Origin of the sequence: Advenella kashmirensis W13003 (genome assembly GCF_000506985.1) — a bacterium.
In the GTDB taxonomy this organism is placed as follows: Bacteria; Pseudomonadota; Gammaproteobacteria; order Burkholderiales; family Burkholderiaceae_B; genus Advenella; species Advenella kashmirensis_A.
Map to the genome: position 1 here is coordinate 461,372 of NZ_KI650979.1, position 115,075 is coordinate 576,446.

General features: G+C 53.8%; 112 protein-coding genes and 2 pseudogenes (2 of these 114 cut by a window edge). 48 read left to right on the plus strand and 66 right to left on the minus strand.

What is annotated here, in order from left to right:
* The 4 genes in view from W822_RS26300 to W822_RS45745 are tightly spaced (at most 15 nt apart) and all read left to right on the plus strand, a layout consistent with a single transcriptional unit that may run on beyond the window.
* On the plus strand, positions 1 to 105 hold the 3' portion of the coding sequence (locus W822_RS26300) for a hypothetical protein (protein ID WP_024003500.1). The gene continues 561 nt to the left of window position 1, outside the view; 105 of the gene's 666 nt are visible here — the last part of the coding sequence; its start codon lies off the left edge, out of view; its stop codon occupies positions 103 to 105.
* The gene (locus tag W822_RS26305) at positions 106 to 2,739 is read left to right on the plus strand and encodes a DUF2169 family type VI secretion system accessory protein (protein ID WP_024003501.1); all 2,634 of its coding nucleotides are present in this window, start codon (positions 106 to 108) and stop codon (positions 2,737 to 2,739) included. It abuts the gene before it with no gap.
* Positions 2,732 to 3,787, plus strand: a complete 1,056-nt coding sequence (locus W822_RS26310; protein WP_081724254.1) for a pentapeptide repeat-containing protein — start codon at positions 2,732 to 2,734, stop codon at positions 3,785 to 3,787. Before W822_RS26305 ends, W822_RS26310 begins: the two co-directional genes overlap by 8 nt.
* Before the next feature lie 15 nt (positions 3,788 to 3,802).
* Complete coding sequence (locus W822_RS45745; protein ID WP_024003503.1) at positions 3,803 to 4,198, plus strand: DUF4150 domain-containing protein; 396 nt, start codon at positions 3,803 to 3,805, stop codon at positions 4,196 to 4,198.
* 7 nt (positions 4,199 to 4,205) lie between these two features.
* Here W822_RS45745 and W822_RS26315 read toward each other — a convergent pair whose 3' ends face one another.
* Positions 4,206 to 4,643 (minus strand): hypothetical protein, encoded by a 438-nt coding sequence (locus tag W822_RS26315; RefSeq protein WP_024003504.1) that lies wholly within the window; start codon positions 4,641 to 4,643, stop codon positions 4,206 to 4,208.
* A gap of 260 nt (positions 4,644 to 4,903) precedes the next feature.
* On the opposite strand from W822_RS26315, the gene W822_RS46300 reads away from it, so the two are divergent.
* From W822_RS46300 to W822_RS26325, 3 genes are all read left to right on the plus strand, one after another.
* Positions 4,904 to 5,044 (plus strand): hypothetical protein, encoded by a 141-nt coding sequence (locus W822_RS46300; RefSeq protein ID WP_155848070.1) that lies wholly within the window; start codon positions 4,904 to 4,906, stop codon positions 5,042 to 5,044.
* Positions 5,041 to 5,373, plus strand: a complete 333-nt coding sequence (locus W822_RS26320; RefSeq protein ID WP_024003505.1) for a hypothetical protein — start codon at positions 5,041 to 5,043, stop codon at positions 5,371 to 5,373. Before W822_RS46300 ends, W822_RS26320 begins: the two co-directional genes overlap by 4 nt.
* A gap of 90 nt (positions 5,374 to 5,463) precedes the next feature.
* Positions 5,464 to 6,417, plus strand: coding sequence for a LysR family transcriptional regulator (locus W822_RS26325; RefSeq protein ID WP_024003506.1), 954 nt, complete (start codon positions 5,464 to 5,466; stop codon positions 6,415 to 6,417).
* Positions 6,418 to 6,466: 49 nt separating this feature from the next.
* Here W822_RS26325 and W822_RS0123130 read toward each other — a convergent pair whose 3' ends face one another.
* The 7 genes from W822_RS0123130 to W822_RS26355 all read right to left on the minus strand — a co-directional run bounded on the left by W822_RS0123130 (position 6,467) and on the right by W822_RS26355 (position 14,854).
* Positions 6,467 to 7,453, minus strand: coding sequence for a Bug family tripartite tricarboxylate transporter substrate binding protein (locus tag W822_RS0123130; RefSeq protein ID WP_024003507.1), 987 nt, complete (start codon positions 7,451 to 7,453; stop codon positions 6,467 to 6,469).
* Positions 7,454 to 7,547: 94 nt separating this feature from the next.
* Positions 7,548 to 8,657, minus strand: a complete 1,110-nt coding sequence (locus W822_RS26330) for a CaiB/BaiF CoA transferase family protein (RefSeq protein ID WP_024003508.1) — start codon at positions 8,655 to 8,657, stop codon at positions 7,548 to 7,550.
* A 21-nt stretch (positions 8,658 to 8,678) separates the two neighbouring features.
* On the minus strand, positions 8,679 to 9,821 hold the full coding sequence (locus W822_RS26335; protein ID WP_172642757.1) for an acyl-CoA dehydrogenase family protein: 1,143 nt from the start codon (positions 9,819 to 9,821) through the stop codon (positions 8,679 to 8,681).
* An 81-nt stretch (positions 9,822 to 9,902) separates the two neighbouring features.
* Complete coding sequence (locus tag W822_RS26340; RefSeq protein WP_024003510.1) at positions 9,903 to 10,910, minus strand: acrylyl-CoA reductase family protein; 1,008 nt, start codon at positions 10,908 to 10,910, stop codon at positions 9,903 to 9,905.
* Between the two features lie 19 nt (positions 10,911 to 10,929).
* On the minus strand, positions 10,930 to 12,192 hold the full coding sequence (locus W822_RS26345) for a CaiB/BaiF CoA transferase family protein (protein WP_051401579.1): 1,263 nt from the start codon (positions 12,190 to 12,192) through the stop codon (positions 10,930 to 10,932).
* Positions 12,193 to 12,355: 163 nt separating this feature from the next.
* Complete coding sequence (gene mmsB, locus W822_RS26350; protein ID WP_024003512.1) at positions 12,356 to 13,261, minus strand: 3-hydroxyisobutyrate dehydrogenase; 906 nt, start codon at positions 13,259 to 13,261, stop codon at positions 12,356 to 12,358.
* Between the two features lie 69 nt (positions 13,262 to 13,330).
* Complete coding sequence (locus W822_RS26355) at positions 13,331 to 14,854, minus strand: CoA-acylating methylmalonate-semialdehyde dehydrogenase (protein ID WP_024003513.1); 1,524 nt, start codon at positions 14,852 to 14,854, stop codon at positions 13,331 to 13,333.
* A gap of 126 nt (positions 14,855 to 14,980) precedes the next feature.
* On the opposite strand from W822_RS26355, the gene W822_RS26360 reads away from it, so the two are divergent.
* Both W822_RS26360 and W822_RS26370 read left to right on the plus strand, forming a co-directional pair.
* The gene (locus W822_RS26360; RefSeq protein ID WP_024003514.1) at positions 14,981 to 15,865 is read left to right on the plus strand and encodes a LysR family transcriptional regulator; all 885 of its coding nucleotides are present in this window, start codon (positions 14,981 to 14,983) and stop codon (positions 15,863 to 15,865) included.
* Between the two features lie 451 nt (positions 15,866 to 16,316).
* A complete protein-coding gene (locus W822_RS26370) occupies positions 16,317 to 17,096 on the plus strand; it encodes a MipA/OmpV family protein (RefSeq protein ID WP_024003516.1) in 780 nt (259 codons plus the stop codon).
* Positions 17,097 to 17,109: 13 nt separating this feature from the next.
* Here the strand turns inward: W822_RS26370 and W822_RS26375 are convergent, their stop codons facing one another.
* On the minus strand, positions 17,110 to 17,721 hold the full coding sequence (locus tag W822_RS26375) for a TetR/AcrR family transcriptional regulator (protein ID WP_024003517.1): 612 nt from the start codon (positions 17,719 to 17,721) through the stop codon (positions 17,110 to 17,112).
* Between the two features lie 167 nt (positions 17,722 to 17,888).
* On the minus strand, positions 17,889 to 18,809 hold the full coding sequence (locus W822_RS26380; protein ID WP_024003518.1) for a LysR family transcriptional regulator: 921 nt from the start codon (positions 18,807 to 18,809) through the stop codon (positions 17,889 to 17,891).
* A gap of 136 nt (positions 18,810 to 18,945) precedes the next feature.
* Between W822_RS26380 and W822_RS26385 the strand changes: the two genes are divergently transcribed.
* The 3 genes from W822_RS26385 to acuI all read left to right on the plus strand — a co-directional run bounded on the left by W822_RS26385 (position 18,946) and on the right by acuI (position 22,232).
* Complete coding sequence (locus tag W822_RS26385) at positions 18,946 to 20,154, plus strand: CaiB/BaiF CoA transferase family protein (protein WP_024003519.1); 1,209 nt, start codon at positions 18,946 to 18,948, stop codon at positions 20,152 to 20,154.
* Between the two features lie 46 nt (positions 20,155 to 20,200).
* Positions 20,201 to 21,154, plus strand: coding sequence for a Bug family tripartite tricarboxylate transporter substrate binding protein (locus W822_RS26390; RefSeq protein WP_031242047.1), 954 nt, complete (start codon positions 20,201 to 20,203; stop codon positions 21,152 to 21,154).
* A gap of 91 nt (positions 21,155 to 21,245) precedes the next feature.
* Positions 21,246 to 22,232, plus strand: a complete 987-nt coding sequence (gene acuI, locus W822_RS26395) for an acrylyl-CoA reductase (NADPH) (protein WP_024003521.1) — start codon at positions 21,246 to 21,248, stop codon at positions 22,230 to 22,232.
* An 86-nt stretch (positions 22,233 to 22,318) separates the two neighbouring features.
* Here the strand turns inward: acuI and W822_RS26400 are convergent, their stop codons facing one another.
* Entirely contained in the window at positions 22,319 to 23,149 is an 831-nt protein-coding gene (locus W822_RS26400) for a transporter substrate-binding domain-containing protein (RefSeq protein ID WP_024003522.1), read from the minus strand.
* 307 nt (positions 23,150 to 23,456) lie between these two features.
* Between W822_RS26400 and W822_RS26405 the strand changes: the two genes are divergently transcribed.
* The 10 genes from W822_RS26405 (at position 23,457) to W822_RS26450 (ending at position 32,522) form a co-directional block, all read left to right on the plus strand.
* The gene (locus tag W822_RS26405; protein WP_155848071.1) at positions 23,457 to 24,140 is read left to right on the plus strand and encodes a GntR family transcriptional regulator; all 684 of its coding nucleotides are present in this window, start codon (positions 23,457 to 23,459) and stop codon (positions 24,138 to 24,140) included.
* A gap of 285 nt (positions 24,141 to 24,425) precedes the next feature.
* The gene (locus W822_RS26410; RefSeq protein WP_031242050.1) at positions 24,426 to 25,439 is read left to right on the plus strand and encodes an ABC transporter substrate-binding protein; all 1,014 of its coding nucleotides are present in this window, start codon (positions 24,426 to 24,428) and stop codon (positions 25,437 to 25,439) included.
* Between the two features lie 23 nt (positions 25,440 to 25,462).
* Positions 25,463 to 26,272 carry an ABC transporter permease gene (locus W822_RS26415; protein ID WP_024003525.1) on the plus strand — a complete coding sequence of 270 codons (810 nt, stop codon included), beginning with the start codon at positions 25,463 to 25,465 and terminating at the stop codon, positions 26,270 to 26,272.
* 8 nt (positions 26,273 to 26,280) lie between these two features.
* Positions 26,281 to 27,084: an ABC transporter ATP-binding protein gene (locus W822_RS26420; protein WP_024003526.1), complete on the plus strand. Its 804-nt coding sequence runs from the start codon at positions 26,281 to 26,283 to the stop codon at positions 27,082 to 27,084.
* The gene (gene hydA / locus W822_RS26425; RefSeq protein ID WP_024003527.1) at positions 27,077 to 28,501 is read left to right on the plus strand and encodes a dihydropyrimidinase; all 1,425 of its coding nucleotides are present in this window, start codon (positions 27,077 to 27,079) and stop codon (positions 28,499 to 28,501) included. The genes W822_RS26420 and hydA overlap by 8 nt, the downstream gene beginning before the upstream one ends.
* 9 nt (positions 28,502 to 28,510) lie before the next feature.
* Complete coding sequence (locus W822_RS26430) at positions 28,511 to 29,239, plus strand: maleate cis-trans isomerase family protein (RefSeq protein WP_024003528.1); 729 nt, start codon at positions 28,511 to 28,513, stop codon at positions 29,237 to 29,239.
* Between the two features lies 1 nt (position 29,240).
* Positions 29,241 to 29,984: an aspartate/glutamate racemase family protein gene (locus tag W822_RS26435; protein ID WP_024003529.1), complete on the plus strand. Its 744-nt coding sequence runs from the start codon at positions 29,241 to 29,243 to the stop codon at positions 29,982 to 29,984.
* 33 nt (positions 29,985 to 30,017) lie between these two features.
* A complete protein-coding gene (locus W822_RS26440; protein WP_253272213.1) occupies positions 30,018 to 31,037 on the plus strand; it encodes an NAD-dependent epimerase/dehydratase family protein in 1,020 nt (339 codons plus the stop codon).
* Between the two features lie 19 nt (positions 31,038 to 31,056).
* Entirely contained in the window at positions 31,057 to 31,845 is a 789-nt protein-coding gene (locus W822_RS26445; RefSeq protein ID WP_024003531.1) for an SDR family NAD(P)-dependent oxidoreductase, read from the plus strand.
* An 86-nt stretch (positions 31,846 to 31,931) separates the two neighbouring features.
* Positions 31,932 to 32,522: a DUF4202 domain-containing protein gene (locus W822_RS26450; RefSeq protein ID WP_024003532.1), complete on the plus strand. Its 591-nt coding sequence runs from the start codon at positions 31,932 to 31,934 to the stop codon at positions 32,520 to 32,522.
* On the opposite strand, the gene W822_RS26455 is transcribed toward W822_RS26450, so the two are convergent.
* The 3 genes from W822_RS26455 to purB are packed head-to-tail and all read right to left on the minus strand — an operon-like array spanning position 32,497 to position 36,416.
* A complete protein-coding gene (locus W822_RS26455) occupies positions 32,497 to 34,029 on the minus strand; it encodes a fumarate hydratase (RefSeq protein ID WP_024003533.1) in 1,533 nt (510 codons plus the stop codon). The two genes, W822_RS26450 and W822_RS26455, sit on opposite strands and share 26 nt — an antisense overlap.
* Positions 34,030 to 34,032: 3 nt before the next feature.
* Positions 34,033 to 35,007, minus strand: a complete 975-nt coding sequence (locus tag W822_RS26460; RefSeq protein ID WP_024003534.1) for a Bug family tripartite tricarboxylate transporter substrate binding protein — start codon at positions 35,005 to 35,007, stop codon at positions 34,033 to 34,035.
* A gap of 20 nt (positions 35,008 to 35,027) precedes the next feature.
* Entirely contained in the window at positions 35,028 to 36,416 is a 1,389-nt protein-coding gene (purB, locus tag W822_RS26465; RefSeq protein WP_081724256.1) for an adenylosuccinate lyase, read from the minus strand.
* Between the two features lie 81 nt (positions 36,417 to 36,497).
* Here purB and W822_RS26470 point away from each other — a divergent pair, with 81 nt between their 5' ends.
* Entirely contained in the window at positions 36,498 to 37,238 is a 741-nt protein-coding gene (locus W822_RS26470) for a GntR family transcriptional regulator (RefSeq protein ID WP_031242052.1), read from the plus strand.
* A 16-nt stretch (positions 37,239 to 37,254) separates the two neighbouring features.
* Here W822_RS26470 and W822_RS26475 read toward each other — a convergent pair whose 3' ends face one another.
* Positions 37,255 to 38,598, minus strand: coding sequence for a type II toxin-antitoxin system HipA family toxin (locus W822_RS26475; RefSeq protein ID WP_024003537.1), 1,344 nt, complete (start codon positions 38,596 to 38,598; stop codon positions 37,255 to 37,257).
* 1 nt (position 38,599) lies between these two features.
* Complete coding sequence (locus tag W822_RS46080; RefSeq protein WP_437177135.1) at positions 38,600 to 38,869, minus strand: helix-turn-helix domain-containing protein; 270 nt, start codon at positions 38,867 to 38,869, stop codon at positions 38,600 to 38,602.
* A gap of 186 nt (positions 38,870 to 39,055) precedes the next feature.
* Here W822_RS46080 and W822_RS26480 point away from each other — a divergent pair, with 186 nt between their 5' ends.
* A complete protein-coding gene (locus tag W822_RS26480; RefSeq protein WP_024003538.1) occupies positions 39,056 to 40,270 on the plus strand; it encodes an isochorismate synthase in 1,215 nt (404 codons plus the stop codon).
* 59 nt (positions 40,271 to 40,329) lie between these two features.
* Positions 40,330 to 41,298 (plus strand): Bug family tripartite tricarboxylate transporter substrate binding protein, encoded by a 969-nt coding sequence (locus W822_RS26485; protein ID WP_024003539.1) that lies wholly within the window; start codon positions 40,330 to 40,332, stop codon positions 41,296 to 41,298.
* Positions 41,299 to 41,412: 114 nt separating this feature from the next.
* Here W822_RS26485 and W822_RS26490 read toward each other — a convergent pair whose 3' ends face one another.
* From W822_RS26490 to W822_RS26500, 3 genes are read right to left on the minus strand one after another with little or no spacing between them, the layout of a single operon-like run.
* Positions 41,413 to 41,730 carry an AtuA-related protein gene (locus tag W822_RS26490; RefSeq protein WP_024003540.1) on the minus strand — a complete coding sequence of 106 codons (318 nt, stop codon included), beginning with the start codon at positions 41,728 to 41,730 and terminating at the stop codon, positions 41,413 to 41,415.
* Positions 41,727 to 43,076 (minus strand): acyclic terpene utilization AtuA family protein, encoded by a 1,350-nt coding sequence (locus W822_RS26495; protein WP_024003541.1) that lies wholly within the window; start codon positions 43,074 to 43,076, stop codon positions 41,727 to 41,729. Before W822_RS26495 ends, W822_RS26490 begins: the two co-directional genes overlap by 4 nt.
* A gap of 4 nt (positions 43,077 to 43,080) precedes the next feature.
* Positions 43,081 to 44,043, minus strand: a complete 963-nt coding sequence (locus W822_RS26500; RefSeq protein WP_024003542.1) for a Bug family tripartite tricarboxylate transporter substrate binding protein — start codon at positions 44,041 to 44,043, stop codon at positions 43,081 to 43,083.
* A 160-nt stretch (positions 44,044 to 44,203) separates the two neighbouring features.
* On the opposite strand from W822_RS26500, the gene W822_RS26505 reads away from it, so the two are divergent.
* Positions 44,204 to 45,106 (plus strand): LysR family transcriptional regulator, encoded by a 903-nt coding sequence (locus tag W822_RS26505; RefSeq protein ID WP_024003543.1) that lies wholly within the window; start codon positions 44,204 to 44,206, stop codon positions 45,104 to 45,106.
* 33 nt (positions 45,107 to 45,139) lie between these two features.
* Here W822_RS26505 and W822_RS26510 read toward each other — a convergent pair whose 3' ends face one another.
* Both W822_RS26510 and W822_RS26515 read right to left on the minus strand, forming a co-directional pair.
* Positions 45,140 to 46,327, minus strand: coding sequence for an MFS transporter (locus W822_RS26510; RefSeq protein WP_024003544.1), 1,188 nt, complete (start codon positions 46,325 to 46,327; stop codon positions 45,140 to 45,142).
* A gap of 46 nt (positions 46,328 to 46,373) precedes the next feature.
* A complete protein-coding gene (locus tag W822_RS26515) occupies positions 46,374 to 47,150 on the minus strand; it encodes an SDR family NAD(P)-dependent oxidoreductase (RefSeq protein WP_024003545.1) in 777 nt (258 codons plus the stop codon).
* Between the two features lie 98 nt (positions 47,151 to 47,248).
* Between W822_RS26515 and W822_RS26520 the strand changes: the two genes are divergently transcribed.
* Positions 47,249 to 47,851, plus strand: coding sequence for a TetR/AcrR family transcriptional regulator (locus W822_RS26520; RefSeq protein WP_024003546.1), 603 nt, complete (start codon positions 47,249 to 47,251; stop codon positions 47,849 to 47,851).
* A gap of 57 nt (positions 47,852 to 47,908) precedes the next feature.
* On the opposite strand, the gene W822_RS26525 is transcribed toward W822_RS26520, so the two are convergent.
* The 7 genes from W822_RS26525 to W822_RS26550 form a co-directional block, all read right to left on the minus strand.
* Positions 47,909 to 49,009 (minus strand): mandelate racemase/muconate lactonizing enzyme family protein, encoded by a 1,101-nt coding sequence (locus tag W822_RS26525; protein ID WP_024003547.1) that lies wholly within the window; start codon positions 49,007 to 49,009, stop codon positions 47,909 to 47,911.
* Positions 49,009 to 49,980 (minus strand): tripartite tricarboxylate transporter substrate binding protein, encoded by a 972-nt coding sequence (locus W822_RS26530; protein ID WP_024003548.1) that lies wholly within the window; start codon positions 49,978 to 49,980, stop codon positions 49,009 to 49,011. Before W822_RS26530 ends, W822_RS26525 begins: the two co-directional genes overlap by 1 nt.
* 240 nt (positions 49,981 to 50,220) lie before the next feature.
* Positions 50,221 to 50,718, minus strand: a complete 498-nt coding sequence (locus W822_RS0123135; RefSeq protein WP_024003549.1) for an SEL1-like repeat protein — start codon at positions 50,716 to 50,718, stop codon at positions 50,221 to 50,223.
* A 73-nt stretch (positions 50,719 to 50,791) separates the two neighbouring features.
* Positions 50,792 to 51,733 carry a D-2-hydroxyacid dehydrogenase family protein gene (locus W822_RS26535; protein ID WP_024003550.1) on the minus strand — a complete coding sequence of 314 codons (942 nt, stop codon included), beginning with the start codon at positions 51,731 to 51,733 and terminating at the stop codon, positions 50,792 to 50,794.
* 8 nt (positions 51,734 to 51,741) lie between these two features.
* The gene (locus W822_RS26540; protein WP_034279397.1) at positions 51,742 to 52,746 is read right to left on the minus strand and encodes a Bug family tripartite tricarboxylate transporter substrate binding protein; all 1,005 of its coding nucleotides are present in this window, start codon (positions 52,744 to 52,746) and stop codon (positions 51,742 to 51,744) included.
* A 130-nt stretch (positions 52,747 to 52,876) separates the two neighbouring features.
* On the minus strand, positions 52,877 to 53,728 hold the full coding sequence (locus W822_RS26545; RefSeq protein WP_051401580.1) for an NADPH-dependent oxidoreductase: 852 nt from the start codon (positions 53,726 to 53,728) through the stop codon (positions 52,877 to 52,879).
* A 175-nt stretch (positions 53,729 to 53,903) separates the two neighbouring features.
* Positions 53,904 to 55,499 (minus strand): AMP-binding protein, encoded by a 1,596-nt coding sequence (locus W822_RS26550; RefSeq protein WP_024003553.1) that lies wholly within the window; start codon positions 55,497 to 55,499, stop codon positions 53,904 to 53,906.
* 138 nt (positions 55,500 to 55,637) lie between these two features.
* Here W822_RS26550 and W822_RS26555 point away from each other — a divergent pair, with 138 nt between their 5' ends.
* Positions 55,638 to 56,612 (plus strand): tripartite tricarboxylate transporter substrate binding protein, encoded by a 975-nt coding sequence (locus W822_RS26555; RefSeq protein ID WP_024003554.1) that lies wholly within the window; start codon positions 55,638 to 55,640, stop codon positions 56,610 to 56,612.
* A 205-nt stretch (positions 56,613 to 56,817) separates the two neighbouring features.
* Positions 56,818 to 58,767: a metallophosphoesterase family protein gene (locus tag W822_RS26560; protein WP_216593296.1), complete on the plus strand. Its 1,950-nt coding sequence runs from the start codon at positions 56,818 to 56,820 to the stop codon at positions 58,765 to 58,767.
* Here W822_RS26560 and W822_RS26565 read toward each other — a convergent pair whose 3' ends face one another.
* Both W822_RS26565 and W822_RS26570 read right to left on the minus strand, forming a co-directional pair.
* Positions 58,768 to 59,778 carry a Bug family tripartite tricarboxylate transporter substrate binding protein gene (locus W822_RS26565; protein ID WP_024003556.1) on the minus strand — a complete coding sequence of 337 codons (1,011 nt, stop codon included), beginning with the start codon at positions 59,776 to 59,778 and terminating at the stop codon, positions 58,768 to 58,770. It abuts the gene before it with no gap.
* A gap of 104 nt (positions 59,779 to 59,882) precedes the next feature.
* The gene (locus W822_RS26570; protein WP_024003557.1) at positions 59,883 to 61,295 is read right to left on the minus strand and encodes an FAD-dependent oxidoreductase; all 1,413 of its coding nucleotides are present in this window, start codon (positions 61,293 to 61,295) and stop codon (positions 59,883 to 59,885) included.
* Positions 61,296 to 61,420: 125 nt separating this feature from the next.
* Between W822_RS26570 and W822_RS26575 the strand changes: the two genes are divergently transcribed.
* The 6 genes from W822_RS26575 to W822_RS26600 all read left to right on the plus strand — a co-directional run bounded on the left by W822_RS26575 (position 61,421) and on the right by W822_RS26600 (position 66,761).
* Positions 61,421 to 62,179: an IclR family transcriptional regulator gene (locus W822_RS26575; RefSeq protein WP_024003558.1), complete on the plus strand. Its 759-nt coding sequence runs from the start codon at positions 61,421 to 61,423 to the stop codon at positions 62,177 to 62,179.
* 267 nt (positions 62,180 to 62,446) lie between these two features.
* Positions 62,447 to 64,000 carry a hypothetical protein gene (locus tag W822_RS26580; protein WP_024003559.1) on the plus strand — a complete coding sequence of 518 codons (1,554 nt, stop codon included), beginning with the start codon at positions 62,447 to 62,449 and terminating at the stop codon, positions 63,998 to 64,000.
* Positions 64,001 to 64,003: 3 nt separating this feature from the next.
* Positions 64,004 to 64,432, plus strand: a complete 429-nt coding sequence (locus tag W822_RS26585; RefSeq protein ID WP_024003560.1) for a hypothetical protein — start codon at positions 64,004 to 64,006, stop codon at positions 64,430 to 64,432.
* Positions 64,429 to 65,421 carry a Bug family tripartite tricarboxylate transporter substrate binding protein gene (locus W822_RS26590; RefSeq protein WP_024003561.1) on the plus strand — a complete coding sequence of 331 codons (993 nt, stop codon included), beginning with the start codon at positions 64,429 to 64,431 and terminating at the stop codon, positions 65,419 to 65,421. The genes W822_RS26585 and W822_RS26590 overlap by 4 nt, the downstream gene beginning before the upstream one ends.
* Positions 65,422 to 65,521: 100 nt before the next feature.
* Positions 65,522 to 66,220 (plus strand): GntR family transcriptional regulator, encoded by a 699-nt coding sequence (locus tag W822_RS26595; protein WP_024003562.1) that lies wholly within the window; start codon positions 65,522 to 65,524, stop codon positions 66,218 to 66,220.
* Positions 66,221 to 66,305: 85 nt separating this feature from the next.
* Entirely contained in the window at positions 66,306 to 66,761 is a 456-nt protein-coding gene (locus W822_RS26600) for a hypothetical protein (RefSeq protein ID WP_024003563.1), read from the plus strand.
* 12 nt (positions 66,762 to 66,773) lie between these two features.
* On the opposite strand, the gene W822_RS45750 is transcribed toward W822_RS26600, so the two are convergent.
* From W822_RS45750 to W822_RS26630, 8 genes and pseudogenes are all read right to left on the minus strand, one after another.
* Positions 66,774 to 67,169 (minus strand): DUF4150 domain-containing protein, encoded by a 396-nt coding sequence (locus W822_RS45750; protein ID WP_024003564.1) that lies wholly within the window; start codon positions 67,167 to 67,169, stop codon positions 66,774 to 66,776.
* Between the two features lie 9 nt (positions 67,170 to 67,178).
* Positions 67,179 to 67,961: a pentapeptide repeat-containing protein gene (locus tag W822_RS26605; RefSeq protein ID WP_172642758.1), complete on the minus strand. Its 783-nt coding sequence runs from the start codon at positions 67,959 to 67,961 to the stop codon at positions 67,179 to 67,181.
* A gap of 30 nt (positions 67,962 to 67,991) precedes the next feature.
* A pseudogene (locus tag W822_RS46775) lies at positions 67,992 to 68,264 on the minus strand (pentapeptide repeat-containing protein); the annotation flags it as partial.
* On the minus strand, positions 68,224 to 70,854 hold the full coding sequence (locus tag W822_RS26610) for a DUF2169 family type VI secretion system accessory protein (RefSeq protein ID WP_024003566.1): 2,631 nt from the start codon (positions 70,852 to 70,854) through the stop codon (positions 68,224 to 68,226). The gene W822_RS26610 and the pseudogene W822_RS46775, both read right to left, overlap by 41 nt.
* A 3-nt stretch (positions 70,855 to 70,857) precedes the next feature.
* Positions 70,858 to 71,352 (minus strand): hypothetical protein, encoded by a 495-nt coding sequence (locus W822_RS26615; protein WP_024003567.1) that lies wholly within the window; start codon positions 71,350 to 71,352, stop codon positions 70,858 to 70,860.
* A 6-nt stretch (positions 71,353 to 71,358) separates the two neighbouring features.
* Positions 71,359 to 71,859 carry a hypothetical protein gene (locus tag W822_RS26620; RefSeq protein WP_024003568.1) on the minus strand — a complete coding sequence of 167 codons (501 nt, stop codon included), beginning with the start codon at positions 71,857 to 71,859 and terminating at the stop codon, positions 71,359 to 71,361.
* Between the two features lie 13 nt (positions 71,860 to 71,872).
* Positions 71,873 to 72,382, minus strand: a complete 510-nt coding sequence (locus W822_RS26625) for a hypothetical protein (RefSeq protein WP_024003569.1) — start codon at positions 72,380 to 72,382, stop codon at positions 71,873 to 71,875.
* A gap of 12 nt (positions 72,383 to 72,394) precedes the next feature.
* The gene (locus tag W822_RS26630) at positions 72,395 to 74,401 is read right to left on the minus strand and encodes a type VI secretion system Vgr family protein (protein WP_024003570.1); all 2,007 of its coding nucleotides are present in this window, start codon (positions 74,399 to 74,401) and stop codon (positions 72,395 to 72,397) included.
* A gap of 555 nt (positions 74,402 to 74,956) precedes the next feature.
* On the opposite strand from W822_RS26630, the gene W822_RS26635 reads away from it, so the two are divergent.
* Positions 74,957 to 75,430, plus strand: coding sequence for a (2Fe-2S)-binding protein (locus W822_RS26635; RefSeq protein ID WP_024003571.1), 474 nt, complete (start codon positions 74,957 to 74,959; stop codon positions 75,428 to 75,430).
* A gap of 12 nt (positions 75,431 to 75,442) precedes the next feature.
* Complete coding sequence (locus tag W822_RS26640) at positions 75,443 to 77,680, plus strand: xanthine dehydrogenase family protein molybdopterin-binding subunit (RefSeq protein WP_024003572.1); 2,238 nt, start codon at positions 75,443 to 75,445, stop codon at positions 77,678 to 77,680.
* Positions 77,681 to 77,695: 15 nt separating this feature from the next.
* On the opposite strand, the gene W822_RS26645 is transcribed toward W822_RS26640, so the two are convergent.
* The 6 genes from W822_RS26645 to W822_RS26670 are packed head-to-tail and all read right to left on the minus strand — an operon-like array spanning position 77,696 to position 83,957.
* Positions 77,696 to 78,643 (minus strand): serine hydrolase, encoded by a 948-nt coding sequence (locus W822_RS26645; RefSeq protein ID WP_024003573.1) that lies wholly within the window; start codon positions 78,641 to 78,643, stop codon positions 77,696 to 77,698.
* Between the two features lie 10 nt (positions 78,644 to 78,653).
* A complete protein-coding gene (locus tag W822_RS26650; protein WP_024003574.1) occupies positions 78,654 to 79,652 on the minus strand; it encodes an oligopeptide/dipeptide ABC transporter ATP-binding protein in 999 nt (332 codons plus the stop codon).
* Positions 79,646 to 80,638, minus strand: a complete 993-nt coding sequence (locus W822_RS26655) for an ABC transporter ATP-binding protein (RefSeq protein ID WP_031242061.1) — start codon at positions 80,636 to 80,638, stop codon at positions 79,646 to 79,648. The genes W822_RS26650 and W822_RS26655 overlap by 7 nt, the downstream gene beginning before the upstream one ends.
* Complete coding sequence (locus tag W822_RS26660; RefSeq protein WP_024003576.1) at positions 80,635 to 81,474, minus strand: ABC transporter permease; 840 nt, start codon at positions 81,472 to 81,474, stop codon at positions 80,635 to 80,637. The genes W822_RS26655 and W822_RS26660 overlap by 4 nt, the downstream gene beginning before the upstream one ends.
* Positions 81,471 to 82,409: an ABC transporter permease gene (locus W822_RS26665; RefSeq protein ID WP_024003577.1), complete on the minus strand. Its 939-nt coding sequence runs from the start codon at positions 82,407 to 82,409 to the stop codon at positions 81,471 to 81,473. The genes W822_RS26660 and W822_RS26665 overlap by 4 nt, the downstream gene beginning before the upstream one ends.
* 39 nt (positions 82,410 to 82,448) lie before the next feature.
* Positions 82,449 to 83,957, minus strand: a complete 1,509-nt coding sequence (locus W822_RS26670) for an ABC transporter substrate-binding protein (protein ID WP_024003578.1) — start codon at positions 83,955 to 83,957, stop codon at positions 82,449 to 82,451.
* Positions 83,958 to 84,096: 139 nt separating this feature from the next.
* On the opposite strand from W822_RS26670, the gene W822_RS26675 reads away from it, so the two are divergent.
* From W822_RS26675 to W822_RS26685, 3 genes are all read left to right on the plus strand, one after another.
* Positions 84,097 to 84,984, plus strand: a complete 888-nt coding sequence (locus tag W822_RS26675; RefSeq protein ID WP_024003579.1) for a LysR family transcriptional regulator — start codon at positions 84,097 to 84,099, stop codon at positions 84,982 to 84,984.
* 66 nt (positions 84,985 to 85,050) lie between these two features.
* Entirely contained in the window at positions 85,051 to 85,368 is a 318-nt protein-coding gene (locus tag W822_RS26680; protein WP_024003580.1) for an ArsR/SmtB family transcription factor, read from the plus strand.
* Positions 85,365 to 85,796, plus strand: coding sequence for an SRPBCC family protein (locus W822_RS26685; RefSeq protein ID WP_024003581.1), 432 nt, complete (start codon positions 85,365 to 85,367; stop codon positions 85,794 to 85,796). Before W822_RS26680 ends, W822_RS26685 begins: the two co-directional genes overlap by 4 nt.
* A gap of 14 nt (positions 85,797 to 85,810) precedes the next feature.
* Here W822_RS26685 and W822_RS26690 read toward each other — a convergent pair whose 3' ends face one another.
* Both W822_RS26690 and W822_RS26695 read right to left on the minus strand, forming a co-directional pair.
* On the minus strand, positions 85,811 to 86,782 hold the full coding sequence (locus tag W822_RS26690) for a Bug family tripartite tricarboxylate transporter substrate binding protein (protein WP_024003582.1): 972 nt from the start codon (positions 86,780 to 86,782) through the stop codon (positions 85,811 to 85,813).
* A 52-nt stretch (positions 86,783 to 86,834) separates the two neighbouring features.
* A complete protein-coding gene (locus W822_RS26695; protein ID WP_024003583.1) occupies positions 86,835 to 88,055 on the minus strand; it encodes a CaiB/BaiF CoA transferase family protein in 1,221 nt (406 codons plus the stop codon).
* Positions 88,056 to 88,247: 192 nt separating this feature from the next.
* Between W822_RS26695 and W822_RS26700 the strand changes: the two genes are divergently transcribed.
* Positions 88,248 to 89,501, plus strand: coding sequence for a LysR substrate-binding domain-containing protein (locus W822_RS26700; protein ID WP_024003584.1), 1,254 nt, complete (start codon positions 88,248 to 88,250; stop codon positions 89,499 to 89,501).
* Positions 89,502 to 89,592: 91 nt separating this feature from the next.
* Positions 89,593 to 89,751, plus strand: a complete 159-nt coding sequence (locus W822_RS46085) for a DUF1328 family protein (protein ID WP_024003585.1) — start codon at positions 89,593 to 89,595, stop codon at positions 89,749 to 89,751.
* Positions 89,752 to 89,875: 124 nt separating this feature from the next.
* Here the strand turns inward: W822_RS46085 and W822_RS26710 are convergent, their stop codons facing one another.
* A complete protein-coding gene (locus W822_RS26710) occupies positions 89,876 to 90,244 on the minus strand; it encodes a hypothetical protein (protein WP_155848072.1) in 369 nt (122 codons plus the stop codon).
* 228 nt (positions 90,245 to 90,472) lie between these two features.
* On the opposite strand from W822_RS26710, the gene mnmH reads away from it, so the two are divergent.
* Together mnmH and W822_RS46660 are read left to right on the plus strand one after the other, a co-directional pair.
* Positions 90,473 to 91,579, plus strand: a complete 1,107-nt coding sequence (mnmH, locus tag W822_RS26715; protein WP_024003587.1) for a tRNA 2-selenouridine(34) synthase MnmH — start codon at positions 90,473 to 90,475, stop codon at positions 91,577 to 91,579.
* Positions 91,580 to 91,693 (plus strand): annotated as a pseudogene (locus tag W822_RS46660) (aldolase); the annotation flags it as partial.
* A gap of 23 nt (positions 91,694 to 91,716) precedes the next feature.
* Here the strand turns inward: W822_RS46660 and W822_RS26720 are convergent.
* The 4 genes from W822_RS26720 to W822_RS26735 form a co-directional block, all read right to left on the minus strand.
* The gene (locus tag W822_RS26720; protein ID WP_024003588.1) at positions 91,717 to 92,136 is read right to left on the minus strand and encodes a YchJ family protein; all 420 of its coding nucleotides are present in this window, start codon (positions 92,134 to 92,136) and stop codon (positions 91,717 to 91,719) included.
* 59 nt (positions 92,137 to 92,195) lie between these two features.
* Entirely contained in the window at positions 92,196 to 93,104 is a 909-nt protein-coding gene (locus W822_RS26725; protein ID WP_051401583.1) for a 2-hydroxyacid dehydrogenase, read from the minus strand.
* A gap of 128 nt (positions 93,105 to 93,232) precedes the next feature.
* The gene (locus tag W822_RS26730; RefSeq protein ID WP_051401584.1) at positions 93,233 to 94,186 is read right to left on the minus strand and encodes a tripartite tricarboxylate transporter substrate binding protein; all 954 of its coding nucleotides are present in this window, start codon (positions 94,184 to 94,186) and stop codon (positions 93,233 to 93,235) included.
* Positions 94,187 to 94,229: 43 nt separating this feature from the next.
* Complete coding sequence (locus W822_RS26735) at positions 94,230 to 95,390, minus strand: mandelate racemase/muconate lactonizing enzyme family protein (RefSeq protein ID WP_024003591.1); 1,161 nt, start codon at positions 95,388 to 95,390, stop codon at positions 94,230 to 94,232.
* Positions 95,391 to 95,529: 139 nt separating this feature from the next.
* Between W822_RS26735 and W822_RS26740 the strand changes: the two genes are divergently transcribed.
* A complete protein-coding gene (locus tag W822_RS26740; RefSeq protein WP_024003592.1) occupies positions 95,530 to 96,477 on the plus strand; it encodes a LysR family transcriptional regulator in 948 nt (315 codons plus the stop codon).
* An 84-nt stretch (positions 96,478 to 96,561) separates the two neighbouring features.
* On the opposite strand, the gene W822_RS26745 is transcribed toward W822_RS26740, so the two are convergent.
* From W822_RS26745 to W822_RS26790, 10 genes are all read right to left on the minus strand, one after another.
* Positions 96,562 to 97,536, minus strand: a complete 975-nt coding sequence (locus tag W822_RS26745) for a Bug family tripartite tricarboxylate transporter substrate binding protein (RefSeq protein ID WP_024003593.1) — start codon at positions 97,534 to 97,536, stop codon at positions 96,562 to 96,564.
* A gap of 111 nt (positions 97,537 to 97,647) precedes the next feature.
* Positions 97,648 to 98,370 (minus strand): GntR family transcriptional regulator, encoded by a 723-nt coding sequence (locus W822_RS26750; RefSeq protein WP_024003594.1) that lies wholly within the window; start codon positions 98,368 to 98,370, stop codon positions 97,648 to 97,650.
* 39 nt (positions 98,371 to 98,409) lie between these two features.
* Positions 98,410 to 99,966, minus strand: a complete 1,557-nt coding sequence (locus W822_RS26755) for a sulfatase (protein WP_024003595.1) — start codon at positions 99,964 to 99,966, stop codon at positions 98,410 to 98,412.
* Positions 99,967 to 100,097: 131 nt separating this feature from the next.
* Positions 100,098 to 101,093, minus strand: a complete 996-nt coding sequence (locus tag W822_RS26760; protein ID WP_253272214.1) for an NADPH:quinone reductase — start codon at positions 101,091 to 101,093, stop codon at positions 100,098 to 100,100.
* Positions 101,090 to 101,860 carry a fumarylacetoacetate hydrolase family protein gene (locus tag W822_RS26765; RefSeq protein ID WP_024003597.1) on the minus strand — a complete coding sequence of 257 codons (771 nt, stop codon included), beginning with the start codon at positions 101,858 to 101,860 and terminating at the stop codon, positions 101,090 to 101,092. The genes W822_RS26760 and W822_RS26765 overlap by 4 nt, the downstream gene beginning before the upstream one ends.
* Before the next feature lie 11 nt (positions 101,861 to 101,871).
* Positions 101,872 to 102,291 (minus strand): nuclear transport factor 2 family protein, encoded by a 420-nt coding sequence (locus W822_RS26770; RefSeq protein ID WP_024003598.1) that lies wholly within the window; start codon positions 102,289 to 102,291, stop codon positions 101,872 to 101,874.
* Positions 102,288 to 103,475: an alpha-hydroxy acid oxidase gene (locus W822_RS26775; protein ID WP_253272215.1), complete on the minus strand. Its 1,188-nt coding sequence runs from the start codon at positions 103,473 to 103,475 to the stop codon at positions 102,288 to 102,290. The genes W822_RS26770 and W822_RS26775 overlap by 4 nt, the downstream gene beginning before the upstream one ends.
* Before the next feature lie 10 nt (positions 103,476 to 103,485).
* Complete coding sequence (locus W822_RS26780) at positions 103,486 to 104,463, minus strand: Bug family tripartite tricarboxylate transporter substrate binding protein (protein ID WP_024003600.1); 978 nt, start codon at positions 104,461 to 104,463, stop codon at positions 103,486 to 103,488.
* A gap of 65 nt (positions 104,464 to 104,528) precedes the next feature.
* Positions 104,529 to 105,404, minus strand: coding sequence for a TauD/TfdA dioxygenase family protein (locus W822_RS26785; RefSeq protein ID WP_024003601.1), 876 nt, complete (start codon positions 105,402 to 105,404; stop codon positions 104,529 to 104,531).
* A gap of 18 nt (positions 105,405 to 105,422) precedes the next feature.
* Complete coding sequence (locus W822_RS26790) at positions 105,423 to 106,580, minus strand: iron-containing alcohol dehydrogenase family protein (protein WP_024003602.1); 1,158 nt, start codon at positions 106,578 to 106,580, stop codon at positions 105,423 to 105,425.
* 114 nt (positions 106,581 to 106,694) lie between these two features.
* Between W822_RS26790 and W822_RS26795 the strand changes: the two genes are divergently transcribed.
* Positions 106,695 to 107,618 carry a LysR family transcriptional regulator gene (locus W822_RS26795; protein ID WP_024003603.1) on the plus strand — a complete coding sequence of 308 codons (924 nt, stop codon included), beginning with the start codon at positions 106,695 to 106,697 and terminating at the stop codon, positions 107,616 to 107,618.
* 61 nt (positions 107,619 to 107,679) lie between these two features.
* On the opposite strand, the gene W822_RS26800 is transcribed toward W822_RS26795, so the two are convergent.
* From W822_RS26800 to leuC, 3 genes are read right to left on the minus strand one after another with little or no spacing between them, the layout of a single operon-like run.
* Positions 107,680 to 108,570, minus strand: coding sequence for an alpha/beta fold hydrolase (locus tag W822_RS26800; protein WP_024003604.1), 891 nt, complete (start codon positions 108,568 to 108,570; stop codon positions 107,680 to 107,682).
* Positions 108,571 to 108,596: 26 nt separating this feature from the next.
* Positions 108,597 to 109,259, minus strand: a complete 663-nt coding sequence (gene leuD, locus W822_RS26805) for a 3-isopropylmalate dehydratase small subunit (RefSeq protein ID WP_024003605.1) — start codon at positions 109,257 to 109,259, stop codon at positions 108,597 to 108,599.
* Between the two features lie 11 nt (positions 109,260 to 109,270).
* Entirely contained in the window at positions 109,271 to 110,692 is a 1,422-nt protein-coding gene (leuC, locus tag W822_RS26810) for a 3-isopropylmalate dehydratase large subunit (RefSeq protein WP_024003606.1), read from the minus strand.
* Between the two features lie 101 nt (positions 110,693 to 110,793).
* On the opposite strand from leuC, the gene W822_RS26815 reads away from it, so the two are divergent.
* Both W822_RS26815 and W822_RS26820 read left to right on the plus strand, forming a co-directional pair.
* Positions 110,794 to 111,684, plus strand: a complete 891-nt coding sequence (locus tag W822_RS26815; protein ID WP_024003607.1) for a LysR substrate-binding domain-containing protein — start codon at positions 110,794 to 110,796, stop codon at positions 111,682 to 111,684.
* A gap of 91 nt (positions 111,685 to 111,775) precedes the next feature.
* Positions 111,776 to 112,804 (plus strand): LacI family DNA-binding transcriptional regulator, encoded by a 1,029-nt coding sequence (locus W822_RS26820; RefSeq protein WP_024003608.1) that lies wholly within the window; start codon positions 111,776 to 111,778, stop codon positions 112,802 to 112,804.
* A 17-nt stretch (positions 112,805 to 112,821) separates the two neighbouring features.
* Here W822_RS26820 and W822_RS26825 read toward each other — a convergent pair whose 3' ends face one another.
* Together W822_RS26825 and W822_RS26830 are read right to left on the minus strand one after the other, a co-directional pair.
* The gene (locus tag W822_RS26825; RefSeq protein ID WP_024003609.1) at positions 112,822 to 114,192 is read right to left on the minus strand and encodes an Nramp family divalent metal transporter; all 1,371 of its coding nucleotides are present in this window, start codon (positions 114,190 to 114,192) and stop codon (positions 112,822 to 112,824) included.
* Positions 114,193 to 114,318: 126 nt separating this feature from the next.
* Positions 114,319 to 115,075, minus strand: the 3' portion of a protein-coding gene (locus W822_RS26830; RefSeq protein WP_024003610.1) for a TauD/TfdA dioxygenase family protein. The gene runs 113 nt beyond the window's last position; 757 of the gene's 870 nt are visible here — the last part of the coding sequence; the start codon falls outside the window, past its right edge; it ends in the stop codon at positions 114,319 to 114,321.

The following is a 115,075-nucleotide window of genomic DNA, read 5'->3' on the forward strand; positions in this document are numbered from 1 at the left end:
AGCAATATGAAAATCAATACTAGTAAAAGATATATAAGATCTAAAAAAGCCAAATATTATGGCGGGATATACGTCAAACGAACAACCACTCAACACCTGTCCTAAATGCAGACGATAGAACCATCCAGACTCACCATTCTGACCAGACCTTATCAGTGGCGCGGGGGAATCCGACTTGCTATCGGCATTTACGTTCTCGCGCAACAAACCAGCAAGGGATGGTACTTGCTTGACGATCAGGAACTCTGGTCGAATGTATTGCCGGAGCTCGACAGCAATGGCATGCTGGATCAGGTTATGCCCAAATCAAATCCTGAATACCTGATCAGCGGGTACGCATATACCAGCCATCAGGACACAAAAGATGCATGTATCGTGAAAGCGGAAATAGGCGATCTGCAGAAAAGCCTGCTCGTCACGGGCGACCGGTATTGGATTGGCAATCAACCCACAAAACCGCAGCCTTTCTCCAGTTTACCGATTACGTGGAAAAACGCCTTCGGCGGTGAAGGATATGAGAAAAACCCTGCGGGAAAAGGCATCAGTGAGATTGCTCTTGGTAACGAAAAAGCCCTCCCCCTCCCGAATATAGAAAGCCCTGAACGAAGGATTGCTTCCAAAAAGGACAGGCCCGAGCCCGTCTCCTTTGAACCGATAGGACCCACTCATCCCGATCGACTGAAGATGATGGGAACCTATAGCGAAGAGTGGTTTAAATATGAATTTCCCGGATTCCTGCCCGACATGAATCCCGGGATTTTCAATATGGCGCCGGACGACCAGCAATGGTCTTCAATTTCCGCTCTACCCGACAGCACCTCCTTTAAAATCTGGAATATGCACCCTGGCAAAGCATGCTGGGACGGCACGTTACCCTCACTGACCGCTCGCGCATTTATCGCACAAGAAGGCAAAGAAACGCCTTTTCAGGAAGTTGAAAATATAACGCTTTCAACAGCGTGGTTTCTGCCTGAACGTGAGTCCGTGATCCTTATGTTTCATGGGTCCGTAGAGATAGCAGATGAAGACGCGGATGACGTTGCCGTGGTGATGGGGGCAATAGAATTTGAAAAGAACCATCGTTCTCTGGAACATTACGAAAATGTCTGCGCACTTCGCCTGGATCCCGAGCTTGCACAGGATTACATTTCGGACGACGCGCAGTTAGTATCTGAAGCATTGATTGGCCCGGAAGAAGCGCCTGTTGATTATTCTCCGGACAAAAGCAAATTATCAATCCGTCTCGATACCTTTCTCCAAAAGCAGGATCAGGAAACGGCCAGCACGCTGGCGCAACATGGCATAAAAGAAGAAGATTATTTCGGCGAGTTTGTGGGACCGGAGCTTGATCTCGCTTCAATGAGCGACCAGGAACGGCAAGCCTATTTCCAAAGATCGGACGAGGCTGCAAACGAACAACTCCAGGAAATTATCAGCCAGTTCAAGACAGACAACCCCCGTGGCGCAGCGCTTTTAAGCGATATCGAAAAATCCTTCATTTCAAGCAGTGATCACGAAGCATTGGAAATTCCTGTTTCCGGCCCTCCTGATTTAAGCCATTTCGACGCACCGACAAGCGCCATCATGGGCACCCAGGAAGAGCAGGCTAAATTCGATAAACAAAAACAAAGACTTAAAGGTTACGCACGCAAGTCCTACCTGTACACTGCCCAGTATCAGGTGGCAGCGCCGCAGCCCTCTGCAGAACAAGATCAGTCGTTAAAGGAAGCGCTTTTAACGCGTTACTCGCAAGACAAAGATCTGACAAAAATGGATATGACGGGGGTCAACCTGGACGGTTTGACCTTCGAAAATGCTGATTTCTCGGAATCCTTTTTTGAAACTGCCCGCTTTTCAAACTGCGCGTTCAAAAATTGTGACTTCTCCGAAGCAGTCTTGGCGCGGAGTCACTTTATTCACTGTTTCTTTGAAAATACAGATTTTTCGCGCACCAATCTGGCTAAAGCAAAATTACAGAGATGTAAATTATTACATTGCACATTTATTGAGACTGAAATCGAAAACAGTCAGATTATTGAATCAGCGATGCAAAAATGCAAATTTGAAACGCTGGCTCCAACCGGTTTCGGATGGAATGACTCCCGGTTTACGGGCTGTAAATTTGCAATGTGCATCTTCGAAGAAGGTACGGTGCAAGGTTCTGTCTTTGATACCTGCGATTTTTTTAAGACTATATTTGAGGATAGCACACTTCAAAAAACAGAATTCAGCGCATCGATTTTTAAAGACAGTGCGTTTACCGGTACGACGTGCGAGGACTGCAGCTTTAACCAGAGCACGTTGAACAACGTGATGTTCGAGGAAAATGCACCGGTTTTAAATAGCCGTTTTTTAAAATCCCATCTGCAGGAATGCAACTTCATGGCCACGAACTTGCATGCGATTCAGTTCTACAGATGTAATTTAACAGGTTCGGATTTCACAAAAGCGCAATTGCAGCAGTGTAACTTCGATCATGTCGTCGCGCGCGATGTAATCTTCTATAAATCCGACCTGACCGGAAGCAGCTTTCGCTCGGCGAATCTTATTCAGGCGACGTTTGAAAAAGCCAATTTGGCAGATTGCGATTTTACCGGCGCCACCCTGTTTCGTACAAATGTCTCCAAGGTCAGGTTGACTCCTGAAACGAAATTTGATGGTGCTTTCAGAGAGCAGCTGGAGGTGTATCCTATACATCGTGATAAATTGAACGTCAACGCACTATTTACAAATGAGTAGAGATAAATTATTGGGATATCTGGAGCGATCCGAACCCTGCACGGGAGAATCCTTCACCAATCTGGAATTAAAAGACCTGGATTTTTCCGGAATGGTGTTCGACGAAGTCGCTTTTGACCGTTGTGATTTCACGGCTTCCGATTTGGACCAGTGCGTTTTCAATGGCTGTACGTTTCATGAAGCCATTTTTGACCAGTGCAGTTTAAGTGAAACGCTATTCCGTTCATGTGTGCTGACGCAGGCAAGCTTGGCAGGCGCCAATTTGGACAGTACCTCATTCAGCAGCACTGACCTTTCGTCGTCCATATTTAACGATGCAATAGTCGAAGACGCACTTTTTCAGGACTCTGACCTGTCCGGCGCAAAATTTAACGTAAAGCAGTTTCTCAGGGTCATTTTCCAGGACGTCGTCGCCACAAATATGGAGATTGGTGAAGTCGATATCGAAAAATCAGTATTTTATGAAATGGACATGAGTACTGTACAAATCCAAAGCCATCTGTTCAGCCAGGTCGTTCTTATTGGCTGCGATCTTCATGGGCTCGACTTATCAAACCGACGGTTTGTTTCCTGCCAGTTTACGGATGCGAAGATGGACGAGTGCAATTTACAAGGATCAGATTTGGTGCAATCTGTGTTCTCAAATACATCGCTTTCTCATGCCAACCTTGATATGGCAAAGGGCGCATTGACCTTGTTCGCACAAGCAAAAGCGTCAAACGCGACGTTCAGACACGCCATATTCGATCGCTCAATCTGGACCGAGGCCATGCTTGAAGGAGCCAACTTCAGCAAAACAAGTCTGACATATACATCTTTCACCCGCGCGCAGTGTCAAGGCGCTATTTATGACGACTGCGCACTGAACTTTTCAAATTTTGATTACGCAGATTTAAGAAAAGCCAGTTTTAAAGGGGCTCAGTTTGAACATACCTCTTTGCACGCCACCTTGACATCCGACCCTTTACTTGCCGGAAAGCGTGGCGTTGCAAAAAAGGATGAGCAATTGCTAAGGGCTGAGCTGCACAGTATTTCTACAACCGCTTGAAACAGGAAACGCATTATGTGGAACACAACTCAATTTGGTGGTGGCTATTTGGGATTTCCCGATATATGCAAAACGCCTGCGCTTGCCAATGCTCCCCTTCCTTATCCAAACTTAGGTACGCACGCTCTTGGCGTCAACCCTTGCCCATATGTATTGTTTTGTATTGCCCCGGTTCATAACAAGGGGACGAAAAAGGCAATCTCATTCGGCGATCAACCTGGCGCAACGGGTGGTATTGCTTCTCAGGTATTTATGAACCAGACTTCTCATCTTGCGAATTACTCAAGAAAGTACAAAATATGCAACAAGCCGGCAGTCAGGATGACAGGCATTGAGAAAAGCAATCGCAGAAATGTCGTGGTCATTGATATTATTCCCTGCATACAGCCGGTCACAAGAACCTACGGATAAATGACATTTATAATTTTTCAGACAGAATAATCGCTTCCATCGTATCGGGTAAATATCGAACAGGAAGCGTGGCCAGTTCTTTGATATATAACTGCGAATCTGTAATCTCGTCCTCTATTATCAACTGAGCGCGCGGTTTCTTGAGGGCGAGCGTAAAAACATAATATTCTCCGGACTCCGTCACTCTACCCGTGCTTTCGATTTTAATGACGGACGCCGTAGCGTCCGTCCCGTTCTCATAAATTCTGTTAAATCTATTGACAGAATCCGGCATCTTTATCAGTCGATTTTCCAGACGGCTGACAGCATACAACTCAATAAAAAAAATGGCGATATATAAATAATTTGATTTGAAATACCATAACTCTGCTGTTAACAACAACGCCACGACAATCTGCAACATCAAAAACTTTTTTATTGCTGTCTTTTTAGAGACTTTATCCATCCAGCACTCCATTTCAATTTACCCGCACGCAGATACCTGGTATGGTTTCCCAATCAGAAAAGGCAGCTCGCAAAGTGATCAGCCACTTTGCATATTAGTTTAATTTGCGCTGACAGAAAAGTGCAATAGCCAATAGAACATATGTCAGGGTCCGCAAAGCGCCGCGTTTATGTCGGTCCGTATCCAGCCGGCCACCACGGCATTGACCGCAATCCCGCGTGGTCCCAGCTCCATTTCCAGTGACCGCTGGATTGATAAATATGGATATAAGCGATAGACTGTTGACCACGGGAACATCAATTGATCTCGCGCTGGCCGGTCTGGGAATCGCGCAACGGGACCCGAAAGTGCGCAGCTTCGTGGATCAGTGTGTAAGGTCGTTTACGGGGTATGATCCATGAATTCATCAGATAATAGCTCGCCGCATCCTGACATCGACTTAGCGAAACTGCGCGATATCGGCTGGGGATGCTGGGACCCGATCGGGTTACTGGCACCGGGAAGCGGCAACTCGGGGAAGTGGCATGAAGAAAAAAATCTGCCGTTTGCCGATGAATATGATCATTATTTGGTTGCCGCCGCGCTCGACCTCAAAGCAGGAGCGCCTTGCCAGCAGGTCGTAGACTATCTTGTGCAAATCGAAACACAGTATATGTGTCTGGCGGAACGCGCCGATACTCATGACCGCGCCAAAGCAGTTGTCGCCGCTATACTGGCCGAAGTGGTATAACATTTTGCCACGATAGCGTCCTCATCTAGCAGCGTATAATGGCCACGGAGACTCAACTCAGCCAATTATGATGATAAGGACATTCTGGAGATGCATTTTGACATTGCCGACATGCAGCTTTTTATAAAAGTTGCAGATGCCGGGAGCCTGACTCAGGCAGCAAAAGACCGGGCACGCTCCCCCTCTGCCGCCAGCGCGCGATTAAAAAGCCTGGAAAGCCAGTTGGGTGCTCGCCTGTTCTACCGGGAACCCAATGGCCTGAGCCTGACGGCGGCAGGGATTGATTTTCTTTCCCACGCCAAAAAGATCGTCTCCGAATATGAATTAACCAAGCGGCGCTTTCAGAACCAGCATTATTCGGCTGCAGAACACCTGCGTATTATTGCCAATTCCGCTTCAACATCCGAAATCATTCCCGGCATCCTGTTGGAACTATTGAACCAGGATCCGAATATCACCGTTGACGTGCAACAGAAAAACACCCACCAATCCATTCGAAGCATTCTGGATAATGAGGCCGATATCGCCATGGTGGCCGGATCGGACGATTTCTCAAACGTGAATTCCATCCTGTTTGCAACCGATTACCTGGCCATTGCCACGCCCAATCATCATCCGCTGCTGGACGCCCCGCAAAAGAATCTGAAAGAGATATCCAAGTACCCGATGCTGAGCACGTCAAGCACGACGCTGCTGGATTTTCTGAACGAAAAATTCCAGGCAATAAACTCCAAGGCAAACTATCGCATTTTGCTGGATGGGTTTGAACCAATTATCAGGCTGGTCGAGGCCAATGCGGGCATTGCGATACTGCCCGAATCAGTCACGGTACGATACCGGGAAAAATTCAACTTCAGCTTCGTGCGCATAGAGGAAGAGTGGGCCCTGAGGGAGCGTCGCATCATATTCAGCAATATCGAATTTCTATCGCCATGCGCCAGAAAGCTCATCAACATCATCATAAGAAAATACCTGCAGGCCGAACCCGAAGACCAGACGATTGAACACTATCTGGAACAACGGGCAGTCCACATCGCCGCATGACAACGCTGACAGAGCCATCTTTATAGTCCACCAGACCGGCATTCGACATTCAGTTGAGTTCGGCGCCTGAAATCCTGACGCGCTCCTTCTGCACGACCCGGTCTTTTTTCAGGTAAGCCGTAAAACTGGTGCCGCTGGTGCCATCGACGATGAAGCCGCTGGGGGCAAGCGCAGTCTCGACAAATTGCCGGCTGGCCAAGGCCTTTTCAAATGCATTGATCAGTCGACTCAAGGCCGTCTCATCCATATTCTTGGGACCGTAAGCAGCAATGGTATAGCTTGATCCGATATTGTTCAAACCATTCTCTGCAAACGTTTCTACTTTCGGAATCGCCGCGAGCCGCTCTGGCGAGCCGACCGCAATCCCCTTGACCCCACCGGCGTTGATATGTGTGATGGCGGCGCTGCTGCCCGTGAAGCAGGCATCGATCCGTCCGGACATCAAATCGGGAAACATGGCGGACGACCCTTTGTAAGGCACATGGGTCAGCGCGATGCCCTGTGTGTTCGCCAGCATCGCCATGGGCAGGTGCGTCACCCCGCCAATCCCCGCCGATCCTCCTATCAATCCCTTTGACTTGGCATAGGCAATAAACGATTTCAGCGAATCCGCAGGAAAGTCCGGACGCGCGACCAGAACCAGTGGCACGCGCACAAGCAGGCAAATGGGCGTCAGATCCTCGGGCACATAATTGATTTTGTCATAAAGAAACTGACTCTGCGTAATCGGCGCTTCCGTGGAAATCAGAATGTGATAGCCAGCAGGCTCGGCCCGGGATACAGTTTGTGTGGCCAGCATTTCATTGGCTCCGGGTTTGTTCTCGACAACCACCGTTTGCCCCAGCGCTTTGCTCACTTCATTGCCCAGGGCGCGGGCGAAATTATCGACGTTTCCACCCGCGCTGTAGCCAATAATGAAACTGATGGGCTTTTTGGGGTAAGCCTGCGCCGGGGAAGACAGCAGGCTTGCCGCCGGCGTGGAAAAACCAGCGAGCGGGAGGGATAAGCCCGCCGTTAAAATAGCACGTCTTTTCATGACCGTTGTCTCCTATCGTTATTTGAATGTACTAACTCCTATCTACCGACTCCTCTCTACTGGCGCCTGTCTGCCGACGCATCAGGCAAAACTTCTACGACCACCCGGCGTCTACCTCCGCATAATCCGTGAATAACGACTGTTTGGACACGGCAAATCTGTTTTCACCAAAGATAGGCGCCGGACCGGGTATCAATTCATCACCATCACGCAAGACCGTCCCCCTGTCATGCAAATGAGGATGCAATGGCGCTTCGGACAGACTGAGCACGGGGCTGACGCAGGCGTCGATACCCTCGAAGAACTCCATCCATTCGTCACGTGTTTTCGTCATAAAGGCGTCGGTGAACATTTGACGGATGGTCGGCCAGTTTGCCTTATTATTGCGGTCAGGAGCAGATTGCTTCAGGCCCAGTCGAATAATGAGATTGTCATAAAATTTGGGCTCAAGCGCTCCCACGGCAATTCGTTTCTGATCACGGGTGTGGTAGGTGTCGTACCACGGAACCCCGCCATCCAGCGGGTTGCTCTCCCGTTCGTCCACCCACTGCCCCATGCTGTAGCGGCTGTAGATCAATGACATCAGCACCGACGCACCATCGACCATGGCGCAATCTATAACAATGTCCTGTCGCTGATCCTTTGGCCGTACCAGCGAAGACAGTATTCCTGTCAGAAGAAAGCACCCGCCACCTGCGAAATCGCCAATGATATTTAGCGGAATGGCTGGTTTATCCCTGGGCCCGATCGAATCCAGGATCCCCGATACCGCGATGTAATTGATATCGTGGCCGGCCTGAGTCGAGAGCGGTCCCTGTTGCCCCCAGCCTGTCATTCTGCCGAAAATAATATGCCGGTTTTTATCGAATACCTGCCGCGGCCCCATATTGAGCCGCTCCATGGCGCCGGGACGCATTCCTTCCACAAGCACATCGGCCTTTTCGACCAGTGAAAGTAGCTGCTGGCGACCCGTATCGGTTTTCAGATCAAGTTCCAGGCGCTTTCTTCCACGCAGGACACTGCCATACGTGTCTTTCGCGGTGCTGGCGCCGGGTCGTTCAATGCGAACGATATCGGCGCCAAGATCTGCGAGCACCATGCACGCCCACGGCACCGGACCCAATGCTTCGATTTCGACGATCCGGATTCCGGCCAGCGGTTTGCTGCCTGCAGAAGATGCCTCTGCGCCCGTTTTATTTTCCATGACTCGGCCCAAAAAGATCTGCTATTGCCTGAAGGCATCAAAGCCGGTCAGCTCCCTGCCCTGAATCAGGGCGAGAATGCCCGGCGTGCCGTCCGGTATGGTCAAGGTTCGCACGTCACGCGCCATTTGCTCCAGCCCCAGTTCCCGGCTTAACCCCATCGCACCGTGCACCCGCATGGCAAGTGCAATCGCTTTGTCGCAGGCATCAACAGCATAGCGCTTGGCCATTGCCGACAAACCATTTGCGCGTTCGCCACGATCAATAGCCGACAAGGCGTTGTAACAAAGCAGCCGGGACGCCATGACCAGTGTTTCCATATCGGCAAGGTCTACCTGAATGGATTGGAAAGCGCCAAGATTTTTGCCAAATTGCTTTCGTACCCCCACGTAGTCCCTGCTCATCTCCAGTGCCCGGTTCGCCAGGTGCACCGCCATCAGGCCGACCGTTGGCCGGTTCGCCAGCCAGGTGATGGTCAGCAGCTTTGCGGTATTGGCATCATCGGGACAGATATTGGCCGTGGGCACGACACAATCATTGAAGAGCACTTCACCTAGCGGTGCCTGGCACAGGCCGTGCATGCCCACTTCTTCAGATTCAAAGTCCGACTCCGGACGCTCGACCAGAACCCGTCCCATCCGATAGCCACCATCGCCAGTCGGAATCCGGCAGGTGATATGAATAACGTCGCATACCGTGGCATTGGAAATCCACTGCTTCCGGCCATTTACAACCACGTTGTCACCTGCAAATTCGCCGGTGGTCTTGATACCCCTGGGGTCTGAGCCGCACCCTGGCTCGCTGCTGCCCGTTGCACCGATCATCTCACCGGCCATCAATTTGGCAACATACTTCTCCTTTTGCTCCTCAGATCCACCAAAATAAATGCGCGTGGTGGTGGCCTCATGCGGCTGGACAATCAATCCAACCGTCGGCGGCATTTGCTCCATGATCAGACCGTAGTCCAGCATCTTCAGGCCCATGCCGCCGCCTTCCTCCGGCACTCGGGCCGAGGTCAGTCCCACATCTGCCGCCTTCGACAAAATATCAAGAACGTCATTTTTCTCAAGCGCCCTGTCCTTGTCTCTGGCGTCAAGCAAAGGCTGTATATGCTTGCGGCTGACGTTACTGGCCGCATCAATCAACATGCGTTGATCTTCCGTCAATGAAAATTCCATCTCCACATCCCTGATCGTTATCTTTTATGCTGCTTCCAGTCCCCGATTTCCGGTCTTCTTAACCGGCAATCACGCTGCTTTTTTCTCGGTCACTTCCACGACGATCCTGCCCACAGTCGACACGTCAAAGAAGCCGTCCATTTTGCTATCCAATTGCTCAAACGGTATCGTGCTTGCAATAAGATCAGATTTGGTGGGCTTCAGATCGGCTCCCATGCGGTCCCACAGCCGTTTTCGCTCCGGCATGGCCAGCTGTCGGGACACATTAATACCCAGGATATCCACCGAGCGCAATACGAATGGCAGGACCGTCATTTTGGTGTCCACGAACACCATGCCGGCAATCGCGACTTTGCCATGCGGTTTCACGTTCGCACACAGGCGATCGAGAAACTGCCCGCCCACGTTATCCATGGCGCCCGCCATATAAGCGCCGCTCACCATGGGCGCAGGGTCCTTCATAAAGTCTTCGCGCAGAATAATTTTAGAAGCGCCGATTTCCCGTAGATACCCCTCTTGCTCGCGTTTGCCCGAAATGGCAATCACCTCGTATCCAAGATTGGACAGCATATTGATCGCCAAGCTTCCGACGCCGCCCGTCGCGCCCGATATCCCGATCGGCCCGTCACCCGGTTTCAGCCCCGCTTTCTCGAACCGGTCTACCGCCAGGGCAGCAGTCAGGCCTGATGTACCCAACACCATGGCGTCCCATAAAGACAAACTGTCCGGCAAGGGCACTACCCATTCTGCCGGAACCCGTGCGTAGTCGGCGTATGCACCGTCATGCATGGTACCTAACTGATAGTTCGTGACAGCCACACGATCTCCTGGCGTGAACCTCGGATCCTTCGAGTGCAGAACGGTGCCCGACAGGTCCACCCCTGTCACGCAGGGCCGATCCGGGCGCACATTCTTGCCGACACCGCGGGCAGCCATCGCATCTTTGTAGGTGATCGCCGAATAGGCCACCTTGATTACGACCGCACCGTCATCAATGTCGTCCATAGACAATTGCTCGAACTTGCATACCGGTTTACCGTCAATCGTATGCACTCTGAAAGCCTTGAATTTTTCCATTTTGTTTCCGTTCCCTATTTCACACTTTGACCGATTGTTCGTAATTTTCCTGGCCGGTATACACGACACCATCGTCTTCCAGTGCCGCTATCTCAACCTCACTTAAACCCAGGTATTTGCTCAGAATATGTTCTGTGTCCTGACCGACTTTCTTTCCCGCCCATTTGATTGTCCCCGGCGTCGTGCTCAATTTGGGCACCACGCCCGCCAGCGTCACATGCCCCACGTCATCGTCCGGAACATTGATCAGCATTTTTCTCTGTTCAAAATGCGGGTCAGAGAAGATATCTTTCATGTTGAAGATTTTGGTCGCGGGCACCTCTGCCTGATCCAGGAGCGCCTGAATACTTGCCGAGTCTTTGCCCAACGCCCAGTCCTGTACGATCCGTTCAATTTCAGCCTCATTGGCATTACGCGCACTCTGGGTCCTGAACCTGGGGTCATCCGCCAATTGCGGTTGCGCCATGGCTTGCGTCAGCCTGCGAAAAACCGAATCGGCCAGTGCCGCAATATGAACGTACTGGCCATCGCCGCATTTGAAGATGGTGTTCGGCGCACTATTGGGAAGCCGGGAGCCAGCGCGTGTTTCTATCACTTTTTTCTGCGCATACGCAGGTACCTGGGATTCCACAAAACTGAAGGCCGATTCGATCAGGCTGACATCCACAATCTGGCCTGTCCCTGTCAAATCCCGGACTCTGAGCGCCATCAGGGTACCGATCATGGAATAGAGTCCGGTAATGTAATCGGTCAGCGGCATGGCCACGCGTGATGGCGGCCTGTCGGGTTCGCCGATCAGATCGCGCAGCCCGCTCATGGCCTCGCCGATCACGCCATATCCTGGCTTGCCGCTATATGGCCCTGTCTGCCCATAGCCGCTGATTCGGGTGAGAATAATGTCGGGTTTGATTTTCGACAATTCGTCGTATCCCAGTCCCCACTTTTCAAGTGTGCCGGGCCTGAAGTTCTCGATGACGATATCAAACTCAGGCAACAGCTTTTTAATCAGCGTCTGTCCTTCCGATGACCTGAGGTTGATTGAAATATTGTCCTTATTACGCAGAATGCTGGCGGCGTAAAGCGACTTGCCCTGATATTCATGGCCCAGGCCCCGGATCGGATCCCCGCCAGGAGCCTCGACTTTGACAACTTCTGCACCGAAATCGGCGAAGATCCTGCCACAAAACGGACCGGATACTGTGGATCCCAGTTCCAGCACTCTCACACCATAAAGCGCACCATTTTCCTTGAGCTGATCAAGAATGAAATTGGAATTATTCATGTACTCCTCCTTTCTGAAGTTCATTAAACTACGATTGCTCGTGAGTTCAAACCTCAATAATCAGAAAGGGGGTTCCTGTTTTTCCGAATCAGAATGGGGCAGTGAGTGAGTGGTTCAATAGTGCGGACCGTCGTCCTGGAAACGGTCCGTTTTCGCGGCGGTCTTAAGCAGGATTGCCGGTCTGCCGTTCACTATAAAGTTTAACCACTGCCGAGAAATCTTCGCCGCCATGGCCTTGCAGACTGAGAGTCTGATAGAGCTGTTGCGCCACTGCACCAAGAATCACCGGTCGTTTGACAGAACGGGCTGCCTCAATTGCCAGACCCATGTCTTTGAGCATCAGATCGCACCCAAATCCACCGGTGTAACCGCGTGCGGCGGGTGCCGTCTCCAGCGCGCCTGGATAAGGGTTGCATACTTCCGTACTCCAGCATCGGCCCGTCGACGTGTTGATGATATCAGCCAGAATTTTGGCGTCCATCCCCAGCGACACGCCCAGCGTCATCGCCTCGGCAGCGCCAGCCATGGAGATACCCAGCAACATATTGTTGGCCACTTTCGCAACTTGCCCATTGCCACTGGGCCCGCAATGGACGATTTTCCTGCCCATCGCTTCCAGAACCGGTTTTGCTGCCGAAAAACCGGCGTCGGTCCCGCCAACCATGAACGTCAAGGTGCCGGCCGCAGCGCCACCCGTGCCACCCGAGACAGGTGCATCGATCATCGGATTGCCTTGTTTGGACGCAATATCAGCAATCTCCCGTGCAGTATGCGGGTCAATAGTAGAGCAATCAGCGAGCATCACGCCCTTGCGTACAGCGGCAAGCAGCCCGCTTTCTCCAAGATACACAGACTTGACATGCGCTGCCGCAGGCAGCATGGTAATGATCATGTCTACGTCATGCCCGGCCACTGCAGCCGGACTCTCCGCGGCGGCGGCTCCCGCGTCAGTCAAAGATGAGACCGCTGTCAGGTTGATATCAAACACAACCAGCGCGTGACCCGCTTTAAGCAAATTGTGCGCCATCGGCGCGCCCATATTTCCCAAACCCAAAAAACCAATTTTCATCGTTATCCTCCAATAGTCGATATCTGTTATCGACACGAACCACAAAAAGCTCGCATCGATTCTGCTTCTTTATTTCAAACTGATGGTTGTGTTGACTTCCTGCGCCACCGTGCTGTCATCGAACCAGCGCTCGGTGATTGTCTTGGTTTGCGTGTAGAACATGACGACCTGTTTGCCATAAGGGCCCAGATCACCCAGCTTGGACGCCCTTGACCCGGTGAACGAAAAAACAGGCACCGGCACCGGAATCGGAACGTTAATGCCAACCTGACCCACATCGATATCTTCCTGGAACTTGCGGGCAGCAGCACCCGACTGCGTAAAAATCGCCGTGCCGTTGCCATTGGGATTGCGATTGATGAATTCAATGGCTTCGTCAATCGTGTCCACACCAACCAGGGACAACACAGGACCAAAAATTTCCTGCTCGTAAATATCCATACCCGGTTTCACGCCAGAAAAAATAGTCGGCCCGACAAAGTTGCCCGTTTCGTAGCCCGGCACCTGAGGAAGTCGGCCATCGAGTTCCAGCCTGGCACCCTGCGCGATACCCTGCTCGATGAGCGAAGACACCCGATCAAGTGCCGCGCGCGACACCAACGGTCCTACATCAACCCCTTGTTCCGTGCCGCTTCCGACCTTCAGTGCCCTGGCTTTTTCTACAATCTCGGGAACCCATGTTTGCGCCTCTCCCACCAGGACCACAACCGGCAACGCCATGCATCGCTGGCCCGCTGCGCCGAAGGCTGCACCTGCAATTGCATTGAGCGACTGCTCCTTGTTCGCATCGGCAAGTACAATGGCGTGGTTCTTTGCCCCCATCATGCACTGCGCCCGCTTGCCTGCCAGTGTTGCGCGGTTATACACATGCGTGCCGACTTTTGTCGACCCGACAAATGAAATAGCCTTGATGTCGGCATGATCGCACAAGGCATTGACCGCGCGCTCTCCGCCATGCACCACGTTCAGGACTCCGGCAGGAACACCGGCTTCCATCGCCAGTTCACACAGACGCATGGTAACCATCGGGTCCTGCTCTGAGGGCTTAAGTACAAATGTGTTACCGCAGGCAATGGCCATTGGAAACATCCAGAGTGGAATCATGGCCGGAAAATTGAACGGTGTTATGCCTGCGCACACCCCCAGTGGCTGCATCAAGGTGTAGGTATCCACTCCGGTGGCTACGTTATTGGCCAATTCCCCTAACTGCAAATTTCCAATGGATGCCGCATGCTCCACGACTTCAAGCCCGCGAAAAACATCCCCCTCGGCATCAGGCAAGGTTTTTCCTTGCTCTGCAGTCAGAATCGCTGCCAGCTCTTGCATGTTTTCACAGATCAGTTGCTGGTATTTCAGAAAAATGCGGGCGCGCGTTCCGATAGACGTCTTGCGCCATGTCTTGAAGGCCTCTTTTGCACTTTGAACGGCGAGTGCAATTTCGTCGTCGGTGGCAAATGGCACTTGCGCCAGCACTTCCTGGGTTGCCGGGTTGATCACGTCGCGCCACTCGGTGGTCGCGGACTCAACGAACCGGCCGCCGATCAGCAGCTTCACAGACGGGGTTGACGGAATGAGTGCGGGATTGATTGACATGCTGTCTCCTTGAATGATGACAATACGAAATTGCAAATGTGATGTGGCTTCAAGCTTAGGCCTGTAAAATTCACTGCACAATAGACAAAAACGCATTTGGCGTTGCGTAAATGCAAGGAGCGATTCATGGACTGGGATAATTTGCGGTTTTTCCTGGAAATAGCCCGAACGGGGCGGCTGGCCAGCGCGGCGCATCGCCTGGGGGTTGATCAGGCCACGGTTTCCCGGCGCATGACGGCGCTGGAGACGCAGTTGGGCCGTCGTTTGTTCGTGCGCTCGACCACCGGCATGTCGCTTACCGACGCGGGCCGCCAGCTTACGGTACAGGCAGAGGCAATGGAGGCCGCCGCAGCGGCAGTCGACGCACCGGGCGAAGACGCCGGCGATGTGATGTCCGGGGTCGTACGGGTCGGCGTGACCGAGGGGTTCGGAACGGCTGTGCTTGCGGAAAAACTGGCGAAACTGACAATCCTGCATCCCCTGCTCACCGTTGAACTGGTTGCTGTTCCCGCCATTGTGAATATTTCCCGGCGCGAAGCCGATATTGTGATTGCGCTGGATCGCCCGCAGCGCGGCCCCTATGTCGTGACCAAATTGAGCGATTACGTGCTGGGGTTCTATGCAAGCGAGGCGTACCTGTCACGAAGTGCTCCGCTGAATGTGCCAGAGGATCTTCGCCATCACCGCTTGATCAGCTATGTCGATGATCTGCTCTACACCAAGGCTTTACGTTTTCTGAATCACATGCGCGCGCCGAACTTTGCTTTGCGTAGCACCAGCGTAACCGCACAATTGCATGCCACCGCGGCCGGCGCGGGCGTGGCCGTTCTGCCTGCTTTTATCGCGAATGATTGCCCTGGGGTGCGCCCCGTGTTGCCGGATATTCGATTTACACGTACTTTCTGGATGTCCATGCCAGAAGAAATGCGTCATCAGAGTCGCATGAAGAAAACGTGGGATTTTTTAAGGCAGGTCGCCGAGGAGCACCGGGCAGGTTTGCTGCCGGAATAAACCAGACCAGAATTTTGTCGAATACATTCAAGACTGGTGTATCAGGATAGACGTATGAATCCGGGCTACTGCTATATTTTGCCATTCCTGATTCGGTCAAAAACGTTCTGCTTCGCCTCTTCGACCGTCAATTTGCCTTGCATAACAAGTTCCAGATCGGCTAATGCTTCGGCGTCAGGAGCCAAACCTTCAAGAGCCAAAGATCCAATTTCGGACCTCATTTCTTGACGGAACTCCTCTGATTGCACGTCCATACTGAGCCCATATAAAAAAACCAAGTTCTATTATAAAAAAACGTTATTTATCAGACACTAAAATCGATCTCCGCGCGTAATATGAACGAACACGGACATATCACTTTTACCATCAAATAAGATACATTAACGTACTTTGACAAGTCGCTGCGCTTCACCTTAAGATTCTTTCACGAACCTTAAACCCTGGAGTTAGCATGAAGCGTTTTCCCTCTGCCGCTGGTTATTTTCACCCTGTTCTGCCTGCAACAATCCTTATCGCAACTGTCGCTCTGCCCGCACAGGCCGTCCTTGCGGCCGAAGGCGATCATCTGACTTTCGGGCTGGGCGCGGGTATTGTTCCGCGTTATGAAGGTTCTGATGAACACCGGGTAACAGCGGTACCGCTCATTGATGCCCAATATGGGCTTTTTTTTGCGCGTTCGGGTGACGGTCTCGGCCTCAAACTCCTGCAGACGCCCCAGTTCACGGCCGGCGTGGGCCTGAACTGGATGCAGGGATACGACAGAGATGATGTGCCGGACGGCATCGGCAAACTGTCTGACGCGCTCGGCGCACGCATCTTTGTATCAACCCATTTTTCCGGGGCCGTTGCCACCTTGTCGGCAACTCAGGCGGTCACCAAAAGCGAGCGCGGACTGATCGCGAACGCCCGTCTGTCCTATCCCTATGACGTGACGGATCGCTTCAAAGTCGTTCCCAGCGTGGCCGTCAATTGGGCCAACGCCAAATATATGAACAGCTACTTTGGGATTGATTCAGAACAGGCTGCGCGCTCCGGCCTGTCAAAATATCATCCATCAGCCGGATTCAAGGATGCCTCATTGCGTGTCGGGTTTAATTACGAATTGAGCAAAAACTGGAACATCACAGGCGCTGTTGGGGTGAGCCGCCTGCTTGGCAATGCGGCTGACAGCCCTTTGGTCAAACGCAAGACGCAAGTCGTTGGCGCCATTGGCGTGACCTACGATTTTTAATCGTATATGTAATCTAGGCTCGGGTGGGTTGTCCGGCTGGCCGAACCAATGGCAAAAAAACGGTATCCACCCAGGCAATGCGCAATGACTCTGGAGGCGCGCAGCGATGCATCATGACATGATGACGCAATAGATCGCGCAACAGGGTTTGAATGGCAGGATTGATTTTATTGGGGTCAATCTCTCCACGTATGGCTGCCCGCTCGTATATGAGATCAAGATTGTCGGGTTGCCCCGCCCTTAAAGCCATCCGCAACTCCGCGGGCGAAGCGAATTTCTTTCGAAATGCTTCGTTTTCGAGCAGCGCGTTTACAGTCGAAAAAATGGGAGCAAACACGCTCAGCCGATTCAAGTATTCCAGTAATTCGCTTCGTACATCTCCCATATCAGGCACATGCCGAGGATGCTTCGCCAGTTGGTGCTGTAACGCAGCCAGGACAAGCATCGGCTTGCTTTCCCAGCGTCGGGCAAGGACTGAACGACTCGTATTGGCCGCCGTCGCAATCATTTCCATTGTCAGATTCGTGTATCCGTGTTCGTGCAGCTTTTTCCAGGCCACATTAATAATGGCATGCTCTAGTGTTGCGCCACGCCGACGCGTTTTTACCGGTTTTGCCAAGGCCATATAGCGGGAACTCTGCCAAGTGTCGAGAAATGTGGTTTTGAATAAAATATTTTAAGATATTATCACGTATCTTATTTTTGGCTTTGGACGGGTGCATCAAACGCCCAACAGTGACCGATAGCCCGGCGTACTCGAGCTTACCCGTCACCAGACGTGGACGTTTACTCTCATTGCGTGGAGGTATATAAAATTTCTTTGATGAACTTCTCCACTGCGCGAGACGCCCCCGTAAGCGGATGTTGTGTGGAGGTAGCGATCCAAGTGGTCTGCTTGATGGTTGGATTACAAAGATAACGGGCTGTCAGCTGATTGCTATTTATTGCTTTGGCGTAAGTACCGGCCGGAGATAAAGTGACAAAACCGGAGGCCTGCATGGCTTCCTGGATTAATGAAGAAGTACCCGCTTCCAGAGCGATATTGAGCAAGATCCCGTGATTAGCAGCGGCTGTCAAGACGTGATCTGTGAGGCTGTTGGGTCGGGCCGGCATGGCGATGGGTACCCCGTGCAAAACATCAAAAGAAATTTCCTTCTGCCGGAATAAGAGATGATCCGGCGAGCCAATGACGGAAACTTGGCCTCGCATAAGCTGATCAGCATGAATCGGCCGGACATCGCCATATCGGTTAAACACTCCAATATCTACCCGTCCGGAACTAAGCCATTCTTCTACTTGGCCACTGTAGGCCTCCAACATACGCAACCGTATACCCGGGTGAATGGATTGAAGCCGGCGTACCAAACTGGAGGCCAGATGTCGCGATACTAAAGGGATGACACCGACTGCAACGTCTCCGATTAATTGGGTTCGCGTGTTGGAGACCACTGCGTCGAAAGCTTCCAGTTCGGCTATCAGAGATTGAACACGCGGCATAATGCGTTGCCCAAAATCCGTTAAGACAACGCCACGACCGTGGCGATGAAACAGTTTCTGGCCCAATCGTACCTCCAGTCCCGCCACCTGGCGGCTTAATTGAGACTGCGAAATGCCCATGGAAACAGCCGCACGCAGAAAACTGCCGTGAGTAGCGACCCCAATGGCCGCTTTCAGACCGGGAATGGCAACAGATGGAGCAGCAGAAACGGCCATATTAACCTCTCTTTCTGTTAGGAGTAGAAACCTAGAATTGTATTTAACACATATCTGATAACTAATAATTGCGTATTCATCATATACAAAAGTCACTAGAATCGTCCCCAGACAACAAATCTGAAGGAAAGAAACTTTGACTTCCACAAACTCACATGGTCCCTTGCACGGGCTGCGTATTCTCGACCTGTCTACCGTTATCGCGGGACCCTATGCATCGACCCTGCTGGCGGACTTGGGTGCAGATGTTCTGAAGGTAGAGCTGCCCGGCAAGGGTGATGGTCTGCGAGCCCTGGCTCCGCATAAGAACGGCGTCCCCCTTTGGTGGAAGGTCACTAATCGCAATAAGCGCGGCATCACGCTCGATCTGCATAAACCGGAAGCACGGATAGTGCTGGAACGACTGCTACCCGAATGTGATGTGATTGTCGAAAATTTTCGGCCCGGCACCCTTGATCGCTGGGGGATCACTAAAGAATGGATGCAGAAAATAAATCCGCAACTGATCATTCTGCGTATGACCGGTTTCGGGCAGACCGGGCCCTATCGGAACCGTCCTGGCTTTGCTCGCGTTTTCGAATCAATGAGCGGATTTACCCGAATGTGTGGTGAAGAAGGCGGTCGGCCATTGCATTTGGGCTATCCGATTTCCGACGCAGTAGGAGGACTGTTCGGCGCGATTGGCATTCTGGCCGAAATGAGTCGATTGCGCACACAGCCTGACAGCAACGGTCAGGAGATTGATGTGTCAGTGACAGAGGCCATGCTGCGAACGCTGGATTTTCTCGCCATTGAGTACGATCAGTTGGGAGCGACCAGGGTCGGTTCAGGCAATCTGAGCCAATACGCTGCTCCCGGAAACATTTACAGGACGAAAGACGGGAAATGGGCGTCCATTGCCGCATCGACGCAGAGTATCTTCGAGCGACTATGCCTCGCCCTGGAGCTGCAGGATCTAATGCACGATCCCCGTTTTCTGGACAACCCCACCCGCGTCGCGCATCGAGAGGTGCTTGATGAGATATTGTCCGAGCGTATCGCCAGCCTGCCCCTCAAAGAGCTGCAGCATAGACTGGAGCAGCAGCAAGTCGGATTTTCCCCCATATACGACGCGTCCGATGTCATGAAAGACAAGCATTTTCAAGCTCGTCAAGCGATCGTCACCGTAGAGGATGATGAATTGGGACCGGTGCGCATGCAGTGCGTTGTTCCCCGCTTTTCCGACACACCGGGGAGAATACGCTGCGCGGGTCCACGCATCGGACAGGATAACGACAAGGTGTATGGTTCGCTCGGCTTCAGCGACCAGGATATCGAAGAAATGCGGCGTCAAGGCACCATATAAGCACACTACTAAATAGTGCATTTACGATAACCGGAGGAGACAAATAATGAAACAGCTGATTTTTTTTCTATTGATGACGATTACCGCTACACTCGCCCATGCACAAAGCGACAAGGTGAACAAGATTATTGTTGGTTTTCCTCCCGGGCAGGCGACCGACCAGGTTGCTCGTCTTCTCGCGCAAGAGTTGTCGCAAGAATTGAAAGAAAATTTCATCGTGGAAAACAGACCAGGCCAAGGTGGCAGCGTAGCGCTGGCAACGCTGGCTCGCAGCGAACCAGATGGCAACACCATGGTGTTAGCGGCGCTCGCGTCGCTCGTGGTCAATCCTCATCTCTATAAAAATGTAGGCTATGCGACACTGAGCGATTTTGAGCCCGTTGCCTTGGTGGCAGATCTTCCCATGCTCCTGGTGGTCAATCCCAAACTTCCGGTCCAATCCTATAAGGAGCTGGTCACGTACGCCAAAGAGCACCCGGGACAGTTGAACTATGCGTCTTCGGGCAACGGAACGCTATCACACCTCGGAATGGAAGAACTCAAACGAAATACCGGCATGCAGATTGCACATATTCCGTATTCGGGAAGCGCCCGTTCGGTTGCCGATGTCGTTGGCGGCGGTGTTCAGATGGTCATCGATACTGTGGCTGTCACGCAGACACAAATACGGGCCGGAAAATTACGCCTCCTGGCAACGACTTATTCTGAAAGACTACCGGCCTTCCCCGATACCCCGACCATCGCCGAACAGGGAGTGAAAGACTTCAGGCTCAGCGCATGGCTCGGCCTGATGATGCCTCAAGGAACCCCACCCGACCGCGTGGCCAGAATAAACAAAGCGGCAATGAAGGCAATTCAATCGGAATCGGTACGGAACAAGTATGCGGCTCTAGGCGCCGTGCCCAGGACAATGCCTACACAAGCATTCCGCCAATTTATTGCAGCTGAGTATGAACGTTGGGGCAATGGCGTGCGCCAAGCCGCTTTAACGGTTGACTAGCGCCTCAAAAGCGACGCCCCTAAATGGCTAATTCAAGCAAATGCCAATCGAATAGTATTCAGAGTCATACCAGAGAATCACAGGAGAAATAATGTTCAATGCATTGAAGATAGACAACGACGAAACGGGCTACCGCACTGTTCACACTCGAATTGACACTACAGAACTACCTGAGGGAGACGTTTTAATTGACGTTAAATATTCGACCCTCAATTACAAGGATGCGCTGGCGATCACCGGGAAAGGGCCGGTCGTACGCCAATTCCCAATGGTGCCCGGTATTGATCTGGCCGGAACAATACGGGAAAGTAGTCATCCCAATTTCCAGCCAGGGGAAGACGTTATTTTGAATGGCTGGGGCGTGGGCGAGACACATTGGGGCGGGCTCGCACAGCAAGCGCAAGTACGGGGCGATTGGCTCATCCGGCAACCCAAAGGCGTGACAGCAGAACAGGCCATGGCAATTGGCACGGCGGGCTACACTGCAATGCTTTGCGTCATGGCGCTACAAAAACATGGGCTTGAACCCAGTGATGCAGGTATCCTGGTTACGGGCGCCGCTGGCGGCGTTGGCAGTGTAGCGGTGGCCATACTAAGCACACTCGGCTACCATGTTTTGGCATCGACCGGCCGGCCCGAAGAAGCGGACTATCTCACACGGCTGGGCGCAGCGCAGATTATTGATCGCAATACGTTAAGCGCACCCGGCAAGCCACTGGCAAAGGAACGCTGGGCAGGTGCTGTTGATTGCGTCGGCAGCCATACATTAGTGAATGTATGCGCAGGAACCCGTTATGGCGGCATCGTCGCTGCATGCGGGTTGGCACAAGGAATGGATTTTCCAGGCACGGTCGCGCCGTTCATCTTGCGTGGAGTTACATTAGCCGGTATAGATAGTGTGCATTGCCCCTCTGATCGCCGCCAACAGGCATGGGACTTGATTGCACGCCATCTGGACCCAGGCAAGCTCGCAATAATAGGCCAGCAGACCGTCTCGCTGGACGAAGCACTTCCTTTGGCAAGCGACTTATTGGCAGGAAAAGTGCGTGGCCGGGTGGTAGTGGATGTGAATCGTTAATCCTGTAACGCTCCAGGATTACCCAAGTGGGCCGCGATGACGCAGCGGCACCAGCCATCGGCTCATTTTCGGTTAACGAGCTCATCTCACTTCCCGATTTTAGAGCTGGCGCCACGCAATCCTGCACGCTTGATAATGCCCGCTATACGACCATCCCCTTCGGCCGCAATGATGAATTTCTTCAGCGCTGGCAACCCGGCATCTCGCCCCTTCGGAATACCGGCAGCGAAATACTCCATATCCCAGTGTCCAGGCAGCACTTTGGATCCCGGGATAGCGTCTGACATCTGAAAAAGAATCGCATCATTCGTGGCGAAAGCCGCTATTTCTTCACGTTTTAGCATGTCGATCGCATGGGCGAGCGTGTCAATTTCGCGGATCTGCAGCTTTGGAAAAAGCTCCGTTAATGCTTTTGCCGTGCTGCTTCCTTTGCTCACCCCCACTAATGCATTGGAAGCGGCAAGATTATCAATAGCGGTATATTTTGAATCAGGTGGCACAAGAAAACTTTTCTCTACCTCCATAAAGCTCGGAGAAAAATCCATGTTTTTCTTGCGAGCCGGCGTCGCGTTGGTCACGCTAAAATCAACCTCTCCTGTCTTAATGGCAGCCAGCAGAGCAGCGTTATTCGGAAAAATGACAGCCCTGGATGGGACACCGAGCTGACCCGCCAGCGCTTTGCCCAAATCATATCCCACCCCTTTGTTTTCTTGTGGCGTTGAGCCTTCGATAATAGAGGTCGGACTCCCTTTGTATACGCCAACCAGCAGCGTTCCTGACGGAGCCAGAACGGTTTTTGCCGCCGCATCACTCTCGTCTGCATAAACAGCCGCTGAGTTTAATAACAAATGAATACTGAACAGGCAGATTAGGGCGCTCTTTGCCGCCTTAACCATACCCGAATGCTGAATAGTCATGTCATGTCTCCCGATTTTTTCTGTTGAACCACAGAATCATTATTAACGAGTAGCAAAATGTATTTGCTCACGTCCATTCTCGGGCAAGCCGCTTATACGGTCTAATACTATTTAACACTCCAACTTATATGATTTTCGAATACCAGTAGATTGCCGAATTTACCGATTTCGCAACCACCGAGCGCAAGCGCTTGGGCGAAGTTGTAAAAGTGGGGAAGATGCGGGCAAATTAAGTTAGTTTTGCGTTATACGATTTAATCCGGTCGTTATAATCGAAGGCGTTCATGCCGTGCTATAGTTTCTCCCCATGACGCCTCCCTCTTTAAGCCCCAATCCATTGCTGGGCACGATCAAGATCGCTTCAAAGGGTGATATTTACGCCTGGATCTACGAAGCCATTATTGAGCATCGATTGATGCCGGGGACCAAGCTGTCCGAAGAAAAAGTGGCTGAACTGTTTTCCGTCAGCCGCACCCAGGTACGAGGCGTCCTGCAACAGCTTGCCGTGGAGCAACTGGTCACACTCGTTCCCCATCGCGGCGCGTTCGTCACTACGCCCACGGCAGAAGAAGCTCGCGATGTGCTTGAAGCGCGACGCACGCTTGAACCGGCCATCGTGCGCAGACTGGTACAACGCATTTCTGCGGGTCAGGCACCGGAGGCAGTAAAAATGCTGCGTGCCACGCTCAAACGGGAGCAAAAGGCCCATCGCACGGGCGACCGGCGTATGGCGGTGCGTCTATCCGGGGAGTTCCACGTGCAACTGGCTCAACTTTCGGGTAGCGCGATTATGGCGCGTATGATCCGCGAACTGACCCCGCTGACCTGTCTGGCTATTCTGGCTTTCGACGTGTCCACTCAGGTGGCCTGTCCCAACGACGAACATGAGCGCCTCGTGGATGCGATCGAAGCGGGTCTTGCTGACGAATGTGCTCAACTTATGCTGCATCACCTGGCTCACATAGAAAAGTCGCTCAATCTGGATGCGTAGATACGCACGCTTCGATAGCCTCTTTGGCTAATATTCCCTGCCTCATCAGGGTGCACTTTAAAAAAAATGCACCGATAGATCAATCTTTAAGCTTTTAACGAAATTGTATACAGTTTTTATTTTTTTATACGTCAACAACAAATAATAATTATTTGTTTAATTTCAATAGCTTAAATATAATAAAAAACACAATAGATATCCTATTAAATTGGATACAAAAATTGGCATGATGTTTGCTTTGAAAGATGAGCGAAGCTTCCCCACTCATCTTTCAGGGATATTTTTATGTTCAAAACCATCACGAAATTTATCGTTGTCGCCTCGGCCGTGCTCATCGCCGTCGCGCCCATTGCCCAGTCTCATGCCGCGAATCCCATTAAACTGGGCTACGCCAAATGCGCACACTGTACGCCGCTGTCGCTGGTGCCTGAAAACGCTGAAGGCGGCGCCAAAATCGAAGCTATTTCTTTTAACACAGGCAACGACGTACTCACCGCACTCATGGCCAAGAGCATCGACGTTGCCCAGCTTACCTATCTGCATTACGCCATCGCGCTGGATCGCGGTTTTGATGTGGTAGCCATTTCAGGGCAGATCAATGGCGGCTCACAAATTCTGGTAGGTAACGACCTGCCTGTAGAACCGGGAAATTGGGCTGGCCTGAAGGCGCTCATTGCCCAGTACAAGTCTGATAAAAAGCCATTTCGAGTTGCGGCATCGCGGGGCAATGCGCAAGACATACATATGCGTGGTGCCTTTGCCAAGCATGGTATTGATATCAACAAGGACGTTCAGTTCGTCAACATCCCCAACCCTTCTGACCACGTACAAGCACTGCGTCGGGGTGAAGTCGAACTGATCACCTCGGTTGATCCGTTTGCCTCGCAAATCCGCAGTCTCAAGGCTGCCAAGTTTTTCGACTATCCATACGATCAGGCGGCAGGCAAGCTGACCAATCTCATCCTGACTCGTTCCGATGTGATCGCAAGCAACCCCGACGGCGTGGCAGCAATTGTGAAAGCCATCGTCAAAGTCAACGGCATGATGATGCAGGACAAGGCACTGTTCGCCCAAACAATTCACAAGGTGACCGGTCTGGATTTGACCATCGCTGCCGATGCGGTCGGTAACCTGTATCCCGATTATGCCATCCACCGCAAGGAAGCCCTGGCCGTCGCCACCATGATGCGTGACCTGAAGTATATCGGTTCCGACGTGTCCGCAAAGGTGGAGCAACACCTTGACTATCGTTTCCTTGAGCAGGCGACAGGCAAAAGCAAAAATGAGTTGGGCTATTGAACCCTTAGCAGGAAACGCAAGCCATGAATTTGTTCTCTTTGATCTATAAGCGTATTGAGCGCGGCATCGTCCCTGTCCTGTTGTTAATCGGCTGGGAAATCTTCTCGCGATCCGGTGTATTGCCAGCGGCGTTGTTACCAGCGCCGTCTCAGGTACTGGTCGCCTGGGCGGATTGGATTTTCGGGACGGACGGCAATACCCAGACCTATTCGGGTCGCTGGTTCTTCGATGTGCTGCACAGCTTTTGGCGGGTTCTGGCCGGATTTACACTGGCCGGCCTGCTTGGCGTTGCGCTAGGTATGGGTATAGGCTGGTCTCGCACCATAGAGAAGTTGATCGAGCCCATACTGCAGATGTTGCGCCCGATTCCACCCGTCTCCTGGATTCCGCTGGCGATTATCTGGTTTGGCATCGCAGACCGACCCGCCATATTTCTGGTATTTCTGGGCGCGTTCTTTCCGGTGCTGCTCAGCACAATCCATGGCGTGCGTAATTGCGACCGAAATCTGCTGCGTGCGGGCGCGATGACCGGAGGCAAACCGCGTATGCTGCTTCGCCATATCGTGTTTCCCGCGGCGCTCCCCAGCATTTTCTCAGGCTTGCGCATTGCGGTAGGCTCGGCCTGGATGCTTACCGTGACGGCTGAAATGGTGGCCGTAAAAAGCGGTGTGGGCTATGTACTGTGGGACTCGTACTACTTCCTGCGCTACGACATAGTCATTTCAGCCATGGCCAGCATCGGGTTACTGGGATTTCTAAGCGATCTGGCTATCAAACGTTTCGCCGGACACGTACTGCGCTGGCAACGTGGTTCCGTACTCAACGCTAATTAGGAAGAAATATGACACTCATTACAGTAGACAAGGTGTCCCGAATCTACGACGACCGCCAGCGCAAGACACAGGTCACCGCCCTTGACAACGTCAGCCTGACAGTGGGACGCAACGAATTTCTGTGTCTGCTTGGCCCCAGCGGATGCGGCAAGTCCACATTACTCAATATGATTGCCGGTTTCGATATGCCCACTCAGGGCACCGTCAATGTTGGAGGTCAGGTTGTACAGGGACCCGGTGCGGACCGGGGTGTGGTCTTTCAGCAGCCAAATCTGATGCCCTGGCTGCCCGTCTGGGAAAATGTCGCATTTCATTTGAAAATGCAGAACATGGGCAAAGCATTGCGCCGGGAGCGCGTGCAGCGCTTCATCGAAATGGTTGGACTCAAAGGGTTCGAGAACCATTTCCCCAGCGAGTTATCCGGCGGGATGAACCAGCGCGTGGGCATTGCGCGCGCACTGCTCATGAACCCGGAAGTTATCCTGATGGACGAGCCGTTCGGCGCGCTGGACGAACAAACCAAGATGGATATGCACGCTGAACTGGTTCGCATCTGGCGCGAGAGTAAAAGCACCATCGTCTTTGTCACGCACGGCATCGACGAATCTCTCGCACTCGGCACACACGTGGCAGTGATGTCGGCTCGACCGGGAAGAATTCGTGAATTGATCCCGATCGAACTGGATCGTCCGCGCGACCCCACCAGCGCCGTTTTCAACGACTACAAACGGCACATCCTTTCCTTGCTGCGGCCCGAAGCGCCGCGGCCTGAAGCTATCAATTTATCTCATAATGAATCGCACCATGTCTGACTTTGATCTCGTGATCCGCAATGCCCGCGCTGTAACTGCCAGTGATATTTTCCTGTGTGATATTGGTGTACGCGATGGCCTCATCGTGCAAGTTGGTCAGAGCCTTGGAACCGGAAAATGCGAAATTGATGCCGCCGGACGCTATGTCACCCCCGGTGGAGTAGATGGGCATTGCCATCTGGACCAGCCTCATGCAGAACCCATCCGGATGGCCGACGACTTTGATACAGGCACGCTTTCAGCCGCTTGCGGGGGTACCACAACTGTCATCCCGTTCGCGGCGCAGGCCAAAGGTCAATCCCTGCGCGCTGCCGTGGACGATTATCACAAGCGTGCAGGCGGCAAAGCGCGGATCGACTATGCATTTCACATGATCGTCAGCGACCCCACACCCACCGTTTTGCACGAGGAACTTCCGGCGCTAATTCAGGAGGGCTATACCTCGTTCAAAATATACATGACCTATGACGACCTGAAACTTGACGACGGACAGATCCTGGACGTCCTTTCGGTCGCCAGAGAATACGGCGCGATGTGCATGGTGCATGCCGAGAATGCGGACTGTATCGAGTGGCTCACTCGCAAACTCGAAGCGGCCGGGCGCGTCGCGCCGCGTTTCCACTCCCACGCCCGACCCATGCTTGTCGAGCGCGAAGCGACACATCGCGCCATCGCCTTGTCCGAACTGGTCGATGTGCCGATTCTGGTCGTACACGTTTCCGGTCGCGAAGCCGTGGAGCAGATTCGCTGGGCGCGGGGGCAGGGTCTGAATATTTATGCTGAGACTTGTCCGCAATACCTGTTTCTTACAGCGGAGGACCTGGGTATCGATGATCAATACGAAGGCGCCAAATGTGTCTGCAGTCCACCGCCGCGCGACAAGTCCAACCAGCAGGTAATCTGGAACGGCCTGGCCGACGGCCTGTTCACCGTATTCTCATCCGACCATGCCCCCTACAAGTACGATGACGCTGCCGGCAAAAAACCCGGTGGCAAGGAAGTAGCGTTTCGTCATATTCCAAATGGCATACCGGGACTGGAGACCCGCATGCCCCTTTTATGGTCCGAAGGCGTCATGGCCGGTCGCATCACGCCACAGCGTTTCGTTGAGTTGACTTCGACCAATGCCGCCAAAGCCTATGGTTTGTACCCACGCAAGGGAACATTATCCATCGGCGCCGATGCGGATATGGTCATCTGGGATGAACGCGATCTTGAAATCCGCAATAGCATGCTGCATCACGCAGTGGACTACACGCCGTACGAATCCATGCACCTGTCAGCCTGGCCGGGTGTGACGCTGTCGCGAGGCGAAGTCATCTGGGATGGCAGCCAGGCTTCGTGTCCGCCGGGCCGGGGCAAATTCCTGACGTGTGATACGCCGTCGCTCGCGCCACGCAAGCTTATGGAAATCTGAGACCAGACTATGACAAAAAAAATTCGACTCGGCATGCTGACGCCGTCATCAAATACCGCGCTGGAACCTATTACGTGCGCGATGGTCAGCAGTTTGCCCAATGTCACTATACATTTTTCGCGATTCAGGGTCACAGAAATATCATTGCGCGGCCCGGCGTTAAATCAGTTCGATCTTGACAATATCCTTTCTGCCGCCCGACTTCTGGCCGATGCCCGGGTCGATGTCATTTCGTGGAACGGTACATCGTCCGGCTGGCTTGGTTTTCATCAAGACAAGATGCTTTGCCACAAGATTACAGAGGCGACCGGTATTCCTGCCACAACGTCGGTACTGGCCCTGAACGAAATACTGAAGAAAAAAGGGATAACGCGCTTTGGTCTGGCGACCCCCTATTTGAGCGACGTACAAAGTCGCATCATTACCAACTATCGGACTAGTGGCCTGGATTGCAACGCCGAGCGTCATTTGGACCTTCATATCAATTATGACTTCGCACAAGTGAAAGAGGAAACCATACGTCAACTGGTACGAGAGCTGGCCAAAGAAGACGTCCAGGCGATCAGTACGTTTTGCACCAACCTGCACGCCGCGCACCTGGCCGAAGAACTCGAAGCGGAAACCGGCATTCCCCTGTATGACACGATTGCAACGGTCATGTGGAAATCTCTGAGACTGGCCGGCGTGGATACGCGTGCCCTGAAGGACTGGGGAAGCCTGTTTCGGGAGGTTGATTGAAATGAAACTGCTCGTCGTCAACCCTAATATCAGCGAAACAGTGACCGCTTTGATCCATGCAGAAGCACGACGATCGGCATCGACTGATACCCTCATTACCATGGCCACTGCCCGGTTCGGCATGGCCTATATCGAAACACGCTTTGAAGCGTTGGTCGCAGGTTACGCGACAGCTTGCGTGACAGCAGAACATGCGGGCAATTTTGACGGCCTGGTGGTCGCTGCGTTTGGAGATCCTGGCCTGGCGGGTTTGAAGGAACTGTTTGACGTACCTGTGGTTGGCATGACCGAGGCTGCGCTAGCCAGTGCCTGTCTGCTCGGCCAGCGTTTCTCCATCATCGCCATCTCCCATCGAATTGAAGCCTGGTACAGGGAATGCGTGGCTAGCAATGGCTTGAGTTCCAGATTGGCCAGCATTCGTTCTTTGGACTCCAGATTGCAACACATTGACACGATACAGCAGGATCACGCCGCCCGCCTGGAAATGCTTTGTCTGCAGGCTGTCCATGAAGATGGCGCCGACGTGATCATCGTCGCGGGCGCACCCCTGGCCGGCCTGGCGCGCACGCTCAGGGAAAAAATACCGGTGCCGGTGGTAGATGGCGTCAGCAGTGCCGTGCGACATTGCGAATCACTCGTTTCGCTTCAAATTTGCACCGCTCGCGAAGGCAGCTTCGCTGCGCCACCCAAAAAACTGAATACCGGACTGCCTCCTGCATTGGTTCGGGTCTTCAACAGAGAGTGACCAAAACCGGCAAGCCGCAGAGGCGCATCGTGATTGCATTTTATTAAGGTTGTTATGACAACACTCATTACAGGAAGTTCTGGATTTGTCGGTCTGGCGCTGACAGAAGAATTATTGCGGATGGGCAATCACGTCGTCGGGTTCGATACGATTTCACCGTCTAGCCAGGCATTGGACGTTTTTGCTGCATTGCCTGGAAAATTCTCGTACTGCGTCGGCGACGTACGTGATCCATCGACCATAGAAGCTGCACTCTCTTCCCACCAGTGCGAAAACCTGGTGACCCTGGCCGCAGTCACTGCCGATGAATCGCGAGAACGTCGACAGCCCGGTTTGATTTACGATGTGAACGTCGCCGGCGCACTGAACGCTATTGAGATCGCGACACGATATGGTGTCTCTCGATTCGTCCATTTAAGCTCGGGCTCTGTATATGGCGAAAGTGGTTACGCAGGCGCGATACTGCATGAAACTAATACGCCTCTGCATCCAGAGGGTTTATACGGTCACTCAAAGCAGGCAGCCGAGATCGCTGTATTGCGATTGAAATCGCTTCATGCAATTGATCTGGTAATAGGCCGCCTGGGAACGTGCTTTGGCCCATGGGAACATGACACCGGATTCCGGGACACCTTAAGTGCGCCATTACAGATACTAAAACTTGCCTTCAGCGGACGCACCGCTATTCTGCCCCGCGACAGTGTCCGCGATTGGCTCTATGTCAGAGATGCGGCTGCAGGCATTTTCTCTCTCATAAACACACGCCAATTGCCACACAGTATTTATAACATCGCAACGGTTCTTGAATTTCCACTCTCGTCCTGGTGCCGAAAACTGCAAGCCCACCTGCCCGGGTTTCAATGGCAGATAGCTAAAACAGGGAAGCCATGCAATGTGCATCTATATGGTGGCCGGGATCGCGCGAGCATGGATATAGGCAGACTGTTGGCCGATACGCGGTTCAAACCGTTATATGACCTGGATAGCGCGTTCGACGATTTCATTTCCTGGAAAGAGACGGTCGAAAACAAGAGAATGCCAAACGAGCTATAGAAACAAGGAATTGAAGATCATGAAGATACAGGACAATTTTAATCTCTCCGGAAAAGTATGTATTGTCACTGGCGCTGCCTCCGGTATTGGCCGCGCGATCGCGATACGCCTTGCCCAATCGGGTGCGTCCGTGACCGTGGCCGATGTAACAACCGACGTCATTGAAGGAGGAGAGCCTACCGCTAGCATGCTGGAGAAAGCCGGATTTGACGTTCAGTTCAGACATACCGACGTGGGATCCACTGCAGACGTCGAGACGCTCATCAGCGACGTAGTAGACCGCTCAGGCAGGCTTGACATCCTTGTTAATAATGCTTGTGTTCGCCATGCGCGTCCGCTGCTTGAAATGGATGAAGCACAGTGGCACCATATCCTCAATATCAATTTATCTGGTGCATTCCGGTGTTGCAAAGCATCCGTCCGACAAATGATCAGGCAAAGCGCGATCGATGACGTACGTGGCCGAATCATCAACCTTTCATCCCAGCATGGCATCATTTCGGCTCCGGGCGACATTGCATACGGAACCAGTAAGGCTGCAGTGGCCTACCTGACTCGCCAAATCGCATCAGACTACGCCGCGCAGGGCATTGTTTGCAATGCCATAGCGCCGGGAAAAATTCAAACCGGCGCTGGCGGTCGGGCGGCAGACCCGGCCGTGCTCGATCGGGCAATCAGCAGAACACCGTGGCCAAGACTGGGACGGCCGATGGATGTAGCCAACGCGGTCCTCTTCATGTGTAGTTCTTCCTCAACGTTCATCACCGGTGCCGAGCTCATGGTCGATGGTGGATGGATGGCTGCATAAACCAGAGCGGAAAAAAAAGTTAGCGTTATCATCATCATTGTGGTCAAATCCATACTTATCGACCAGTACGCCTTAAAGACAAACTAATGACCCCCGTCTCCACCCTGGCCCAGGCATACGCCGCCTTTGACGCCGTCAACAGAACCGACCCCAACACCTTTGCCTGGCAGGGCGAGGACTGGCCGCGCGAGCTTTTCCTGGCGGAAAAACTGACTGAATGGGTTCTCCTGCTTGAACCCGATGCTTCCGAACCCTTGCAACTGGCGGCCCGCTGCCAGCATATCGGTCGCTGGCAAATCCCCCGGCACGACTACCCCGAAGGGCGTATCGGCTACCTTACGTGGCGCAAGGCGCTGGCGCACCATCATGCAGACATGGCATCCGGCATACTTCGCGAACTGCATTACGACGACAATACAATTGGGCAGGTGCAGGCGATTCTGTTGAAACGCGGCATCAAGCAGCATGCCGATGTCCAGGTCATGGAAAATGCCCTGTGTCTGGTGTTCCTGCAATATCAGTTTGAATCATTCCGGCTGGAAAATGAAGAGAAAATCGTGGGCATTATTCAGAAGTCGCTGCTAAAGATGGACGACGTGGGACGCCAGCACGCGCTGCGGCTTGAATATAGTCCCGACGGGATTGCGATTATTAATCACGCCCTGGCGAGGCTGTAGGCCAAACCCTATACATCGGCACAATCCCCTTGTGCACATACCCTCCAGCACTATCGATCGCGACGACAACCGGAAAATCACGAACCTCAAATTCATAGATTGCTTCCATACCAAGATCCTCGAAAGCAACTACGCGAGATGCCGTAATCGTTTTGGCAATCAAATACGCCGCCCCACCGACTGCGCTCAAGTAGGCCGTCCTCGTTTTTCGAATCACATCAATGGCTTGTCTGCTGCGCTCTGCCTTGCCAATCGATACCATCAGCCCTGCCTTTTCAATGAAATCCTCGAGATACGCATCCATCCGATTGGATGTTGTCGGTCCGGCAGGTCCCACCACTTCATCGCCGACAGCGTCGACTGGCCCGACGTAATAGACAGCACGCCCGGTAAAGTCGACAGGCAAAGACTGATCCTCATGGAGCATATTCACGATACGTTTATGGGCAGCATCGCGCGCCGTGAGCATTTTCCCTGACAAAAGCAGCATATCGCCTGCCTTCCAAAGTCGAACCTCTTCTATCGTCAAGGTGTCCAAGTTCACAGCGATAGCTTCGCCAGCATTGACGACTTCCGGGATATCTGCCCAGAGCGTTTCATCATGGACGGGCATGCACGCCGCTGCACTTCCGTCCAATTCAAATGTCATATAGCGGGTGGCGGCGCAATTAGGCACAATTGCAATAGGAAGCATAGCGGCATGACAGGGAGCGTGCCGGAGTTTGATATCCAGGACAGTCGATTTGCCTCCCAGCCCCTGCGCGCCGATATTCAGTTCGTTATTGATGCGATCGTACAACGACAGTCGCAAACGTTCGTAGTCATCAAGGTCAGCTTTGTTCCTGAGCTGCTGGATATCGATAGGCTGGTGCAGCGCTTCCTTTGCCATTCGCATGGCTTGTTCCGGGCTGCCCCCCAGCCCAATGCCGAGTACACCCGGCGGACACCAACCCGCACCAAGCTTTGGCATTTGCTCCAGAACCCATTCTTCGACTGATTCATTCGGATTCAACATGGCAAACCGGGCCTTGACATCGCCCCCACCGCCCTTGGCGCTGACGGTCACCCGCAATGTGTCGCCCTGGCACATGGAGATATGCAGCACGGCTGGCGCGTTATTGCCTGTATTCTTGCGCGTACCGAGTGGTTCTCTGACCACAGTGGCACGCAGCGGATTGGCGGCATCGGTATAGGCTGCAACCACCGCGTTGTCCGCCACGTCCTGCAAAGAGGGCATGGGCGTTATGTCAGATGAAAACCGGACATCCATGCCGATTTCCATGAAGACATGTGCAATGCCTGTGTCCTGGCAGATCGGGCGCCTGGCCGCTGCACTCAGTTTGCTGTTGATCAGAATTTGCAGAATGGCGTTCTTTGCATAGCGGTTTTCTTCTGCGATGTATGCCTCCTTCAGCGCACGGATATAATCCGGCGGATGATGATGACTGACATATTGCAGCGCATCTGCAATGCTTTTTTCCAGATCTTCCAGACGGATTGTTTTCATGTCTTATTGTGGCTCGATGCCGGCTGCTTTGATGACCTCAGCCCATTTGCCGTTTTCCGACTGGGTAAATTTCTGGAAAGCGTCGGGCCCATAATCTTCTTCTGACAGCAGCAAAATACCCTGCTGTTCCATTTTCTCCGTAAAAGCCTTGTTTTGCATGACTTTTTGATACGCGTGATAAGTTGCATCGATCATTTCCCTGGGCGTACCTTTTGGCGCATAAACGCCATACCAGGTTGAGGCTTCGAGACCCGGCATCGAACTTGAAATAGTCGGGACGTTAGGAAATTGCGGCATCGGCTTGGAGGAAGTCAATGCCAGGGCGCGGATTTTGTCGCCTTTGGTCTGGGGCAATGCAGTATTGGTTTGATCAAACATGGCGTCAACCTGTCCGCCCATCACGTCGTTCAGCGCCGGGCCTGCCCCTTTATATGAAATCTGCATGATTTTAATTTTCGCTTTGGCGGCAAATAGTTCGGCTACCAGATGCGAACTGGACCCGACGCCGGCATTGCCAAAATTAATCTTGCCCGGGTTGGCTTTGGCAAAGTCGATCATCTCATCAACAGTTTTGTATTTGGACCCCGCTCCGACCAGCAAGACCAATGGCGTGTCGGGAAAGCGGAATACGGCATCGAAATCCTTGATGGGGTCGAACTTCATCTTCTTATACAGGGAAGGCGCCGCTGCCATATAGCCAAAATGACCGACCAGGAAGGTGTAACCGTCAGGCTTGGCGTGGGACGCTTTCGCTGCGCCAATTTGACCGCCTGCGCCACCAACATTTTCAATGACAATAGGTTGCTTCAATTCCTTTGATACTTCCGCTGCGACCATGCGCGCCATGCCATCGGTGGGACCACCGGCAGCAAAGGGAACAATCCACGTTATGGGCCGTTCCGGATAGGATTGGGCAAAGGATGGCCCGGCAATAAGCAATGCGGCCAGGCCGGGGAGTAGTACATTTGTGATTTTCATATAGATTTCCTTGTTGGCGTTCAGATTTGCGCTGACGCATTCAGGGCGTTGGCGACCATGTTTGGCGCCTGACCCAGGTAATTGGCAGGATTGGTTAACGTCTGAATTTGCTCGTCAGACAGATGTTCGGTGACTTCCCGTGTTTCCATAAGCACCTCGGCAAGTGTCTGGTCGCCGCTATTGACCTTGCGACACGCGTCATACACCACTTCATGCGCCTGATGTTTCCCCAGGTGCGGAGCCAGAGCCATCATGACCGACTCGGCCACGATCAGGCCTTTTGAAATACCCAGGTTTTTCTGCATTTGCTCAGCATCCACTTCCAGCCCGCCCAAAGCGAAACGAGCCTGGTGAAGCGCGCTGGCGGTCAGCATAAAACTTTCAGGAATGGCGATCCATTCTGCATGCCAGGGGCCAGTTGCCCGTTCGAAATCCTGAATCATTGCATCCAGCATCAGGCCCGCATGCTGGCGAACACCCTTGGCGCAAGCCAGCATGATTTCACTTGAAATCGGGTTTCTTTTTTGCGGCATGGTGCTGCTCGCGCCCCGGCCTTTGACAAAGGGCTCGTAGACTTCCGCATATTCGGTGGAGGCCATCAGCATGATATCCAGCGCGATTTTGCCAAGTGATCCGGTCACCAATGCCAGGAAATTGAGGGTCTCTGCGAAATGATCCCGTGCGACATGCCAAGTTGTGACGGGAACGCCCAGGCCAAGCTCGCGCATCATTTCGGCCTGCACCTCCAAACCCCTGTCGCCCAGGGAGGCCAGCGTACCGGCAGCTCCGGCCAGTTCTCCTACCTCCACGCGCGGTCGCAACTCTCTCAGACGCTGCTCGTGCCGATCGAACATGGCTAGCCAGATAGCGCACTTATAGCCGAACGTGATGGGAAGCGCCTGCTGCAAATGTGTGCGGCCTGCCATCGGCGTGTGTTTATGAGCAGACGCCAGATCCTGCAGCGTTTTCCTGAGCGCGCGGATATCCGCTTCCACCAGGGCCAGCGCTTCCTTTATCTGCAATGCATTGGCGGTATCCATGATGTCCTGGGTCGTCGCGCCCCAATGAATGTACTTGCCGGCTTCTCCGCACTGCTCTACAAGCTGCGTGACAAGCGGCAGGATGGGATAGCCCACATTCTCAGTCTCATGCTTGAGCCGTTCAAAATCCAGTTGCTCGAACTTGATCCGGCTTTCAATTTCAGCTGCCGACGTTGCTGGAATCACACCCAGGCGCGATTGCGCCTTTGCCAAAGCGATTTCAATTGCAATGTATTTGCCAATTAAACTGGCGTCCGAGAATATCTCCCGCATGGCAGGCGTACCAAACGTATCGCGAAATAGCAGGGAGTCAAAGACCGTAGAAGCGCCGGTGGGAATCATGTGATTATTTCCAATATGTACGAACATATTATTATCGTATATTATGTACGTACATATTATGAATCAGTAATAACCCTTGTTCTGCGAATTACCCGTATAATTTCGAGCATGAAAAAGCTGACCAAATACAACGAAATTGCACTGAGCCTGAAGGACGACATCGTGTCCGGGAAATATCAGATGGGTGGTCTGTTACCGACGGAATTCGAGTTGTCGGCGATATATGGCGCAAGTCGACAGACAGTTCGCTCCGCTATCGCCGAACTGGCGCGCCAGGGATTCGTCAGCCGTACTAAAAAACTGGGCACCCGCGTCGAGTCTACTGTGCCGCAAAACATGTATTTGCATCGCCTCAACTCCATCAACGATCTGGTGCAGTTCAGCAATCTGAATAAAAAAGTAGTGCAGGCGGTCGAGCAGATCGTGCTCGATAAACAACTGGCCGCAGAACTCGGTCTGGAACCAGGCCTGCATGCGTTGAAAGTATCGACAATGCGATACGGCAAGGCGGGGGATAAATTGCCAATCGGATGGACCGATATTTATATCGTGCTCACGGGGATGGATTTAGCCTTGCTGGCTGACCGGATCAAGGCCAAGCCCGATGTGTTGATCAGTTCAATTCTGGAAGACGAGTTCAACGTCACGCTCAAAGCCGTCAGCCAGGAAATTGATTCGATCCTTGTCCCAACGAATTTGGAGGCCGTGCTGCAGACGCCCTCGCCTGCTTCCGCCCTGAAAGTGATCAGACGGTATATCGACATTCACGACGAGGTGGTTGAAATCAGCGTCACCCTGCACCCGAGCGGTCGGTTCTCGCTGCTGCTGGATGCAAAGCGGGAAATTTAGCGACTTGCTTCAGCCACTACGAAGACGCCATATCACCCAAAGCCGCTGCGGCTTGCTGCAATCCCGTCAGAATGGAATCGGCCACTTGCTGCGAGAAATCTTGTGGCAGATCGGCCTGGACTTCATTAATCACAGCCGGCGTACGGGCCAGAATCTCGTTGATAATCGGCTCAGCAGTCAGGGCAAAACCCACCTTATGTGCCGTACTGTTGAAGTGCCTTCGCTGGATTTCATGCATCTTGTAATGTCGGTTCTTGCCCAACACAGCCATGGACAGCTTGATTTCATGAGGCGACCATTTGCCCGGGCCTTCGCCTATCACAGGATAGGCTGAAATAACGTCATACAGTGGCGTTAACCTGAAGCGACCGCGGGGTAAAAGCTGGATGCTGAAATTTTTGGCATGACCATCGGGGGCTCGCAGCAGCCAGAACAGAATCTGTGCAGACATCAAGACCTTCATGTCCGCTGCGGCGTTCTCCGACTGCCGCAATGTCGAAAACAGGGCGCTGAGCCCAGGACCGCCCTCATTCTCGTATTTGCGCAATGGCGAACACCCAGCAACCTGGCAAAAATCTTCCTGCGGCAGACGCATTAGCCAATGCCCATCGGGGGCAATACGCCGATCAAAGCGTTCCACTACCAATACACGGTGTCCGCCAAAAGCGGCAATATAAGCGTCAGCTACCGGCACGCCATATGCTTTCAACAATCGCAGACAGAGCCACTCATTGTCTACCGACGTGCTGAAGTCCGCCCGTCTGCCCCCCACCATGCCTAGCGGAAGCTTGAAGATATGACTGGTGGGCGTGCTGCCGCGTGGCGCAAGCCATTGTCCGTCCCACCGCAGAAACGCGGTTTTCTCTTGCGCCCCCGCCAGAGATATACGAAAGTCCGCGTCAGCATGGTACCGTGATGCAAAAGGTTTGGGCGAGACTGTTTCAATCAGATGTCGTTCTATTCCCTCCTCTGACAGAGGCACACCTTCAATCCGGTTAAAGCCTTCCGGGATTTCATCTTCGCCCAGGATCTGCACAGCGCCCACGCAATCGCGCCCGACCACAGTCAGCAAATCAAATGGATTGATTGATCCCGTCCCGAATCGTTCCGCCATACGACGACGAATGGCATCACTATCAGGAAGAAGATTGTCAAAATAATTAGCGACTTTCTCGCCTGCAATCGGCTGGCCCTGCTGGCCGAAGGGTAACGACAGCGAAAGAGGCCGGCCCACGTCCGCGTCGATCCAGTCCGCGTCGTAGCAAAACTGCATTTCACCCCGAGCGGGAATCGTCCAGCACCCAACACGAACGCCATTGCTCCAGATAGACAAACTACGATTATGCGATGGGCGTCCCATATCACCAGTCCGTATGTATTCTGGAAGAAGTATGGTCGCCACTCCGGGCACCAATGGTCAATTCTAAATTCAGCACCGCACTCCAGGCCAATAGTTGCTCCACACTCAGTTCGTGTGCGTGTAACTCCAGATAAGAAACACGTGATTGGCTAAGGCCAAGGCGGCTGGCTAGTGCTGATTGGGTCATACCCAGCGTCTTGCGCGTAGCTTGCAATATTGCACCTAATTGCATCGGAGTGAGTAGCGGGTCTGGTGTCGAGCGCATTGCCATCCATAAATAGTTGATATACAGTTAAATGAAAAATAACTGATATACATATAAATGTCAAATAGTCGATATACAACTAAATTTCAAATAACTGGAATACAACTAATACGGCCACCTCACGACACACGCATAATCAAATCTTTTGTGCTAATGTACTGTGGTTTTTAATTAATTATTACAGGTATCAACATGTCCAGCGAGACACCTATCCCAGGCAAGCCAAGCGATAACAACATCAATGCAGCAAATCGGGAGGCGGACCAATGGCTGATTGATGACTTCCGTGTAGGTGACTTTTTCTTTGCCTCGCCCGATCGGCAATTCAGGGGAAGCCGCAAGGACGTCGCCGTGGTCTCATACCAGCCGGCATCAGCAGAAACGATACACGCTCTATTTGATCAGGCTCGGCAGCGCGGCGTAGCCGAGCCCGTCATGTTCGGATTGGTGCCATTTGACGTGAGCCGCCGCGCCAGTCTGGCGATTCCGTCGCATGTAGACAATGCCCCCGTTCCCAATGAACGTGTCCGGCAATCAGATCAAAGCGGACGGCCGCAAGTCGCCAATCAAAAACCGGTCCCCGAGCCGGAACAATACGGTGAGATGGTGCGCAAGGCGCTCGGCCTGATGTCGGAAGAAGGACTGCGCAAGATTGTACTGTCGCGCACAATGGAGGTCACGCTGGATCGTCCGCTGGAGTATGCCCGTCTGTTGCCCGACCTGCTGTCACGCAACGCGCACGGCTACACGTTCGCGATTCCTGTGTGGGACGCTGATGGCCAGACCCAGCCTGTCGGCATGATGGTCGGCGCCAGTCCTGAACTGCTGGTCCGTCGGGTAGGCGACACAATCCACGTCAATCCGCTGGCCGGTTCCATTGGCCGCAACCCGGACCCGTCCAGGGATCAGCAATTGAAGGACGGCCTGGCCGTCTCCGAAAAAGACTTGCGCGAACACTCCTATGTAGTCAATGATATTGCGCGTATTCTGCGGGAGCATTGCGTAGACCTGGATATACCCGAGCGCCCTTCGGTCATCGGCACCGACACACTCTGGCATTTATCCACCTATATTACCGGTCGCCTGCGCAATCCAGAAATGACAGCGCTGGAACTGGCGTGTGAACTGCACCCGACACCCGCCATTTGTGGCTACCCGACCGCTACCGCGTTCTCGCACCTGCCGGACCTGGAACCATTTGACCGCGGTTATTTTGCCGGGCTGGTGGGATGGCAGCAGGCCAATGGAGATGGCGAATGGGCGCTGTCCTTGCGTTGCGCCCAGCAGACGGGTGAAGACACATTGCGACTCTTTGCGGGCGCAGGTATCGTGACAGGATCCAACCCCGATCACGAAATTCTGGAAACGGCCACCAAAATGGAAACCTTCATGCGGGCCATTCGCTGAATCCCCTCATCTATTCATTATTTAACACATTTGTATTCAAGAACAAAAGGAGAAGCAGCATGCGCAAATGGATTCGGGCGGGCGCGACCGCCCTCGCACTTGGTATTTCAACCGTGTCTGCGGCCGCAGGGTGGCCTGATCGACCGCTGACGCTTGTTGTGCCTTTCGGCCCGGGCTCCAGTCCCGATCAAATGGCGCGCGTGATTACCGAGAAAGCCAGCTCGATACTGGGGCAACCCATCGTAGTACAGAATCGTCCTGGCGCAAGTGGCAATCTGGGAACCAATGTCATCGCCAAGTCCAAACCCGATGGCTACACGTTTGGCGTTTCCATCACCGGACCAATGGTAAACAACACGCTTATTTACAAGGACTTGCCATACGATCCAAAAAAGGATCTGGTGCCGCTGACCCTGGCCGTGCATCAGCCCAATATCCTGGTGGTCCCGGCCAATTCCCCCATCAAAACATTGCCGGAACTCCTTGACGCAATGCGTGATCCCAAGACGCAATTTAATTTTCCGTCTACCGGGACCGGCACCGTCGCCCATTTGGCGGTCGAACTGCTTTTGCAGCGCGTAGGTGGAAAAGCAGTACATGTACCGTATGCGTCCTCGCCTGCGGCGCTGTCTGCTCTGCTGTCGGGTGACGCACAATTTGCAGCCCTGCCCCCCGTCGCCGTGATGCCCATGGTGAACGACGGTCGCTTGCGGGCATTGGCTGTCGTGTTCAATGAGTCAACGGATATGTTCCCGAATATTCCAACGCTTGCCGAGCAGGGCGTCAAAGACATCGAAGGCTCTGGCTGGATCGGATTCGTCGCGCCGGCAGGCATTCCGGACGATATCCGGAAAACATTGACCGATGCATTGATCAAGGCTATCCACGATCCCGAAGTAGAGAAGCGCCTGAAGTCGCAGTACATGCTGCCCGTGGGTAATCAGCCCGAGGAATTCGCCCGCTATATGGACGACGAACTCAAGCGCTGGGGACCGATCATCAAGCGATTGAATTTGAGTGTCAATTAAAGTAAAGATTGGGCGATGTGCTCAAAGCCCACAAAGTCTGACTTGCCAAATTGACAAAATAATATAATCACCGCATGATTCGCGGTGATTATATTTGGCAATCTCCGCAATAGCTCAAGGGGCATGATGCGGTAGATCGATATCCTGCATGATATACGACAGCGTCTTGCCATGTGCATCCATGGCAAGCGAGATCGTCACGCCACCACCCAGCGCGTTCTCAATCACAAAATTCAATGCTCGCAGCTTGGGCAGTTCGTAGCGCGTCACCGGTCCTCGGGCCACGTGCTGATAGGCCTGCGTGACGCGATCCACCGTCAGCTCGCGGCGCAGCGTCTCCCAGCCGGCCTCGTCATACGCAATCACCGACACATTCGAGGTATTGCCCTTGTCACCGGCGCGAGAATGTCCCAATTCATAGACTTTGGTCATGCTGCTCCTCCATTCATAACGATTTCCGGGTGAACGTGTTCGCGCGGCAGCAGCAACGATTTCACGCCGATCACCTGGCGCACAGAATTGGTACCGCCGCCCCCGCCCGCCGGCCCGTTTACGTTCAGGGTCCGCACTTCAAAACCCACCGCTTCGGCTTTCTTGCGGTCTTCGCTGCGTGCAGCCACGCGCAAGCGCACTTCGTACGGTTCGGGCCGACCCGGAAGGTCGCCATGCAGACTGGAAACACCGATGTAATCAACCCGGATTTCGGGATAGCTGAACCCGCGCAAGGCAAGGCGTTCACGAACGATTTGTTCCGACATGCGGGCGCGCCCCAGCGCGTTAGGTCCCGCGTAGCCGACTTCCCCTTCGCCGATCCAGCCATCGTGATAACCTACTACCACTTTATAGCTGGACGTGCGCGCGCGTCCCTGGGCGCCGCTCATTGCTACGCGGTTTTCCGCGACCTGCTGAAATTCGGCCTGGGTGATGTCAAGCACGCAGTCCGGCGTTATATAGCGAGCAGGGTCGTGCATCTCATAAAGCGCCTGCTCGGTGCAGGTGGCCACATCCAGACGCCCCCCGGAGCCCTGCACTTTACCGAACTGGATATCGCCGTCCACCCCGATATCGGCAAACGGAAAGCCGATGCGAGCCATATCCGGGACCGGCTTGCGGGGCAGATCTGCAAAGCATCCGCCGGTCAACTGGGCGGCGCACTCCATCAGGTGACCCGCAAAGGTGCCCGCAGCCAGCCGGGTGTAATCGTCATAATCCCATCCCAGCCCGTGCAGCATGCACCCCAGGAAAAGCGAAGGATCGGCGACCCGGCCAGTCACGACAATCTGGGCATCCCGCCGCAGCGCCTCGCCGATAATATCGGCCCCCAGATAGGCGTTGGCCGCTGCCAGGCGCGGCAATAGCGCCTCCACGGGTTCACCGCTCTCCAGCAACGGCAATTGCGGATTGGCGCGAATGACCTCCGTCACATCATCGCCTGTGACAGAGGCGACACACGGTGCGGCCAAACCCAGGGCCTGCGCCTCCTCGCGCACGACGCGGGCCGCTTGCAACGGGTTGGCGGCGCCCATATTGGTCACGATCCTGATACCGCGTCGCATGCACTCCGGCAAAACAAGACGCATGCGATCCGCGAGATAAGGCGTATACCCAGCCTGCGGATTTTTTAGGCGTGTCAGGGTTTCGCGCGCAATCGTGCGTTCCGCCAGACATTCGAACACCAAATAGTCGATATCGCCATGTTCCGCAAGTTCCAGGGCGGGTTCCATGCGGTCATCGGAAAAACCCGATCCGGCACCAACACGAATGCGTTTTTTTGTCATACAGTTACTCCGGTTTAATGCCTGCGGCCTTAATCACTTTGGCCCATTTTTCAGTTTCGTCCGCCTGGAATTGCTTTAGCGTTTCACCGTCGCCGAACGCCACTTCGGTCCCGGTTTTTTCCGTCAATTGCTTCAGTTCTGTCGAGCCCATTGCCTTCTTGAGCAATTTGCCCAAGTGAGTGGTCACTTCAGGCGGCGCATTACGCGGCAGGTAAACCGCCGTCCAATACGACATTTCGTATCCTTTCACACCGGCCTCTTCCATCGTGGGTACGGATGGCAGAATGTCGAGCCGCCGCTTGCTACTGACCGCCAGGCCGCGCAACTTGCCGTTCTTGACCAGGCTGACCGCCGACGAAGTATCGACAAACATTACCTGAATCAGGCCGCCCATCAAGTCATTGAGCGCGTTCGGATTGCTCTTGTATGGAACATGGACAAGATCGACATCGGCGAGCTGCTTGTACAGTTCGGCAGATACCCGCGACGACGAACTGCCGCTGCCGAAATTGAGCTTGCCGGGTTCTTTTTTTGCCTGGGCGGTAAATTCCGCGACCGTAGTGGCGGGAAAATCGGGCTTGGTAACCATCACCAGGTATCCCTTGCGCAGCAAGGCCACCGGCGTGAAATCCTTGACCGGATCATACGGCACGTTCTTGTACAGGTGCTCGGCCGCGGCATGGGTGCTGTTCGTGGTCAGCAGGATGGTGTACCCGTCCGGTTTCGCGTTCGCAACATCCTGTGCCGCGATAAAACCGTTACCACCGGGTCGGTTCTCAACCACCACCGTTACTTTGTCCGCCTGCCCCATGGTTTGCGCCAGTGCACGCGCCACCTGGTCCGTACCGCTGCCGGCCCCGAAAGGCACGACCATCCGGATGGGTTTCGAAGGGTAAGCCTGCTGCGCGAAGGCAGGTTGCGCCATTGTCACGGACAGCGCTGCGCACAAGTAGGTAAGCAATTTCATATGGTCTCCTGGGTTGTTAGCAGAAGGTGGCCCGTGTGGCTGAGCCTGCTTCCGCTTTTCTTTACTTGTGCAGATAGTGTAGATAGGGCACACTGATAGCGGAAGTGAATTTATCTTATCAATTTGATGCTTTTAAATTATCAATGAACGGGGGCCCTGGGTGAGTTCTACCTTAACTGTCCATGAACTGGAAGCATTCCTGCTGATCGCACAGACCTGCAACTTTCGCCGGGCCGCCGAACGTTTTCACATATCACAACCGGCATTCAGCCGCATCATTCAGTCAGCAGAGGACAAGCTGGGGGCCCGCCTGCTTGACCGTAATACGCGCCGTGTGGAATTGACGCGCGCTGGCGAAGAGTTGTTGCCGATCGCCCGCCGCATTGTTGCTGAATTTCATGACTCCCTGAGCGATCTGTCTGAATTCGTGGCGGGACGAAAAGGCCTGATTACGATTGCATGCCTGCCATCCGCTGCCGCCTTGCTGCCGGAAATCATGTTCCGGTTCGAGCAGTCGCACCCCCGCGTGACCATTTCGCTGGTACCGCTGTCTAATGAATTCGTCCTGGAAATGGTATCCGATGGGCGAGCGGATTTCGGGATTTCGGTAGCGCCCGCTTCCTCCAGTCACGTATCATTCGAGCCCTTTACACGCGATGACTTTGTGTTGATTTGCAGTCGCAAGGCTCCTCTGGCCCAGTGTCGGGAGGTTGACTGGCGTGTACTGGCGACGCAGCCGGTTGTGGCTAGCGGACCGGCCAGCAGTATTCGTCCAATCGTTGATAGAGTGCTTGGCAATCTAGGCCTGTCGATCGCGCCCAAGTATGAGGCCACCAATATATCGGTGGTCGGCGCAATGGTATCGGCCGGGCTGGGCGTAGCGCCCATTCCCCGCCTGGCGTTGCGACTGATGGATGTGACAGGGCTGGCAGTGCTCAAGCTGAGCCAGCCTGTCGTTCAGCGGGAAATCGGCATTCTGACGCGTACGGGCCGATCGCTTTCTGCGGCTGCAAGTAATTTTCTGGATACCATGCGCAGCGACGTAACCGATCCCGAAATGTAAAGCCACTTAGGCAGGCAGGGTTGCTCACTCGCCCTACACGTTTTCCGACTGCAGCGCTCCAGTCACTTTAACCCGGCTGGCATCGGCACTGCTCCGCAACATGACAGGCACGACACTGGCCACACCGACCACAGCCAGCCCAGCACCCACCCACAACGGCGCGCGCATGCCAAGATCCAGACTCATTCCCAGTCCGCCCAGTGCGGATCCCGCAAACAGGCCGATATTAATCACCGATGCATGCACCGTATTTACGAGCGGCCGCGCATTGGCCGAGCGAATGACGCGTGTTACCATGGCCGGGTTCAGTGAGACACCGGTCAGTCCGATCAAAATCAGCGCCCCCAATGCGACAACGTGCATCTGCCCAAAGACCGCAAACGCGACCAGGGCGCCAGTCAATATCACCTGGCCCCAAAACAGCACCCGCATGGTATGCCGATCCGCCAGCCGCCCCACAATGAAATTGCCGACCACGGTTGATGCGCCATACAGCATCAGCAACAGTGGAACGGTTGAAGCGTGATAGCCGCTGATGTTCATCAGGATCGGCGCAAAATAGCTGAATGCCGCAAACGTCGCGCCAATGATCAACGCGCTCGTTGCATAGGCGGCCCACAAGCTTGCATTGCGCAACGAAGCCAGCTCAGCAGACACACTGGTGCGCGCTTCCACTTGCGAATTGGGTAGCGACAATGCCAGCACGACACCCGATGCCGCAGTCAACGCAGCAACCAGCCAGAACACAAAGCGCCAGCCGAACAGCTGCTCCAATGCCGTTGCCGCCGGTACGCCCAGGACAGTGGCAAACATCAGTCCGCTGATGACAATAGCTGCTGATCTTGCAATCTTGTTCGCAGGCACCATCTGGGCACAAAGCGCCAGGGCCAGACCGAAACAGCCGGACGCAGCCACACCGGAAAGAATGCGGCCGATCACCATAATTTCATATGCCATCGCTGCGGCAGCAATGGACTGCCCTAGCGTGTACACCGCAAGCAGCGCCAGCAATGCACGCTTGCGAGGCACGTTCAGCAAACATAGCATCAGCACTGGTCCGCCTACTACCATACCGGCGGCGTAAAACGAAATCAGGTAGCCGACAGAAGCGATCGGTACATCCAGTGCATGTGCGAGCGAGGGCATCATGCCCGCAATCATGAATTCGGAAGTGGTCAGTGCAAAAACGCTCAGGGCCAGCAAATAAACATTGACGGGCATGATCGGTAATTCCTTTATTGATAAATCTTGAATGTGTTAGAAAGGTTCAAATATTGGCGCCGCCATCGATCAGCAGGCTCGCCCCCGTGATGGTGCGTGCCGCATCGCTGGCCAGATACACTGCCATGGCGGCAATTTCTTCGGGATGGTTGTAATGGGAAATGGCGCGCAGCGTGCGCTGCTCATCGGCATGAGGACCGTTGGCAGGATTCATATCAGTGTCGGTCGAACCCGGCTGTATGATATTGACCGTAATACCTCGCGGCCCCAGGTCGCGTGCAGCGCCCTTGGTCAGGCCCCATACTGCCGCTTTACTCATGGCATACAGCGACATGCCCGGACTGGGAACCCGCTCGGCCAGATTGCTGCCAATATTGATGATGCGCCCGCCATTGGGCAGCACCTGCGCGGCGCGCTGGATCGCGGCAAACACCGCACGCGCATTAACGCCCATTTGCTGCTCGTAATCGTCCAGTGTGAACTCTCCAGTCGGCTTCAGTTCAAAAATACCCGCGTTGTTCACCAGAATATCCAGTTGTCCGAACTGCTCTACGGTCGTTGAAACCGCGGTTTGTACTGCGACCGGGTCCAGGCTGTCGACTTGCAGCGCCAGCGCCGCAAGGCCTGGATTCTTTCCGTTCCCGGATGCCGCGGCGCGATGCAATTCTTCGATTTCCGAAACAAGCGCTTGCGCCGACTCAGCTGATTTTGAATAGGTGAAGGCGACACGTGCACCTTCTTGCGCCAGTTGGCGAACAATAGCCGCACCAATTCCCCGCGACCCGCCGGTGACCAGCGCTGTTTTTCCGATAAGTTGTGACATGATGAATTCCTTTTTTGAGTGATCGTTATATAATGCTAAACTAGCGTTTCAGAGATCGTCAAATACATTTTTGTATCAATCGTTATAAATTGGAGTTTATGGTGTCCAGAGGTCGTCCCCGCTCCTTTGACCGAGACGCGGTTTTGCGCGCCGCCATGGGTTTGTTCCAGGTACATGGCTATGAAGGCACATCCATGGCGGACCTGACTGCGGCCATGGGAATTCCCGCGCCAAGTCTTTACAACGCGTTTGGAAGCAAGGAGGGATTATTCAAGGAAGCCGTGGAATATTACGTCGCTCATGATGGCGACGCGACCACCCGCGCGCTGCGCGAACAGCCCACGGCACGCAGCGCGATTGAAACCATGCTGCGCAGTGCACTGGGCACAACGCCTGCTGGGTCGGAGAATCCGGGGTGTCTGGTGGTGCTGGGTGCCACCAATTGTGCCGAGGAGAATCGCAATGTGAGCGATTTCCTGAAGAGTCGCCGCCTGGGGAATTATGAAGCGATTCACCAGCGTATTTTGAAGGGGCAGGCAGAAAAAGAAATATCAAAAAAAACAGACACTGCTGCACTTGCCAGCTTTTATACCACAGTCATGAACGGTCTGGCAATACAAATACGCGATGGCGTGCCTCACGCTGCGCTTGAAAAAGTCGTGGAAACGGCCATGGCGGCATGGCCTGGCAAGTCGACCTGAAATCGTAATTCAGAGATTGCCACAGCGACCTGATGCAAACAGGCGTGTTCGCTCAAACTATTGCTTAATGCCCGGCTCGAACGCCAGCCCGTCCAGATTCAAGTCGTCCTCGTCCAGCGCCCGCTCCGGCAGACGGATGGCTCCGTTTACCAGAGCCAGCGGCAGCCTCAATGGGCTGCCTCGCAGACCAAGATAAAAGGTTTGTTCTGCGGGAAAAGCATTGAGTCCGTCAGAACAGCTTGCGGCCCATTGCAGATTGATCAGTGTGCCAAGTGCGCTTTCGGCATAAATGCCAACTGTAATCTTCGCGCCAAATTGAGCCGCGCGCTCGCGGATGCGTTGCGCTTCACCCATACCGATACGCCCGGGCTTGGTACTGAGTGCCCTGGCGCCGGCTTGCAGAAATTGTTCGGCATCATATTGCGTCGTGCAGGCGCGGTCAATCAGAATCGGCAATGGCGACTGTCGTTGCAAGGATTCAAACAACGATATGGATTCCAGCGGACACGGGTCTTCCGCGTATTCAACATTGCAATTGGCCAGCAGTTCCAGATAGGCCGGCGCCTCGTTCGATGAGTAATGGCTATTGGCGTCAACCACGTAACGGCAATGAGCAGGCAACGCATCGCGTAGCGCACGAAGCACCACGCGATCTGTATCAAAACCCTGCCCGCCCTTGACCTTGAAATTACAAATGCCATAGCGTGAATGTTGCGCCTGGGCATCTTGCACCATGCGCGCCGGAGACTGCCGCGTCAGGGTCCATGCAACCGCGATGTCGGCACGACCGTTTTCAAAGCGCCATAAGGGTTTCTGGTGTGCTGCTGCACGCAACAGCCAGGCGGCGCTTTCGATCATTCCCTTGCCCAGGCGGTTCTCAGGGATGGGTGCCAGCGCCTGGTGCACCGCTTCGGCGTCCATCAGATCAATACCGTCCAATTGCGGCATTAGTACATCACGAAAGGCCGCCTGCAGCATGGCAGGCGACACCCCCGACCAGGTGGCCTTGAGTGTCCCTTCTGCGTAGCCACATTGACCCTGCTCATTGCATAACGTCAGCAGCGCATAAACGCCTTCGTCCTCGACTGCGTTGGCCCAATGGATCGTATTGAAATACGGAATCCGATAGAAACGCAGCGACCATTGCGCAAGTTTCATCAGTTGGCCTGAATGTGGGCGGCCTTGACGAGTTTGCCCCAAGTTTGCATTTCCCGCTCAACATGGGTTTTGAACTCATCCCCTGTTGTGCCCAGCATTTCTACGCCGTCAGAGGTAAACGTCTCGCTGAACGACTTGTCGCGAATAATTTTGTTGATTGCGGCGTTGAGTTTCTGGACAATCGGCTTTGGCGTGCCTGCCGGTGCCACATAACCCCACCAACCCTGCGCGTCATAACCGGGTACCGTCTCCTGAATGGTAGGCACATCGGGCAGTGAGGACATGCGTTTCCTGCCTGTCGTAGCAAGTGCCTTGACGCGCCCCGGTTTCAAATATGCCAAGGTGCCCGGATACGTACCGAACGTCACATTCACCTGCCCACTGGCCACATCGTTCAAACCCTGGGCCAGTCCTTTGTACGGAATATGCATGACATTGATACCGGCCAGATCTTTCAGCATTTCGCCCATCAAGTGCGCCGAACTGCCATTACCAGTAGACGCGAACGAATAGTGGCCCGGTTCTTTTTTTGCAAGTGCAATGAATTCTGCCACGTTATTGGCCGGCAATTTTGAATTGGCGATCATGACGTACGACGAGGTAGCGGCCAGCGTAATGAACTCGAAGCTCTTGATTGGATCAAACGGCAATTTGCTGACCAGTGACGGCAGAATCGAATGCGCCGCAGCAGCCTGCAGCAAGGTGTAGCCATCAGGGGCCGCTCTGGCGACATACTCTGTCCCGATCGCTGTGCCTGCGCCGGGCTTGTTTTCCACGATGACCGTCTGCTTGAGCTCCTCGCCAAGATGTTGCGCCATGCGTCGGGCCAGAATGTCATTAATCGCGCCGGGTGTGTACGGCACAATGATGCGAATGGGGCGATTTGGATAAGTGTCGGCTGTTTGGGCATGGGCGGAAAAAACCGCAGCAATGGCCAGGACGATCACCGCGGGCAGGCGGATCCCTTTCATATTTTGTCTCCTCATCAGAGGTTTTTGCCTTCATAAAAGTCGGCTTATTTGGTTGAAAAAAGCAACTACACTATTCTCAATAGACAAAATATATAGTTGCTAATTTCAACTATAATTCAGATGGTTGAAATTTTCAACTAATTTTTTAACATGCCTGATCACACCATAAGATCATGTCCGAAAAAGCTTTTAAACAGGAATTTCACCGCCCATCTGGCCGATTCGCGCAAACGGATCGCTTTAATCGCCCGACACCAGGTTGCTGCACGGCGCTGCGCCTTCCGGCAGTTGTCGTACACGCCCCAGAAACGACCATTGGTGACGCGCTACCTCGCTACCCTGCGCGAGTGCTCGACCGATCCACTGCCCGGCTTCGCATCGGTCTGCCGGGATGGCATCGCCATAGAGCGTCGGCCCCACCAGAAGCGCCATACCGAGCATTTCCTGTGCTCCCAGGTGACCCGCCTCACCGGCTGAACGCAAAAGCGTGAGCATCTGGTCATAATCGCCTGTCGTCTGAGCCTCAAGGGCCAGTTGAAATGTCTGACCTGCCGAAATCTTTCCATCGGCAAGCGCAGGTGTCGACAAGCCATATCCTGCCAGCATCACCAGTGTAAAAGTCAAATATTTATACGGTGCAGAAAGAAAATTGCCGCACTTGCCTGTTGAAGATGTGAACGCCATGATGGCCTCCCGTTCGTGTGTACGCAAGTCATTCTGGCGCACGAACGCATCCATGAAAAGATGGATTATCCGTAACAGGGTTCAGGCAAAACCTAAGACTGGAATGACAGAGCCCACCAATTCTCCCTCACACCAGATTCGTCGGCTCACCCGCAAAAAAGTGATTGATATTGTCGAAGGCGGTGCCAAAGTAGTTCTCATAATTATCACGTTCCACATAACCAAGATGCGGCGTACATAATACATTTGGCATATCACGCAAGGGAGACGCCGTGGCGGGTTCCTCTTCATACACGTCGACGGCTGCAAAGCCGGGTGCCCCACTGGTCAACGCCTCCTGCAAAGCGCCCCCTTCAATCAATTCAGCCCGGCTTGTATTGACGATCAGTGCACGGGGTCCCATCCTGGCCAGATCACTACGTTTGACAATGCCTTGAGTCTCGTCATTCAGACGAATATGCAAAGACACGATATCGCTTTCTGCAAAAAAAGCTTCGCGCGACGGGGCCACTTCGAATCCGTCTGATCGCGCTCTTTCAGTCGACTCCGCCCTGCCCAACACCCACACCTGCATGCCGAATGCGCGGCCATAGCGAGCAACCTGCTCACCGATGCGGCCATAGCTCCATACGCCGAGTCGATGGCCCTGCAGTTTTTGGCCAAGGCTGCCTTGCCACATACCCTGTTTCAGGCGATTGGCCTCTTGCACAATATGGCGGCGACTGGCCAGAATCAGCCCCCATGTCAGCTCCGCCGTGGCAGTGCCCGATCCCGACCCCTGGGCAACGGCGATACCCTGGCGACGGCAGGCATCCAGATCAATGTGCCCCGCCACCTTGCCGATTTGGCTGATAAGCTTCAAGCGGGGCAATTGCCTGAGCATATCAGCAGTCAGTCTGGTTCTTTCCCTGGTCAGAACGACAGCATCGGCCTCCTGGAAGCGTTTGACCAGCGCATCCGGATCGTTGCAGCTATCGTTATAGATGGTCACTTCATGCGATTGAAGTTTTTCAAAACAGTCCAGATCACGAACGCAATTCTGGTAATCCTCGGGAATGACAATATGCATAATGGGCTCTATTGAATTTTCAGATCAAGTTTCTTGGCAATATTATCCCAGGTTTTCAGATCTTCGCTGATAAGCTGGTTGAATGCCTCCGGGCTGTTTCCACCCGGCTCAATGCCCAATGAACTAAACGTTTCTGCCACTTGTGGATCCGCCAGCGCTTTTTTTACGTGTTCGTTCAGTTTCTGGATGATGGCGGGATCCGTACCGGCGCGGGCCAGCAAGCCATACCAGGGGTGAATTGCAAATCCGGGAAAACCTTGTTCTGCGATGGTCGGCACCTCTGGCAGCAGCTTGGAGCGCTCGGCCGTCGGAACCGCCAGCACTTTGATTTTTTTATCTTTTACCAAAGGCAACGCAACCGTTGTATCCAGGAAAACAGCATGAATCCGTCCTGACAGCAGGTCCTGAATGGCCGGTGCGGCGCCCTTATAGGGGGTATGCTCCAGCGTGATCCCTGCACGGTCTTTGAACATCTCCATCGCCAGGTGTCCGGAAGATCCGTTGCCCGATGATCCGTAGAAATACTTGGACGGGTTCGCTTTGACCAGTTCGATGAACTCGGTCAGATTGTTTGCCGGCAATTTTTCATTGACCACCAACAGATGGGAAATATATCCAACGACGGAGACGCCGGTAAAGTCTTTTGTCATGTCAAAAGGGAAATCCGAACGCAGCGCGGGCGTGGTCACGGCCTGAATGGACGGAAACGCCAGGGTATAACCGTCCGCGGGCGCATTATGCACTTCGCTCAACGCAATCACCCCGGTACCACCCGGTTTGTTGATCACAACGACCGTCTGCCCAAGACTCTCGCTCATTGGCCGGGAAATCGCCCGGGCCATCAGGTCTGTCGGGCCACCTGGAGCGAAGGGGACGACAATTTTGATCGGTTTCTTGGGATAACCGGCAGCGTCTGGGGTTGCTGCGAATACGCCTGATGTGAATGGCAGCGCGGCCATTGCAGTCACCCCATACGCCAGGATTGCTCTTCTTCTCTTGTTAACGTGCGTCATAATGGTCTCTCCTTGTTGTTGTCATCTTGTCATTGCAAGAGAATTCTACTCGCCAACTATTGAGCAATCACGACCGCAATTCCACTGGATGGAATGAGAGCAAACGAATAACACGTACGCTAAGCTACCTCTACTTCAACTCAAACCCCAAATTATTCAGCGCTTCAACCAGCCTGTCACGGCCCGCCAGTGATTCCGGCCCGCGTAACCGGTTCAACGAATGCAGATCCCAGGGCCCACTGTTTTTCATTGCCTGCATTGTATAGAAGTCGCTCATTGTTGCGTTATAGTTCTGCGCGGCGGCCTCAAGTGCAGACGCGTCATACACTTCCCTGTGCAAAACGGCCGACTGCGACAAACGAGGCTTGACCACAGCCGGTTTCAGCGGATCCGGATAGCCGACACACATTCCAAAAGTGGCAAAGGCATATTCCGGCAGTCCCAGTTCTTTGGCGACTTGCTCCGGTTGGTTACGCATGCCTCCAATATAAACAACACCCAGTCCCATCGATTCGGCAGCCACCGCTGCATTCTGTGCCGCAAGTGCCGAGTCGATGGTCGCGACCAAAAAGGCCTCCAGATAGGTCAGGCCTGCATGCGCCACACCATGTTTGACACCCAGGGTCTTCAGTCGTGACAGATCCGCTACCCATACCAGAAACAGTGGGCAGCGCCGGATATGCTCCTGGTTACCCGCCATTTGCGATAAACGCTCCTTGCGAGCCGGATCCTGAACAGCTACCACGCTCCAGGTCTGGAGATTGGATGACGTCGACGCAGACTGCGCTGCGGCAACCAGCAATTCAAGCGTATCGGGCTTGAGCGCTTCATCAGAATAGGCCCGTACCGACCGATGATTGAGCATGGTCTCAATGGTCGCATTTAACTCTTCCGGGACGATCGGCGCGTGCTGATAACGTGCCTGCAACAAATCTTGCGGTGCGTTGGAACGCGGGGCTTGGGTCAACGGCTCTGTATTCATTGGTTATTCAACTCCGGATCGGGCAAAAAAAGCGTCATGGCCAGGAAGTCTTCCTTTGACATTTGACAAGACACGTCATTCTAAATGATATCGCTCACGCATTCGCTGTCTTGATCACAATCGTAATCACTACAGCGGCACGGCGTATTCCGCGATCTATCGGATAGCAAAAATTTCAGCGTTGCAAATCAACCGCCTGTGACCGCAGCTGCGCATCATTGCGCAAGACCGCTTTGGCAATTTTATGCGTGGGCGTCAGAGGCAATGATTCAAGCAAGACAATATACCGCGGCAATTTGGCAGCAGCCAACCGCTCTGTGCACCAGGCAGCCACGTCTGATTCAGTCAGCTCTGACGCGGGCCTGGCAACGACCGCCACAAATATGTCGTCCTCTCCCAGCTCCGAAGGCACCGCCAGGGCGGCAACCTGAAAAACGTTGGGATGTTCGGCAATCACCATTTCTATTTCTGCTGCAGCAATGTTTTCGCCACGCCGCCGAATAATGTCTTTTTTGCGTGATATATGGAAATAAAACCCGTCAGCATCGCGACGCACCAGGTCCCCGGTCTTGAACCAGCCCGCTTCAAATGCCTGTTCCGTCTGCTCCGGGTCCCGAAAATATCCCTGCATCACAATGGGCGACTTGATCCAAAGCTCGCCTGTCTGGCCGGCTTCAACATCGTTGCCGTCATCGTCGACGATCCTGCACTGTGCCCATGGCCGGCCCGGATCGGGATGAATACCGATGATTCCCATACTGCCTGCCTTATCGGGCCCGTCGTAGGGATTGCACGTGACACCTGGTACCTCGGTCATGCCAAATCCTGAAAACAGCCGTGATATGCCAAATTCATTCCTGAATATCGTGGCCGCCTTCTTGCGTACGCCATACGCGATGCGAAGACAGTGATCGGCACGATATTCGGTACGATCCCGCACGCACAGGATAGATCCGATCGCTTCGATGATGTTGACAATAGTGGCCCGCCTGGTCGCCGCAACGTCCCAGAAACGCGAGGCTGAGAAACGCGGTTCGATAATCATGCTCGCCCCGGCAGCCAGCACGCCGCCCAGGGAATAGAATAAGGCGTTGATGTGAAAGAACGGCAGGATAATCATCACCCGGTCTTCGGCTTGCATGTGCAAGCGCGCGACGTTGGCCTCCCCGGCAAGCAACAGGTTCTCCTGACTGTGCATGACGCCCTTTGGAAATCCTGTCGTTCCCGAGGTGTAGATAATCACGCCTGTATCGCTGGCGCTCACTGTATCCGTGATGATAGCGGCTGGCACGTCCTCGATGGCTTGCATGACCGAATCCTGGGAAAAAGCATCGGACTGCCCCCAGCACAATGTCCATGGCCTGCGAGTGAAATCCTGTGTTGCCTCTTCAACGAGACTCAGCAAGTCGATATGCGCGATGACGCCTTTCACGTCCGCGTGGCCCAAAGCGTAATTCAGTTCACGAACACGATGCTCAGGGTTCACTGGCACCATGATTGCCCCCAATCGTGCCAAAGCGAACAGGGCGAGTAAATGAACGAGATCATTTGGTCCCATAACGGCGACCCTGTCCCCGTGACCAATGCCACGCGCCGACAAAGCATTTGCAAACCGCTCATACCGCGCGCCAAATTCCCGCCAGGTCAGTGATTCCTGGGCGAGGACGAGAAAAACATCATCTTGCCTGACCTCGCAGCGGCTCTGAAACGCATCATGCAGTGTTCCATTATGAGGGCGATATTGGCGCAACACATCAATCGGACTTTTCATTGACGCGAACCTTGTAATAGGTGATGATGCTGAGTTTACTTTAAATACACATTAGTGCACAATAGTATACACATGGATTCGGAAAGTATGGGCACATAACAACTAACAGCAGCATCTACCATCCAATGGAGAGAGACAATGAAAAACCTGATTCGAGCTGTCGTTTTCGGGACAGCCTTGGCCGCCACTTCCGCCTTCGCGGCGCCTGCTGACTCCTATCCCAATAAACCCATTCGAATTATCGTTCCGTTTGCCGCGGGCGGCGGAGGCGATTTTATCGTCCGGGCCTGGTCCGATAAGTTCGCAGCCGAGGTCGGACAACCCGTCATTGTGGATAATCGCGGCGGGGGCAACACGGTCATCGGAACAGAAGCCGTTTCCACCGCAGCGCCAGACGGCTACACCCTGCTCATTGTCAGTCCGAGTTTTGCTACCAATCCGACACTTTTGCCAAAGCTGCCGTATAAAACGCCCGACGACTTCACACCAGTAGGGCTGGTTATTACATATGCGATGGGACTGGCCGCACGCTCGTCACTCGATGCCAATAACATACAAGAACTGTTATCTTTAGCCAAAAAGACCCCAACCCGGTTCACCATTGCGACCTCTGGAAAGGGCTCGGCCAGTCATTTGGCAGCAGAGCTGTTGCGGGATGCAACCGGTTTGAACCTGCTGAATGTGCCCTATCGCGGAGCGGGTCCGGCTCTTCTGGATGTCGCCAGCGGACATGTCGATATGTCGTTCACGGGCCTGTCACAAATCAAGGCACAACTCGATACCAAACGCGTCAAACTGCTCGGTACTTCAGGCAAGCAGAGGCTGAAGTCGGCACCCGACACACCGACTATTGCCGAACAGGGAATAAAAAACTTCGAGGCGCTGGTCTGGTGGGGAATACTGGCGCCGGCGGGCACGCCACCCGACATCGTGCAAAAAATCAATCATGCGTTAAAAGAAAGCCTGGCGGATCCCGAAGTCACACAGCGCCTTGCCGTCATTGATGGCGAAGTACAGGTGTCGACACCGGAAGCATTCGGCGAACTGATTAAAAGCGAGATTGTTCGCTGGAGAGGCCTGCTTGCTGACGACGCAACAACGACCAGCCAGTAAAACATCACGTCTTTGCTTTTGCCGCGCAAGCGGCAATATGTTTCATTCGAATACGATAGACGCATTGCGGCACCGGGACACACCAACAGGCGCAAAGCATACCGGAGTGGCCTGTTATACTGGATCGGTTTATTTCATATCAGATCCTTAATAGATCGCTCCACTTCGATTGATTCCAAATACCACCGCTCATTCCCTGCCGCCTGTGCTGGCCGGTCCTATCCTGCGCCGTCTGGAGCCGACCCGTCTGGTTCTATGGCTGGTCGGCAGCGCCCCACTGGATCTGACGCTCCTGCTCGCGCCCGCCGGCGAAGCATCGCGAAGAATGCCGCTTGATGCGACACGTTGTCGCCGTGTTCCTGTCGGTCGCCATGCCTGTTTGCATATGATCGATATAACGCTGACCGAGCCGCTTCCACAAGACACGGTGATTGGTTATGACCTGATCGCCACACTTGATGATGGTACCGAATCGAATATTGCACAGTGGGCACCTCACCTATTGCATGCAGGAACAGACCGACCCAGCATGGTATTGCGAAGTCGCGCCGATAATATTTTGTTCGGCTCGTGCCGCAAGCCGCATCACCCTTCGCTTGATGGATTGGCGCGGGCTGACGCCCTCCTGGCAGATCACATAGCAGATGCCGACATGCGGCCCGCCATGCTGATGCTGTGCGGCGATCAAGTCTACGCAGACGATGTGGCCGGCCCCATGCTGGCCGCAATCCATGCCCTGATTGAACGCCTCGGCCTTTACGGCGAACATCTGGAAGGCGCTGTGGTTGCAGACAGTCAGGCGCTGTACGCCCATTCTGCAAGCTATTATCACCGTGAAGAATTGCTGCCGGCATTCAAATCCAACGAAGCACTGCGCGAGCGTTTCTTTGGCGGCGTGGAAAAACCGATATTCACAACATCCAGTGCGCATAATCATCTGGTGACGCTGGCCGAAGTGATGGCAATGTATCTGCTGGTCTGGTCGCCGGTCCCCTGGCAGCTCATTTCCGAGCCCTTCATGCCGGCACTCGATGCCGATCACGTCCGTCAATGGAATCGCGAAAAGGAAAGCCTGGATGGGTTTTGTCGTGATTTACCCCAGGCAGCACGGCAGCTCGCGCATGTGCAAACGCTCATGATTTTTGATGATCACGATATTACCGACGACTGGAATTTGTCCGCCAAATGGGCGAGTACCGCGTATGAGCATCCGTTTTCCAGACGCATCGTAGGCAACGCATTGATCGCTTACATGCTTTGCCAGGGATGGGGAAACCGGCCCGATGTTTTCAGCGCAGTGCTCGAGGACGTGACTACACTGACAGCGACAACCGACGACGCAGACCGGCTCCAGGCGCAAGCACAGGATACGCTGATCAGCAAGCTGCTGTCTTTCAGTCAATGGGATTACGTGTTGCGAACGCAGCCGACTGTGATTGTTCTGGACACTCGTACACGTCGCTGGCGCAACCGACGCTTGCCCAATCGACCCTCAGGGCTGATGGATTGGGAATCGCTGACCGACTTGCAGCATGAATTGCTTGATGAAACGGCTGCCGTGATTGTCTCACCAACTCCCATGTTTGGCGTCAAATTGATTGAGGTGGTACAACGGATATGCACCTACACCGGTCATGCCCTGACGGTGGACGCAGAAAACTGGATGGCGCACCGCGGGGCGGCCAGCGTCATGCTCAATATTTTTCTACATTCCCGCACGCCCGGCAACTATGTTGTGCTGTCGGGCGACGTACATTATTCATTCGCTTACGATGTGCAAGTGCGCGACCAGGATCGCACGCCACATATCTGGCAAATCACCAGCAGCGGTATCAAAAATGAATTCCCGCCACGGCTGCTCGATTGGCTGGACCGCCTGAACCGCTGGCTTTACGCCCCGCGCTCTCCGTTGAACTGGTTCACACAGCGTCGGCACTTGCAAATCCACCCGCGATTGCCCGAACACCGCCGCAGCGGCGAACGCTTATGGAACAGTGCCGGCATCGGTCAGGTATGGCTCGACGCACAAGGCCGCCCGGCCCGCGTCGTGCAACACAATGCAGATGGTCGACCGTCTACCCGGTTTCTTGCGCCCGATCATGGCGCATCCGACGCGGTAGCCGAACAAACAAAGGCCGGCGACCAGGGACGGTAGTCAATCGAGCTGTAAATTCAGGCCTTTGAGCACTTTGCCCCACTTTTCAGACTCCTCTTCTACAAAGGATGCCAATTGCTCAGGCGTACTGACCGCGGGCTCGGCTCCCATTGCCATCAGGCGGGCGCGAATGTCTTCTTGCTTCAGAATATCCGAGATTTTTTCGTTCAATAATTGAACAATGCCCGTTGGGGTGCCGGCCGGTGCAAAGAAGCCGTACCATGCACTGGCTGCGTATCCCGGCACACCTGACTCTGCGATCGTGGGCACATCAGGCAGCGCCTGGGAACGTTTGGGATTGGCCACCGCAATCGCCCGAAGCTTTCCTTCTTTCACATACGGCAGCGCCGTCGCCATATCAAACGTCAACCCGATGCGTCCGGCCAGCAAGTCCGGGATTGCAGGCGCCAGCCCCTTATATGGCACATGTTGTATATCAATGCCGGCCATGGATTTGAGCAGCTCGCCTGCCAGATGCTGGGAAGCGCCCATACCCCCGGAACCGTAACTCAGTTGCCCCGGATGCTGTTTGGCGTATTCAATAAGCTCCCCGGTCGAATGGATCGGCAGCGATGGATTCATGACAAGCAGCAATGTCCCCGTGGCCGCAAGGGTAATGGGTGCAAAATCCTTTTTGGGATCGTACGGCATATGCTTGTAGATAAACGGGTTGCTGGCGTTGGTACCGATAGAGCCCATCAGCAAGGTGTATCCGTCAGGCTTACTGCGCGCCACTTCGGTGGCACCAATGTTGCCGCCGGCACCGGTCTTATTTTCAACAATCACTTTCCAGCCAGCGTCTTTTGACAGGCGCTCCGCGACCAGCCGCGCCACGATATCGGTCAAGCCTCCGGCACCAAATGGCACGACGATCTTTATCGGACGTGTCGGATAGTCCGCTGCGAACGACGACTGGGCTCCGGCAATGACACCTGAAATACCAATGAGCAAAAATGCAACGAACCGGAATATCCGCTGCAATGCAGTTATTTTGAACTGTGATTCCTTCATGATCTGACTCCGTCTTTAATTGTTATGAGATCTGCAAATTTAAATCTGTGTTTAACCCGGAAGAAGCTCACACAGGCAAAGCTATCGTCTTTTGTCAGGACGCGTTAGTGTGTACCGTCAAGAATCGCGCCATCGCCTGCCAGCGCCTGGCGCAACTGCTCTATATCCACGGACCGAAAATCCGGCTTTGCCGCCTGCCCTTTATCCGCCAGTACAAGTGAGGCGGCGGTGGCTACGGCCTGGCCCATTGCCATACAAGGTCCCATAACGCGCACCGAACCATGCGCAGGACGATCCGCAGACAGGCAGCGACCTGCAACAGCCAGGTTTTCCAGTCCTTTGGGCAACAGACAGCCTATCGGGATGTCGTAAGAACCGCCTCCTTCAACCGGAATACGCAATTGACCAATGCCGTCCTGATGAATGTCCACATGATGGCTGCCCTTTCCGATTCCATCTTTTCTTTTTCGGGCCGATAGCACATCTTCCTGAGTGAGCATCTCATCGCAGGCAATGCGCCGCGTCTCTCTTATGCCAATACGCTGGGCCAAACCCGACAAAACCGCGTGCTCGAAACCAGGTACCCGACTGCGCATGAAATTCGTGCAAGTTTCGATTTGCTTGCTTAATGGTTCCAGCACGGCGCTCAACTCGCCCGTACGAGTAGCGTCAACATTGGCCACCCGTGTCGTGTTCAGGCATACCTCGCGTTTTTGCGTTGAGGTCGGCTGGATCATGATGAGCGCAGTTGGGTACATTTCTCCTGCTTCTATTGCATTTGCCATAAGCGGGCCGTCTCCTTTCAGAAAAACAGTAGGATGCCCCTGTTTGCAAACTTCCTTAACAATTTCCTGATCGGTTCGTCCTCCCCGGATCGCATCGCTTTCCCCCAGTGCAAAGTGCTCCGGCTCATGCGACAGAAAATCGAGCAGGCGATCGGTGTCTACATTTGCAAGACGAAACATCAGGGATAAGGGTTGATACTGGCCCTGATCACCACTGAGATATGAAGCGCCGGCCATGGCTGCAATATCACCATCTCCCGAAGCATCGATAAACAGAGATGCAATCACTCGCGTACGCCCCTGTTTGTTCAGAATATGCACGGACTGCACATGGCCGTCGGCATGCTCAACATCGTAGGCAAACGTATGAAGCAATAATCGCACACCATGGCGCCCAAGGAGATTTGCGACAGCCAGCTTCATGATTTCCGGATCATAGCAAACGTAATGGATCAGACGCCAATCGTTCAGCGGACCAATATAGCCTTCCAGTCGCTGACACTCCTGCAGCAGTTCTGTAATAAAGCCACCCACAACCCATTCGCCCAGGCCATTGAGTGCGCCGTCGATCGCCATACCGGTCAGCAACTCGCCCCCTGGCATGGCGCCGGATTCAACCAAAGTCACATTCAATCCTTTACGGGCGGCAGTCACTGCCGCGGCCACTCCTGCAGCGCCCGCGCCAACCACAAGCACATCTGTTTCCAGCGTTTGTATTTCATCGGTTCTCATCACATGTCCCGTTGTTCATATAGTGAAAATTTATTTATACATATTTATTTTGATGAGATTGATTATGTATTCATACGCGTCAAATAAGAATACTATTCCAATTACAATGTCCATATAATGAACAAATGAATGAAGGCACCCAGGTAATACAGCGTGTATTCGCTCTGATCAGGGCCATTTCGACTCGCCCCCATTCGGGCTGGCGCCTGTCGGAACTGGCCTCTTATTGCGAGCTGAACCATTCCACCGCCCATCGGTTATTGAACGGGCTCATACGTGAAGGAATGGTGATGCAGGACGCCAGCACACGCCGCTATCGACTGGGACGAATGGTATTTGAATTGGGGCTGGCGGTGCGAGAAGAATTTGATTGGGAAGCGCTGTGCACCCCCATTCTTCAACGCGTGGCAGAAGTAACCGGAGACACCGCCTTTTTCAATTTGCGCAGCGGACACGAGTCTATTTGTATCGCCCGATGCGAAGGTGGTTATCCGCTCAAGGCCCTTACCGTTGAAGTCGGTGGAAGGCGCCCCTTATGTGTTTCGGCAGGAGGCGCAGCCATGCTGGCTCATATGCCGCAGTCGGAAGTCGACAAAGTCATGCATGCCAGTGCACCGTATCTGAAACGATTCGATGCAGACCGACTGCAGGCCATCGAGCGCCTTTTGGCAGAGTCTCGCAAACTCGGCTATGGCTATAACAGCGAATTGATTATTCCTTCTGTCTGCGCCATCGGTGTCGCGATATGCAATCAGGCCGGTGAACCCATAGCGGCGATCAGCGTCGCCACCATAAAAAGCCGACTGTCGGGATCGCGAAAGCAGGAAGTACTGGACACGCTCAGACGGGAAACCCGACTGGGCGACAGTATTGAAGTTCGATGATGATCGATATCCGATAGCAGGCCATCACCGCTCACATTGACCGACGCATAACTTCCCGGGCACCGTTAGCCCGAAATGCCATGGCACGCCCCGCCTTCGGCCTCATAAACAGCTTCCTATGCCTGCCGCCAGCACCCCATTACCACTTTTGTCCGAAATTCACTATATCTTGCACAATAGACAAAATGCATGCAGATTATATATTTAATATTTAATCTACTATAAACTGCATGCAAATAAATTGCGAAACGATATCAAGGAGACAAAATGGACACCCCATCCAAAAAACTTCAGGGCTTGCCACATTACGACAGCCCTCCATTGAGAGGCAAGCGTCCGCCCCGCTGCCCGCCTTTTGTTGAGATCAATCACGAGGACCAGTTACTGCCCTATCTGGAGCATGTCGCCCAGCGCCCCTACAACCATGGACTCAATGCCTGTTGGGATCTGAAGGAAGGAGAGCGCGTTCTGCTCAGGGTTGACAACTGGCATAGCGAGCTGACGATCAAGGCCTGCGAAAAGATCCTGCAAAAATACAAGGTCAAATACGACATCAAATACATCGACCGCGGCCCTGTCCGGCAGTGGGTCGGCGCGGACGAGGTCGAATATTATCTGTTCCGCACCAAAGAGTTGGCCGAATGGATGGACATGTGGGAAGAGGAAGAAAAACGCCAGATGTACGACAAAATTCTGATGGGTTATGGCGGACCCGTACTGGCCGAACGCCTGGTAAAAATCCAGCGCATGCCTTTTATCACGCCTGAAATTCTCGCCTCCCCCGCACACGCCATGCCGATCGAGGTCATTAACGCCATAGATAAATGGACGTGGGACCGGATACGCAGCGCGAAACGGGTCAGAATTACCGACCCTGAAGGAACTGATATTTCGTACACCAATCACGACGAATACTGGGATGATAAGCGTGAGTTTTATGCCCCCGACCTGGTTGCCAAAACATGGCAGGGCAATGAACAGTTCGGAAAGACTTATTTGCCAGGCCATATCACGGGGCGGCCATGGCTGTTTCACCCCACAAAAGAAGATGCCTGCGGGGTGATTGCCGGCACGACCAACCATATCGCGCCCTGCGACTGGACGCAGTTGATCGTGGAAAATTCCAAAATTGTCCAAATCAATGAAGGCGGTGAGTTCGGCAGACAACTGCGCGACGTCATGGAAAAAACCAAAGACATCCAGTACCCCGGCTTCCCGGACAAAGGAATTATGCATTGGTGGGAAGCCTCTATCGGCACCAACCCCCATATCCACCGGCCACGCAAAGATTTTCCATCCGGATTCGTGAACTGTCTGTATGAACGCGTGCGGTCGGGCGTGATTCACATGGGATTCGGTACCATCATTTCGTCCATGACCGAACGCGAAGCGGCCCGGGCCGGGCATCTGGTCGGCCACTGGCATCTACACCTGTACTTCCCGACCTATCATACCGAGCGCTCCGGCGACAACGAGAATCTGATTGAAAACGGTCGCCTGCTGGCACTGGATGATCCTGCAATACGCAAGCTGTGCTCAAAATACGGCGACCCCGATCTGTGGCTGGACGAAAGCTGGAACCCGGCGGTGCCGGGGATCAATATGCAGGGAGACTATTGGGACCACTATGCCCGCGATCCTCTGCACTGGGTCAAAACCGAGCTGGAAGTGTGCCGAAACTACCATCCGATGTTTATGAAGATGGTAGAAGCAGACGGCAAGTACTGTTCCGGCGAAGGCGCAAACTGGTGGAAAGGCGGCTGTTGTAATCACAGTGGCGTATCCAGCAGCCCGCTTAAAGGCAATTGCTGCGGTAGCTGAGCCATGAGCCTGCTCAGCACCGGGTTGTGGATGGCTGCCTGCTGGCTGGCAGCAGGACTGGATGCGCGACATATCGAAGCCATTCTTTGGCTGACGCAATGCGCGCAGGCAGACCCGGCCGGCAAATTTCTATCCATTTACTCCGTGTCGCACGGCATGGCTTTCCCTTATTCCCTTGCGCTGATGATCCTGATGTCTGTCTGGCATATTGGCAGGCAAGCAATGCACAACGTGGAGCCCGGTGTTTTTTTCGGAACGGCTGCGATGTGGTTAAGCATGTATCCCGTGTGTCTGTTCAGCGAACAAATCGCCGGCAGGATAAGCGGTCCGGTTAGTGTGCAGCTCTATGCGTTTTTGATGTTGGCGGTAGGAAGTGCGGTCATGCTGTTTTTTAACGATAAGAATTCATTCCCCAAGCGAGGAACCAGATGAGACAATTCAAGAGAACAATGACGCTGGCTGTGGCTATCACAGCGATAGCAGTCGGATCGGCAGCCTCTGCAGCTGAAGCGGGCACAAACTGGCCCGATCATCCTATCACCCTTATTGTGCCTTTTGCCGCAGGCGGTGGTGGGGATACATTGGCCAGGCTCGCAGCAGAGCCGCTAGCCAAAACGATCGGGCAAAGTATCGTGGTAGAAAACCATCCCGGTGCGGGCGGCAACATCGGCAGCGCTGCGGCAGCGCGTGCCAAGGCGGATGGATACACTTTCCTCTATGGCACCAATGGCACCCAGGCCATCAACCATAGTCTTTACAAATCGGTTGGATACAAGCCGGAACAGTTGAAGGCGGTAGGACGCTTTTCCACGATAGAACTCACTATGGTGGTCGCACAAGATAACGCAAAAGGCATTCACTCGGTGGCCGACATGCTGGCGTATCGCGCGCCAGACGACAAACCCCTGACCTGTGGTTCTGCCGGAAACGGAACCTCTTCACATCTTGCCTGCGAAATGTTCAAAAAACAGACCGGCCTGGCTATCACCCACGTACCGTACAAGGGCAATGCCGCCGCAGTCACTGATATTATCGGGGGACGCATCGATTTCATTATTGATGTCACGCCTAACGTGATGCCTCAAATCAAGTCTGGCAGACTCAAAGCGCTTGCCGTGACCAGCAAGACGCCCAGCGCGTCTTTGCCAAACATCCCGACATTGGACGCCTCTGGAGTAAAAGGCTTTGAGTTCTACGCATGGGACGGCTTATATGCGCCAGCTGGTACCCCCCCGCAGATCATCGAAAAAATGAATGCAGCCATTGGCGAAGCGCTCAAGCAGAAGCAGACTGATGAACGGCTTCGCGCCCGGGGCGCTGTTCCCTCTCCCATGGCGCCTGCCCAATTCCAGTCTTTCACCGACCAGGAAAAACAACGGTTGGGCGCCGTTGTCCGGGAGATCGGTGCGAAAGTGGACTGATCACAAAGCGTACCAAAACAAAGCCCGGAACGTTTGCGGCTATAATCTGGGCTTGCACTGCCCGATTTCGCAGGGCTGGCGCCAGACTTATTTCATTTGCATGTCGACACTTATAAAAACAGTTACAGACGAATTGCGCAGGCGCATCCTGAAAGGATCGTTGCCTGCCGGCTCACGCATCAAGGAAATTGAGTTTTCCGCAGAGCTGAATGTCTCGCGCACGCCCTTGCGCCTTGCGCTTGGCGAATTGGAGCGCCTGGGTTATGTGGAAAAATCCGGCCGCCAGGGATTCCGTGTCCGCGAAATCAATATGGCTGAAGTGGCTGAGGCCCTTGAATTACGCGGTGTTCTGGAAGGCTATGCCGCGCGCCGCATTGCGGAAATGGGACTCTCAGACAAAGATCACAACTGGCTGGGCATGCTGGTGGAAAACGGTCGCCACCTGATTTCGTCGTGGACCCGTGACATGCGACAGCCGTTTGTTGAATCCTGGGCGGAAAACAACAAGCAATTTCACGATGCGCTCATCAATATGGCGCGAAATTCCCACCTGGCCCAATCGATGCAGATCGTATCGAGAACCGTCTTCGCACGCGCGGGCAATCTGGGCTCGATCGGCGACTATCCCGAGATCGAACTGGAATTTTTCACCCGCGCCCAGGAAGACCACGAGGCCATCTTTGATGCGATCACGCAGCGCGAAGGGGCCCGTGCAGAAGCGCTGTGTCGTGAACATGCCAGGCGCAGTATTGCCAACAAGCAGAAACTGAGCAGGCTTTCCGAGCGCGTGCCGACCTGAACAATTGTTCACTAGCCAGAAGCACGAAAAGCGACTATATTGCTTTTAAGTCAGCCACTTCATTCACGCTCACAATATCACGCTAATGGCAGCCTACGACGCCCATTTTCCTGCAATGCGTATCGCACTCTATCTGGCGGTTTCTGCCCAGATCGTCACACTGGCGCTCGCCATATACATCTACGCAGCCGCATTGCCCGATCATTATTTTTATTATCTTCTCGTTGTGCAATTATTGGTTATTCCGTATTGCATTATTAATATAAAAACCGTGCGGGAATGGGAACAGCAGAAAAACACCATTATTCAGGACGGCGTAAACGGCACAGCACAGCTGATATCCGTCGAAAAAATGGGCTCAGCTGACGAAGTGACGCAGTATTATATTTTTACCCTGCAACCCGACACCAGTAACGCCACCGTGCAGGTGACCGACGCCATTTATGACGAAACCTACGAGAAGATATCCGGTCGACAAACCGTTCCGATCAGGTATATCCCGGGCACGGATCAAGTCATGATCCGCTTCGATGATTTATAGAAATAACAGCCATCATCCGGCCAAACATTGATTTTTGAACTGAAAACTGGGAATAATATCAAAGACAATGACATTTCGCCGATTGCTTTTTTCAATACCAGACAGTCGTACCGACGGCTTGTTGTTCAGTTTGTAGGTACTGGAATAATTGGCCAGATGCCCCGTCTTGCTCATAAACACCTGGGATGCGATACCGCCAGCCACGCCCGGCTGATCTCCGAAAGAGATCGCTTTCAGGGTCCCTTTGTTATGGACTGGGGCACAGCAAAACAGAATCCGGAAGCAAGGGTTAGGCGCCAGCAAATGGGTGCCGAAGTTTGGATAGGGTATGGGCAGCATGGCGGGCGGCGTCTTGCAGAAATCAGGAAAGCCGAGAAAGCCGCCACCCAGCGAGGTTATGTTGTACATGAAATATCCTTAAAAAAATGGGTTTTTATGTCGTACACTGTGCAGCTCAGCTCTTCTAAGGGCGGCGTCGTCGGTATTTGCCGGAAACCCCATGGCGCGCCCCGTCGCCCCATGCGCGCGAATGTGTGTTCGCGTTGCATCCTGGAAGTTGGCGTTTTCCAGTAAAGCATAATCGAAATTCGAATAGGCGAGGTTACATTTTGTGAACATCGTACCCTCACAACGGGATCGCTCAAAAACCGCATACTCCAGGTTCGATCGGCTGAAGTTCGTTCCATTCAGAATCGCCTCAGTCCAAATCGTTTTATTCAATTGCGCGCCCTGAACAGCGGCGCCGGTCAAATCTGCCCTGGCAAAAACCGTCTCCTCTCCAAATAAGCCGTTCATTTTTGCTTCGGAGAGATCACATTGGGCAAACATTGATCCTTTGACATACGCACCGGTGAAATCTGCCCGCTGCAATTTGGCTTCCGAAAACTGGCAGGCAACGAAACGTTTCTGTGAAAAATCCATCCCCCGCATATCGCAGCCGATCAGCATGACCTGATTGAACAGCTCGCTTTCCAAATTCGTCTTTCTCAGGTCGGTTTGGTAAAAAATGATTTTGTCCAGGTCTGCACCCGTAAACGTAAAATCACCGAGATCGGACTCATGGAAAACGCAACGAACCACGTCGCTCTTTTTTATGCACCCGCCCGCAAGGCGAACGTGCTGAAAAACCGTATCTTCGATGGTACAGCCTACAAACTCGGCTTGCCGCAGATCCACTTCCGTGAACGCCCCTTCCAGCAACCTGCATTCGAAGACAGTGGTGCCCGATAGCGTAGAGGTCAGAAAAGCGCTTTCACTCAGATCACTCGTCGTAAAGACGACATCGGTCAGATTACAATCCGAAAATACCGTTTCCGCGAGATCGCAATCGGTAAACCGGCTGCCTGTAAAATCGACATGATCGAACGTCATGCCGGACAAGTCCGCTCCCGTGACATCAAGGCCGATGAGCACCTCATCAGAACAGGGGGAACTGTCCTTCAGATATCTTTGCAAAATCTCTTCATTCATTAGCAAACAGCCTGAAGATGCGTTGTTCGTCATCCCGATAAAGTGGATACATCTCCAACTCTTCCATGAAGGCCCCACTCAGCCTTGTGTTTCCATCAACATGAACCTTCGAGACATTCGTACGAAACAACGTCGCACCCTCGAAATTGACCGCAGACAAATTCGCCTTCTCCAGCGTTGCCTGGATCAAATTTGCGTTTCTGAATGAACTGCCGGTCAGGTCTGTCTTGTGGAAAATGGCGTCCCTGGCGATCACGTGATCAAAATCACAATGGGTCAAGCGCGACTTTGAAAAATCCGTTCCTGAAACGTCGCTGTATAAAAAGCTGCTACCCTTGACCGTTATGTTCATGAAATTGCATTCCTTCAACCGACTGCCGACAAATTTACACTTGATCAAATCAACATCGTCTTCAATCAAAAGATTATCCAGGTGGCTTTTCAGAAATTCGCAATTATCCAGTTTGCACGTAGTGACTGATGCGTCTTTCAGGTTTGACGCATCAAACACAACTTCCACCAGCTGACTGTCCATGAAGGCCCATTTTTCAATCTTGCAATCCCGAAACGTCACTCCCTTCAAATTAAAATCTGACGACAGACACGTTTGAATGTCGCACCCCAGTAACGTTGAATCTGCCATCTGGACATAATCGCTCATAATATTGATAAATTTTGAGCGCACGATTTCAGATGACGAAATCGATATTCTGACCAATTCAGATTCTTCGAAATTGCATTCCTGCAGCGTCGTGTGACTCAGCACCGCTTCACCCAGATTGGCTCGCCTGAAATTAGCCGACTTCACAATTGCGTGAGCGAAGCGGGCCCGGGTGAGCACGGCCTCACTGAAATCGGCGCCCGTCAGTGTTGCGCCTTCAAAGCTGGCACTCTCAAGAAAGGAGCCCGAAAAATCTGCGCTTCGCAAATCCAGCGCACTCAGATCGGCACCGGTAAAATCCTGGCCACAGAGCGGTTCCTTCTGTTGATAACGCCGTATCACCTCCGCGCGCAGGGCCTGACTTTTTTGCCGTTCCAGCGGGAAAATCGCTTTCTGAAGGTGCGCTGTATATAAGTATGATTTTCTCAACGCGTCTTTTATATCTTCAGAATCCCTGTCCTCCTTTTGGGTCGAGTGGGCGTCCGACAAAAACGTCCTGGCGGATCGATTCATATCATCCACGAAGTCCAGATCCGGTGGACCGGAACGATCCAGTTTCCACGATTTCAAATCAATGCCTTCGGGGTTTTGCAGCTCCTGTATATAGCGCTCGATCTCGGGGTCGTCAACATCCTGCATCAGCTCGATGACCTGCAACCTTGCGTCGCTCACTATTTTCTCGGCTCGCTCCGGGTTGTCGGCAAGGTCCACCGGTCTTTCCGGCGGACCGATAAACTCAGGGACAAGCGCCTGATAATCCAGACCGTTCTGATCGAACCACGCCTTCGTTTGCTCGTGCTGCTGCTTTAGATACATATCAAGCCGCTGCCCAAGGCGGTTCTTATCGACCAGATGGTCCGTCACCTCCAGTGAACGCATCAGGACCGGCGCAATGAGTTCTTCGTCTTTATCCAGGTGATACATGACCTGCTTCGGGTCTCGTCGCCATGCAAGCACTTGTTCATAATACGCTGACGGTTTTGGCGCATCTGCCATTTCGATCGCCGCCATCGCGATCTCTATGTCGTCCGCTTCCGCATCCTGAATGTCGATTGAACCATGGAACATCATGATATAGGACTGCGATTCAGGCAACAGCCAGAGCGTTGACGCCTGCATGTCGGGCACTTCTTTTATGCACTGGCGACTTTCGGTATCGCGAGCAACCACCAACACCCTGGCCTGCAGTGGCGCAATAGTATCTTCCCAGCACGGCAGCGCAGGATGCATGTTCCACACCCGAAATGAAGCGCCTAGCGGTAACTGCTCAAGACCCGGCCATTGCTGCTCTTGGGCAGCCATGTTGAAAATAGACGGATCCATATCCGGCAGAAAGCCCGGAAACTCATATCTGTACCATTCTTCACTATACGTGCCCTGCTTGCTCAGGCGCTGCGGATGTGTCATTCCCAGGGGACTGAACGAAGCCGGGGCGGGACGGTCTCCTTTGCTTTTCACGCCGTGCAAAGGGTCCTCTATGTTGGGAAGCGGCACCGCTTTTGTACCATTTATAGTATGCTCGTCCAGTCCCAGCCCTTCGGGATTGTCGACAAAATGCTGTCCCCCGAAAGCGTGCGACCAGTCTACCGGCATACTCTCAAATTCCTGGGCTGGTGTGATCGTGTTGTCAATCCAGAATCGCTGTCCCGTTACTCTGAGCGCCTTTTTCAGGTCGCCGACTTCTGCTTTCACCATGCACTGTGTTTTGTCGTCCTGATGGGCGGTATAGGCCGATCCGCTGATCAGATATTCAGGACGCGCTTTTGGCATAATCTGGTCCAACACGCCACCACTGTCGAGCATGGGCAGGATATCGGACCAGATTTTCTGCTCCGCCCCCAGAAAATGACCTTGCTTATCGCGTGAAACAAGAACGTAAACGCCAACGGCAAGTTTTGTACGGCCACGCCACTGAAACGGACGCGTCAACAGACCGGCCCGAAATGGTTTAATTATTTTCATGATTCAGGTTTGTGTTCTCTGACCTTTGACTTTCGTCACATATAACGCTTGTATTTTTTTGGACACTGCACCTTTTGTCATACCGACTGATCGCTTGTCGCTCTTCATTTTCACGATCTGTACTTGCGCAAGACCGAAATGCACACGGGTGTTGGAAGGAAGCAGAAAGTGGCGCCCCCTGTTGAAAGTGGAGCTCGAAAAATTCAGATAGGCCGCAGACACATTCATACTATAGCCATACAAGGCCAGATTGAGAGGCGATCTGGACGACTTGCTGCCATAAAGATAGAAATCCAGGCCATCGATCTTCACCACATTGGTGTACTTTTCAAGGATCTCGGGCGCCTTGCAGGTAATCTGACTATCGGTCGTCCAGCTCAAATCGCCCTGATGGGTATGGGTAGACGGCAATTTTACAGTCTTGTCCAGGGTACTTTCATAAGTGAACGTTGCATCTTGAAGATACTTGTCCGTCGCGTTCTGTTTAAAAATGGCCATGTTTAATCACCATACAACAGTCAGACCGGAATAGCTGTAATCTTTGCTGTTTTCCGTCTTTTCAATTCGCTCGCACTTTTCCTTGTTCAGAATGGCTGCCTCGACAATCGCCAGGAAATTCGGAAAGGCTGCTTTCGAATTCACGGCTTTAAGCGGTGACGGGTTAAAGAACAGTCCGTATGTCAGAACATACAGCGCAGACACTTCCGTTTTCCGCGTCCGAGCATGCGTTGCCGTCACCGTGGAATGTGCGATGTTTGAGCCGGCAGCGCCGACGTTCGCAACGCCGATCGAAAATGAATTGTCGTAGATGCGTTTGACAGTGTCGCCCTTGCGCGTGAACGTATTGTCGTTTATCGTAAAGGTCTGTCCGCTCGCATCGATCAGCAAGCCGTTTTTATAAGTGACGGTCGATACTCCTGTGACCGTGACATTTTCTTTTTGTTCAAAATTGCTCGTCAGGTTGACTTCATATTTGTTTTCAAACGGCTTGGTATATATTGCCATGACTTTTCCTGTGTCAACTTGTTTTTGAGGTCTTGGCGTTGACGTGTTCCGACGTCACAGTCACCAGGCGTATCCCGCTCAGGCTGAATTTTTTGCCGGTGTTCGCTTTTTTGGCGTTGCTAAATGCCGTTAGCTTTCCACGCGTCATCAACACCTGAATGGGATTCGCGTTGACCCACAGCACCACACCATTACTGGTAACGATCTGGCCCGAGGCCCAGGCCAGCGCTTTGGACTGCACCATGAAAAAACCGAAGGCATTCACATTTGCCCCGAACACCGAAACGCTCAACGACCCGGCCTTGCTGTCATGCGTGTCGTCAATATCCCAATTCAGTATCTTGGCAGTGTCAAGCAGTGTCTGGGCTCGTATTTCCAGTTTTCCAGACTCGATCGTTAAATTCAATCCAGCCTTGTAATCCTGTGCCGACTCTCCCTTGACCGTTTTGGTTTCCTTCCCTTGTACGTCATAGGTGGCTTTATCTTTGTAGATGTCGTTATAAATGCCTTTATATATTGCCATGACTGCGCAGTCCTATTTTGGATGGCAACGCGTTGGCATGACCGGATCCGTAGGTGCGTCAGGCGTCGCCGGTGCGCCAGAATCATCGGGCGCAGGCGCGGCGTCGGCTGTCCACTCTCCGTCCACGACCAGATTCATATTCCCTTGCACGTGCATGTTGGCATTGCCCTTAATATAAATAGTGGCATCGTCGAGCATGGATATCGTCACCGCACCGTTTGTCTTGGAGTTATAGGTTGACTGACGCAGCTCTTTGAAGGCGCCCTTTGTGGTCACATCCCGTGTATTCTCATACCGCTCAACGGTGGCAGCCTTTACGTTCTGATGCAGGCCACCCTCATAACTTGCCTTGGTCTGTCCCACGACATGGTCGTGACGCTCGACGCCTGTTTTCTTGTACTCGCTTTGCCCAATCGTCGTATGAGAATTTCCGCCAACATAGGTTTTCATATCACATCCGATCCACAGATCGGCACATGCCAGGCTCTTGATGACCATGTCCATTTGCGACTTGAGCGTCACCAGCTCGGCGCCTAATGTGTCATCAAAAAGCATCATGTTGGTGGTGCCCATATCGCCGAACACCGACTGACTCCTGAACCCGCTGATCGTGGCACTGCCCGGCAATTCTACGGGCGGCATATTGTTCGCGTTGTAGACGCGTCCGAGCACAATCGGTCGGTCTGGGCATCCGCCGATAAAATCGACCACAACCTCGTCCTTGATCCGTGGCAGCTGCAAGCCGCCAAAGCCGCCACCCGCCCACGGGCTGGACACGCGCACCCAGCAGGAGCTGTTTTCATTTTTCTTGCCGTAACGGTCCCAATGAAACTGAACCTTGATGCGACCATATTTATCCGTCCAGATTTCTTCGCCTGCTGGCCCTACAACGCGCGCAGTCTGCGGACCATGGGTGCGCGGAATCGGGGTGGTGCGTGGCGCACGATACTGGACCGACGCTGGCAGCGCAATAAAAGATTCCTCGTAAAAATCCTCAGAACCCGTGCCCGTGCTATAGCCCGATACGCTCATCCGGTAATTGACGGAAACGACCAGATACTCTTTGTTTTCGGACTCTCTGGGATGGTTTTTCAGATTGAAGGTATAACCAGGCGCAACGCCCCGGGCGTTGGCAATGCCTCGCACCTGTTCCTGCACACTTTGCAGTTCCTGCAATCTGACACGTGAATACTGCTCGCCATGGTCTGGTTCCTGGAATCCGCCCTGCCACTCGTAGATTTCCAGATTACCGTTTTCCGACCCGCCGGAACGTTTGGAAACCGCATCCAGACTGGCCCCCGGTTTGGTGAAGTCGTAATCGGTTGTAGCATAACCATCGGACGTGATTTGAGCGACGACTTCCCACATGGAAATATACTCGTCCTGGGGACGGGCTAAGCGATCAGGGCCATAGTAGGGAATGGAATCATATCCCGGCGTAGCCTTGTGCGATGAAATGTCATCTGTCATAACAAGCGTGTGCTGGCCGTCTTCATGCCTGAAGTAATAATAAATTCCCTCATGTTCCATGAGGCGGCTGACAAACGCAAAATCGGTCTCCTGATACTGGACGCAATATTCCCAGTTACGGTATGAACCGTTGAGCTTCATCTCAAACGGATACCCGTATTCTCCCAACACTTCCTTGATGACATCCGGCACACTTTTCTGCTGGAAAATTTTATTATCCGAAGTCTGGGTCAGGTACCACAGCCAGGGGCGTACGGTCGCTTTGTATATATAGTAGCGCGAACTGGCATTCTCGCGGCCGATCAATTCAAAACGGGTGACCTGCCCATTCAGAAAGCGGGAGCCGGACAGCGTTTCCATTTCAATTGTCAACGGCTTGCCCAGCAGGCTCTTGAGGTCGACGTTGTAATTGTCCGCGATCAATTCGACATCAAAATCGAACAACTGGGACAGCCCTTCGGAGCCATCCATCCGGCGAAAGCCCAGGCTTGCGCCCAAAGGAGTACGAACAACAATTGAACGAAACTGAATCGAATTTGGGATATCCACAGATATTTCCTTGTGTCTGACTGGGCGCGCAGCGGCGGTTGTCTCAAAGCAATACTTTGTAACTTACTAATTTAGTTATATTTTTTTATATTTCAATGAAATGACTTGTTATATTGGAATGTACGAAACAACGTTCTTAAATACAATTGCTGTATCTACCGATTAAGTAACAACCTGTTTCTTCCGGCTTGAATTGGGGTAATTTGTTTCAATTGCTAATTATTAAACTTGTGGTAGATGCCAGCCAGGCGTCCGCTTGCATCACAGGGCATCCAGGCGAAGGCGTCGTGGCAGCAGATCAGCCCAAAATGAAAACACCGGTCCGCCCGGTTTCCTGACCAGCAGATTAGGCAAATTTTACAGAAGATCGTGCAATCGATTCGATGCATCCCAATCTATAATGGGCGGGCGATATTTTTGAGCGCGACAAAGAGCCTCAGCGCTGTGTCCGCGTCGCGCCAGTAAATCCCGTCTTTTTCCGATTTCCCCTCCCCCTCTCGATGCAAGTCGTTGCAGATACACAAATGCAACTATTTTATGGAGCGTTATTCCACCATGAGCACCCTCAATATCAATGGAAGTGATCACACGATTGATGTGGACCCCAGTACCCCCGTTCTTTGGGCATTGCGCGATTCACTGGAGATGACGGGAACCAAATTCGGCTGTGGCGCAGCACTGTGCGGCGCCTGTACCGTACACCTGGATGGCCAGGCCATTCGCTCCTGTGTCACGCCGGTCACGGCAGCCGAAGGCAAAAAAATCACAACGATCGAAGAAGTGACCGGTGGCAACGATCCCGTCGGTACAGCGGTCTACGAGGCCTGGGTCAAGCATGACGTGGCGCAATGCGGCTACTGCCAGAGCGGCCAAATCATGAGCGCGACGGCTTTTCTGAAAAGCCAGCCCAAGGGCAAACAACCCACTGCAGATGAAATTGACTCGGCGATGGCCGGCAACATCTGTCGCTGTGGCACCTACACCCGTATCCGCGCGGCCATTGCCGATGCTGCTCAATCTCTTGCCTGACCGGAGCCTTCCATGCTGAACAACAACCTGATCGATCTCCCGCGCGCATTACAGAACATGCTTGAACGCGGCCCCATTGATATGCCTGCTGCGCTTCCTCGCCGCAGCTTTCTCAAAATGATCGGCATCGGCGGCCTGGCGCTGGGCGCCTTTCCCCAGACGCTACTGGCAAAAGACGCCGAGACCACGGCAAAACAGGCGCTCAAGCCGAATCAGCAACCTTCTGCCTTCGTACATATTTCTCCTGAGGGTGAAGTCACCGTCACAATCAACCGTCTGGAATTTGGCCAGGGCGTACAAACGGGTTTGCCCATGATTCTGGCCGAAGAGCTTGATGCTGACTGGGACCTGGTACGCAGCCGCAACGGCAACGCCGACATCGCATACCAGGATCCTGTTATGGGCGTACACCTTACCGGCGGCTCTACGTCTATTAAAAACAGCTACATGCAATACCGCGAGCTGGGTGCGCGTGCCCGTTCGATGCTCCTGGCCGCGGCTGCCGAACGCTGGAATGTGGACTCAGCAAGCCTGCGCACCGAGGCCGGAACGGTCATCGGCCCCGACGGCCGCAAGGCCGGATATGGAGAATTGGCCGAAGCCGCCATGGCGCTTCCCGTGCCCGATAAAGTCACGCTCAAAGATCCCAAAGATTTCCGCATCATCGGCCGGGCAACCAATCGTATTGACGCCAAAGCCAAGAGCAGTGGCAAGCAGGATTTTGGTATCGACATGCATCTGCCCGGCCAGCTGACTGCAGTGATCGCGCGTCCCCCCGTATTTGGAGCCAAACCCGCCAGTCTGGATGACACTGCGGCAAAGGCCGTCAAAGGCGTCAAAGCCGTACTGCGCGTACCGCTGGACCGCGGCGGCGAAGGCGTCGCCGTCATTGCCGAAGGCTACTGGCCGGCCAAGCAAGGGCGCGACGCGCTCAAACTGCAATGGGATACCGCCGGTGTTGAAAAAGTCGACAGTGAGAAGCAGCTAAGCCAATACCGCGAGCTGGCAAACCGTCCGGGCGCCATGCAGTTCGAGGCGGATATGGCGCCACTGGCGCAAGCACCGCATCAGCTGGAAGCCGAATTCGTCTTCCCATACCTCGCCCATGCCCCCATGGAACCGCTGAACTGCACGGTTCAATTATCCGAGGGTCGGGCGCAACTCTGGGTCGGTACCCAGATGCCGGGCATTGATGGCGCGGCAGCCGCGCGCGTTCTGGGCATCAAGCCCGAGCAGGTTCAGGTGAACGTACAGACGGCCGGCGGCGGATTTGGCCGGCGCGGTGTAGGTACAAGCGATTTTGTGGTATCAGCATGCGAAGTCGCCAAAGCCGCCCGCACTGCCGGACTGACCGTGCCGATCCGTACGCTTTGGAGTCGGGAAGATGACATAAAAGGGGGTTACTACCGCCCCATGCATTTTCACCGTGCAAAAATCGGATTCGATGAAAAAGGCAAGGTGCTAGCCTGGGACCATGTCCTGATCGGACAATCCATCGTCGCAGGCACTCTGCTTGAAGGCATGATCAAAAATGGTATCGACCCCACAGCGACTGAAGGCATGCGTAACCCTTACCCGATACCCATGAAGCTCACCGTCCATCATCCAAAACTGAATGTACCGGTATTGTGGTGGCGCAGCGTCGGCTCGACCCACACCGCATTCGTGATGGAAACGCTGATCGATGACATTGCGCGCGCAACCAAACAGGATCCTGTGGCGTACCGACTGGCCCTGTTCGGAGACAAAAGCCCGCGTCACAAGGCGGCATTGCAGCTGGCTGTCGAACGCAGCGGCTACGGCAAAACTGCCTTGACTGAGGGGCGCGCCTGGGGCGTTGCAGTACATGAATCCTTTGACTCCGTCGTTGCCTATGTCGTGGAAGCCTCTGTCGCCGATGGCAAACCCGTGCTGCATCGCGCAACGGCCGCTGTTCACTGCAATCTTGCGGTGAATCCGCGCAGCGTGGAAGCGCAGGTACAGGGCGCAGCCGTCATGGGAGTGTCTATGTGCCTGCCCGGCGCCGCCATTACACTTAAAGATGGCGAAGTGCAACAGAGCAATTTCGGTGATTTCAGCGTACCGCGCATCACCGACATTCCCGAAATCGCCATCCATATAGTGCCAAGCGCCGAACCGCCCACCGGCATGGGCGAGCCCGGCCTGCCTCCGCTGGCCCCTGCTTTCGCGAACGCGATCGCCAGCCTGACAGGAAAACCGGTGCGCAATCTGCCGTTCAAACTGGCTTGACGACCCTGCCCCAAATCAGTATTGCGCCAATAGTTCGAATAGCGCTTCACCGATCCGGGGCAGAAAGGTCGTGTCTTCGGACACGGCCTTTCCATGGGAGAACACTACAACTGTGATAGCACGGTAAGCGCGGCAATGGTTTTCCGGTATCAGAAAATGCGCGCTGTCATGCCGGTTATAACTGGCGAGCTTATCACCGGTCCAGCCATTCCATCCCGCCTTGGAGTAGTATTGCAGGTCTTGCGGCAAGCGCTCGCCCAGAAAACCATCAACCTGGTAATGCGGCATGCTCCTCAATTGCGGATCAAGTGGTCTTTTCAGCAACGTTGCGGCACTCGCACTGATCGACGGATCAAGAAACGCGCCGGTACAGATCTCGCTTAAAAGGCGGGCGACAAAATCAGTGTTAAGCTGATTGTGATTGTTCTTTCCGTCCAAGGTGACAAATATTTTCTCCCTGCCATAACGGTCGTCATCCATCAGCTTCTGACAAATATTGATATTGCCGGCTTGCGGCCAGCCCAAATCCCGGAAAAAAAGGTTTACGCCCTGGCGCCGCTCAAGCCATTGTTTCATCTCATTCGCGGGCAGCAGCGTATCGCCCGTGGTACCCGATAGCATGTCAATAACGTAATTGGTCGCGTTGTTGCTCGACCAAAGTATCATATCTGTCATAGCGCGCGTCAATTCAGCATGAGCGGCCATCCTGCCTTCACGGAGTGCGGCCTGTGCCGCCGCCAGATAAGCCACCTTGACGACACTGGCGGGATAAAACGCCCGCTCGCCCTGCCATGAGTACCCTTCAAGCTGCGGCGCATTCCCGTCCAGGGCCGATCTTGGAAAGAGATGCAGCGTGATGGCCGAATCCGCCACATCGTGCGCCAGCGGCGCAAACGCTTGCCTGGCAAACGTCAGCAATTGCTGCCCGATTTGCATTGACTGTTCTGTCTGTTGATAATACATGGACGATCCTCTAGATTTCGGCGAGCCGGATGCAGCGGGCACGGTGTGTGTCCGATACGCCGGTCAGACCGGGATGGCTTTGCCGGCATGGCTCTTTTACATAGGGGCAGCGACTGGAGAAGGCACATCCGGCCATGGTGTCATGAGGATCAGGCAATTCGCCCTCCAGAATCGTTGATGGCAATCTGACCGAGGGATCGGCAATAGGAATCGCTGAAAGCAGTGCCCTTGTATAGGGGTGACGTGGCGTCGAAAAAATATCCTCCTTGGTGCCTTCCTCTACAATTTCCCCAAGATACATGACCAGAACGCGATCGCTCACGCGTTTGACCACATTCAGATCGTGGGCGACAAACACAAACGCAACTTGCAATTGCCGCCGTATCTCTTCGAACAGATTGATAATCTGCGCCTGGACAGAGGCATCCAGTGCGGACACGGGTTCGTCGGCAATAATCAGTTCCGGTTTGACCGCCAGCGCCCGGGCGATTGAGACGCGCTGGCGCTGGCCACCGCTCAGGGCATAAGGATATTTTTGCTTTAATGACAACGGCAACCCGACGATCCCAAGCAGCCGGTCAACCTCGGCATTCAAATCGATCCTGGCCGCCGTCGTCCGGTGCGTGGCCAGCGCTTCTTTCAGCATTCCCCCAATGGGGAAGCGCGGATTCAACGACGAGTACGGGTCCTGGAAAACCATCTGCATTCGCGTGCTGCGTTCAAATCGCGACAGTTGCTCTACCGGCCTGCCGCCTGACCATGTAACGGTTCCTCCTGACGGACGTTGCAGGCCGATAATGCACTTTCCCAGCGTGCTTTTGCCACAGCCCGACTCGCCTACGACGCCGACGATTTCGCCTTTTTTTACATGAAGCGACACGCCCTTAAGAGCATGCAGGACACTGGCCGATTTTCCGCCCAGGATGTCGCCAAGCCTGCGCCGGCCACCAAAGCGCTTCTCAAGTTTATCGACGGTCAGCAGAACAGGAGAGTCGGAAACCTTTACCACAACGCATCCTCCTTGCGGTGACAAGCACACGCGTGATTCTGGGTGAGGGTTTCATTTTCCGGAATCTCTCGCAGGCATCGTTCAACTGCAAACGGGCAGCGGGGATGAAAGCGGCAACCATCAGGAAAATGCCCGGCCGCCGGCGGCTCGCCAGGAATCGGCTGCAATTTATGCTGCGGATCGACATGCGCCGGTAAGGCGTTGAGCAGCGCGCGCGTGTATGGATGCCTGGGCTTGGCAAATACCTCGGCGACACTGCCGCTTTCCACGATCTTGCCGGCATACATGACTGCCATGTCATCACAATGCTGCGCAACGACGCCAAGATCGTGTGTCACCAGCAACACAGACATATTCACCCGCGCACGCAGTTCATGCAGCAATCGCAAGACCTGCGCCTGTATCGTGACATCCAGGGCGGTCGTCGGTTCATCGGCAATCAGCAACTCTGGCGCACAGGACAATGCCATGGCGATCAGGACCCGCTGACGCAAACCGCCGCTCAACTCATGCGGCCACGCACTGTAGCGACGCTCCGGCGAAGTGATGCCGACTTCACGCAGCAGCACCACCACCTTTTCCCGAACCTGGCCGGACGACAGCGCTGGCTGATTGCGCCGAACTATTTCGCCCACTTGATCGCCCACCCGCATGGTCGGGTTCAGCGCAGTCATCGGGTCCTGGAAAATCATGGAGATTTTGCGTCCCCGGATATCGGTCAGTTGCTGCTCATTCATCGCCGCCAGGTCCTTTCCGTCAAACAGAATTTGTCCCTGTTCAATGACAAAGGGTGCCCCGCCGAAGAGCCGGATAATAGAACGACAAGTCGTGCTTTTACCGCAGCCGGACTCACCAACCAGGCCAAATACCCTGCCCTTTTTCACCTGGAAAGAGACCCCCTCGATGGCCATTTGAGCATGCCCCCGCTTGCCAAAGCCCGCATGCAGATCCTCGACCTTCAGCACGTGATCCATCATCGTACTCATGATTTCACCCTCAACTGGTTGTCGATGCCATCGCCCAGCAGCGAAAACGTCACGCCGATATAAATAATCATAACGCCCGGAAAAACCGACATCCACCACGCATCGAATATGTAATTGCGTCCTTCGGAGATCATGACGCCCAGCTCAGGCGTCGGCGGCTGAATCCCCAGCCCAAGAAACCCCAGGGAGGTGACAGCCAGGATGGTCAATACAACATCGGCCATCATGAACACAATGGCCGGAGTAATCACATTAGGCAGAATGTGCAGAAACAGAATCCGCAAGTGGCTGTAGCCCATCACTCTTGCTGACTGGACATATTCCGTGGTTTTGACCAGCAGGACTTCGCCGCGTACAATCCTTGCAAATGAAACCCACACCACCAGTGTGAATGCCAGGTACATATTCTGCGTGCTGGGTCCCAGTGAACCGACAATGGCGATCACCAGCACATAAAACGGAAACGCCCAGACAATATCGACAATGCGCATCACCAGCGTATCGAACCACCCGCCCAAATACCCGGACAACAACCCGATCAGCGACCCGGTCACAAATGGAATCAACACGCACACGGCCACAATTTCCAGATCGGTCTTGAGCGCTTCAATCGCCCGCCATAATACCTGCCGACCCAGATCGTCTGTCCCGAACAGATACTGCAGATTCGGACCCTGCAGGGCGCTATCAAAATTGATTTCAGATGTATCAATCCGGAAAATCGCAGGTACGACATAAGCCACCAGGATCAGGGCAAGCAACAGCACCAAACCGATCCATAATGAATAGTTCTGCGCGAGCCGACTGCTGCGCCACGTAGTCGATATCGTGCTCATGATATCTCCACCCTGGGGTCGGCAATCACATAGGCAAGATCGGCTGCCAGGTTGATCAGCACGACCAGAACCGCGAAAGTCACTGTGAGTCCCTGGACCATGGGATAATCACGCGCAGCAATGGACGAAACCATCAGCCCGCCCAGGCCCGGCAGAGCAAAGACCGCTTCAATCACAACCGTACCGCCGATAACCCAACTGGTATGAACCCCCAGCACCGATATCGTCGAGAGCAGCGAATTTCGGAACACATGCCGCCGGAGAATCTGCATCCGCGTCATCCCTTTTGCATAGGCTGTATCAATGTAGTCGGCGTTCAACACGGCGATAATCGAGCTTCTCAGGGAGCGAACAGTCAGGGCCGCCGTGCTTAATGCGATCACCAGCGCGGGAAGGAACAAAGAATGCAAAACCCCCAGTACGCCGCTACCGAGCCCGGATACCGGAAACAAGGGAACATAGACCGACAGCACAAGCACCAGCAGGATTCCCAGCCAGAAAGCCGGCATCGACATAAAACAGATAAACAGAAATTTGATCAGATTGTCGGTCGCCGAATTTTTGCGCAAGGCCGCCAGAAAAGCCAGGGGAATCGTCAGTACAATCGCGATGACCGTACTATATGCCACGAGCAGGAGCGTCACCCAAAGCCGTTCAAAAATCAGCGGCCCCACAGAGGTTTTGAATGCAATGGAGGTGCCAAAATCGCCTCTCAGGCAATCCAGGAGAAACTGGAAATATTGGACAATCAGTGGTTTATCCAAGCCCAGCTGGCGCTGAAGCTGGGCGATATCTTCGGCGGTACCGCGACTGCCCAGTAGCAACGTTGCCGGATCGCCGGGCATCACCCGCAAAAGCAGAAACGCCAGAATCGTGATGCCCAGGAGGACCGGAATCAGTTGTACCAGCCGCAAGACAATAAAACGCAAAATCATGAACCGCCCCTGTAGTTCCCTGGCTCCCCGTTTCTTCGATTACTTTACACGGACTTCTTCAAGTCTGTAATTGGAAGTGGGCAGCACGCGAAACCCCTCGACATTGGAACGATAGGCGTACGGCACCCCCTGGTGGTACAGGAAAATAAACGGCGCTTCCTTGTTCACAATCGCTTCAACTTCCTGGAACAAGCGCCCACGCGCCTCGCCTTCAGGCGTTTTGCGTTCCTCCGCGTACAGGGCATTGACACGATCGCTTTTCCAGTTGGTATGCAAGGCATTGGCCCGCTCAGGATTGACCGCAGTAAATCCGATCAACTGGTCAGGGTCAATTGTGTCGCTGGTGGTGTAGGTCAGCGACATTTCATAATTGCCCGCTTTGGTCGTCGTAAATTGGGAACCGCTTTCAATCGTCTGAAGCTGGATCTTTACGCCGATCTTGCCAAGCGCATTCTGTATGACAAGCCCGACTTGCCTTGCGGTCACGTCACCTGCGGGAATCAGCAAGGTTGCGCTGAAGCCGTCGGCAAGCCCTGCTTCGCTCAGCAATTGCCTGGCCTTTGCCAAATCAAAGGGATACGGTTTGATATCGGTATTGTGATGCGCCATGATAGGCAAAGAAGACGCCGCGGGCTCACCATTGCCTTTCAACACTCCCTGGATCAGCGTTTGTTTGTTAACGGCATAGTTCAGCGCCTGGCGAACACGAATGTCATCAAACGGCTTTTTGGTGGTGTTGAGCTGCACCAGATCAGTGCGAAACACTTTGGCGACGGCCGTTTTGATATTCGGATCCTTTTCCAGCATGGCAACCTGGTTAAACGGGATATCCATCGCTGCGTCCAGCTCCTTCGCTTTCAGCTTAAGGATACGGGCGTTGTCATCGCCGATGATTTCCAGACTGGCCTGCTGCACCGCAGGTTTTCCTTGCTGCCAATAGTTGGGATTTTTATCTAGTGATACGCGCTGGCCTTTCTCCCAAGCCTTCAGCGAAAAAGGTCCGCTACCCACCGGCGCATCGAAAAAGCCATCGCCCTTTTCCTGCAGCTGCGCGGCCGGCAGGATAGAGGCAGAAAACAGGGCAAGATTATTGAGCATCGGTGTAAACGGCGCATCCAGACTGAGCTTGACCGTTCGGTCGTCAACTTGATCGAACCCTGTGATCGGCTTGAAAAACCTTGCCCAACCGGATTTCTCTCCCGCCGCCCGTTTCAGGGAAAAAATAACATCGTCCGCAGTGACCGGCTTGCCATCGCTGAACTTTGCGTTTTCCCGGAGATGAAAGGTATAGGTCTTGCCGTCAGGACTGATTTCCCACTTGTCGGCCAGCCCCGCTTCGATTTTGGTTCCGTCCGCCGACGGCCTGACCAATTGGTCATAGATCAGCAGTTGGGTCCAGATAGAGGGGTTATCGCTGGATGCGATCGGATCCAGTGTCAGCAAATCCTTTGCAATTCCCAGGCGAAATTGATCGGCGCTGGCCTGAGCCATATTTAGTGCACAGGCAACGGCAATACCAACTTTCAACAACGAATGCAATTTGATCATAACGGTCTCCGGGTAATGCCCTGCGGTAATGACAAAATGAAAAATCTGCGGTTCAAAGCTATTTTGAAGCCATTCTCTGCCATGCGCAAAGGAAAAAAGTTATATCATCCATGAATAAAACTCATACCTTGGAGTGCAGGTGAAGCTCAGACATATTGAAATTTTCCATGCGATTCGAACCACCGGATCGGTCAGCCGCGCTGCCCGCCTGTTGAATATCTCGCAATCAGCAGTCAGCAAGACACTCGGTCATGCCGAGCTGCAACTTGGCTTCAAATTGTTCGAACGCGTCAAAGGCAGACTCAAGCTGACGCCTGAAGCCCAATCGCTGGCGCCGGAAATAGAAAAAATGGTGCACCAGCTCGACCACATCCGTTCGCTGGCAGCCAATATTCATCAACATCCGGCAGGCTCGCTCAAACTCGGTTGCCTGCCCAGTCTTGGGCTGCACCTGATTCCGCAGGCCGTCTCGCTCATTCGCCAGCGCTATCCGGATATCAATATTGAAATCACGACCGGCCATGAAACGGAATTGGTCAGAAAGCTGCGGTCGCGCGAAATCAATATCGCCTTTACGTTCAAGCCGGACGACTACCCGGATTGTTCAAACGTTTCGATCGCCAAAGTGAACATGGTGCTGGCCGGGCCGCAAAGAGAACGGGCGACAGATACGCACGAGATCGATTTCAGAAAGCTGATTACCTATTCCGCAGGAGACCCGGTCACCCGGATCATCGAATCCATGGCCGTCCCCCACCAGTTCACCAATCAGGTAAAGGTCGAGACTTATTACGTCGCCGCCGCGCTTGCCGAATACGAAGATCGGCTGGCCATTGTCGATGAATTCACCGCACGCTTCGTTCTCCAGGACAAAACCCGGTACGTTTATTTTGATCCCCCTATCACCCTTGATTTGGTAGCGATCTACCGGGAGCAGGGGCCAGCCAGCACACTGGAAAGGCAATTTATCGGCGGCGTGCGGCGCCTGGTCCGCCAGGGGCACACAAACGGTACCGTTCCGCTCTGAGTATTGACAAAAACATAACCATTCAGTTATGATTTTAATTCATAACCAATGGGCTATGTATCACTCATGTCATACGATTTGCTTTTTCGAACGCTTGCTGACCCGACCCGACGCGCCCTCTTCGAGCGCCTTTGCCGCGACGGAGAACAGACAGTTGCGGCGCTTACGGCGCAAGCCGGTGTCTCGCAACCCGCTGTGTCCAAGCACTTGGGGGTCCTGAAACAAGCGGGACTTGTCCTGGATCGCCATGAAGGGCGCCAGACTCATTACAGCGCACAACGCAGTGCCCTGGTGCCGCTGGTGGACTGGACAAGCAAAATGGCCGGTTTCTGGGAAAGCCGGTTTGACGATCTTGAATCCCTTCTCCAAAGGATAGACCAATGAACGACAATACATCTGAAATGCGCTCTGTCATCATCGAGCGCGAGATTTCCCACCCTCCCGAAAAAGTCTGGCGTGCGCTCACCGTTCCCCACCTGATCGCGGAATGGCTTATGAAAAACGACTTTCACCTCGCCGTCGGCCATCGCTTCAAACTTCAGGGAGACTGGGGCGGCACGCTGGACTGCGAGGTCCTGACCATAGAGGAAAATCGGGTCCTGTCCTACACCTGGGATTTCGTCAATGACAATCCCGATTACGATCTGCGAAGCATCGTCACCTTTACTCTTACGCCAACCGGCAAAGGTACGCTGCTGCGAATGGAACAGGCGGGCTTTCGACCGGAGCAGAAGCAGGCGCTGGGCGGTGCAAAAGCCGGATGGGAACAATTTCTCGGGAAACTGGAAGAGGTGGCCGGCAGAACCGATTGACAGGATTTGCCAAATCAGTTGACGCTGACCTTGGTTTTCTCGATATAGTTTTCCCAGCGAGACGCTTCCGCATGATAAAACGCGGCAGACTCGTCCACGCTTGTCTCTTGAAAAGACGCGCCGGTTTTTTCAAACAGGCTGGCGGCGGATGGAGAGCGAAGCCATGTATTGATCGCTGCATTGACTTTATGCACGATTTCCGGCGGTGTACCGGCGGGGGCAAAAACACCGGTCCAGCTTGAAAAAAGCATATCGGGTACCCCCTGTTCCGCCAGCGTAGGCACCTCCGGCAGCGTTTCGTAACGTGTATCGGCACTGACGGCCTGCAAACGCACAAGTTTGCCGTTCATATATGGCAGCGCTGCCGTCCTGTCCGAAAATGCATAACTCACGCGCCCGCCTGCGACGTCGTTAAGCGACTGCCCGTTCGACTTATAAGGAACGGTGACCGCGTCCACGCCCGCAGTGACCTTGAACATTTCACACGCAACCTGCGTCACGGAGTTGCCACTGCCGCAAGTCAGGCTGGGCGCCGTTCCGTTCCTGGCAGCAGCCAGAAACTCGTCCACCGATTTCCAGCCGAAACTGGAAGGAACAAACATACCGATAATGCCACGGCTCAATACGCCGACCATGACGAAAGATGATTCGTCGAACCCGGTTCTCTTACTCGGATAAAGCGATAGGTTGGCTGCATTGGTGGTCGCGCTACCCAGCAAAAATGTGTATCCATCGGGTTTCGCTCTGGCGACAAAACTTGCGCCGATTGTTCCGTTTGCACCCGGTTTGTTCTCGACAACAATCGGCACACCTAATTGTCCGGTCAGACTTTCCGACAGGATACGCGCCTGAGTATCGCTTCCGCTTCCTGCAGAGAACGGTACAATCAATGTCACCGGGCGCTCCGGGTAATGACTGGCAGCATGGGCGTTCAATCCGATGAACATCAGTCCTATCCCCACAATGCGTGTTAATACATATCTCATTAAACAAGTCTCCACAAAAAATAATTAATTATTCATCCTGTTTCGGATACCTCTAAAAGAACACGGTTCCTTCTTTTCTGAGGGCCTCAAGCTCTTCTGATCCGAAGCCCAGTTGCGACAGAATCTGTTCAGTATGTTCACCCAAAGCTGGCGCATATAACGGTGGGGTTTCGTCGTCCAGATTGCTGATATACCCGTTCCGGAAGTTCGCGGCCATTCCGTTCTGGTATTGGACTTGTTGATATGACAACGAAAGTAAATCCCCTTGCAAGGCCTCATCCATAAAGTCAAAGACGGTGCGTACGCGAGCCGCGGGCACACCTTCCCGGTTCAAATCTGATTCCAATTTCCGGTTCTCGGCTTTCAAACAGGCTTCAGACAGTATTTTCTGCACTTTCTGACCGTCTACCGCTTTTACAAAACCATGTTCGCCTGTCATTGTCTTTTGATCGATCAGTTGCGGATCACTGGCCAGCTGCGAAATATTCAGAACACGGCATAACGCGTGAAATTGCTTTGAAGTATTGGCCGCAATCGATATCCAGCCGTCTGAACACTGGAACGTCGAAGCGCCCGGACTTTCTGAAAAGCCGCGATTTCCAACACGAGGCATATCTTCGGCCTGCGCAAGTACCCGACAAACCTGAGGCAGCATCAGTTGTACTGCAGCCTGAGCCATGGAGATATCCAGGTAGATTGCGCCGCGGCTACGCTCGCGCTGGAACAATGCGGCAAGAACACCTTGTGCCGCCACCATGCCGGTCGCCGAATCAATAACAGGAAACCCCACTTTCAATGGCTGGTTGCCTTCGCCCCCCAACATCATCATGCCCGTCAGCGCCTGAACGACATGATCATAGGCCCCGTATTGGGAAAGATCCCCTTTTTGACCATACCCTGAAATAGATACATAGATCAGATCAGGATTAATCGCGGTCAATTTATCAAAATCCAGGCCCAATTTTCTGACAACGCCCGGCTTGAAATTCTCGATGAATACGTCGGCCGTCTCTACAAGACGATAAACGCTATCGAGCATAGCGGCATTTTTCAGATCAATCGCCAGAGATTTTTTGCCACCATTGATGGCGGCAAATGACGGTGAGATTCCTGCGTCCAGCTTGATCTTCCCGCTGTAACGCAGAGAGTCTCCTGCCTTCGGATGCTCTATCTTGATCACTTCGGCTCCCTGCGAGGCAAGGTAATGCGATGCTGTGGGGCCTGCGATGACATGCGACAGGTCGATGACACGCACATTCTTTAAAGGCTGCACTTTTTACTCCTGAAAACGGGCAAGTACGGGCTATCTACTTTGATGAATGCGCTCAAGTCTAATGAAAATATTGATAAATGAATAATGGATTTAATGTATATTGTGATAAAAATACTTGATCATAAGTTGCAATTTGAATTGCAACGAAAAGCGTGCATCCCTGTTACGGCGCTACCAATATAGTGATTCGGAATGAACAGCAAATTACTTCAGTTGCGTATTAAACACCTGGCCCTGCTCGATGCCATAGCGACATCCGGCTCTTTGCATGGCGCCGCCAAAGTGATGCATTTGACCCAGCCGGCCTTGACAAGCATGCTGCATGAGATCGAATCAATTTTTGGCACGCCGCTTTTTGTGCGGACAAAAAAAGGCCTCGCCGCCAATACTGTCGGCACCACCCTCATCGGTCGCGCCAGGCTGATACTTAACGAATTGACACGCGCAGACAATGAAGTAGTACAAATTCTGAACGGGAAAATTGAATTCACCATGGGTGTCACACCCATGATGATGCTGGAAATCGTGCCCAGGGCACTCCATTCCATCAACTTGATCATGCCTAATCTGAAGCTGGTATTTGTGGAGCGAAATGTACCCATACTTCTGGAGGAACTGGCTCAGGGGAAAATTGACATGGTGCTGGCCAGCTTCCCATTTGATTCTTCTTATGGGCATGAGACAGACGCTTTTGAATATATTCGCCTATTCGAGGAGAAGCTTTGTGTCCTGGTTAGACACGGACATCCATTGCTCGCAAAAAAACGGGTAAGCTGGTCAGATATTGCCAAGGCACAATGGGTTTTGCCTGTCCAAAGCACACTGACCTGGCGTAATTTTTCCAGAGCCTTCATCCAACGCAGCATGACGCCGCCGGAAGCTAAATATGTCTCCTCCTCGTTTCACTCGAATATTCGCCTGATTGCTCATACTGACTGCTTGATGGTGGCGCCTTTATCTGTCGGGAAGCACTATTCCGGCATCGGCCTGGTCGAAGTGCTGGACCTCCCTTTCCCCAAAGCACCGAATCCTGTATCTATCATTTTGAAAAAAAACCGGGTGCAAAATGAGCCGGAAAAGAAAATCATTTCAATTTTCCTGAAGCAACTCGGCGTTAACGATCGGATGGAGACCACTGGACACGCGTCACAAAATTGCAACTCGACGGTTACAAACCAGGGTATTGACAGGTTTGCTATAGTGACAGAGAGGTATTTGCCTCAAACACTTTCAAGGAGTACCACTATGAATAAAGATATTGCAGCCGGAAAATGGGAACAGGTAAAAGGCTCTCTCAAGCAGACCTGGGGAGAATTGACCGATGACGATATCGCTCAAGTCAACGGGAGCGCTCAGAAAATGGCCGGCATTCTGCAAGAAAAATATGGAAAAACCAAAGAAGAAGCAGAAAAACAAGTGAATGATTTCTGGAATAAAAACCAGTAAACCTATACGAGAAAGCGGCTTCGGCCGCTTTTTTCGTGGCCTTGATCATAAAATCACCGACCTTTTTTAGGTCATTCAATGAAGGAATACTATGCTCCATTACGCTATTGTCTTTTTTATCATTGCTATCATAGCCGCCGTTCTGGGGTTTGGTGGTATCGCAGCAGGCGCCGCTTCTATCGCCAAGATCCTGTTTGTCGTTTTCCTGATATTGGCGATCGCGTCTTTCTTCTTTGGTCGAGGAAGATAAACGTTTGGTCAAACGCGACTATTGGGAAATGAGATATTAAGCTGGATTCCCTTTTGATCGGTGAAGAGCTCCCCTCTTCACCTGCCACCGCATCCGATATACTACCTGACGACACGGCGGGCAATTAATCCTCTTCCGAAAGCTGATTGGTTGACTCGCGCAAGGCTCGCTTTCTTGCTCTGGTATCCCAAACCAGCACGCCCAAAACGGCGTTACAAATCAGCCAGATCATTACGATCATTGACACACCAATGCCAGCTGATTGCTCGGTGCCATGGGGCAATGCCTCTTTCTGAGTGTCCGGATCAACAGATTCAAATACGCCCATGGCCACAAGAACCCAAACGACCATTGCGATATTGAACAGAACGAACATCCATTTGAGTATTTTTCCTAATGCGCTACGCTCTGGACGATCCAGGTGAAAGCCGCATGCGACACAACTCGTTACCGCTGGTTCCAGCTCAGTGGAGCATTTCGGGCAGATTTGCATGACAGTCCTAAGATTGCGGTATATCTGTTTAATATACAGCAGTCGTCAAGCACTCATAGAATATAATAAAGATGCACAATGCATTCGTACCATTCTTCCCAAAGGCGTACTGTCTTGCGCTGGACATCAACAGTGCCCGACAAATTTCTTGGAAAGAGAAATAGAATGCATTCGAAAGCCCCTTTTTTTGCGCTATGCTTCTGAACAGACACCTTTCCAGAAAGTAAGATGCAACCGCAACAAAATGAATACCAACGCCTCTTCCTGAACGATTTGCCGCTCATGGATGTGCGCGCGCCCGTCGAATTCGGCAAGGGCGCTTTTCCTCATGCACAAAACCTTCCATTGCTCAACGACAATGAAAGACAGAAAGTCGGCACCTGCTACAAGACAAATGGCCAGGACGCGGCGATTGAATTGGGGCACAAGCTGGTCTCGGGCAAGATCAAGTCCGAACGCATCGCGGCCTGGACCGCCTTCGCGCAGGCGCATCCCGAAGGCTATCTGTACTGTTTTCGCGGCGGGTTACGGTCAAAGATCACGCAGGAATGGCTCAGAACAGAAGCCGGCATCGACTATCCGCGCGTGCCGGGCGGCTACAAGGCCATGCGCAACTTCCTCATTGAGACAATCGACTCGGCAGCAGCCGAATGCGATTTTATTGCCATTGGCGGACTCACCGGCTGCGGCAAAACTGAGTTGCTTGCCGAATTGGACAATGCCATTGATCTGGAAGCCCACGCTCATCATCGTGGATCCAGCTTCGGCAAACATGCAACGCCACAGCCTGCGCAGATTGACTTTGAAAACACATTGGCCATCGATCTGCTGAAAAAACGTACAAGAGGCCATCACCTTTTCGTCGTCGAGGACGAGGGCCGCATGGTTGGACAATGCTCACTGCCGCTGGCACTGCGCCAGACGATCCTGCAGCACCCTCTGGTGTGCCTGGAAGACAGTTTCGAAAACAGGGCCGCACGTATCCTGAAGGATTACGTGGTCGACCTGTGTGCCGAGTTCATCGCCCTGCAGGGTGCTGACTCCGGGTTTGCGGCATTTGCCGACCATTTGCGCCTGAGCCTGCGCAATATCGTGAAACGCCTGGGAGCGGAACGCTACCAGCGCCTGGCGGCCATGATGGACGAGGCACTGGCAGAACAACAAAAAAACGGATCAGTAGACAGGCATCGTGCCTGGATCGAAGGACTGCTGCGCGAATATTACGACCCCATGTACTTGCACCAGCTTGCCAGCCATGGTGAGCGCATTGTATTCAGGGGTGATCGGGTGGCGGTGATGGAATATCTGCGGCATTTCGCGGCAAAAAACGTTTGAAAAATTATTTCCGCTGCGCTGGGCGACAAAAAAACAATTTTGCTGTCGCACCACGGCTTGCTGGTAACAGGCAAAGATGCGTGTGGACCGGACGTCAGGTTTGAAAGAGCAGCCGTCTGGCTCCGAAGGGACCCGTCTTATTTTTCTTTCTTTATGAAATCCCCGTCCACATAAAACCAGCACCCCTCTTCCCGCAAGAACCGGCTGATTTCATGCAACCGGTCCGCCCGGCCACTATGGCGGGACCGCGCGACGAATTCCACCGTCGCATGATCACCGTCATCCTGGTTATGGCTACGCACCTCCAGGCCCAGCCATTTCATGCCAGCGGGGTTAGGTTCCAGGGTGACCGGACGGGTACTGTGGTGCCAAGTATCCAGTAGATAGTCCAGTTCATCCAGTACAAAAGCCGTATAGCGCGAACGCATGAGCGTTGCTGCATCGGGCGCCATGAGACGAAGCGGGCCGCGATGCCAGCGCCCACAGCAGTCGGCATAGCTCGCGGCGCTTCCGCAAGGGCAGCCGCTTTGTATCAAAGAAGAGTTTGCTTTCGCCATTAGTCATGAAAAAATATTGATAGCGAAGTATATACAATATGAAGCAATCTTTCTTCCAGTCACGGATGACGGGTCTTATTAAGAGCATCTTCCCATTCTACGATCACATCGCTGGCAGATAACGGCTCACCCCGTACGAAGCGTGTCATGTTGTCAAAACAGTGAACAGCCATATTCCCTACATTATCCAGCACCGCGCCTCCGATATGCGGCGTCAGCACGACATTATCAAGTTCCAGCAAGGCATCGTTCACGCCTATTGGCTCCGTCCCGAACACGTCCAGGCCAGCGCCCATAATTCGACCGCTGCGCAACGCCTCGACCAGATCGTCTTCTACAATAAGCTCGCCCCGGGCGGTGTTGATGATAATCGCATCTGATTTCATCCTTGCTATTTTCTCTGCGCAGATCAGGCCGCGCGTCCGGGGCGTCAGAGGTAAATGCAAGGAGAGGATATCTGCCTTTTCGATCAGCTCATCCAGCGTGCAGTAGATGACGTTCAATCTCGTTTCTTCCTGTTCGCCAAGGCGAACGCGATTATGATAGATGACCTTCGCATCGAAAGCCTGTACCCGCCCGGATACTGCGCGGCCGATCGCACCCAGCCCGACAATACCCACGGTCTTGCCACTCAGCGAGCGCGCTTTGGCGCGCATTTCCGACTTGACCCACTGCCCGGCGCGAATCGTTTCGTCCAGATACCGGAATCGGCGATAGACAGCCAGAATCAGAAATACAACCAGCTCGGCCACCGGGTCGGCATTCATACCGCTGGCGATTGCGACCCCCACGCCGTTGTCGCGAGCTGCCTGAAGATCGATTTTGTCATAGCCCGCGCCGAATTTTTGTACAAAACGCAAGTATCGACCCTTGAACATCCAGGCCGGAACCGGCGCCCAGCCGGCCAGGATCATGTCGGCCTCCGCAATCAGCGTTCTCTGATGGGTTTCCTCGTATGACGAAGCCATGTTAATCGTCCAGTGCTGCGGCGCGTAGCGCAAGATTATTTCCCGGACGGTCTCCTCATAGATATCAAGACAGGCTACCGTACATGCTGGCGTATGTTCTTTCAAACCTCGTGTCCCTTTAGTCACGGCTATTTCGCACCAATGTCCTGAAGGAATTTGCGCCGCGAGGTGACTTCATCCTCGACATGCTTTTGCATTTGTGCAACGCTCATATCCAAGGAAGATTGCACGTTTTCGGTCATGAATTTCTTCCACTCAGGATCGGCTTCAACTTTGTCCATGCCATCGGTGAGCACTTTGATGACCGCAGCCGGTGTGCCCTTTTTGACCATAACACCACGCCATAAGGTCTCAACAACGTCGTAGCCCTGCTCTTTGAAGGTTGGTACATCGGGGAAAAATGCGTCTCGCTTTGCCGTACTGATGGCAAGCAAACGGATTTCTCCGCTACGCAGTTGTGGCAGCGCTGAGCTGGGCGTGATGGCCGCCGCCTGGATGTGATTGCCCATCAAAGCCAGCACTGCCTGGTTGCCGCCCTGAAAGGGAACCCATACGCCTTTGAAGCCGGCAGCCTGTTGCAAACGATAATATGAGTATTGGTGAAAACCGGCGGTGGCATAACCCCCGACGCTGATCTGGTCAGGATTCTTTTTCAATGCGGCGACAAGCTGGGACAATGACTGAAACTGGCTGTCCTTTCGGACCGCCATCGCCGATGGTTCAGTCTGCAGACCACGAATGAAAATGAAGTCATCCGCCGTGTAGGCAGACTTCCCATCAGCCATCAGAAATGACGTCGAGCCGGTTGCCGAGATCACAGTATAGCCATCTGCAGGCGAATTCATGGCATTGGCCATGCCAACGGCGCCGGTGCCGCCCGGCCGGTTCTCAACCACAATAGTTTGCTTGAGCTCCTTGCCCAGGAACTGGGCAAGCGTTCGCATCATCAAATCCAGCGGCGAGCCCGCCGCCGAAGTACAAATGAACCGTATCGGCTTGTCGGGATAATTGGCCATGCTTGGCGCGTTCAATACAAATATGCCGACAAAGATAAATAATAGTCGAACAATCATCGTTTTCATTTTCGTCTCCTCCGTGGTTGCGCGCGTGTTTTACTGCGCAGATTCAGGATTTTATGGGTTGGTCATCTTCGCTCATGCGGAACGTGCGGGCAGGATAGCGCTGTGATGGCCGTGAGCGAACCGCCTCCTCGATCACATCCAGACCCAGGCCGGGGTCAGTAGGCAACTGAATATAGCCATTTACTGGCTGAAGCGAGTTGCGCGTCACGACACGGCCGAATTCTTCATATGGCAGGAAGTACTCCGTAATTGTGAAATTGGGCATACAAGCGGCCGCGTGCACGGTGGCAGACAACGACAAGGTTGTCGAGTTGTAGTTATGCGGGGATACCGCGACCATTTCCGACTCGGCCGAAGCCGCGATAAACAGCAACTCCAGAATGCCGCCACAATTGGACACATCGGGATTAATGATATCGACAGCCCGTTCACGAAATAAGCGCCTGAAATCAGCTCTCCCGTACATCGCTTCGCCACTGACCACAGGTATCGGGCTGCGTAACCGTACCTCGGCCAGCGCATCCAGGTTTTCGACCTGGCACGGCTCTTCGAACCAGTAAGGTTCGAATTCTGCCAGGGCGTTAGCCAGCGTAATAGCCGGAGCTGGCGCCAATCGTCGATGAATATCCAGCAATAGATCGACATCGGGGCCGACGGCGTCGCGAACCGCGCGCACAACTTCGACGGAATGGCGAATATGCTCTTTCGGTATGTGAGTACGCCATGGTCTTGGAAGCGGGTCAAATTTCATTGCTGTAAATCCCTGACGCACGACATCTTCCGCTGCACGGGCGAAATCGGCCGGGTTCTGCATTTTATAGCTCCAGCCATTTGCGTATACGCGGATTTTTTCCCGACACGGTCCGCCCAGCAAATTGTAGACAGGCTGTCCTACCGCCTTACCGGCAATATCCCACAGCGCCTGTTCAATCCCCGATACCGCGCACCAATACTCAAGAGAAGACCGGCGTTGCGCGTAGTCGTCGAAAGCAATCTGTATAAAGTGCCTAATATGTCGCGCCTGGCGACCGACCAAATACTGGCCCAATGCTTCTACTTGCTCGGCGATGGCCCGATCACGATCATATTGACTGTACGCTTCCCCCCAACCGACGATACCATCATCCGTTTCGATGCGAACAAAAATCAGATTCTTTCTCCAGCCAGGATGAACAGAAAGGCATTCGACCTTTTTTATTTTCATGAACGAGACTCCCGATAAATTGATGTTTGTGCAGACCCGCTGCGACTGCAGTCAATTTATCGGAAATGAAATATGATGTAAATGATATATATTTACTATCTAGTAATACCAAATATCACATTACTAAAGCGGACTCCAAATGTCATCCACCAGACAAAAGCAGGTACAACGGCGGCATATCGAAGCCATTGCATCCATTGCCGAACACGGCTCTGTGCATCGCGCAGCTACCCGCCTCGGTACTTCCCAGCCTGCACTATCCCGGTTGCTGGCCGAGGCCGAGTCCATGCTGGGCACACGCATCTTTGAGCGGTCGGCAAGAGGAAGCGTGCCGACCGCCCGCGGCAGGGTCATTGTCAACCAGACCCGCTTTTTACTGGGCAGTATCAGGCGGCTGGACGATGTCATGAATACCCTGGGATCAACCATCAGATTAGGTTGTATTCCTCGCGCCATGCATTCGATCATGCCCCACTTGCTTAACAGGGTACATGCAGATAATCATCCGAAAGGGCATTTGCCTGCCTGGAAGCTGACAGTCGTTGAAGACAGTTCCACCCAGCTGTTGACAGACCTGGAGAGCGAGAAACTGGACTTTGCCATCATGCGGCATGTTGCTGGCGCAGCAGGTATAGGAGCAAGCTACGCGACAGAGCACCTTTACAAGGAACAGCCTTTTATCATTTGCGGCGCCACTAATACAGAATTTCCAAACGATACCTATACATTGGAGGAATTAGCCGCCAAAGATTGGGTACTGCCTTCCCCGGGTAGCACCTCGCGAGCCATTCTTGATCGTTTCTGGCAGGAACAAGACCTTCCCACGCTCAGGTCCGTTATAGAAACGCGCACCTTTGAGTCCAATCTTGCCCTGGTTGTCAAAACGGCATTTATCTCTATTGTTCCGGAGTCAATTGCGCGGCACTACGCGCAACTGGGAATGGTAAAAATTATTGATACCGAAACGGCATTGCCTTCCAGCAGCGTCATGCTTGTGTACAACCAGACTATCAAAGAGGACGCGTTGTGCCAGCCGTTTCGCGCGCTTGTGCAGGCAGCTGCGCAAGATACGCGTGCTGATCTTTAGGCACGTCATACCCTTGCGGACTTAGACAGATTCGACACACCCAAAAAACACATAGGCATCGCCCTGGCCAGATCTATCAGCGCTTTATTGAATTTTAATGTCGGCCGAACGAATGACTTTTTCCCAGCGCGTACGTTCTGCGGAAATATATTTTTCAAATTCTGCCGGGGGCTGGTAGGCCGGGTCGGTTCCCTGTTTTTTCAAGCGATTGGCCAGTTCCGGATTGGCCAGCGCCTTTTCTACTTCACGGGTCAGCTTTTCAAGAACAGCTGGTGGTGTACCTGCAGGTGCAAATATACCCTGCCAGCCGTAAATGGTCATGTCGGGATACCCTGCTTCCGCCATGGTCGGAACATCGGGAAGGTCGGGCGCACGCTTCTCACCCGTGATCGCAATGGCCCGTGCCCGCCCGCCTGAAACCTGTGGCTGTACAACATTCAGACCGTCGATAACAAGCTGCACTTCATTTGCGGCCAGTGCCGTCAGCGACGGTGCACTCCCTTTATAAGGAACATGAGTCAGCTTCAGGCCCGTTTGGATATTGAGCAGTTCCACTGCCAGATGATTAATATTACCGCTGCCTCCGGAACCGAAGAACATTTTGCCAGGTTTGCTTTTGGCCAACGCTATAAACGCTTTCATATCTTTTGCGGGCAGTGTCGATGGCACGGCGGCAAGCAGTGGCGTCACCACAAGGCGCGCGATGGGCGCCAGTTTCTTCACCGACTCCGAGGCCTGTTTTGGATAAAGCGCAGGATTCGCAGTCAGCATGCCCAGGTTCCCCATTAACAAAACATACCCGTCAGGACGGGCCCGCGAGACGTAGTCCATCGCAATATTTCCGGCAGCGCCGGCCCGGTTTTCAACAATCACTTGCTGCCCCAGCTGCTTGGCGAGTGCATCCGCCAATTGACGGGCAACCATGTCTACGCCACCGCCCGGTGGAAAACCCACGATCAGCGAGATCGGTTGATTGGGATAAGTCTGGCCGAAAACGGGTGTTGTCATCACGGATAGTGAACAAACAATACCTGCAGCAAGCGATGTCAATGTCTTCATCTCGAATATCTCCATGAGAACCCGGTGTGTGCTGCCTGTAGCCGGAAGTTTTGCGGATATGACCCGTTGATATGATTGCTTTTTGACAGGGACGGGTGCTTGCCCTGGTATTCATTTCTGATTGCCGTACACCACCTTCTTTATCAAGCCGGAAATATGCGCCTGTTGTGCATCTCGATCAAGGCTATCGATAATATGATCACGCATTGCATCGGCCGCTGACCGGCGGTCTCCCTCGCGCAGGCAAGCCAGCACGCGCTCATGCTCAGCCACGATCTGAGCCTGATTCACCACACCGCGCCCCAGGAAAATACGGGAGAACTGCGGTGAGGCATAAAGGCGGGAATGCGCATCTTCAAGCATGGTATTGTGTGCGAGGCCAATGAGGGTCGCATGGAATCGCCAGTTAAGTTCGCTGTATTTTCTGATGCCGCTTGCGGTCGTACCGAAATCGGCCTGGCGCATTTGCTCATTGATCTCTTCCGCCCGGTCGATCAGACTGCCGTCTATCGGTCCCAGAATATAAAGCAATGCATTGGACTCGACCACGATGCGCACCACTGCCCAGTCGGTATATTGTTCAAGGGTCGGCGCTTCCGGAACCCGATAGCCGATATTTCGCGTGAAAACCAATTGCCCTTCCGCCGCCAGGCGGGCCAGCGCTTCCCGTATCGGCGTGTGACTCACGCCACATTGGCGGGACAACTGAGCAATGCTGATGGCCGTACCCGGCTGCACAAGCCCGGTTGTGATCATTTTCTGGACTTCAATATAAACCTGGTCCGCCAGGCTTCTGGGCTGGATCGTGGCAACACCGGATCGTGACGCGTTCATAGGCATTCGTACAAAATATGGGTTGGGAAAAATAAGGAATCAATCAACTTCAAGACGCTCGGCCACATCAGACAAGCCGTAACGCGTAAACATTTCATCGGGCGCATCATTGGCCCGCAACAGGGTCGCAATTGCCATCCGCATGCGCTGCTCGATGTCGGGATCATTGATCGGATGACGCTGAACCGGATCGCTTTCCAGGTCATAAAGCGCCGTGTTGGCTTCCAGTAAGGGATAACGGCGCGTCATATTTCCCCTGGAACTGGCCAGTATCGGTAGTTTAAGCACCGGAAATCCCTGAGTGAAAGCCAGCGGTTCGATCAATTGCGCATCCCGAAACTCTTCGGCCTCAAAGAACGTGCGCATATGCGCAGGCATCAGGGTGTACTGGTATAAATCCGCCTCGAACGGAACCTGCGGGTAAAGAAAGTAAGTGTAGCGGCCATCGGTGTAATTGATCGCGGCGCCAAATTGACCATAAATCGCGCCGGGCGTCTCTGAATCGGCTCCCCGCAATGGATTGCCATCGCGCATCAGCGGCAGCAGGCTGTAGCCGGTCACCTCAGAAGGAATGGGCTGGTCGAAAATGTCCAGGAAAGTAGGCATCAAATCGATGGTCTGCGTCACTGCAGCTTCCCGGCGGGGGGTAATTCCGGCGCTTTCCGGCGCGGCAATCATCAAAGGGATATGCGCCACTTCATTGAAAAACGGCGGACGGTTTTTGCCCAGATACTCCTTTTCGCCCAGCAGCAGGCCATGATCGGTCGACATGATCAACCAGGTGTCTTTCCAAAGATCCAGCCGATCGAACTGATCAAGCAGCCGGCCAAGATAGTGATCGCATGCCAGCACCAGTGCATGATAATTGGCTCGCAGCGTTTTCAGCAGTTCGGCATCGATATCGACTCGCCCATAACTGGGCCAGTCGAATATTTTTCCGCCGAGGGCGTCGGGAAACGCTTGCAGGAAGCGCTCCGGCGCGAAAAAGGGTTCATGCGGGTCGAAGCATTCCAGATGCAGAAGCCACTGGTCGTCAGCGTGGTGGGATTCCAGGAAGGCCTGCGCCGAGTCAAAGCACTGGGCAAGGGGAAAGTCGCCGCGCTGCTCCAGATACTCGCGATTGACAAAATAAGGCAGCTTGGCGTTGATGTCGGACGAAAAATCGTGCATCTGCTCGTGATATCGCTGGGCGTAACGCTCGGCGGGAGGGGAAATGGCCGGACGCCATTTGTCTTTTTCCTGACCACGAATGAATTCCCAGGATGAATATCGGCCATGAAACCCCGCGCCACCGTCCTCGAAATAATGATAATGATCGGTAATCAAATGCGTATAGATGCCGCTATCACGCAGCATGCCTGCCAGGGAATGGTCAAATGGCTCCAGCGGCCCCCAGCCGCGATGCAGGAAATTCAATCTGCCCGTCTGAATATCTCGTCGTGCGGGAAGACAGGGTAAGCTGCCTACGAAATGCGAGTCAAACGTCACGCCCCTTTTGGCCAGCCGGTCAAAATTGGGGGTTTGTATTTCGCTCATGCCGTAACTGGATAGCGCATGACGATTCAGGGAATCAAATAACACAAATACGGCTTTCATGGGCGCATCAAATTCCTATATGAAATATGATATACGATCCATTATATAGGAATTTATGACGAGTGCAATACCTGGAAAATATTTCGTTTCGATCTTCCCCGCCTACCGGCAATCACGAATATTAAGGCTTTTCAGCACTTTACGATCACATTCCCCTGCGAACCACCCTCCTCCACAACCTGATGAGCCAGCGCAATGTCAGCCAGCTCAAACGACTGGCCGATATGATGCTGCAGCAATTCCCGTTGCAACAAGGCCTGTACCCCGTTCACCGCACGTTCCCGCTGGATGCCCGTCAGTTCATAAACCAGAAAAAAGTGCAATGACAAAGAGCGCGGCAACCAGGCGCCATAGTTCAACGGCACGACGCCGCGCTCGTTGGAGCCGTAGCAGACATAACGGCCATGATGCGCCAGTACGCTCTGATCCACCAGCGTGATCGTCGTGGATAGATCCATGTCGATAATCGCATGGACGCCGGCACCGTTTGTCAGCGCCATGACCCTCTCGGCAACCGGTTCCTGTTTATAGAGAATGGTTTCCTCAAAGCCGGCCCCACGCAGAAAGGCAGCTTTATCCGCAGATCCCACTGTCGTCAGGACCCTGGCGCCCGATGCCCGAGCCATTTGCGCCGCATAGTACCCGACACCCGATGCGCCGCCGATGATCAGGACCGTGGCATCCGGACCGAGATCGGCTAGCTCCACTGCACGAAAGGCGGTCAGCGCCGGAATCCCCAGGCATGCTCCGGCCTCGAAAGCGACGCTGTCAGGCAAATACACAACTTGTTCTGCCGGCAGAACCACATACTCTGCCGCCGTTCCATACGGCCGGCCATATTGTGCGTTCCATACCCATACGCGCTGGCCGACGCGATTGTGATCCGCGCCCTCACCGACTTTGTCCACAATGCCCGCACCGTCACTATGGGGAATGATGCGATCCCAACGCACCGGCCTGCCACCTGCCCGCGATTTGACATCGGACGGGTTGACGCCCGAGCACATTATGCGCACCCGCAATTGCCCTTCGCCAGGTTCCGGAACAGGCTGCTTCCCCACGCGCAGCACCTCCGCTGCAGCCCCATTGTGCTCGTACCAGGCAGCGCGCATCATGTCGGCGGTCATGTCAGTGTCTCCGTCATAAAGCGATTGCTCAGTGTCCCCAATCCCGTGAGCGTGACATCCACACGATCGCCGGGCTGCAAATCGGGAGAGTGTCCATCGGTGCCCATCCATACGATATCCCCCGGATACAAGGTCAGATATCGGCTCATCGTGCTGATGAACTCATGTATGCCAAACAGCATATCGGCAGTGTCAAAGCGCGTGCGCTCGACACCGTTCACCGATACGACCGTCTGCATGGAAGATACGTCGGCTTCGGTGCTGATCCACGGTCCCATGGGCTTGAAAGTATCTGAATTCTTGGCGCGCCAGAACGTGCGGTCCGACGCCTGCCAATTGCGTTCGCTGACATCATTGCCGATCGTGTAGCCAAGAATGCAGTCATTGACCTGGTCCACCGAAATATTCTTCACCTTTTTACCGATCACAACGACCAGCTCGCCTTCGTAATGGATACGAGTGGCATCGGCGGGCATTATCACATCGGCGCCATGTGCGACAAGAGCGTTATTCGCACGATAGCCGACATCCGGCTTCTTCGGAATCGTCAGTCCTTCTGTGCTGATATGCTTGACGTAATTCAAGCCGACACAGTAAAAGGTCGGCGGCAACACCGGCACCTCAATGCTGACGTCGGATAAATTCAAACGTGTTGCAGTTGTCTCGTATCCGGCGAACGGGTTTCCCCTGACCGCGGCAATGGTATCGTTCTCGTCCAGTATTCCGTATCCGACTTGCCCGTCAAGGCCATACCGTAACCATCTCATTTTCAGACTCCTTAAGGGTTTGCCGCAAAAATCGTGTCTTCTGCATTCAGGCGGGATATCATCCAGCGGCCCGCATGCTGCGCCATCCTGATTTGGAGGCGGCGGATCGACTCGATTCCGTTCAGGGGAACCGGCCCCGCAACCTGCCTGCCGGGCTCGTGGCGTACAACCAGCATATAGGCCTGTATCGAACAGCGTTGCGCATCGTACTCATCGGATGCCAGATTGGTGATGACATGTGCAATTTTCATAGTGGGAGAGCGCTGCATCAGGGCAGCGTGCACCTGCGCGGGCCCTTCAAGCACTTTTCCCTGACGATGCCAACGCGCATCGGGGGCAAGCAAGGCGACGAGCGCATCATATTTACACTCATCAAGATACCTGAAAAATAGCATGACCTGGTTTTCGCATTGCTTAATGTCATTGTTCATACCTGTCCTTTATCTTCAAAATGACTGCCTGGCGGTCTGGCCAGTACAGAAGCATCAATCTGCGCCAGTGTCGGCGTTCCGCATAATTGCATTGTCCGCCCCAGCTCATCGCCCAGTATCGTCAAGGCCCGATCCACCCCTTCGTATCCCGCGCCGAGCACGCCGAACAATGTAGCGCGCCCGGACAGAACGCCACTGGCCCCCAGTGCCAACGCCTTGAATACATCGCTGCCACGTCGAATGCCGCCATCAATCAACACCGGGACACGATGATTTACCGCCTGCAAAATACCCGGCAAGGCGTCCAGCGTCGCCAGGCCGGTGTCCAACTGGCGTCCGCCGTGATTGGACACAACAAGCGCATCCACGCCCACGTCCAGAATCGCGTCAACATCCAGCGGATTGACCACTCCTTTGACAATCAGTCTGCGGGGCCAGCGATCCCGCAAGGCTCGTAGCGCCGCCAGATCAAACGCCGGATCGTAATTCGTACCCGCCACGCCCTGCATGTTTGTCCGGTCCACCTGCCGCTTCGCCATCCCTTGCAGACTCGGCATGATCGGCGGTTTTTTTAACAGCATCTCCAACGACCAAACCGGTTTTCTGACAAATTGACCCACGTTCCGGTACCCCAGCTTCATGGGGAAACCCAGCCCGTTCAGCAGATCCCTTTCCCGTTTTCCGCCAACAGGCAAGTCGACAGTGATGACCAGCGCTTCGTAACCGGCAGCCTCGGCGCGATCGATTAACGCGTTCAACCGTGTTTTATCCTGCAGGATATACGCCTGAAACCAGAGGCGTCCCGGCGCCTGATCGGCGATTTCCTCAATAGATGCCGTCGCCGACGTCGATAGCGTGTAGGGAATGCCGTGTTTTGCGGCAGCACGTGCGAGGTCTATATCTCCGCCTCGCCAGCCAAAACCAACCGCGCCGGTCGGCCCGACGGCAATGGGCAGCCCCATGAACGCATCAAAAAGGCTGGCCGACAGATCGACCTGCGAAACATCGCGAAGCACGCGTGGCAGCAGCCGTAAACGCCGGAAGGCTTCACAATTGTCATTCAGCGTCACTTCGTCTTCGGCGCCGCCATCATAGAAATCAAACACGCCACGCGGCAGCCTTGAGCGAGCCAGCTCACGCAGGCGGGCAATGCTGAAGCAGTCATTCACATTCAGTCGCATCATTGCCGTGACCTTATTCCGGCTTGACGTTACCGTTCTTGATCACGGACTGCCAGCGCGCTTTGTCGGCGATCAGGAACTCACGGAACTGTTCCGGCGAATCGCCGATCACTTGCGCGCCGAGCTTCTTCAACTGCGCCTTGACTTCAGGTTTTGCCATGGCTTCTACGGCCGCCTTGTTCAATTTCATCACAACGTCTTTGGGTGTTCCTGCGGGCGCCAGCATGCCGACAAAGGAAGCCGCTTCCTCAAAACCGGTCAGCCCCATGCTTTCCAATGTGGGCACGCCGGGAAAATCAGGATGCGGTTTGCGTGTTCCCACCGCCAGGATACGCAAGCGCTTGTCCGCGACATAGTCTGCGATCCCTATGCTGGGATAAAACATGAATGAAATCCGTCCTGCGATCATTTCCTGCAACGCCGGTCCATTACCCTTGAACGGCACATGCACCATATCCAGTTTGGCCTGGTTGGCAAGCATTTCCGCGGTCAAATGCGCCGACCCGCCAAAGCCCGACGATCCGAAAGTGAGCTTTCCGGGATGGGCCTTTGCGTCGGAAATCAGGCTTTGCATATCCTTGTATGGCGAGTCGTAGTTCGTCACCACCACCATCGGCAGGTTGACAAAATTGGTAATAGGCTCGAACACCTTTGTCGCCTCATAGTTGTAGCGATCGGGATACAAGAGCGGATTCACATTGAGCGTGAGCGACGTGACCAGGACCTTGTACCCATCGGGTGCCGAATGCATAATGTCGTTCGCTGCAATATGCGCACTGGCTCCCGGTTTGTTTTCCACAACCACGGCCTGGCCAAGGGATCCGCTCATCTCTTTGGCGATGACGCGTGCAATTACATCGGTCGGGCCGCCCGCCGAATACCCGATAACCATGCGTATCGGTCGATCCGGAAAGTCGGCAGCCACGGCTGTTCCGGCGCCAAGGCATAGCATCGCCGCGGCAGCGATACCCAAAATGTTCAATCGTTTCATGTTCGTCTCCAGTTGAATTTATGATTGTTGTCGCAATGGCATCGCCTGCAGTTGGGGGCCAGCCATCAGAACTGCTCGGGGAAATATTTATCAGCCATGACCTGACAGCGTTTGATCAGGCGCGGCTCGTCGGGCCTGTAGTCAGCAACAGCGTTGTGAATCGTTCCGATGTTGTCCCACATCAGCACATCGCCCTCGGCCCACTGATGGCGATAGCAATACTTTTCCTGCACCTGGTGAGCAAACAGAAACTGCAGGATTTCCTCACTGCGCGCCTCCGATAGCTCATTAATGCGCATGGAATAACCCGGGTTCGCATACAGGACCTTGCGGCCCGTGATCGGATGCGTCAGAAAAACGGGGTGCGACACGGGCGGCTTGCGCCTGCGTTGTTCTTCGGTCAGGGGGGGACGCGTGCTGCCCTTTTCCCGGCGCATCATTTCCCAGAACTTATTGAAGTCATGTGTCACCGTCATGCCCTCTAGTTCGGTTTTCAGATGTTCCGGCAGGCCCTCATAGGCTGCGTGCATGTTGCAGAATGCCGTATTGCCGAGTGACCGGCCATCCCGGAACGGTATCCGGATGCCATACAATACATTGCTGAATGCAATGGTGCGGCTGTATGACATATCTGTATGCCAGTCCTGGCCCGCATCGCTCAGCCCGATCGGCTGGCCGTTCTCTTTCATGTTGGAAAGAATCATGACCTCCGGGTAATCCTCATCATGGAACAGATTGGCCACATTGATTTCAAGCTGGCCGAAATTCTCCGCATAATCACGCAACTGCCTGGCAGTCAGTTGCTGATTTGGGAAACTGACCACCCCATATTGCCCCAGTGTCTGTTCAATCTTCCGGTAGTCTTCGGCACTCAGGGGCGCGGACAAATCGATATCGTAGATGGTAGCGCCCAGGCTGGCTCCCTTTGGTTCAATTCTCATTAATGTATCCTCTTGACATTAGCGGGCGGCCTGTCGCAGGATAGACAGGACCTCTTCGGAATCGGTAACGGCACGCGGATTGAAGGCGAGTCCGCGTTCTTGCATGGTTTGACGCGCGATCGGCGCCAGATCGGCTTCGGTCAAGCCAAGGTCTTTAAGCGATGCAGGCAGGTTCAATCGCTCGATCACATCTGCAATCCAGTCGGAAACATGCAAATGGCTGGCACCCGATACCCGATTAAGCACCTTCAGCGCGGCATCCAGCGCTTCACCGGCCTGCGGCTCATTGAAGCGCAGCGCATGCGGCAGCACGACGGTATTGACTTCCCCGTGCCCCACGTTGTGCCTTGCCCCAATGACATGACAGATGGCATGATGCAGGCAGGTTTTGGCCATCGACAGTACAACGCCTGACAGATGGCCGGCCAGCAGCAGACGCCAACGCTGTTCTTCTGAGCTCAATGCGTGATCGGTCAATGCGTGGGCAAACAGCTCAATCGACTGCAGCGCGATGCCATCCGAAATCGGGGAACGGTTCCTCGAATACATGCCTTCGAAGCAATGTGCCAGGCCATTCATGGCGGTATAGCGGACCAGGCTCAGCGGAAGATCAGCACTCAACAGCGGGTCGATCAGTATCGTCGTACTGGCCAGCTGCCGGTTCCAGAAAAGCAGTTTGTGATCGCCTTCACGGGCACCGAAGGAAGGCGTGACCTCCGCCCCAGAAGCCGTCGTCGGCAGGGAGACAATCGGCAGCTTTGCACGTGTCCGGCTCGGAATATCGACCGTCGCAGGCGGCCTGAAATGCGTCATATGGTCGGCCAAGCGTCCCTTTTCCGCCAGCAGCAGGGAAACGGCCTTGGCCGAATCAGATACGCTACCGCCGCCGATGGCTACGATACAGTCCGCATTGAACGCCGCCAGTTCAGCGGTCACCGATTCAACCCATTGCACGCTTCCATGATTGGGGACATCGGACAATACTCTCGTTTGCTTGCCGCTCAGACGCTGCTTCAGCCGGACCCAATTTTCTGACGCTGCCATCCGTTGCTGCATCAGAATGACCGGGCGAGAGCATCCCAGCGCATCCAGTTCTGCGGCCAGGGTGTCAGCACACCCCGGACCGAACCGGACGTGGCTTCCGAACAGGTGGTAGTCGATATGCGGAATCGTCATAACACGTAATACAAATGAAGAATTACGGCCATTCTATTGAGCAGGATTGCCATTGCATAGAAACAGATGGCAAAATGACTGTTTCCAATTTACGAACAGTGCAGGTACTTTGTCATGAACACTATGGAATGCATTGAGGTGTTTGTAGAGGTCGCAAAAGGCCTGAGTTTTACCAAGGCGGCAGAACGACTGGGCACCAGCCGATCAGTCATCTCAAAAAAAATCGCCTGGCTTGAGCAGACGTTCGAGACCCAGCTTTTACAGAGAAACACCAAGCGGGTAAGCCTCACCGAAAGTGGTGAAATACTGCTGCGTAACGCCGACAGCGTGTCTCGTGCCGTCACGGAGTTGAAAGACCTTGTGCGAAGTACCGTGCAGCAGCCGACTGGAAAAATCCGCGTCGGCTCGCCGCCGTCTTTCGGAGCGGTGCACCTGGCCCCCGCCATCCAGGTTTTTCTTGAGACATACCCTGCGGTTCACGTGACAATGCAACTCGATGACGGACGCAGCGACCTGATTGCCGAAAACATGGATTTAACCGTCAGAATCGCACCCCGCCTTGAGGACACCAGCCAGATCGCATACAAGATCGCCGTAGTGCCGCAAGTGCTGGTCGCCACAGACGCCTATCTTGATCGCGCAGGCTGGCCAGCCCATCCCACCGACCTGAAGCGGCACAACTGCCTGGTGCACACATTGAAAACGCCCAGTTCATCCTGGCAGTTCACGGATACCCATGGCCAGCTCCACCGCGTCCAGGTCAGTGGCTCTTTCACGTCGAATCTGGGCGAGTCGCTGCGGCATCTTGCGCAACGCCACTATGGCATTTCCCTTCACCCTCGCTATATGGTGGAAGAGCTGATCGCAGCCGGCGGATTGCGGGTGGTGTTGCCCGAGTACCAATGCGAAGGGCTGGACATTTATGCGGTGATACAGAGCAAGCGATACTTGCCTTACAAAGTGCGTCTGTTCATTGCCCACCTGCGGAATCACTTCAAGGATACCAACTGGACGAGCAGCACTATCGGGAATCGCTAATATGGCGATGGCTGGATTTTTAGTATTATCTCTTGTATCAATGATCAGTGGCGTATTTGCTTTATCTGGATACAGCAAAAAACGCCGTCATCTCTCTTGCGATCAAATCCGGCGCTTCCTCCGCCAGATAATGGCCGCATTCCACGTTCTGGCCGGTGACACTGTTTTTCGACACCGCTTTCCACAACCCCAGCACATCGAAACAGCGCTCCATCACACCATGCCGCGCCCATAGCACGTGCAGGGGCATCGCCAAATGGTTCCCGTTCTTTCTGTCCTCGCGATCAAGGTCCAGATCAATCCCTGCCGAGGCACGATAGTCATTGCACACGGCGGCCACCGTGCCCGGCAAGGCGTAACACCGCTCGTATTCAGACAGCGCCTCGGGGCAGAACATCTCCAGCCCTGCATACCGGGCGCCCATGTATCGCCGAATAAAAGCAACCGGATCGGGCTCGATCATCCGCTCGGGAAACGGCGCAGGCTGGATAAAAAGAAACCAGTGCCAGTAGGCCGTGGCGAACTCACGGCTAGTTCCTTCATACATGTCCAGCGTAGGAGCGATGTCCATCAGGAACAGTTTTTTTATATGTTGGGGATAATCCAGCGCCGCGCGATGCGCGACACGCGCCCCCCGGTCATGCGCGCCGAGGAAAAACGCATCGTGCCCCAGGCTGCGCATCAGCAGGATCATGTCTTCAGCCATCACTCTTTTGGAATAGGCAATACAGTTCTCGCCGGCCTCGGGTTTCGAAGAGTCCCCATATCCCCGCAAGTCAGGCATGACAAGCGTGAAGTTCTCGGCCAGGGCCGGCGCCACCCGGTGCCACATCACATGCGTTTGCGGATGTCCGTGCAGCAACAGCAACGCCGGTCCGGAACCGCCGGTTCGATAGTTGATCGTCACGCCGTCGCTGACCGTAAACTGCTTCTGTACAAATCCGTCGAACATGAAATACCTCCTGTCTGCGTCAAGCGTTAAGATCGTGCTATTGCCTTGCCTGGGTTTTCCGAGAGAGCCACCTTGCCGCCCACGTTGTCCAGCCAGGGATTCTTCGCTGTCCATTCTGCAGCAAAGGCTTTGATTCTATTGACTTCCTTCAACGTAGTCTCGATCATATCCAGGCCACCCAGAAACGCCTCTCTATGGCGCGGGGCCAGTTGGAAGGACATTTTCTCTTCTGCTACGGTAATCGTCAGCGCTTCAATGTCCAGTGCGACTGCAATGCCCGGATTCGCCCTGATTACGGTCGTGATCCTGTCCGCATCGCACTCCGAAACGCGCGCCACCAACAGCCTGTTATTGATGGCATTTGAATAGAATATTTCCCCGAAACTGGGGGCAATGACTGCCTTTATGCCCAATTGCATCAGGCCCCAGACTGCATGCTCCCGGCTTGAACCACATCCGAAATTCTCAGCCCCCACCAGGATACCCGCACCCTTGTATGCCATCTGGTTTAACACACAATCCGGGCGCGAGGCTCCTTTGTCATCGAAGCGCAAATCATATAACACCCCCTGGGCCAGTCCCTCCTTGTTGATTCCTTTGAGGAACTGCTTGGGCATAATCTGGTCTGTGTCCAGGTTGGGAATCGGCAATGGCGCCGCAACGCCTTCAATATAGGACAACGCCTGCATATGACCTCCTGTCAGTTCGCGAAAGTTCGAACGTCAATGATTTTTCCGGCAATCGCCGCCGCCGCTGCCATCGCCGGGCTCATCAAATGGGTCCTGCCGGCCCTGCCCTGACGCCCTTCGAAATTACGGTTCGTGGTAGAGGCACAGCGCTCCTGCGGCTCCAGCACGTCGTCGTTCATGGCCAGGCACATCGAACAGCCGGGCTGTCGCCACTCGAATCCCGCCGCCACCAGTATGTCTGCAATGCCCTCCAGCTCCGCCTGCCGGCGAACTGAACCCGAACCGGGTACGACCATGGCCCGAACGCCATCGGCAACCCGCCGGCCTCGCACCATACCGGCTACGACGCGTAAGTCCTCAATCCGGGCGTTGGTACAGGAGCCGATAAATACACGTTGTACCGGCAATCCGAGCAGCGATGCCCCGGGAGCAAGCCCCATATACTGAAAAGCCCGCCGGGCTGCTTCCTGTTGCATGGGACTGCTGATTGACTCCAGCGCAGGCGTCGGATGTGTCACACCCACCGTCTGGTCGGGACTGGTGCCCCACGTAACCTGCGGTTCGACTTCGCTGGCGTCAAAAATGAACTCTTTCTCGACGCGGGCATTTTCATCGGAAAACAGTGACGCCCATGCAGAAACAGCGCGATTACGCATGTCATCATCAATGTCGGACGCGCGCGCCAGAACATATTCAACGGTCTTTTTATCCGGGGCAATCAGGGCGGCGCGGGCGCCAGCCTCGACCGCCATATTACACAAGGTCATTCTCGCCTCAACCGACAGGGCGTCGATTGCAGCACCGCAGAACTCTACAGCGTAGCCACGCGCGCCTTGCGCGCCGATGCTGCCGATAATATGCAAGATCAGATCTTTGGCCGATGCGCCCAAAGGCAACTGCCCGTTCACGCGAATTCTCATTTCGGACGCAACGCGATAGACCAGCGTTTGCGTTGCCAGAATATGTTCGATTTCCGACGTGCCGATGCCAAAGCCCAGCGCGCCAAGTGCCCCGTACGTGGTGGTATGGCTATCACCGCAGAGAACCACCATGCCGGGGCGAATCATTCCGAGCTCCGGCGCAATAATATGTTCGATCCCCTGCCGCTCATCATTGGTGTCGTACAGCATAATGCCATGACGTTCGCAATTGCGACGAAGATTGATCGCCTGTAGGGCCGATGCCGGGTCCTGGATGACGCGCGGCTTCGCCGGATGAGTCGGAATAATATGGTCGACGACGGCCACATGCGCCCCTGGCGCAGCAATCGCCCGCTGCGCTGCCTCAAGCCCGGCAAACGCCTGCGGGCTTGTGTATTCGTTCATCAGATGCAGGTCCACATACAGCAGAACGTTGTGTTCATCCAGGATCTGGACGGTATGGCTATCCACCATTTTTCGATAAAGCGTGCGTGCTTGAGAACAGGATTTCATTTTTCCGGCCTTCAAAAGGATGAATCACAGTCTACACTCGATAGATGATATTATTAATATAATAATATTCAAATCATTCATTCCTACGGGTTGATAAAATCATGTCCCGATACAACGATCTGGAATTGTTTACCTGCATCGTCCGCAAAAACAGTCTGGTAGGCGCCGGCAGAGAACTAGGCATTACCGGCGCGGCCGTCAGCAAGCGGCTCATGGCCCTGGAAGAAAGATTGGGAGTCAGGCTCGTGCAACGCACCACCCGCACCTTAAGGATCACGCCCGAAGGGGAACGCTATCTGCAGGAAGGCAAGCGGCTACTGTCCGAGCTCGACGAACTGGAACAGACCCTGCGAGGCGTAACGGCAAGGCCGGCCGGCCTGCTGCGCGTCAATGCCAGTCTGGGGTTCGGGCGCGCATTTGTCTCTGCCTTGCTGGGAGAGTTTGCAGCCAACTATCCCGAACTGGAAGTGCAGCTTCACTTGAGCGACCGCCCCCTTAATCTGGTCGAAGAAGGCTATGACATCGGTATCCGGGTCGGCGAACTGCAGGATACGCGCCTGCATGCGCGCAAGCTGCGCAGCAACCGACGTTGTATTTGCGCTGCCCCCGCCTATTTGGACAAATTCGGCACGCCGGCCAATCTCAACGAACTGTCGGCGCATTCGGTCATTGTCCTGCATGAGAACGAACAGACCTTTGGCACCTGGCATCTGCAAAATGAAGGCAGGCGCGAGACGCTGAAAGTTCGTGCCAGGATGAGCACCAATGACGGAGAAACTGCGCTGGCCTGGGCGTTATCCGGTTTTGGCTTGTTGCTCCGATCGGAGTGGAGCGTTCAAAACCTGCTGGCCGATGGCAGCCTGCGCCCGGTACTGCCGGAATGGTATGAACCGGCAGATGTCTATGCTGTCTATCCCAACCAGGACCATCTGTCCGCCAAGACGCGTGCGTTTATCGACTTCATCGCCGCGCATCCTGTCATCGCAGGTTGATGGATAACGAAACCGGATTTAATGCTATATTTGTCGTAACCGTGTACCCCTCATCGAGTTCCATCCACGCAATCACAGTTTAATCGGCCATATGAAAAAAAACCTGACCAGCCAGGACATAGCCCGACTGGCAGGCGTCTCTCAAAGCACGGTATCCCGGGTCATCCGGGAACATCCCAGCATCAAGGAAAAAACCCGCGAACATGTCCTGCGCGTGATTCGCGAATACGGCTATACGCCCAGTGCTGCAGCACGCCAGATGAAAACCAATCGTAGCGGCGCTATTGCTGTGGTCGTCGCGAATCTGACCAATCCTCTCTATCCATCGCTTTTGCATTTTCTGGTCAATGAACTGGCCAGCCAGGGGTTGCGAACGACCGTGTGGGAAATGAGCACCGAACTGGACGATATCACGGCAAAGGCGATTGCCGAAAGCGAGGTGGACGGCGTGATTTTTGCAACAGCGGTCGCCTCGTCCCGTCTTCAACATCAAAAAATAGCCGCTCGCAAGCCAGTCGTATTCATCAATCGCAGCCTGACGGGCCCGGAATTCGATGTTGTTGTCAGTGATAATCATGCAGGGGGGAGAACGGTTGCCGATTATTTTCTGGCAGGCAAGCGTCGGCGTATCGGCTTGCTGACCGGCGCATCCGAGGCCAGCACCATTCTGGATCGTGAGAAGGGCTTCATGAGTCGCTTAAAAGACGTGACCGGCAACACGACGTGCACACGCTCGCCCTTGCAGTTCGATATCTTTACCTATGAAAACGGCTACCAGGCCATGCGTGAACTGCTGAATGCGGATCCTGGTCTTGATGCGGTGTTTTGCACCAATGACATCGTCGCCATCGGTGCACTGGATGGGGCACGCGCGGAAGGCCGGCGGGTCCCCGAGGAGCTATGGATCGTGGGCTACGACGATATTCCGATGGCCGGCTGGGACGTGATCGGCCTGACAACAATGCGACAACCCTTGCCCGCCATGGCGAGCAAAGCGGTTGAACGCCTGCTGGCACGAATAGAGCGCTCCGACCTCCCGGCAGAAACCGTCACGCTTCCGAACCAGCTCATTATCAGAAACACCACCAAGCAGATCGGCCCCCGGCGCGGCAAGCGCTGAAGGGAACCGCACAGGATTTAGTTGCCCAACATTGACGCAAAGGTGACATAAGATCCCCAAATCGCCAGCGCCGTGAGAAACAACAACATAGCGGTATGCCATTTATTGCCAGCCAGATCACCCATCAAATCCTTGCGGTTAATCAGGACGATCAAACCGATTGAAACCAATGGCATCAATACAATTTGCGCCGCATTCACGAAGATTGTCAGAAGCACGAACCCAGGCATACCCGGAATCGCCCACATCAGCGGCAAAATAGCCACCAGAAAATAGGCGACGCGAAACAAGGGATCCTTGCTCGGCGCAGATTCATACTTCTTCTTTCTTTCAGGGACAACGCAGTACACACATTCCATTGCCATTTTTGGAAAACCATGAGCGTAGCCGATGACCGAACTGAAACAGGCGCACAACACACCCAAATAAATGACCAGCTCTCCGATACGACCGGCCACCTGTCCAAGAAGATGTGCCAGATCGTTGAAGTTGGTTATGGTAATGCCTCGCGGGTGCAACACCTCGGCCCCCATGACCCAGACCGACAAATCCAGCACAATAATGACGAATATGCCGAACAACAAATCGTAGCGTTGGACTTTTCTGTGTTGCGGCCCGATATAACCCTTTTCTTTCATGAATGTCGGATACAGCAGATTGGCAAGCGATCCGCCGACCGCGCCAATAAGCGAGATGACGATCAGCAGCGCGCCGAACGAGCCGACCGTTTGGGGAACTTCAAATGCAAATGTACCCACCGCGATTGCACCGACATCCGGCTGGACCACAATCGCACCGCCAATCAAACTGGCCGCGAGCACCACCAGTATTATTTTTTCCACGTTTTCCAGGTAACGGTAAACCGCTTTTCCGGTAATCACTACCGCCAGTACTACGCAAATTGCGCTCCACAACATGACGGAACCGGACTCGCCGGTCAGATAATAAAGTGCCTCGCCCGACCCTTTGATCGTATATGACTCATAAAAATGTCCCAGAATCACGCCTCCGATTGCGAGCAGTATCGGATAGTATTTCCAGACCAGCGCATATCCTTCGAATATCGTATGCCGCTTGATATTCATCAGTTGGTAGTTGGCAATGATGCTGACGAGCATATAGCGCACAATCAGGGCAAGCGCCAGGCCCCACATTAGCGTATAGCCGTAGTGAGCGCCGGCCACCGCATTATCCACCAGATCGCCCGCACCCAACCAGGTAAGTACCAGGACAATCCCCGGTCCGAAGGATTTTACATAGCCCCAGAAAGTGCTCGGAATCGGCGCACCCTCTTGTGTCGTGTCGGTCGGCGAAGCGGCAGCAGCATCCGAAGACGGCGGCGCAAACGGTTTATCCGACACCTTTATATCAGTCGCATTGGTACTCATAATATTGTCTCTTCCTATTTATCTTTATATACATTTTTCATCAGGTCGCAGCGGGCGCTGTCTTGGCAGCAGGCGATACAACATTTGCGCACGATGCGTTATCAGGATGTTTGCATTGCGGCCGGCCTATGCCGCCACGTGCTCAAGATCCAGCGTGGTTGTCCGGCGCAATTCACGAGGATACTTTTTATCGTCGAAGGGCAAACCGCGGTGCATGGTCGCCCGGTTGTCCCAAATCACAAAATCATCGACTTGCCAGACATGCCGGTACACGAACTCGCGTTGCGTGGCATGCTCTGTCAATTCGCGCAGGAAGGCGCGCCCTTCCGGCACGGGCCACTCCACGATATGGGAAGCGTGAGACGCCAGATACAACGATTTTCTGCCGGAACGCGGAATGATCCGCACCAGCGGGTGAACGGCGCCGGGCAACTTGGCCTTTTCTTCTTCCGAGAACTCGAAACCCAATACATGGCGGGAATACACAATGGAATGGAAGACCGTCAGACCATCGAGTTGTTCTTTTACATCCTGGTCAAGCGCATCGTAAGCGCCACGCATATCGGCAAATTCCGTGTCCGCGCTGACCGGCGGCACGACCTTGGCCGATAGCATGGAATAACGGCCGGCAGGATCATTGAAAGACGCATCGGTATGCCAAAGCCGATTGCTCAGAGAGCTGACCCGCCGACGGTTATCGGATTTCAGGACCTCTCCCCTGTCATTCACATTTGAAATATCCGTAAGCGCATTGGTGCCAAATCGATTTTTCTCGAGTACGGACAATGATGTTTTCGTATGAAGCACACCATCCAGCCGCTCCGAAAACGCCAGTTGTTCTTCGTTCGTCATCGGCTGACCATGAAACACCAGTACACCGTAT

Excerpts from the sequence above, each read along its gene's own strand:
- W822_RS26530 (WP_024003548.1), bottom strand. The coding sequence starts at position 49,980 with ATGAAAGGGATCCGCCTGCCCGCGGTGATCGTCCTGGCCATTGCTGCG.
- W822_RS26320 (WP_024003505.1), top strand. The coding sequence starts at position 5,041 with ATGAATTCATCAGATAATAGCTCGCCGCATCCTGACATCGACTTAGCG.
- W822_RS26490 (WP_024003540.1), bottom strand. The coding sequence starts at position 41,730 with ATGACCAAAGTCTATGAATTGGGACATTCTCGCGCCGGTGACAAGGGC.
- W822_RS26760 (WP_253272214.1), bottom strand. The coding sequence starts at position 101,093 with ATGACCGCCGACATGATGCGCGCTGCCTGGTACGAGCACAATGGGGCT.
- W822_RS26730 (WP_051401584.1), bottom strand. The coding sequence starts at position 94,186 with ATGAAAACGATGATTGTTCGACTATTATTTATCTTTGTCGGCATATTT.
- W822_RS26460 (WP_024003534.1), bottom strand. The coding sequence starts at position 35,007 with ATGAAAATCACAAATGTACTACTCCCCGGCCTGGCCGCATTGCTTATT.
- W822_RS26770 (WP_024003598.1), bottom strand. The coding sequence starts at position 102,291 with ATGAACAATGACATTAAGCAATGCGAAAACCAGGTCATGCTATTTTTC.
- W822_RS26645 (WP_024003573.1), bottom strand. The coding sequence starts at position 78,643 with ATGTATTATCAACAGACAGAACAGTCAATGCAAATCGGGCAGCAATTG.
- W822_RS26545 (WP_051401580.1), bottom strand. The coding sequence starts at position 53,728 with ATGAATACAGAGCCGTTGACCCAAGCCCCGCGTTCCAACGCACCGCAA.
- W822_RS26735 (WP_024003591.1), bottom strand. The coding sequence starts at position 95,390 with ATGAAAATAAAAAAGGTCGAATGCCTTTCTGTTCATCCTGGCTGGAGA.
- W822_RS26455 (WP_024003533.1), bottom strand. The coding sequence starts at position 34,029 with ATGAAAACAATCCGTCTGGAAGATCTGGAAAAAAGCATTGCAGATGCG.
- acuI (WP_024003521.1), top strand. The coding sequence starts at position 21,246 with ATGTTCAATGCATTGAAGATAGACAACGACGAAACGGGCTACCGCACT.
- W822_RS26590 (WP_024003561.1), top strand. The coding sequence starts at position 64,429 with ATGAGACAATTCAAGAGAACAATGACGCTGGCTGTGGCTATCACAGCG.
- W822_RS26625 (WP_024003569.1), bottom strand. The coding sequence starts at position 72,382 with ATGGCAATATATAAAGGCATTTATAACGACATCTACAAAGATAAAGCC.
- W822_RS26495 (WP_024003541.1), bottom strand. The coding sequence starts at position 43,076 with ATGACAAAAAAACGCATTCGTGTTGGTGCCGGATCGGGTTTTTCCGAT.
- W822_RS26680 (WP_024003580.1), top strand. The coding sequence starts at position 85,051 with ATGTCATACGATTTGCTTTTTCGAACGCTTGCTGACCCGACCCGACGC.
- W822_RS26635 (WP_024003571.1), top strand. The coding sequence starts at position 74,957 with ATGAGCACCCTCAATATCAATGGAAGTGATCACACGATTGATGTGGAC.
- W822_RS26340 (WP_024003510.1), bottom strand. The coding sequence starts at position 10,910 with ATGGAAAAATTCAAGGCTTTCAGAGTGCATACGATTGACGGTAAACCG.
- W822_RS46085 (WP_024003585.1), top strand. The coding sequence starts at position 89,593 with ATGCTCCATTACGCTATTGTCTTTTTTATCATTGCTATCATAGCCGCC.
- W822_RS26745 (WP_024003593.1), bottom strand. The coding sequence starts at position 97,536 with ATGAAGACATTGACATCGCTTGCTGCAGGTATTGTTTGTTCACTATCC.
- W822_RS26800 (WP_024003604.1), bottom strand. The coding sequence starts at position 108,570 with ATGTTCGACGGATTTGTACAGAAGCAGTTTACGGTCAGCGACGGCGTG.
- W822_RS26660 (WP_024003576.1), bottom strand. The coding sequence starts at position 81,474 with ATGAGCACGATATCGACTACGTGGCGCAGCAGTCGGCTCGCGCAGAAC.
- W822_RS26670 (WP_024003578.1), bottom strand. The coding sequence starts at position 83,957 with ATGATCAAATTGCATTCGTTGTTGAAAGTTGGTATTGCCGTTGCCTGT.
- W822_RS26315 (WP_024003504.1), bottom strand. The coding sequence starts at position 4,643 with ATGGATAAAGTCTCTAAAAAGACAGCAATAAAAAAGTTTTTGATGTTG.
- W822_RS26700 (WP_024003584.1), top strand. The coding sequence starts at position 88,248 with ATGAACAGCAAATTACTTCAGTTGCGTATTAAACACCTGGCCCTGCTC.
- W822_RS26415 (WP_024003525.1), top strand. The coding sequence starts at position 25,463 with ATGAATTTGTTCTCTTTGATCTATAAGCGTATTGAGCGCGGCATCGTC.
- W822_RS26390 (WP_031242047.1), top strand. The coding sequence starts at position 20,201 with ATGAAACAGCTGATTTTTTTTCTATTGATGACGATTACCGCTACACTC.
- W822_RS26375 (WP_024003517.1), bottom strand. The coding sequence starts at position 17,721 with ATGGCCTTGGCAAAACCGGTAAAAACGCGTCGGCGTGGCGCAACACTA.
- W822_RS26725 (WP_051401583.1), bottom strand. The coding sequence starts at position 93,104 with ATGGCTTCGTCATACGAGGAAACCCATCAGAGAACGCTGATTGCGGAG.
- W822_RS26565 (WP_024003556.1), bottom strand. The coding sequence starts at position 59,778 with ATGAAGGAATCACAGTTCAAAATAACTGCATTGCAGCGGATATTCCGG.
- W822_RS26595 (WP_024003562.1), top strand. The coding sequence starts at position 65,522 with ATGTCGACACTTATAAAAACAGTTACAGACGAATTGCGCAGGCGCATC.
- W822_RS26620 (WP_024003568.1), bottom strand. The coding sequence starts at position 71,859 with ATGGCAATATATACCAAGCCGTTTGAAAACAAATATGAAGTCAACCTG.
- W822_RS26765 (WP_024003597.1), bottom strand. The coding sequence starts at position 101,860 with ATGAGATGGTTACGGTATGGCCTTGACGGGCAAGTCGGATACGGAATA.
- W822_RS26750 (WP_024003594.1), bottom strand. The coding sequence starts at position 98,370 with ATGAACGCGTCACGATCCGGTGTTGCCACGATCCAGCCCAGAAGCCTG.
- W822_RS26610 (WP_024003566.1), bottom strand. The coding sequence starts at position 70,854 with ATGAAAATAATTAAACCATTTCGGGCCGGTCTGTTGACGCGTCCGTTT.
- W822_RS26470 (WP_031242052.1), top strand. The coding sequence starts at position 36,498 with ATGAAAAAGCTGACCAAATACAACGAAATTGCACTGAGCCTGAAGGAC.
- W822_RS26430 (WP_024003528.1), top strand. The coding sequence starts at position 28,511 with ATGACAAAAAAAATTCGACTCGGCATGCTGACGCCGTCATCAAATACC.
- W822_RS26570 (WP_024003557.1), bottom strand. The coding sequence starts at position 61,295 with ATGAGAACCGATGAAATACAAACGCTGGAAACAGATGTGCTTGTGGTT.
- W822_RS26480 (WP_024003538.1), top strand. The coding sequence starts at position 39,056 with ATGTCCAGCGAGACACCTATCCCAGGCAAGCCAAGCGATAACAACATC.
- W822_RS45745 (WP_024003503.1), top strand. The coding sequence starts at position 3,803 with ATGTGGAACACAACTCAATTTGGTGGTGGCTATTTGGGATTTCCCGAT.
- W822_RS26525 (WP_024003547.1), bottom strand. The coding sequence starts at position 49,009 with ATGAAACTTGCGCAATGGTCGCTGCGTTTCTATCGGATTCCGTATTTC.
- W822_RS0123130 (WP_024003507.1), bottom strand. The coding sequence starts at position 7,453 with ATGAAAAGACGTGCTATTTTAACGGCGGGCTTATCCCTCCCGCTCGCT.
- W822_RS26475 (WP_024003537.1), bottom strand. The coding sequence starts at position 38,598 with ATGGGACGCCCATCGCATAATCGTAGTTTGTCTATCTGGAGCAATGGC.
- W822_RS0123135 (WP_024003549.1), bottom strand. The coding sequence starts at position 50,718 with ATGGATGCGTTCGTGCGCCAGAATGACTTGCGTACACACGAACGGGAG.
- W822_RS26820 (WP_024003608.1), top strand. The coding sequence starts at position 111,776 with ATGAAAAAAAACCTGACCAGCCAGGACATAGCCCGACTGGCAGGCGTC.
- hydA (WP_024003527.1), top strand. The coding sequence starts at position 27,077 with ATGTCTGACTTTGATCTCGTGATCCGCAATGCCCGCGCTGTAACTGCC.
- W822_RS26655 (WP_031242061.1), bottom strand. The coding sequence starts at position 80,638 with ATGAGTACGATGATGGATCACGTGCTGAAGGTCGAGGATCTGCATGCG.
- W822_RS26405 (WP_155848071.1), top strand. The coding sequence starts at position 23,457 with ATGACGCCTCCCTCTTTAAGCCCCAATCCATTGCTGGGCACGATCAAG.
- W822_RS26555 (WP_024003554.1), top strand. The coding sequence starts at position 55,638 with ATGAAAAACCTGATTCGAGCTGTCGTTTTCGGGACAGCCTTGGCCGCC.
- W822_RS26520 (WP_024003546.1), top strand. The coding sequence starts at position 47,249 with ATGGTGTCCAGAGGTCGTCCCCGCTCCTTTGACCGAGACGCGGTTTTG.
- W822_RS26540 (WP_034279397.1), bottom strand. The coding sequence starts at position 52,746 with ATGACGCACGTTAACAAGAGAAGAAGAGCAATCCTGGCGTATGGGGTG.
- W822_RS26825 (WP_024003609.1), bottom strand. The coding sequence starts at position 114,192 with ATGAGTACCAATGCGACTGATATAAAGGTGTCGGATAAACCGTTTGCG.
- W822_RS26305 (WP_024003501.1), top strand. The coding sequence starts at position 106 with ATGCAGACGATAGAACCATCCAGACTCACCATTCTGACCAGACCTTAT.
- leuD (WP_024003605.1), bottom strand. The coding sequence starts at position 109,259 with ATGCAGGCGTTGTCCTATATTGAAGGCGTTGCGGCGCCATTGCCGATT.
- W822_RS26775 (WP_253272215.1), bottom strand. The coding sequence starts at position 103,475 with ATGATGCGACTGAATGTGAATGACTGCTTCAGCATTGCCCGCCTGCGT.
- W822_RS26580 (WP_024003559.1), top strand. The coding sequence starts at position 62,447 with ATGGACACCCCATCCAAAAAACTTCAGGGCTTGCCACATTACGACAGC.
- W822_RS26600 (WP_024003563.1), top strand. The coding sequence starts at position 66,306 with ATGGCAGCCTACGACGCCCATTTTCCTGCAATGCGTATCGCACTCTAT.
- W822_RS26380 (WP_024003518.1), bottom strand. The coding sequence starts at position 18,809 with ATGGCCGTTTCTGCTGCTCCATCTGTTGCCATTCCCGGTCTGAAAGCG.
- W822_RS26640 (WP_024003572.1), top strand. The coding sequence starts at position 75,443 with ATGCTGAACAACAACCTGATCGATCTCCCGCGCGCATTACAGAACATG.
- W822_RS26445 (WP_024003531.1), top strand. The coding sequence starts at position 31,057 with ATGAAGATACAGGACAATTTTAATCTCTCCGGAAAAGTATGTATTGTC.
- W822_RS26740 (WP_024003592.1), top strand. The coding sequence starts at position 95,530 with ATGTCATCCACCAGACAAAAGCAGGTACAACGGCGGCATATCGAAGCC.
- W822_RS26755 (WP_024003595.1), bottom strand. The coding sequence starts at position 99,966 with ATGAAAGCCGTATTTGTGTTATTTGATTCCCTGAATCGTCATGCGCTA.
- W822_RS26310 (WP_081724254.1), top strand. The coding sequence starts at position 2,732 with ATGAGTAGAGATAAATTATTGGGATATCTGGAGCGATCCGAACCCTGC.
- W822_RS26785 (WP_024003601.1), bottom strand. The coding sequence starts at position 105,404 with ATGAGAATTGAACCAAAGGGAGCCAGCCTGGGCGCTACCATCTACGAT.
- W822_RS26330 (WP_024003508.1), bottom strand. The coding sequence starts at position 8,657 with ATGGAAAATAAAACGGGCGCAGAGGCATCTTCTGCAGGCAGCAAACCG.
- W822_RS26665 (WP_024003577.1), bottom strand. The coding sequence starts at position 82,409 with ATGATTTTGCGTTTTATTGTCTTGCGGCTGGTACAACTGATTCCGGTC.
- purB (WP_081724256.1), bottom strand. The coding sequence starts at position 36,416 with ATGTTCGTACATATTGGAAATAATCACATGATTCCCACCGGCGCTTCT.
- mmsB (WP_024003512.1), bottom strand. The coding sequence starts at position 13,261 with ATGAAAATTGGTTTTTTGGGTTTGGGAAATATGGGCGCGCCGATGGCG.
- W822_RS26435 (WP_024003529.1), top strand. The coding sequence starts at position 29,241 with ATGAAACTGCTCGTCGTCAACCCTAATATCAGCGAAACAGTGACCGCT.
- W822_RS26500 (WP_024003542.1), bottom strand. The coding sequence starts at position 44,043 with ATGAAATTGCTTACCTACTTGTGCGCAGCGCTGTCCGTGACAATGGCG.
- W822_RS26410 (WP_031242050.1), top strand. The coding sequence starts at position 24,426 with ATGTTCAAAACCATCACGAAATTTATCGTTGTCGCCTCGGCCGTGCTC.
- W822_RS26815 (WP_024003607.1), top strand. The coding sequence starts at position 110,794 with ATGTCCCGATACAACGATCTGGAATTGTTTACCTGCATCGTCCGCAAA.
- W822_RS26685 (WP_024003581.1), top strand. The coding sequence starts at position 85,365 with ATGAACGACAATACATCTGAAATGCGCTCTGTCATCATCGAGCGCGAG.
- W822_RS26360 (WP_024003514.1), top strand. The coding sequence starts at position 14,981 with ATGGACTGGGATAATTTGCGGTTTTTCCTGGAAATAGCCCGAACGGGG.
- mnmH (WP_024003587.1), top strand. The coding sequence starts at position 90,473 with ATGCAACCGCAACAAAATGAATACCAACGCCTCTTCCTGAACGATTTG.
- W822_RS26485 (WP_024003539.1), top strand. The coding sequence starts at position 40,330 with ATGCGCAAATGGATTCGGGCGGGCGCGACCGCCCTCGCACTTGGTATT.
- W822_RS26615 (WP_024003567.1), bottom strand. The coding sequence starts at position 71,352 with ATGGCCATTTTTAAACAGAACGCGACGGACAAGTATCTTCAAGATGCA.
- W822_RS26720 (WP_024003588.1), bottom strand. The coding sequence starts at position 92,136 with ATGGCGAAAGCAAACTCTTCTTTGATACAAAGCGGCTGCCCTTGCGGA.
- W822_RS26355 (WP_024003513.1), bottom strand. The coding sequence starts at position 14,854 with ATGTCAATCAATCCCGCACTCATTCCGTCAACCCCGTCTGTGAAGCTG.
- W822_RS26790 (WP_024003602.1), bottom strand. The coding sequence starts at position 106,580 with ATGACGATTCCGCATATCGACTACCACCTGTTCGGAAGCCACGTCCGG.
- W822_RS26345 (WP_051401579.1), bottom strand. The coding sequence starts at position 12,192 with ATGAATAATTCCAATTTCATTCTTGATCAGCTCAAGGAAAATGGTGCG.
- W822_RS26535 (WP_024003550.1), bottom strand. The coding sequence starts at position 51,733 with ATGCATATTGTCATTCCCGAGGATTACCAGAATTGCGTTCGTGATCTG.
- W822_RS26780 (WP_024003600.1), bottom strand. The coding sequence starts at position 104,463 with ATGAAACGATTGAACATTTTGGGTATCGCTGCCGCGGCGATGCTATGC.
- W822_RS26450 (WP_024003532.1), top strand. The coding sequence starts at position 31,932 with ATGACCCCCGTCTCCACCCTGGCCCAGGCATACGCCGCCTTTGACGCC.
- W822_RS26585 (WP_024003560.1), top strand. The coding sequence starts at position 64,004 with ATGAGCCTGCTCAGCACCGGGTTGTGGATGGCTGCCTGCTGGCTGGCA.
- W822_RS26420 (WP_024003526.1), top strand. The coding sequence starts at position 26,281 with ATGACACTCATTACAGTAGACAAGGTGTCCCGAATCTACGACGACCGC.
- W822_RS26515 (WP_024003545.1), bottom strand. The coding sequence starts at position 47,150 with ATGTCACAACTTATCGGAAAAACAGCGCTGGTCACCGGCGGGTCGCGG.
- W822_RS26710 (WP_155848072.1), bottom strand. The coding sequence starts at position 90,244 with ATGCAAATCTGCCCGAAATGCTCCACTGAGCTGGAACCAGCGGTAACG.
- W822_RS26400 (WP_024003522.1), bottom strand. The coding sequence starts at position 23,149 with ATGACTATTCAGCATTCGGGTATGGTTAAGGCGGCAAAGAGCGCCCTA.
- W822_RS45750 (WP_024003564.1), bottom strand. The coding sequence starts at position 67,169 with ATGTACAACATAACCTCGCTGGGTGGCGGCTTTCTCGGCTTTCCTGAT.
- W822_RS26550 (WP_024003553.1), bottom strand. The coding sequence starts at position 55,499 with ATGAAAAGTCCGATTGATGTGTTGCGCCAATATCGCCCTCATAATGGA.
- W822_RS46080 (WP_437177135.1), bottom strand. The coding sequence starts at position 38,869 with ATGGCAATGCGCTCGACACCAGACCCGCTACTCACTCCGATGCAATTA.
- W822_RS26510 (WP_024003544.1), bottom strand. The coding sequence starts at position 46,327 with ATGCCCGTCAATGTTTATTTGCTGGCCCTGAGCGTTTTTGCACTGACC.
- W822_RS26370 (WP_024003516.1), top strand. The coding sequence starts at position 16,317 with ATGAAGCGTTTTCCCTCTGCCGCTGGTTATTTTCACCCTGTTCTGCCT.
- leuC (WP_024003606.1), bottom strand. The coding sequence starts at position 110,692 with ATGAAATCCTGTTCTCAAGCACGCACGCTTTATCGAAAAATGGTGGAT.
- W822_RS46300 (WP_155848070.1), top strand. The coding sequence starts at position 4,904 with ATGGATATAAGCGATAGACTGTTGACCACGGGAACATCAATTGATCTC.
- W822_RS26325 (WP_024003506.1), top strand. The coding sequence starts at position 5,464 with ATGCATTTTGACATTGCCGACATGCAGCTTTTTATAAAAGTTGCAGAT.
- W822_RS26690 (WP_024003582.1), bottom strand. The coding sequence starts at position 86,782 with ATGAGATATGTATTAACACGCATTGTGGGGATAGGACTGATGTTCATC.
- W822_RS26795 (WP_024003603.1), top strand. The coding sequence starts at position 106,695 with ATGAACACTATGGAATGCATTGAGGTGTTTGTAGAGGTCGCAAAAGGC.
- W822_RS26575 (WP_024003558.1), top strand. The coding sequence starts at position 61,421 with ATGAATGAAGGCACCCAGGTAATACAGCGTGTATTCGCTCTGATCAGG.